Below are 115,343 nucleotides of genomic sequence, written 5' to 3' on the forward strand. Positions count from 1 at the left end.
CGCAGCGGGCCCATGCCAACAACCTGGCGAACATTTCCACCAATGGCTTTCAGAAAGACCTGGAGCAGGCGCGCTCGATGCCGGTGTTCGGCGACAGCTTTCCGGCGCGGGCGTTTGCCTTGTCCGAACGGCCTGCCACTGATTTCACCCCGGGTGCGCTGGTTCAAACCGGTCGCGACCTCGACGTGGCGGTGAGCGGGCCGGGCTGGATGGCGGTGCAGAATCCTGACGGCGGTGAAAGCTACGTGCGCACCGGCAGTCTCAATGTTGACGCCCTGGGCGTGCTGCGGGCCGGCAACGGCATGCCGGTGATGGGCAACGGCGGTCCGATCGCTGTGCCGCCGGAGCAGAAAATCGAAATCGGCCAGGACGGCACCATCAGCATTCGCGCCATGGGTGAAGGCCCGCGGGTGATGGCTGAAGTCGACCGCATCAAGCTGGTCAACCCGGACCTCAAGAACATGACCAAGACCCTGGACGGCACGATCCGTACCAAGGACGGCCAGCCGGCGCCCATCGATGCCAACGTGCAGTTGGTATCGGGTTTCCAGGAGGCGAGCAACGTCAACGCCGTGGATGAAATGACTTCGGTGCTGGCCCTGGCCAAGCAGTTCGAGCTCCACGTCAAGATGATGAACACCGCCAAAGAAGGCGATGAAGCCATGGCTCGGGTCTTGCAGATCTAACTATTAATTACAGCGCTGCGCCGAAAAACAGGCGTACGAGGAGAATCGAATGCTTCCGGCTCTATGGGTTGCCAAAACAGGTCTGTCCGCCCAGGACACCAACCTGACGACCATTTCCAACAACTTGGCGAACGTTTCGACCACGGGTTTCAAACGTGATCGCGCCGAGTTCCAGGACCTGCTGTATCAGGTAAAACGCCAACCTGGCGCCCAGTCGACCCAGGACAGCGAACTGCCGTCGGGCCTGCAAGTGGGTACCGGTGTACGCATTGTCGGCACCCAGAAAAACTTCAACGCCGGCAGCCTGCAGACCACCGAGCAACCGCTGGACATGGCCATCGACGGTCGCGGTTTCTTCCAGATCCTGCAGCCGGACGGCACCACGTCCTACACTCGCGACGGTACATTCCACCTCGACTCCAACGGCCAGATCGTCAACGCCAGCGGTTTCGCCCTGGAGCCGGCGATCATCATTCCGAACGATGCCCAGACCTTTACCGTGGGCCGCGACGGCACCGTGTCCATCACCATTGCGGGCAACCCGGCCGCACAGGTGATCGGCAACCTGCAGACCGCCGACTTCATCAACCCGGCCGGCCTGCAAGCGGTGGGCAACAACCTGTTCCTGGAAACCGCCGCCAGTGGCGCGCCGCAAGTCGGCACCCCGGGCCTGAACGGTTTCGGCACCACGCTGCAGAACACCCTGGAAACCTCCAACGTGAGCACCGTTGAGGAGATGGTCAACATGATCACCACCCAGCGCGCCTACGAGATGAACTCCAAGGTGATCTCCACCGCCGACCAGATGCTCTCGTTCGTTACGCAGAATCTGTAATCACGTCGCAACGTCCGTCATCACGTAGACAGGGCGGCCCCAGGGTCGCCTGCAACACCAAGAGGTAGGGTCATGAAACGCTTCGTATCTGTTCTGGCACTGAGTGGGATCACCGCACTCGCGGGCTGTGTCGCCCCGACACCCAGGCCCAATGACCCGTATTACGCTCCGGTGTTGCCGCGCACGCCGTTGCCGGCTGCCGCCAACAATGGCTCGATCTACCAGGCCGGCTTCGAGCAGAACCTGTACAGCGACCGCAAGGCTTTCCGGGTCGGTGACATCATCACCATCACCCTGAACGAGCGGACCCAGGCCAGCAAGAACGCCAATTCGCAAATGGACAAGACCAGCCAGACCAGCGTCGGCCTGACGTCGTTGTTCGGCTCCAGCCTGACCACCAACAACCCGATCGGTGGCGGTGACCTGAGCCTCAACGCCGGCTATGGCTCCGACCGGGCCACCAAGGGCGACAGCAAGTCCGGCCAGAGCAACAGCCTGACCGGTTCGATTACCGTGACCGTCGCCGATGTGCTGCCCAACGGCATCATCGTCGTGCGCGGCGAGAAGTGGCTGACCCTCAACACCGGTGACGAACTGGTGCGCATCGCCGGCATGGTTCGCGCTGACGACATCGCCACCGACAACACCGTTTCGTCCACCCGTGTGGCCGATGCGCGCATCACCTATTCGGGCACCGGTGCCTTTGCCGATGCGAGTCAGCCAGGCTGGTTCGACCGTTTCTTCCTCAGCCCGAAGTTCCCTTTCTAGGTGGCCCAGTTGAATCTTAAGCAGCTGTTGATCGGTGCCCTGATGATGTCCGCAGCCTTTGCCGCTCAGGCCGAGCGCCTGAAGGACATCGCCAGCATTTCCGGCGTGCGCTCCAACCAGTTGATCGGCTACGGCCTGGTCGTGGGCCTCAACGGCACCGGTGACCAGACCACCCAGACCCCGTTCACCCTGCAGACCTTCAACAACATGTTGTCGCAGTTCGGCATCAAGGTGCCGGCCGGTTCCGGCAACGTGCAGTTGAAGAACGTCGCAGCGGTGTCGATCAGTGCCGACCTGCCGGCGTTCGCCAAGCCTGGCCAGCAGGTGGATATCACTGTCTCGTCCATCGGTAACTCCAAGAGCCTGCGCGGCGGCACCTTGCTGCTGACACCGCTCAAGGGTATCGACGGCAACGTCTATGCCATCGCCCAGGGCAACCTGGTGGTGGGCGGTTTCGATGCCGAGGGGCGCGATGGTTCGAAGATCACCGTCAACGTTCCGTCGGCCGGTCGCATCCCGGGTGGTGCGTCGGTGGAACGTGCGGTGCCGAGTGGTTTCAATCAAGGCAACAGCCTGACGCTGAACCTCAACCGTTCCGACTTCACCACAGCCAAGCGCATCGTCGACAAGATCAACGACATGCTCGGCCCAGGCGTGGCCCAGGCCATCGACGGTGGCTCGATCCGCGTCACCGCACCCCTGGATCCGAGCCAGCGGGTCGACTACCTGTCGATCCTGGAAAACCTCGAAGTCGATCCGGGCCAGGCGGTGGCGAAAGTCATCATCAATTCGCGCACCGGCACCATCGTGATCGGCCAGAACGTCAAGGTTTCCCCGGCCGCGGTGACCCACGGCAGCCTGACCGTGACCATCACCGAAGACCCGATCGTAAGTCAGCCGGGGCCATTGTCCAACGGTCAGACCGCCGTGGTCCCGCGTTCGCGAGTCAATGCCGAACAGGAAGCCAAGCCGATGTTCAAGTTCGGCCCGGGCACGACTCTGGATGAAATCGTCCGGGCGGTGAACCAGGTCGGCGCGGCGCCGGGCGACTTGATGGCCATTCTCGAAGCCTTGAAGCAGGCCGGCGCGTTGCAAGCCGACCTGATCGTGATTTGAGGGCCGAGTCATGGATATGCGCAAGGGCGCTTTGATCAGCGGAGATTCGGGTTCCTACTCGGACTTGAATCGCCTGAACCAGCTCAAGGTCGGCGACAAGAACAGCGACGGCAACCTGCGTAAAGTGGCGCAGGAATTCGAGTCGCTGTTCCTTGGCGAAATGCTCAAGTCCATGCGTTCGGCCACCGAGGCCTTGGGCAAGGACAACCCGATGAACACGCCTGAAGCCAAGCAATACCAGGAAATGTACGACCAGCAGTTGGCCGTGTCCATGTCCCGCGAAGGCGGTGGTATCGGCTTGGCGGATGTGCTGCTGCGCCAGATGTCGAAGAACAAGCCACTGGCGCCCGGTGAGGCGGCGACGTTGTCGGCGGCCAAGCAACAAGAGGCCTTGGATAAGGTTGCCAAGGCGCCGGTACCGACGCCGGTGGCGGCCGGGACCCTGCCTACCGACGGACCGTTGTCACGCACCAATGGCCAGCGTCCGCTCTGGGCCTCGCGGGCCGTGAGCGCGCCGCAAGGCGAGGGCGTCCACCGCAACGACATGGAACTGCTCAACCAGCGTCGCCTGGCCCTGCCGCCGAAACTGGCTGACCGCCTGCTCGCTGGGCTGGTGCCTTCGACCTCGACCAATGTCGATGTGCCTGCGCAGAACCTGCTGCCGGATCGCGCCATCGCCGCCGTCAAGCCGACCACCGGCGAACTGGCCAATGGTGACTGGCTGGCCGCACTCAAGGCTTCCGAGCCGAAAGGGGACATGCAGGTCTATGGTCGCGCCGTGGCCCAGCCACCGCTAGCCCCGGCGCGCAAAGCCTTCCGCGATGCCGATGAGTTCGTCAACGCCATGCTGCCAATGGCCAAGGAAGCCGCCGACCGCATCGGTGTCGATCCACGCTACCTGGTGGCCCAGGCCGCCTTGGAAACCGGTTGGGGCAAATCAGTGATGCGCCAGCCCGATGGCAGCAGCAGCCACAACCTGTTTGGCATCAAGGCCAGTGCCAACTGGAAGGGCGATTCGGCGCGGGCGATCACCAGCGAATTCCGCAATGGCGCGATGGTCAAGGAGACGGCCGAGTTCCGTTCCTACGCCTCGTACCGCGACAGTTTTCATGACTTGGTCAACCTGCTGCAAAGCAACAGTCGCTATCAAGATGTGCTGAAGTCGGCCGATAAACCCGAACAGTTTGTACGCGAATTGCAGAAGGCCGGTTACGCCACCGACCCGAACTACGCCAGCAAGATTTCGAACATAGCCCGGCAGATGACGAGTTACCAAAACTACGCTTCGGCTGGCGCCACCACGACTTTATAAGGTCTGAACCATGAGTTTGCTCAATATCGGGATGTCGGGTCTGTCCGCAAGCCAGACCGCACTGGTGACCACGGGTAACAACATCGCCAACGTCGATACCGCAGGGTATTCGCGTCAGCAGACCGTGCAGACCACCAAGGCGTCGAACCAGTACGGCAACGTGTTCATTGGTTCCGGCACGACCCTGGCCGATGTGCGCCGGGTGTATAACGCCTTCCTTGAAGCACAACTGAAAACCACCACGTCGCTCAACAGCGATGCGGCTGCCTATCAAGGGCAGATCACTCCGCTTGACTCCCTGCTGTCGGACAGCGGCACCGGCCTCAACGGCGCACTGACCAAGTTTTTCGCCTCGGTGCAGAACGTCAACGCCAAGCCGGGTGACGATGCGTCCCGGCAGTTGCTGCTCAGCGATTCCCAGGCCCTGAGCAACCGTTTCAATTCGATTGCCAACCAGTTGACGGAGCAGAGCCAGAACATCAACGGCAACCTGTCGAACATGGTCGACCAGGTCAACAGCCTGGCGGTCACCGTTGCGCAGTTGAACAAGAAAATCGCCGAAGTCTCCAACGCCGGCGGCGCCCCCAACGACCTGCTCGATGCCCGCAGCGAAACCATTCGCCAGCTCTCGACCTTCACCGGCACGCAGGTTGTCGAGAACGGCAGCAGCCTGGACATCTACCTGGGCTCCGGCCAACCGTTGGTGATGGGCAACATCGTCAATACCCTGGAAGCGGTGCCGGACAAGAACGATCCGGGGCGCATAGGTATCCAGCTCAACAGTGGTTCCAGCTCAATGGACCTCACCCAGGTGCTCACCGGCGGCGAGATCGGTGGCCTGATGCGCTACCGCAGTACCGTGCTCGATCCGGCCATGAACGAGCTGGGCCGCGTAGCCCTGGTGGTCGCCGACCAGATGAACCGCGTCCAGGCCTCGGGCATCGACATGAACGGAGCCTTCGGTTCCAACCTGTTCGCTAACATCAACAGCGCCACGCAGATCAGCCAGCGCAGTGTTGCGTCGTTGAACAACAGCGCCGGCTCCGGCAATTTCAACATCGCCATCACAGACTCTGGCAAGCTGACCACCAACGACTACAAGGTGACGTTCACCAGCGGCACGGACTACACCGTCCAGCGCCTGCCCGACGGCACCTCGATGGGCGCGTTCAACACCGCGACCACGCCGCCGCCGGTGATCGACGGTTTCTCGATGACCTTCGCCAACGGCACCGCGGCCGCCGGCGACTCGTTCAAGCTCACGCCAACCCGCAACGCAGCGGCCAACATCAAGACCGAGATGACCGACTCCAAGCGGCTGGCGATTGCCGCGCCGTTGGGCGCCGCCATCGCGCCTGGGGGCAGCGGAACGCTGACCATCCCGGCCAGCGGCCAGCCGAGCATGACCACCAAGCTGGACATCTACGACGCCGCCACCACGACCATCATCCAGAACGGCATCAAGAACTCGATGCCGGTCAAGGTGGTGTTCGGCGCGACGTCCGCCGATGGCACCAGCCAGGCTTATCAGTTGCTCGATGCTCAAGGCGGCACGATCAGCAGCGGCACGATCAAGCCTGGCCAGAGCAACACCTTGAGCCTGAGCGTTCCGCTCAAGGACGCCAGCGGCAACCCGATCTTGGATTCGTCCGTACCGCCGGTGCAGCGTACCGTCGCGTTCGACATGTCCATCGCCGGCGCGCCGTCCCAGGGTGCAGGCATCAATATCAGCCTCAGCCAGCCGGGCAGCCTGGACAACCGTAACGGGACGGTCCTGGCCGGCTTGCAGACCGCCAAGACCGTGGACACCGGTTCCAGCAGCAAGGGTATTTCCCTGAACGATGCCTACGGCAAGCTGGTGGAAGGCGTCGGCGCCAAGGCCGCCCAGGGCAAGCTTGACAGCGCCGCCACTGGCGCGATCCTGAACAACGCCAAGACCGCCCGCGATTCGCTGTCGGGCGTGGACCTGGATGAAGAAACCGGCAACCTGGTCAAGTTCCAGCAGTACTACACCGCGTCTTCGCAGATCATCAAGGCTGCGCAACAAATCTTCAGCACATTGATCAACAGTCTTTAAGGAGCCGTAGCCCATGCGCATTTCCACTTCTCAGTTTTACGAAAGCACGGCTGCGAACTACCAGAAGAACTTCGCCAAGGTGGTCAAGACCAGCGAGGAAGCCAGCAGCCTGGTGCGGGTGAACACCGCCGCTGATGATCCGGTGGGGGCTTCGCGCCTGCTGCAACTGGGCAACCAGGCTTCGATGCTGTCCCAATATGAAGCCAACGTCACCACCATCAAGGCGACCCTGGGCACGACCGAAGCGGTCATGACCAGCATCGGCAACGTACTGCAGCGCGCCAAGGAATTGGCCGTCAGTGCCGGTAACGCCGCCTACACCGACGCGGACCGTCAAGCGGTTGCCTCGGAATTGGGATCGATCGAAGATCAATTGCTGAGCCTGATGAACACCAAGGATGAAAACGGCAAATACATTTTTGCCGGATCCAAAGGCGATGTCGTACCGTTCACTCGCAACGATGACGGCACCTACAGCTACAACGGCGACCAGGTCACCCTGGACCTGCCGATCGGCGACACCATGTCGATGGCCACCAACAGCACCGGCTGGGACGTGTTCCAGCAAGCCGTCAACACCAGTCGCACCCAGGCCACCATGACCGCGCCAGCGGTGGACGATGGGCGCGTCGTGTTGACCAACGGCCAAGTGTCCTCCAGCGTGACCTACAACAGCCAGTTCCGCAGTGGCGAGCCGTACACGGTGGAATTCGTCAGCGGCACCCAGTTGAAAATCACCGACTCGGGCGGTAACGATGTGACCGCCGAAGCCAGCAAGGGCGGTGTCATCGACCCTAACAAGCAGGCCGGGCAGACCGTGAGCTTTCGCGGCGTCGACTTGACCTTGAACGTCAACCTTCATGCGGGCGACGTTGCCGGCACGGTGTTGCCCGGCCACACGTTCACCCTGGCTGCCAAGCCCGACTCGTTCACGCCGGCCCGCAGCCCGGGCAACGCTACCGCGACCCAGATCACCGGCAGCGCAATCACCGATCCGACGGCCTACCACGCCAGCTTCCCGACGGGGACGGCGGTGCTGAAGTTTACCAGTGCCACGGACTTCGACCTGTACGCCGCGCCACTGACCGCTGACAGCAAACCGGTTTCCAGCGGCACCCTGGCGGGCAACGTCGCCACCGCATCCGGCGTGAGTTTCACGCTCAATGGTGCCCCGGTCGCCAACGATCAGTTCAGCATCGCGGTCAATACCCATGAGACGCAAAACGTCCTGGATACCGTAAATCAGTTGCGCACAGCTTTGAACACGCCGGCCGATGGCGACAACATCGCCATCCAGAAACTGAATGCGTCACTGGCTTCGGCTATCGGTAACCTGGCCAGTGGTACTGACCACTTGACCAGTGCATTGAGCTCGGTCGGTGGTCGCGGTCAGTCGCTCGATACCCAGAGCGATACCAATCAGAGCTTTGTCCTGGCCAACTCGCAGACCCAGTCGGCGATTCGCGATTCCGACCCGGCCGAAGTGATGACGCGCCTGACCTTGCAGCAGACTATGCTTCAAGCGTCGCAGTTGGCGTTCAGCAAGATCGCTCAATTGGGATTGTTCAACAAAATGTGATTCAGGGCAGGGATCGTGACGTTATAAGCGGTCCCTGACCCGTTCCTTTATACGATTCAGGACGTCCTGCTCTCGCCTGAGTTGGCGCCCACCGGTTGAGAGCCACGCGTGTGAAATCAGCTCCTCTTGTCAGCATTGCCATCCCCGCGTACCACCCACGCTTTTTCCGCCTCGCCTTGCAAAGCGCGCTCGAGCAGACCTACGAGAACCTTGAAATTGTCATCTGCGACGATTGCCGCACCGATGGCATCGAGCAGATTGTCCAGGAACTTGGCGAGAGCTCCAATATTGCTGTGCGTTACCTGCGCAACCCGACCCGGCTGGGGTTCCAGCAGAACCTGTTGCGCTGCCTCGAAGAATCCCGGGGCGAGTTCATCAAGTTCCTGTGCGACGACGACCAGTTGCTGGCATTCTGCGTCAGTCAACAGGCGGCGATCCTGCAGGAGCATGCGCAAGTATCGTTGGTGATTAACAAGCATCATTTAATCGATGCCGACAACTATGCCTTGCCGATCCGCGTTGAAAACACCGGCATCACGCAGTTCGATGCGTTGTTCAACGGCACTGACATGCTGGCGTATTTTGAGAAAACCACCCGTAATATTCTCGGCGGTTTGAGTGGCGCGTTGATGCGCCGCACCGATGTCGAGGCCTTGCTGCCAGCGCTGGCGCGGCCCGGTGAAGGTTTCGAGGCTGTCCTCGATTTTGCCTTGTTCATCTGCCTGTTGCGCCGGGGTAATCTGGTCCAGCTTTACGCCGAGGGAAGTGGCCAGCGGTTGCATCCGGAGCGCCTGGCGCGTCAGGCCAAGATGCTTGAAGCGGCCACGGTGGAGCTGACCTGGCTCAAGGAAATGCTCGCCCAGCGCAGTGGCGATCCGGCGCCTGCCAGTGGCTGGGTACGTTACCAGACACTGGGCCAGCCCAAGGAGCCAGGGGCGCCCGAGTGGGAAGAAATCAACGTCTACTCGATCATTGCGACTCGCCAGGGCGTCATTGGCTCGCAAGTCGGCACGGACATCGAAAGCTACGCAGACCTCTATGTGCAGTGGTTGGCGTGTCGGCATTTCAGTCCATTGCGCAAGCAAGTCTTGTCGCGGCAGATCGCTCGCTGGGCCTATCGTCCGAGGATCGTCCCCGTCGTCATTGACGAGCAGGACGATCCTTATGCGCTGAGTGTTACCTTGCAGAGTATCACTGCCCAAGCCTATGCCTGCGAATCGGTGCTGTTGCTGTCCAATGGTCGCCAGGCAGTGGACAACCATGTCCTGCGCCTTGGCCTGCAAGCGGACTGGGCGCAGCAGCTCAATGGGCTGCTGCCTCAACTGGACGGCGCCGACTGGTTCTACCTGCTGCGTGCCGGCGATCGCTTGACCGAGTCTGCGCTGCTGATCATGGCCGACCGGATTGTCAGTTCGCCGGGTGTCGCCTGTTTCTACAGCGATGAAGGCGCGCTGGTGGATGACAAGTCGGTGGAGCCAATCTTCAAGCCCGACTTCAACCTCGACCTGATGCGCGGTTATCCCTATGTGGGTCGGACACTGGCGTTCGAGCGTGCCCGATTTTTGGCCTCGGGTGGATTCGATTCGAGCCTGGGCGAATTGGCGCCCCAAGACTTGATCTGGCGACTGGTGGAAACGGATGGGCCGCAGGTCGTTGGTCACATTCCGGAAGTCCAGGTCGAGTCGACGTTTTCGTTTGCCCAATGGCTGTCCTTGCCTAAAGTCATCGAGCAAAACGCCGAACTGATCGGCGCTCATCTACAGCGTATTGGCGTGCCGCACCAGCTGCACCCAGGGACGCTGCTGGCGTTGATTCCGCGCATCGAATACCTGTTCGCCGAGCGACCCCTGGTGTCGATTGTCATCAGCGTCAAGGATGACCTGAGCGCGCTGGAACGTTGCGTCAACAGCCTGATCAGTACGACTGCGTATCCACACTACGAAATCATCATTGTCGATAACGCCAGTGAGAACGCCGAGCTACAACATTGGCTGCGGGCCATGGCGGAGCTGGGCAGTGAGAAGTTGCGAATATTTCTGCATCCGGGAAGCGCCAGCGAAGCGGTGATCCGCAATTTCGCCGCACAGCATGCCCGCGGCGAATACCTGTTGTTGCTCAATCCCAACTGCATTGTGCTGGAAACCGCCTGGCTGGAAGAATTGCTCAATCATGGGCAACGTCCCGAGGTCGGTATCGTGGGGCCTCGCACACTCAACCAGCAAGGCCGGGTCATTGACTCCGGCATGATCATGGGACTGGGTGGGTTGGCGGGCAGGGCCTTCGTCAACGAATCGGTCACGTCTGGCGGCTATATGCAACGCTTGCAGACGGTGCAGAACTGGAGCGCTGTCGGCGATCACTGCCTGTTGGTGCGCAAACAGGTTCTGGAGGAGGCCGGTGGGTTCGATGAATCGATCACAACACAGCGCATCAATTCCTTGGAGTTATGCCAGCAGGTCGGAAAAAACGGTTACCTGATTGTCACTACGCCTTACAGTGATGTCGTACTGGCGTCCGGCGTGGAAGCCAGTCGTGATCCGGCGTGGAAGCAGCGGTTGGAGCTCGAACAGGAGGCATTCTATCAGCGCTGGTTGCCCAGGATCGCCAACGATCCTGCCTACAACCGTAACCTGACGCTGACCGGGAAGAGCTTCAGTCTCGAGCCTGGACCACGCACTGGCTGGAATCCGTTGATTACCCGTAACGTCCCTTCGATTCTGGGGCTTGCGGTCAATACTTCGGCGGTGGGGCATTATCGGGTCAGCCAACCGCTATTTGAACTGGAAGCGGCGGGGCGCATCGTGGGACGTGTTGCCTACGACACGCCTTCGATTATCGACATCGAGCGCCAGTCGCCGGATGTGATCATCCTTCAGGGTCGCTATAACGTGGGTAAGTTCAAGGACATCACTCAAGTCAAGACTTACTCCAACGCCATGCGCATCTATGAATTGGATGACTACATCGCCAGGGTCCCGGAAAAAAACGAACACCGCCGCAATATGCCGGACAACCTTGAGGACCTGCTGCGTAAAGGAATCGGCCTGTGTGATCGGGTCGTGGTGTCCACCCATCCGCTGGCAGACGTGTTGTCCAGCATGCACCACGACATCCGCGTCGTGCCGAACATGCTGGCTGCCGGCCTGTGGAACCAGCTCAGAAGCCAGCGTGCCACTTCCAGCAAACCACGTATCGGTTGGGGCGGCGGCACCAGCCACCGTGGCGACCTGGAGCTCATCGCCGATGTCGTTCGGGAATTGGCTGACGAAGTCGAATGGGTTTTCTTTGGCATGTGTCCGGATTTGCTCAAGCCCTATATCCATGAATTTCATCCGGGCGTGAGCCTGGCGGCTTACCCGGCGAAGCTGGCCAGTCTGAATCTGGACCTGGCCTTGGCACCGTTGGAATTTCATATTTTCAACGACTGCAAAAGCAACCTTCGCCTCCTGGAGTACGGTGCGTGTGGCTATCCGGTGATTTGTTCGGATACCGAGGCTTACCGGGGACACCTGCCTTGTACCCGGGTCCTCACCAACAGCACCGAAGAATGGCTGCAAGCAATCCGTATGCACCTGGCGGATCCGATTGCCAGCTACCGGATGGGCGACGAATTACGTGAAGTGGTGCTGCGCGACTTTATCTTGCGCGGCGATAACCTGCAGTACTGGGCCAATGGTTGGCTACCGGATTGATGAGTTTCAACCTTGAAACTCCCGGTGTCGTTGATGCGGCTACCCACTTGTTAAGGAATGAATATGCAAAGCAATGTCCCAACAGGATCGACTGCGCCGTTGAGTGAACGGTTTACACTGGTGCTGCTCGCCCACGACCAGTCGACGGCCCTGCGGCGGGCGTTGCGCCACTACCGCGAAAATGCATTTGCCGTGCTGGTGATCGACTCATCGAGCCAGATCGACGCTGATATCTCGGCAGCGTTCCCGGGTGTGCAATACCTGCATGCGCCCACGGCTGTTGGTTTCGGCGACAAGGTTCGCCAAGCCGTTGAGCGAGTCGCCACGCCTTACCTGGCGGTTGCCGATGCCGAGAGTTTCCTGCTGCCCCAAGCGCTCGAACAAGCGTTGAGTTTCCTCGAAGCACACGCCGAATACGGTGCCTGCCAAGGCTACAACCTGGCGTTCGAGGCCCATGCCGACCGTGTCGACTATTACTTGTTCGACCGCAAGGGTTGTGAAGATTATTCCGGCTTATCGGCCGAAGCACGGCTGGCCGTGTTTGCCGAGGATTGCCCGTCATTGGTCAGTGCCCTCACGCGCACTGAAACCCTGCGGCGCAGTTACGCTTCGTTACCTGCCGGTTTTGAGTCGCGGTTGCAGGAGGCCGGCCATTGCTTTGGGTTGGTGACGGATGCAAAGGTCCGCTTGCTGGACATTCCTTATGGTGTACACGAGCGCAGCCGCGTGGCGAAGCCACGGAGCCCGGTTGGCATGGCGCCTGGTACCGAGGACTTGCGAGCAGTCGCTGAACAGGAGCGCATGGGCACGTTGTTGGCCGGCGCCTTTGGCACGGATGCTTCGTCACGGGAACATGCCCGGGCCATACTCAAGAAGCTGGTCGAACGTTCGGTGCCGCAGGCTGGAAAACTGTTCGAGTCGACCTGGGATTCGCGGCGTGGCGAACCGGTTCGACGTTTCGAGCCGACGCAATACGTTGAGTTGCCCTTTTACAACCAGGCTTTTTTCGACGTGCTCACTTCGCTGGAATTCCTGCTGCATGCGGCGCCAAGCGGGCAGGTGCAGTTGAAGGAGCTGGAAGCTGTCATGCTCAAGCAGAAGGAGCTATCTCGCTCCCAGCGCAACACCGACGCCGTGCCGCTCGATGAACAGCTGGCGAGGGCTTTCCTGAGCTATGCCTTCAACCAGGATCTGGTGAAGCAACTGCATGAGGTCATGCAGGCCAAGGGTGACACGCGCTACGTGCAAATGATCCAGGCCTGGGAACAACGGCTCAAGGCGGCGGCGTTTGAAAATACCGCGAGGTTGTTCGACGCCACGCCCTCCGGTCGATTGCTGCGCTGGCTCGAGGCGCGTGAACTGAGCGTCAGTGAAGTCCAGAAAGTGTCCAAATACCTGGCTGCTCGCAACGGAGGGCCGACGTTTGGCATTTTGATCCTGGATCTGGACGCCGATATCTTCAAGATGCAGGCAACCTTCGACAGCGTGATCAATGGCTATTGCCGGGCGTTCAAGATCGTTGTGTTCACCACCGGCGACCTGCCAGCCGAGACCACACCGCAGAGCGTCCTGCACTTCGTCAAAGTCAACGAAAGCAATTACGTCGACAAAATCAATCAGGTTGTCAGCCAGAGCGATTGCGATTGGATGGTCATGGCCGAGGCCGGTGATGAATTGACGCCAAGCGGTTTGTTCCGTGCGGGTGTGGAATTGCTGGCCGCGCCACAATGCCAGGCCGTGGCAATGGACGAGTTCCAGCGCCAGCCCGACGGGACGCTGGCCGATGTCTTCCGGCCAGGGTTCAACCTTGACTTGCTGCAAAGCGTCCCGGCCTTGATGGCCCGTCACTGGCTGATACGCCGCGAGACACTGGTGAAACTTGGCGGTTACTCGCGCGAGTTCAAGCATGCGATGGAGTTCGACCTGCTGTTGCGTCTGATCGAGCAGGACGGTCTGCAGGGGCTTGCCCACCTGGATGAGCCTCTGCTGACGTGCCAGGCGCCGCCGGTGCAAGACAATGCCGATGAGCGCAAGACCTTGCTGCGTCACCTGGCGGTTCGTGGTTATCAAGCTGACGTGAGCGCGCTCGTGCCAGGTACGCACAAAATCGACTACCGCTTTGCCGAGCGCCCCCTGGTGTCGATCATCGTCCATGGCATTGGCAACCTGACGACGCTACAACGTTGCCTGCTCAGCGTACTGCAGCGCACCCGATATCAGCGCTACGAAGTGCTGGTTTCCACCGAGGCTGCAAACCATTCCGTACTGCGCACCTGGCTCGACGGCCAGGGGCACCAGGCCAGTCGCGTTCGGTTGTTGGATATCGAGCCGGGCGTCGCGACGGGCTCCTGGATCAACGCTGCCAGCCAGGAGGCCAAGGGCGAGTATCTGGTTACCCTGGCGGGCGACAGTGAAGTGGTCAACGTCAACTGGATCGAGTCGTTGCTCAATCAAGCCTTGCGTCCGGAAGTCGGTGTGGTCGGCGCCAAGCTGGTCGAGCGCGATGGACGTATCACCCAGGCTGGTCTGATCCTGGGCTTGAATGATGAAGTCGGCTCGCCCTTCATCGGCGAGCCGAAGACCGCCAGGGGCTACATGAACCGGCTGGTCGTCGAGCAGAATTGCTCGGCGGTGTCTTTTGCCTGCTTGATGATTTCCAAGCAGTTGTTCAACGCTGCTGACGGCATAGACAGCGATTTGTTCGACGATGCCTTGGGTGACGTGGACCTTTGCCTCAGGGTCGGCCAGGCCGGGTACCTGACGGTATGGACGCCGCATGTGCAGGTGATTCAGTCCGGCGAGCTGGCCAGTACGCCAGAGGCGCTTACGGCGCTACGGGGGAAGTGGGCCGGGGCGTTCGCCCAGGATCGCTTCTACAACGGGAACCTGGCGTTGCAAGGCGCCGGTTTCACCCTCGGGCCGGTGCGCAACGTACCCTGGACCGAGTTGCTGAACGAACCTGCTGTATAACCCCGCAGATGAGACCGTGGCGAGGGAGCTTGCTCCCGTCGGGCTGCGCAGCAGCCCCTATTGTGAGCGCTTTGCATTAGAGCCAGTCCGGTCAAGCGGGAGCAAGCTCCCTCGCCACAATGAACCACGCTGGCCTTAAGTGAACGGCATTGCGCCTTCTGCGGCTTCCACCGGGTATGGCAGGTAAAACCTGCCGGTGCTCGTGCCGAATTGCACTGCCATCCTGAATATTCCTAGCCCGTCTCCAATGCCGTCTCGGGAAATGACACGGCTTCGTTTGTCATGAAAAAATGCCCCTCCAAGACAAAACGGCGTGACGCATAGGTCATAAAGTGCATCTTCACTGTATTGTATTCCCCGGAGTGGAGGCCCGTCCGTTCGCCTGACAAGGCGTCCGCCCTTGGAAATCAACCATTTTTGAAGCGCCCCTGAGCTTTTGGGGGTGAACCTAGTCGCAGTACATGATCGGGAAGCCATGATGATTGGCATAAAAAGCATAGCGAGTTATGTGCCGACCGCTGGTGTGGATAACTACGCTCAGGGTGCCAAATTCGAGAAGGATGAAGAATTCATCCTTGGCAAGATTGGTTCGGCGTTCCTGCCGCGCAAAGACGCTGACCAGGAAACTTCGGACCTGTGTGTCGAAGCAGTGAATGCATTGTTCGCCAACAACCCGCAGCTTTCGCGCGAATCCATCGACGCGCTGATCGTTGTCACCCAGAACGGTGATGAAGAAGGGCTGCCGCATACCGCCGCCATCGTGCAGGACAAACTCGGGTTGCCGACCCATGTGGCGGCGTTCGATATATCGCTGGGCTGCTCGGGCTACGTTTACGGCATTTATGCCCTTAAAGGCTTCATGGAGGCCGCAGGGTTGAAGAACGGGCTTCTGGTGACCGCCGACCCGTATTCGAAGATCGTCGACCCTGAAGACCGCAACACCACCATGTTGTTTGGCGATGCCGCCACCGCCACGTGGATGGCCGAGGGCGCCAGCTGGCAGTTGGGCAAGGCCAAGTTCGGCACCGATGGTTCCGGCGCGCCACATCTGAAGGTCAGCGACGGTGTGTTTTTCATGAACGGTCGCCAGGTGTTCAACTTTGCCTTGCTGAAAGTACCGGCTCATTTGCATGAACTGCTGAATGAATCCTCATTGCAAGCCAGTGACATCGACGCATTCTGCATCCACCAGGGCAGCGCGGCGATTGTCGATGCCGTGGCGCGGCGTTTCGAGGGTGAGCCTGAGAAATTCATCAAGGACATGGTCGAGACCGGCAATACCGTGTCGTCGAGCATTCCGCTGCTGCTGGAAAAGCACGTCCTGGATGCTGACTGGAAGCGCGTGGCGATCAGCGGTTTTGGTGTGGGTCTGTCGTGGGGCTCGGCGATTTTGTATCGCGACTGATCGAATCACGTTCTTCCCAATAGCGCTTCAGGCTGGCCTGTGGCGCTATTTTTTTGCCTGCGACGTTATCCTGCGGTTTCTTGACGCCATTTTTCGGGCTTTGGTTCGCGGCTAAACCCTTGTTTTGCAAGGGGTGGCAGTCTGCTAGCAAATAATTTGAAAAAAGCCCTCAAGCAAGTTCCTAATCCGACGATAACTATTACGAAGGTTCTCTAGGCCACACCCCGGCGGTTGCCAAGGGCCGGAAGCCGCAGTACCCAACCAACGAGGAATTCGTCATGGCTTTAACAGTAAACACCAACACCACTTCGCTGAACGTTCAGAAGAACCTCAACCGTGCTTCCGACGCTCTCTCTACTTCGATGACCCGCCTGTCTTCCGGCCTGAAAATCAACAGCGCCAAAGACGACGCCGCCGGCCTGCAGATCGCTACTCGTATGACCTCGCAAATCCGCGGTCAGACCATGGCGATCAAGAACGCCAACGACGGTATCTCCATGGCGCAGACCGCTGAAGGCGCGATGCAGGAGCAGACCAACATTCTGCAACGTATGCGTGAACTGGCCATCCAGGCCCGTAACGACAGCAACAGCGCAGATGACCGTGTCGCTCTGAACAAAGAGTTCTCGCAGATGAGCGACGAACTGACCCGTATCGCCAACAGCACCAACCTGAACGGCAAGAACCTGCTCGACGGTACCGCCAGCACCATGACCTTCCAGGTCGGTTCGAACACCGGTGCTGACAACCAGATCTCTCTGACTTTGAGCGCCAGCTTCGACGCTGCAAGCCTGGGTGTTGACTCGGCAATCACTATCGTTGGTTCCGACAGCGCTGTTGCTGAAACCAACTTCTCGGCCGCCATGGACGCAATCACCAGCGCGATCGACACCATCAACAGTGCCCGTGCCGACCTCGGTGCTGCACAAAACCGTTTCGCCAGCACCATCTCCAACCTGCAGAACATCAACGAAAACGCCAGTGCTGCACTGGGTCGCGTACAAGATACCGACTTCGCTGCTGAAACTGCACAACTGACCAAGCAGCAGACTCTGCAGCAAGCGTCTACTTCGGTTCTGGCCCAGGCCAACCAACTGCCATCTGCTGTACTGAAGCTGCTTCAGTAATAGCCGGATGAGTTTTAGCGGGGGAGTGCGCTTGCGTGCTCTCTCGCTTTTTCCGTTCAAGAGGTGATGGACATGGATATGAGCGTGAAGCTGAACTTGTCTTATCCAGCGGCGAAGCCGGCACCCACGGTGGTCGACAAGCCCGTGGAGAAGCCTCCAGCCGAAGCCACTACCGTGGCACCGGTTAAAGAAGTTCCTAAAGACGCAGCTGCCGAGCAGGACAAACTCAAGAAGGCCGTTCAGGAAATCGAGAAGTTCGTCCAGTCGGTCAAGCGCAACCTGGAGTTCTCTATTGATGAGCCTTCAGGCAAAGTAGTGGTCAAAGTGATTGCGAGCGGTTCCGGTGAAGTGATTCGCCAGATCCCGAACGAAGAAGTCCTGAAACTGGCCAACAGTTTGAATGATGCAAACAGCTTGTTGTTCAGCGCCGAAGCCTGACAACTGGCACGAATTTTGTTGTTATGTTCTTTTGGGCGTTGTAAAGGTCAAAAGGCCGGCGACACACTGAAGGGAGTCCCACATGGCAAGTCCAATTCTACCTGGCTTGGGTTTAGGCTCTGGCCTTAATACCGGCGAAATCGTCAAGGCCTTGGTCGATTCCGACAAGGCTGCCAAGCAAGGTCAGATCACCCGAGCGACGACGACGACTACCAACAGTATCTCCGGGGTGGGAACCCTGAAGTCGTTGTTGGCAGCTTTCAATACCGCCATGAAGGACTTGTCCAGCACAACGACCCCGCAATTCTCGGGTTTTGCTGCGACATCTTCAGCTCCCGGCGTTCTCACGGCTACCGCCAGCAATTCGGCGGTGAATGGCACTTACGCGATCAAAGTCACCAGCTTGGCCACTGCGTCCAAGGTCACTTCGGCGGCCTTCGCTGGTGGTACCACCAGCGCCATTCCATCGGGTACGATGACCATCTCGCAGAAGGGGGTCAACTACAACCTCAATGTGCCGGATGGTTCCACTCTGCAATCGGTTCGTGACGCGATCAACGCCGACTCTTCGCTCAAGGCGGCCGGTCTCAGTGCGAACATCATCACCGACTCTTTCGGTTCGCGCCTGGTGCTGGGTTCAACCACGACCGGTGCAGGTTCCGATATCTCGGTGAGCGGCATCGCGGGGCTGGAGATCGATGGCACGAACGTTGTGGGTGCCGACAATACCCCGCTGACGGCCACGTCGGCGGGCGCCATCAGTGCCTTGGCCAAGGATGCCAACTTCACCGTCGACGGCATGGTGCTGACCAGCAAGAGCAATACGGTGAGCACGGCAATTTCCGGGTTGACGTTGAATTTGCTCGGAGTAGCAGATGGCGGCACTTCAACCGTTACCGTGGCGCCGAACAACGATGGCCTGAAAGCCTCGATCCAGAAGTTCGTCGATGCCTATAACGCGATCGCCAATAGCATCACCGCACTGACCAAGCCATCGCTCGACAGTGATGGGAAGCTGACGGTGCCGGCAAAATTGACCGGTGACGCGTTGCCTCGCTCGCTGCTGGCGACGATTCGAACGCCCTTGTCTGAAACCGGCGCTGGCGACGCGCTGACGTCGCTGGCCCAGTTGGGTGTTACCACCGATCAAAAGACGGGTGCGTTGAACTTCGATGGCGTCAAATTCAGCGCAGCGATGAGCGATAAAAAGCTCAGCGGTGAAGTGCAGACGTTGTTCACGGGCACCAACGGCCTGCTGGAGCGCATGAGCAAGGCGATCGAACCCTTCAGCGAGAGGGGGGGGATCCTCGATCAGCGGACCACGACGCTGACCAGGACCCAGACCCGCCTGAAGAACGATCAGGAGGCTCTGGATCGTCGGGTCGTGACCCTGACCGCTGTGCTGACTAAAAAGTACAACGATATGGACACCTTGGTCGGCAAGTTGAAGGCCACTGCGAGCAACATTACCTCGATGTTCGAGGCAATGACCGCGCAACAGAGAAACCGCTGATTTTTCACCGATGCAAAAAAAGCCCGGCAACGTTTTGACAACGTTCCGGGCTTTCGGCTTTCCGACCTAAAGTTTTTTGACGCGGCGTCGATACGCTGTTTATACGAACCGAAGATTTTTTGATGAGGTAGAACATGAATCCGATGTTGGCCCTTCGCCAATACCAGAAGATTGGCGCCCAGGCGCAAACCTCCGAAGCCAGTCCCCATCGTCTTGTGCAGATGCTCATGGAAGGCGGGCTGGACCGTATCGCCCAGGCCAAGGGCGCGCTGGAGCGCAAGGATATTGCAAACAGAGGCATTCTGATCAGCAAGGCCATCGGCATCGTCGGTGGTTTGCGTGAAGGCCTGGACCTGGAAAACCAGGCCGAGTCGGTCGCTGAATTGGATGCTCTCTACGCTTACATGATGAAACGTCTGGCCGAAGCCAACGTCAAGGCCGATCCGAAGATCCTCGACGAAGTCGCCGATCTGCTTCGCACGGTCAAGGAAGGCTGGGATGCCATTGCCGTGCCTGGTCCGCAATTTTAAGGAGTGCTCTCATGAGTCTTGTCCTGCAGCGAATCGAACAAACCCGTGATGCCTTGGTTGATGCCCTGGCCGAGCGAAACTGGGAGGCGATCGGTCAGTTGGATCTGGCTTGCCGTTCCTGCATGGAAGACGTGCTGAGCGAGTCTCAGGTGGACGAGGCGGCGTTGCGGATTAATCTTGAGGAATTGCTGGGGGTGTATCGGCAATTGCTGGAGGCGGCGACAGGAGAGCGACAGGCGATCGTCGACGAGATGCAACAGATCCATCAAGCACAGAACGCTGCAAAGGTTTACCATCTGTTCGGTTAATGCTCAGTTAATCCGAGCCCGTTGCGCCATAAATTTGACTGTGCACGGTTTTTTGACTTAACTAGTAGCTGTTTACAGATTTAAGGCGTCTACAGGCATGACAAGTCTGCAAGCGTCTAGCTTGCCCCCTATTTCGGGCATTGGGTTGACTAGGGAAGTTGCTATTGCATGTGGCGTGAAACCAAAATTCTCCTGATCGATGACGATAGCGTCCGCCGCCGCGACCTGGCGGTGATCCTGAATTTTCTTGGCGAAGAAAATTTACCCTGCGGAAGCCATGATTGGCAGCAGGCTGTCGGCTCATTGTCGTCCAGTCGTGAAGTCATCTGTGTCCTTATCGGGACCGTAAATGCTCCCGCAACGCTTTTGGGCTTGCTAAAGACACTCTCAACCTGGGATGAGTTCCTTCCGGTTTTGTTAATGGGCGAAAATTCTTCCCTTGACTTGCCTGAAGACCAGCGCCGCCGAGTACTTTCCACGCTCGAAATGCCGCCCAGCTACAGCAAGCTGCTCGATTCGCTGCACCGCGCGCAGGTTTATCGCGAGATGTACGATCAGGCCCGCGAGCGCGGCAGGCACCGCGAGCCCAACCTGTTCCGCAGTCTCGTCGGCACCAGCCGGGCGATCCAGCACGTGCGCCAGATGATGCAGCAGGTCGCCGATACCGACGCCAGCGTGCTGATCCTGGGCGAGTCAGGCACCGGCAAGGAAGTGGTCGCGCGCAACCTGCATTACCACTCCAAGCGCCGCGAAGCGCCGTTCGTGCCGGTCAACTGCGGCGCGATCCCGGCCGAGTTGCTGGAAAGCGAACTGTTTGGCCATGAGAAGGGCGCCTTCACCGGCGCGATCACCAGCCGCGCCGGGCGTTTCGAGCTGGCCAACGGCGGTACGCTGTTTCTCGACGAGATCGGCGACATGCCGCTGCCGATGCAGGTCAAGCTGTTGCGGGTCCTGCAGGAGCGCACCTTCGAGCGCGTGGGCAGCAACAAGACCCAAAGCGTCGATGTGCGCATCATTGCCGCCACGCACAAGAATCTCGAGAGCATGATCGAGGTCGGCAGTTTCCGCGAAGACCTCTATTACCGCCTCAATGTTTTCCCGATCGAAATGGCGCCACTGCGTGAGCGTGTCGAAGACATCCCGCTGCTGATGAACGAGCTGATCTCGCGCATGGAGCACGAAAAGCGCGGTTCGATCCGCTTCAACTCGGCGGCGATCATGTCCCTGTGCCGCCATGGCTGGCCGGGCAACGTCCGGGAGCTGGCCAACCTGGTGGAGCGCATGGCGATCATGCACCCGTACGGCGTGATCGGCGTTAACGAGCTGCCGAAGAAATTCCGCTACGTCGACGACGAAGACGAGCAAATGGTCGACAGCCTGCGCAGCGACCTGGAGGAGCGGGTGGCAATCAACGGCCACACGCCGGACTTCACTGCCAATGCCTTGTTGCCGCCTGAAGGCCTGGACCTCAAGGATTATCTGGGAGGCCTGGAACAAGGGCTGATCCAGCAGGCCTTGGACGATGCCAATGGCATCGTGGCCCGCGCGGCAGAGCGCCTGCGCATCCGTCGTACCACCCTGGTGGAGAAGATGCGCAAGTACGGCATGAGCCGTCGCGAAGGAGATGAACAGGCGGATGATTGACGCCTGTTTTCCAACCGCCTGATTTTCAGGCGGTTTTTTTTCGGCACGGGTATTGCTATAGCCCTCGCAACGTTCCGTTTAACTGACGGTCAGCCAAGCGAGAGAGCACGATGACCCAAGCCGCCCAGATGTCTCCTGTCCCCGAAGCGGGACACCTGCCGTCCGCCGAACAGGCAAGCCGGCTTGGACTTGAGCAGGCATTTTCGCTGTTCAGCCAGATGTCCAGCCAACTGACTGATTCCTACAGCCTGCTCGAAGCCCGGGTCACCGAACTCAAGGGCGAGTTGGCCGTGGTCAGCGCCCAGCGTATGCAGGAGCTGGCGGAAAAGGAACGCCTGGCTAATCGCCTGCAAAATCTTCTCGACCTGTTGCCCGGTGGCGTAATCGTCATCGACGCCCACGGCCGTGTGCGCGAAGCCAACCCGGCGGCCTGCGAGTTGCTCGGCCTGCCCTTGGAGGGCGAGCTGTGGCGGCACGTCATCGCCCGCTGCTTTGCGCCCCGGGAAGACGACGGCCATGAAGTGTCCCTCAAGGACGGTCGGCGCCTGTCCATCTCGACACGCTCGCTGGATGCCGAGCCTGGGCAGTTGGTGCTGCTCAATGACTTGACTGAAACCCGTCACCTGCAAGACCAGTTGGCTCGCCACGAGCGCCTGTCTTCCCTGGGGCGGATGGTGGCCTCGCTGGCCCACCAGATTCGCACGCCGCTTTCCGCCGCGCTGCTCTATGCCAGTCATCTGACCGAGCAGCAATTGCCGATGGAAACCCAGCAACGTTTCGCCGGACGCTTGAAAGAGCGCCTGCACGAACTGGAGCACCAGGTGCGCGACATGCTGGTGTTCGCGCGCGGCGAGCTGCCGTTGACCGACCGTGTCAGCCCCAAGGCCTTGCTGCAATCGCTGCAGGCCGCGGCGTTGACCCATGTGCAGGAATTGCCGATCCGCTGGCAGTGCGACAGCCACGTCGGTGAAGTGTTGTGCAACCGCGACACCTTGGTGGGCGCGGTGTTGAACCTCATCGAAAACGCGATCCAGGCCAGCGGCGGCGACGTCCGGCTGAAAGTGCACTTGTACACACGCAACAACACCTTGCGCCTGTCGGTCAGCGACAACGGCAGCGGTATCGAACCGGCCGTGCTGGCGCGCCTGGGCGAGCCGTTCTTTACCACCAAGACCACCGGCACGGGCCTGGGCCTGACCGTGGTCAAGGCCGTGGCCCGTGCCCACCAGGGAGAATTGCAATTGCGCTCGCGGCTGGGCCGTGGCACCTGCGCAACGGTGTGCTTGCCGCTGTTTTCCAGCGCGCCAGGGGTGGAGTGAAAGTAATGGCGATCAAGGTGTTGCTGGTTGAGGATGATCGGGCCCTGCGCGAGGCGCTGGCCGATACGCTGGTGTTGGCCGGGCACGATTACGTCGCCGTCGGTTCGGCGGAAGAAGCGCTGGTGGCGGTGGGCCGGGAAGCGTTCAACCTGGTGGTCAGTGACGTCAACATGCCGGGCATGGACGGCCATCAATTGCTCGGCCTGTTGCGTGCCCGCCAGCCGCAACTGCCGGTCTTGCTGATGACCGCCCACGGCGCCGTCGAGCGAGCGGTGGACGCCATGCGCCAGGGCGCTGCGGATTACCTGGTCAAGCCGTTCGAGCCCAAAGCACTGCTGGACCTGGTCGCGCGTCATGCCTTGGGCAGTCTCGCGGTCGAGGGCGAAGGCCCGGTGGCTATCGAGCCGGCCAGTGCGCAACTGCTGGAATTGGCCGCACGGGTCGCTCGCAGTGATTCAACTGTGTTGATTTCCGGCGAGTCCGGAACGGGCAAGGAAGTGCTGGCCCGCTACATCCATCAACAATCCCGGCGTGCCGGGGAGCCGTTCATTGCCATCAATTGCGCGGCGATTCCCGACAACATGCTCGAGGCGACACTGTTCGGCCACGAAAAGGGTTCGTTCACCGGCGCCATCGCGGCCCAGGCCGGCAAGTTCGAGCAGGCCGACGGTGGCACGATCCTGCTCGATGAAATTTCCGAAATGCCTTTGGGCCTGCAGGCCAAGCTGTTGCGGGTATTGCAGGAGCGGGAAGTGGAGCGGGTCGGTGCGCGCAAGCCCATTAGCCTGGACATTCGCGTGGTGGCGACCACCAACCGCGACCTGGCCGGCGAGGTGGCGGCAGGGCGTTTCCGTGAAGACCTCTATTACCGTCTGTCGGTATTCCCGCTGGCCTGGCGTCCGTTGCGAGAGCGCACCGCCGATATCCTGCCGCTGGCCGAACGCCTGCTGAACAAACACGTCAATAAAATGAAGCACGCGGCGGCCCGGCTTTCAGCCGAGGCCCGGGCCTGTCTGGTTGCCTACCCGTGGCCGGGCAATGTCCGAGAGCTGGATAACGCCATTCAGCGGGCCTTGATCCTGCAGCAGGGCGGCTTGATCCAGCCGGAGGATTTCTGCCTGGCCGGCCCGGTGGCCTGCGCGCCATTGCCCGCGTTGGCACCGGCACCGACCGCAACCCCCGCACTGCCGACGGACGTCGAGGGCGAGTCGGCCGGCGCCTTGGGCGATGACCTGCGGCGCCGCGAGTTCCAGATGATCATCGACACCCTGCGCGCCGAACGCGGTCGTCGCAAGGAGGCGGCCGAACGCCTGGGGATCAGCCCGCGCACCCTGCGCTACAAGTTGGCGCAAATGCGCGACGCTGGCATGGATGTCGAGGCCTATCTGTTCGCCAGTTGAAGCAGCACCAAAACCCCTGTGGGAGCGAGCTTGCTCGCGAGAGCGGTCGATCAGTCGCATTGATGTCGGATGTGACTGAGTCATCGCGAGCAAGCTCGCTCCCACATGATGGGTTGGTGCGCGCAATTGTTTTCTGTCGCCATGGAGCTGGCACCCTTGTTGCTAATACCTGAATACCCGCTGAGTAAGTGTCAAAAAAATGCGGGCCGCCAGAGAGAGTAGACCATGAGCCAAGGTATTGAATTTAATCGGTTGATGTTGGACATGCGGGCCATGCAAATGGACGCCATGGCCCAGCCTAAATCGGTCGCGGTCCCCCAGGTGGGTGGCAGCAGCTTTTCCGACATGCTCGGTCAGGCCGTCAATAAAGTGAACGATACCCAGCAGGCGTCTAACCAGTTGGCCAGTGCTTTCGAGATTGGCAAAAGTGGCGTCGACCTGACGGATGTAATGATCTCCTCGCAGAAAGCCAGTGTCTCGTTTCAGGCGTTGACCCAGGTTCGCAACAAGCTGGTTCAAGCCTACCAAGACATCATGCAGATGCCGGTTTAAGGAAATTATTGAGTCATGGCAGAAGCAGCCGTTGATAACGTTCCAGCCAAGGCCACTCCGGTAGACGGCAAACCGCCGTTGTTCGGCCTGTCCTTCCTGGAAAATCTCTCCGAGATGACCATGCTGCGTCAGGTCGGCCTGTTGGTCGGTCTGGCTGCCAGCGTGGCGATTGGTTTTGCCGTGGTGCTGTGGTCCCAGCAGCCAGACTACCGTCCGTTGTACGGCAGCCTGGCTGGCATGGACGCCAAGCAAGTCATGGAGACCCTGGCTTCCGCCGACATTCCTTACACCGTCGAACCCAATTCCGGCGCCTTGCTGGTCAAGGCCGATGACGTCGCTCGTGCGCGCCTCAAGCTCGCCGCCGCCGGCGTGACGCCCACCGATGGCAATATCGGTTTCGAGATCCTCGACAAGGACCAGGGCCTGGGCACCAGCCAGTTCATGGAAGCGACCCGTTATCGTCGCGGCCTGGAAGGTGAGCTGGCGCGGACCATTTCCAGCCTGAACAACGTCAAGGGCGCCCGTGTGCACCTGGCGATTCCGAAAAGTTCGGTGTTCGTGCGCGATGAGCGCAAGCCCAGTGCTTCGGTATTGGTCGAGCTGTATTCGGGCCGCTCCCTGGAGCCAGGCCAGGTCGTGGCCATCGTCAATCTGGTGGCGACCAGCGTGCCCGAGCTGAGCAAGTCGCAGATCACCGTGGTCGACCAGAAAGGCAACCTGCTGTCCGACCAGGCGGAAAACTCCGCACTGACCATGGCCGGCAAGCAGTTCGATTACAGCCGTCGCATGGAAGGCATGCTGACCCAGCGGGTGCACAACATCCTGCAACCGATCCTGGGTAATGATCGCTATAAAGCCGAAGTCTCGGCCGATGTCGACTTCAGCGCTGTCGAGTCCACTTCCGAGCAGTTCAACCCGGACCAACCGGCGCTGCGCAGCGAACAGTCGGTGACTGAGCAGCGTACCGCCAGCAATGGCCCCCAAGGCGTACCGGGAGCCCTGAGCAACCAGCCGCCTTCGCCGGCCAGCGCACCGCAAACCACCGGTGGCGCCACGGCAGCCGCCGGCATGGTGCAGCCAGGCCAGCCGCTGATTGATGCCAACGGCCAGCAGATCATGGACCCGGCCACTGGCCAGCCGATGTTGGCGCCGTACCCGGCCGACAAGCGTCAGCAGTCGACCAAGAACTTCGAGCTCGACCGTTCCATCAGCCACACCAAGCAACAGCAGGGCCGTTTGAATCGCCTGTCGGTCGCGGTGGTGGTGGACGATCAGGTCAAGGTCAACCCGGCCAACGGCGAAACCAGCCGTGCGCCCTGGAGCGCCGACGAATTGGCGCGCTTCACTCGCCTGGTGCAGGACGCCGTCGGTTTCGACGCCAGCCGCGGCGACAGCGTCAGCGTGATCAACGTGCCGTTCTCCCTGGAGCGCGGTGAAGTGGTCGCCGATATTCCGTTTTATTCGCAACCCTGGTTCTGGGATGTGGTCAAGCAAGTACTGGGTGTGCTGTTTATCCTGGTACTGGTGTTTGGCGTGCTGCGTCCGGTGCTCAACAACATCACCGGTGGCGGCAAGAACAAGCAGTTGGCAGGTTTCGGTGATGTCGAGCTGGGCGGCATGGGCGGCCTGGATGGCGAATTGGCCAACGATCGCGTCAGCCTCGGCGGGCCGCAGAGCATTCTGCTGCCAAGCCCGAGCGAAGGCTATGACGCTCAGTTGAACGCCATCAAGAGTCTGGTGGCAGAAGACCCGGGTCGTGTGGCCCAGGTCGTGAAAGAGTGGATTAACGCAGATGAGTGATAATCGAGCCGCTGTTGCCAAATTGTCGCGGGTCGACAAAGCCGCGATCCTGCTGCTGTCCCTGGGTTCGACCGACGCCGCCCAAGTGCTGCGCCACATGGGGCCCAAGGAGGTCCAGCGCGTGGGCGTGGCCATGGCACAAATGGGCAACGTGCACCGTGAGCAAGTCGAGCAGGTGATGAGCGAGTTCGTCGACATCGTCGGCGATCAGACCAGCCTGGGCGTCGGTTCCGACGACTACGTGCGCAAGATGCTCACCCAGGCCCTGGGCGAGGACAAGGCCAACGGTCTCATCGACCGGATCCTGCTGGGCGGCAATACCAGCGGCCTGGACAGCCTCAAGTGGATGGAGCCACGGGCCGTTGCCGACGTGATCCGTTACGAGCACCCGCAGATCCAGGCGATCGTCGTGGCTTACCTCGACCCGGACCAGGCCGGTGAAGTGCTGGGTAACTTCGACCACAAGGTGCGCCTGGACATCATCCTGCGCGTGTCTTCGCTCAACACCGTGCAGCCGGCGGCCCTGAAAGAATTGAACCAGATTCTCGAGAAGCAGTTCTCGGGCAACTCCAATGCCTCGCGCACCACCCTGGGTGGCATCAAGCGCGCGGCGGACATCATGAACTTCCTCGACAGTTCGATCGAAGGTCAGTTGATGGACTCGATCCGCGAATTCGACGAAGACCTGTCCGGTCAGATCGAAGACCTCATGTTCGTGTTCAACAACCTGTCCGATGTCGACGATCGTGGTATCCAGGCCCTGTTGCGCGAAGTGTCGTCCGACGTGCTGGTACTGGCCCTCAAGGGCTCGGACGAAGGCGTCAAGGAAAAGATCTTCAAGAACATGTCCAAACGGGCGGCCGAACTGTTGCGCGACGACCTCGAGGCCAAGGGCCCGGTGCGCGTCAGCGACGTGGAAACCGCACAGAAGGAAATCCTCACCATCGCCCGCCGCATGGCCGAAGCCGGGGAGATCGTTCTCGGTGGCAAGGGCGGCGAAGAGATGATCTAAGGTCGTTATGTCTGCCAAGAGTGATGAAGCACCCAGCGACCTGATCCGCGGCCGAGACGTCGGAGGTTTCGACGTCTGGTCGCTGCCCAGCTTTGACCCCCACGTGCCCGAGCCTGAGCCGGAGCCGGTGGAAGAGCTGCCGGAAATGGAGGAAGTGCCGCTGGAAGAAGTCCAGCCACTGACCCTCGAGGAAGTCGAGAGCATTCGCCAGGAAGCCTATAACGAAGGCTTTGCCGTGGGTGAAAAGGAAGGCTTCCACAGCACCACGCTCAAAGTCCGCCAGGAAGCCGATGTGGCGCTGACGGCCAAGCTCCGTGCGTTGGAATCGCTGATGCTCAACCTGTTCGACCCCATCGCCGAACAGGACACCCAGATCGAGAAAGCCCTGGTGGGCCTGGTGCAACACATCGCCAAACAAGTGATCCAGCGCGAACTGGCCATCGATTCGAGCCAGATCGAACACGTCATGCGTGAAGCGCTCAAGTTATTGCCGTTGGGCGTGGGCAACGTGCGGTTGTACATCAATCCCCAGGACTTCGAACTGGTCAAGGCCCTGCGCGAGCGCCATGAAGAAACCTGGCGCATCGTCGAGGACGCGGCGCTGCTGCCAGGCGGTTGCCGTGTGGAAACCGAACACAGCCGCATCGATGCCACCGTTGAAACCCGTATCAGCCAGATCATGGCCAAGTTGTTCGACCAACTGCACGAACAGGCCCTGCACCCGGCCGCCGCCGACCTGAGCCTGGAGTTGCCGGACGAGCCCCTGGTCGGTGCTGATACCGCGCCGGCCGATGGGGAGGTGGAGGTGCCTGAATTGGACGCTTCTGTACTGGATGCTTCTGCGTTGGACAGCCGCGATGCGCCTTGAGCGAACCAGCTTCGGCAAGCGCCTGGGCAGCTACGCCGAGGCCAGTGAGCTGGCCGGCCAACCGATCCTGGAAGGCCGCCTGCTGCGCATGGTCGGCCTGACCCTCGAAGCCGAGGGCCTGCGTGCCGCCATGGGCAGTCGCTGCATGGTGATCAACGACGACAGCTACCACCCGGTGCAGGTCGAAGCCGAAGTCATGGGCTTCTCCGGCAGCAAGGTCTTCTTGATGCCGGTGGGCAGCGTCGCCGGTATCGCCCCCGGCGCGCGCGTGGTTCCCCTGGCCGATAACGGCCGCCTGCCCATGGGCATGAGCATGCTCGGGCGCGTGCTGGACGGGGCCGGACGGGCCTTGGACGGCAAGGGCGGCATGAAGGCCGAAGATTGGGTGCCGATGGACGGCCCGACGATCAACCCCCTCAAGCGTGACCCCATCAGCGTGCCGCTGGACGTGGGCATCCGTTGCATCAACGGTTTGTTGACGGTCGGTCGCGGCCAGCGCCTGGGCCTGTTTGCCGGTACCGGCGTGGGTAAGAGTGTGCTGCTGGGCATGATGACCCGCTTCACCGAAGCCGACATCATCGTGGTGGGGCTGATCGGTGAACGGGGTCGTGAGGTGAAGGAATTTATCGAGCACATCCTCGGCGAGGAAGGGCTCAAGCGCTCGGTGGTGGTGGCTTCGCCGGCGGACGATGCGCCATTGATGCGTTTACGAGCGGCCATGTATTGCACGCGCATCGCCGAGTATTTCCGCGACAAGGGCAAGAATGTCCTGCTGTTGATGGACTCGCTGACCCGTTTCGCCCAGGCCCAGCGGGAAATCGCCCTGGCCATCGGCGAACCGCCGGCCACCAAGGGTTATCCGCCTTCGGTCTTCGCCAAGTTGCCGAAACTGGTCGAGCGCGCCGGCAATGCGGAAAAGGGCGGCGGTTCGATCACCGCGTTCTATACCGTGCTGTCCGAAGGCGATGACCAGCAAGACCCTATCGCCGACTCGGCCCGGGGGGTACTCGACGGCCACATCGTGCTATCCAGGCGCCTGGCTGAAGAAGGGCATTACCCGGCCATCGACATCGAGGCGTCCATCAGCCGGGTCATGCCGTCGGTGATCAGTGCTGAACACATGAAGCGGGCCCAGCAGTTCAAACAGTACTGGTCGCGCTACCAGCAAAGCCGTGACCTGATCAGCGTCGGTGCCTATGTGCCCGGCGGTGACCGCGAGACCGACACCGCTATCAGCCTTTACCCGGCCATGGCCGTTTACCTGCGCCAGAGCCTGAACGACAACATCGGCATGGGCGCCAGCGAAGCGCACCTGCAGACTATTTTCGCTCCGGTCTCAGGCACGTAACCGGCCATGGCCACGAGTCGTGCGGCGCGCCTGGCCCCTGTGGTGGACATGGCGGAAAAGGCCGAGAAGACCGCCGTCCAGCGACTGGCGTATTTTCAGGGGCAAGTGGCCGTTGCCGAGAGCAAGCTGGCGGACCTTGAAAACTTTCGACTTGAATACCAGGAGCAGTGGATTGCCCGCGGCAGCCACGGGGTATCCGGGCAATGGTTGCTGGGTTACCAGGGGTTCCTGGCACAACTGGGCACCGCCATCGACCAGCAGCGCCAGAGCCTGGTCTGGCACCAGAACAATCTGGAGAAAGCTCGCCAGAGCTGGCAAGAGGCGTTTGCGCGGGTTGAAGGGCTGCGCAAACTGGTGCAGCGCTATATCGACGAGGCGCGGCAGCTGGAAGACAAGCGCGAACAGAAACTGCTCGATGAATTGTCCCAGCGCCTGCCGCGGCAGAATCCCTATTGATGCGAAACGAGGATTTTGTCGGATGAGCGATGCAAAACCTTGCTCAGACCTTTACCAGATGCTACACCTTGTACACGTATGTCCATGACAAGGAAGCCGATCATGTCAGTCGTTACCGAAGTATCCCCCGATGGGCATAAGCTGACGATTTCGATCAAAGGTCGATTCGATTTCGGGCGGCATCAGGAGTTTCGTGAGTCCTATGAGCGGCTCAACAAGAAACCTGACTCCATCGTGGTGGATTTGAAAGAAGCCACTTATCTCGACAGTTCCGCCTTGGGCATGCTCTTGCTGTTGCGCGATCATGCCGGTGGCGACGCGTCGGACATCCGGGTCGTCAACAGCAGCTCCGACGTCAAGAAAATCCTTGCGATCTCCAATTTCGACAAGCTGTTCGACATCAGTTGATCGCCATGCAATCGTCGTCGGAGCCACTGACGGTCCTGATTGCCGAAGACAGTGCCGCTGATCGACTGCTGTTGTCGACCATTGTCCGCCGCCAGGGTCACCATGTGCTCACGGCGGCTGATGGCGCAGAAGCGGTCGAGGCCTATCTGGAACAGCGTCCGCATCTGGTGCTGATGGACGCGATGATGCCGGTGATGGACGGCTTCGAAGCCGCGCAGCGAATCAAGCAGCTGGCTGGGGATCAATTGGTCCCGATCATTTTCCTCACCTCGCTGACTGAGAGCGAAGCCCTGGCGCGTTGCCTGGAAGCGGGCGGCGACGACTTTCTGGCCAAGCCCTATAACCAGGTAATCCTGGCAGCCAAGATCAAGGCCATGGACCGCTTGCGCCGGTTGCAGGCCACGGTGGTGGAGCAGCGTGATCAGATCGCCCGGCACCATGACTATCTACTCAACGAACAACGGGTCGCCAAGGCCGTGTTCGACAAGATCGCCCACTCCGGCTGCCTGAGTGCGCCAAACATCCGCTACCTGCAATCGCCCTATGCCTTGTTCAACGGCGACTTGCTGCTGGCCGCGTTCAACCCGGCCGGCGACATGCACGTCCTGCTGGGGGACTTCACCGGGCACGGTTTGCCGGCGGCGGTCGGCGCGATGCCGCTGGCGGAGGTGTTTTATGGCATGACGGCCAAAGGCTACGGCCTGGCGCAGATCCTTCGGGAGATGAACGCCAAGCTCAAGCGCATCCTGCCGGTGGATATGTTTTGTTGTGCGACGCTGTTGTGCCTCAGTTTCCAGCGTTGCACGGTGGAGATCTGGAATGGCGGCATGCCCGATGGTTACCTGCATGACAGCCTCAGCGGCGAACGTACGCCATTACCGGCGCGGCACCTGCCGTTGGGCGTGCTCACGCCGCACTTGTTCGATGACCGTACCGAAGTGCATCCGATGTCCCTGGGGGACCGGGTGTTTCTGTTGTCCGATGGCGTAATAGAAACCAGTGATCGCGATGATCAACCGTTTGGCGTGGAGCGGTTGCAACAGGTATTTTCGGCCAACCGTGAACCTGACTGTCTTTTTGAGGACATCCAGCAGGCCCTGCGAGACTTTGGCGGTGAGTCGCGGGATGACTTCAGCATGGTTGAGTTGCGACTGGTCGCACCGACGCAACTCAATCCGCCTCCACCGGTCTATTCCGATAGCGGGCAGTCCAGTCCGCTGGACTGGTCGGTGAGCTTCGAGTTCCGGGCGCAGACGCTCAAGCGCTTCAACCCGATGCCCTATCTGTTGCAGTTGCTGCTTGAGGTGCATGGGCTCAGGGCGCAGAGTGGCGCCCTTTATAGTGTCATGTCGGAGCTCTATTCCAATGCCCTGGATCACGGGGTGCTCGGGCTCGACTCGAGCCTCAAGCGTGATGCGACGGGTTTTGCCCGCTACTATAGGGAGCGCAATACGCGCCTGGATGAACTGAGCGACGGTTACGTGCGGGTGCACTTGCACGTTACGCCAAACGGCGAGGGCGGTCGCCTGGCCATCGAGGTCGAAGACAGTGGCGAGGGGTTCGATGTCGCCCGGGTGCTGGCGCGACCGGTGGACAGTGATCGGTTGTCGGGGCGCGGCGTGAGCCTGGTACGCCAGTTGAGTCACCAGGCCAGTTGGTCAGACGATGGTCGTAGTGCGCGCGTGGAGTTTTTCTGGGAGGCTCTGGCATAATTGGGGCCATTCTTGATCAGGGAGCGAACAAGTGAACGAGATTCATCTGGACCGCGACGTGCTCAGCACGTTGAAGGAAGTCATGGAGGAGGGGTATCTGGAGTTGCTGGATACGTTTCTCAACGACTCCGAGGCTCGCCTGCGCGTGCTGCATGAGGCACGGGACGCTGAAAAATTGAGCGCCACCGCCCACAGCTTCAAGGGCAGCAGCAGCAACATGGGCGCCATCCGCCTGGCCGAGTTGTGCGGCGAACTGGAACAACGTGCCAAGCAGCCGTCATTGGGTGGTATCGAGAAGCTGGTCAACGAAATCGACAGTGAATTCGCCCATGTCCGCAAGCTTTGCCGGGAAGAGCGTGAAGGTTTCCACTGCTGAAATTTGACGGCCGGACAACGTTGGCCCGTGCCTTGCATTGCCTAGTCTCGACTGTACCTATGATTTCAGTGCAGCGGAGACCTTTTTATGCCCGTTACCCCTAATTCACTGCTGCAGGCCTCTGTCCAGGCCAAGCCCCAGGCCGCCGTCAATTCACCGGCAGCGGCCCCGGACCTCGGGGGTAGAGCCTCCAGCTTCGCTCAAGTCTTCGCCAAGCAGGCGCCTGCCCAAGCGACGGCCCCGGAGCCTACGGTTAAATCGGCACGCGACAAAGCCGCCGATAATACCGTCAAAAAAGACACCGGCAACGAAACTCCTGCCGCCCCGGAGCCGACGGTTGCCGATAGCGGCAAACCCTTGCCCGCGAACAAACCGGCCAGCAGCGACGACAAGGCCGCCAGCGATGCCAGCGCCGACTCGGCTGAAACACCGGTGGCGGATGCGGTTCCGGTCGATCCGAGCCTGGACCCAGGCTTGCTGCCGGAGATGACGGTGCCCGTCGCGACAGCCCCGGCGGAGCCTGCTCCCTTGGTGGTCACGACAGAGGCCCAGGTCGCTACGGCAGTCGCGGCGCCGGCTGTCCCATTGGCCGCGCCAGCCCAGCCAGCGGTCCCGGTAATCGATCCAGCCTTCGACCCACAGGCCGACCCACTCGACGCGTTGCCCGCCTTGCGCTTGGCGATGGAGCAGGGCGGCCATGTTTCCGCGACCAGCCAGGCGCAACCCAAGAGCGCTGCCCCAGCGTCCCTCGACGGTGAGCCGACGTCGGCGCAGACCTTTGCCGCCGGCATGGCGAGCATGCTCAGCGTGCAAGCCGATCAGAACAGTACCGAGTCCGGCAGCCAGGGCGGCGACAAGGCCTTCGGCGGCTTGATCAGCGAGGGCCTCAAGGACCTGGGCGCCGCGTCCAGCGACACCCGCGTGGATGATTTCGCCAACCGCCTGGCCGCGCTGACTCAGGCCGCTACACCTAAAACCGCCAACGCGGTGCCGGTCAACCAACCTATCGCGATGAATCAGAGCGGTTGGACCGAAGAGGTGGTCAACCGGGTGATGTACCTGTCCAGCGTCAATCTCAAGGCGGCTGACATTCAGTTGCAACCCGCCGAACTCGGGCGCCTGGATATCCGGGTGAACATGGTTCCGGACCAGCAGACCCAGGTCACGTTCATGAGCGCCCACTCCGGCGTTCGCGAAGCCCTCGAAGGCCAATTGCATCGCTTGCGGGAGAGTTTTACCCAGCAGGGCATGGGCCAGGTCGACGTCAGCGTGTCGGATCAATCCCGGGGTTCGCAGAACCAGGAGCAGCAAGCCCAGCAACAGGCCCGGGCCGGGCGTACCACGGCATCTGGCGGACGAGCGGATGCAGCGGATGACGCTGGCCCGGCCAGCATCGCTGACGTGGCCGCCACCACGACCAGCGTCATTGGCACCAGCGCGGTCGACTACTACGCCTGATCCAGCGACGTTCTCCCCTGTGGGAGCGAGCTTGCTCGCGATAGCGGACTATCAGTCACCCTCGCAGGGACTGAGCCACCGCTATCGCGAGCAAGCTCGCTCCCATATTGGTTTTATGGGAACTGAAGATCGCATGTGCCCGCCATCCTCAGTACCGACACTTCTGGCATAACACTTGCTCCAGCCTTGCCGTGCAACAGTGAAAACCCCGATTAGTGACGGATTATTGGCATGGCGAAGAGCGAAGCAGCAGCTGTAAAAGACCCTGCAACCAAAGGCAAACTCAAGCTGATCATCATGATCGTTGTGGGTCTGCTCCTGGCGATCGGTGTGTCCGTGGGGGCGACCTGGTATTTCATGCACAGCGCTCAGAGCAAGCCGGCAGTGGCGGTCGAGGCTGCGCCGGTGGGCAAGCAACCGGCGATTTTCGAACCGATGGCCCCGGCCTTCGTGGCCAACTACACCGTGAACGGTCGTCAACGCTACATGCAGGTCAGCATTACGTTGCAAGGGCGTAACCAGGCTGACCTGGAAGCGCTGCGGGTGCACATGCCGCTGATCCGCAATAACCTGGTGATGCTGTTTTCCGGACAGAGTTTCGACACCCTGGCCACGCCCGTCGGCCAGGAAATGCTGCGCCAGAAAGCCACGGCCAGCGTGCAGGAAGTGGCTCAGAAAGAGCTCGGCAAAGTGGTGATCGAACAGTTGCTCTTCACTAACTTCGTATTGCAGTAGGAACACGACATGGCCGTGCAGGACCTGCTGTCCCAGGATGAAATCGACGCGCTGTTGCATGGTGTCGACGACGGTCTGGTACAGACCGAAAACGTTGCTGAACCGGGCAGCGTCAAAAGCTACGACCTGACCAGCCAGGATCGCATCGTTCGCGGACGCATGCCGACCCTGGAAATGATCAACGAGCGTTTCGCCCGGTACACCCGCATCAGCATGTTCAACATGCTGCGCCGCTCGGCCGACGTGGCCGTCGGTGGTGTGCAGGTGATGAAGTTCGGCGAGTACGTGCATTCGTTGTACGTGCCCACCAGCCTCAACCTGGTGAAGATCAAGCCGTTGCGCGGCACCGCGTTGTTCATCCTCGACGCCAAGCTGGTGTTCAAGCTGGTGGACAACTTTTTCGGTGGCGACGGTCGTCACGCCAAGATCGAGGGTCGTGAATTCACCCCGACCGAGCTGCGAGTGGTGCGCATGGTGCTGGAACAGGCCTTCATCGATTTGAAGGAAGCCTGGCAGGCGATCATGGAAGTGAACTTCGAGTACATCAACTCGGAAGTGAACCCGGCCATGGCCAACATCGTCGGGCCGAGCGAAGCCATCGTGGTCTCGACCTTCCACATCGAACTCGATGGCGGTGGCGGCGACCTGCACGTGACCATGCCGTATTCGATGATCGAGCCGGTGCGCGAAATGCTCGACGCCGGTTTCCAGTCGGACCTCGACGACCAGGACGAGCGCTGGATCAACGCGTTGCGCCAGGACGTGCTCGACGTCGACGTGCCGATCGGCGCGACGGTCGCCCGGCGTCAACTGCGTCTGCGGGACATCCTGCACATGCAGCCGGGGGACATCATTCCGGTGGAGATGCCCGACGACATGATCATGCGCGCCAATGGCGTGCCGGCCTTCAAGGTCAAGATGGGCTCTCACAAAGGCAACCTGGCGTTGCAGGTGATCGAGCCGATCGAACGCCGCTGAGCGGTGTCAACTTCTTAAGTTTGTAACGGATTTAGGTTTTTTACTGATTTTTGCCCGCCGAGGACAAATGATGGCTAACGATATGAACACCCAGGATGACCAGGCGCTGGCCGACGAATGGGCTGCGGCCCTGGAAGAAACCGGCGACGCCGGGCAGGCTGACATCGATGCCTTGCTGGCCGCCGATAGCGGTAATCACGGCTCCAACCGCCTGCCGATGGAAGAATTCGGCAGCGTGCCCAAGAGCAATGAACAGGTCACACTGGATGGGCCGAACCTGGATGTGATCCTCGATATCCCGGTATCGATCTCCATGGAAGTGGGCAGCACCGATATCAACATCCGCAACCTGCTGCAGCTCAACCAGGGCTCGGTGATCGAGTTGGACCGCCTGGCCGGCGAACCGCTCGACGTGCTGGTCAACGGCACCTTGATCGCCCATGGCGAAGTGGTGGTGGTCAACGAGAAGTTCGGCATTCGCCTGACGGACGTGATCAGTCCGAGCGAACGCATCAAGAAGCTGCGCTGAGTGAAAGGTTTCTTCGCCGCAGCGTTGATGCTGCCATTGAGCGTGCTGGCGGCCGAACCGGTTGCCACGGCGGCCGTTGCGCCGGCGGCAGGCAGTGGGATCGCCGGGCAACTGGCGCAACTGGTGCTCGGCTTGCTGCTGGTGCTGGGCTTGATCTTCTTTCTCGCCTGGTTGTTGCGCCGTGTGCAACAGGCGGGGCCGAGCGGCAAGGGCCAGGTCATCGACATCGTCGGCTCCCGCGCGCTCGGGCCGCGTGACCGGCTGGTGCTGGTGCAGGTCGGCAACGAGCAGATCCTGCTGGGCCTGAGCCCGGGCACCATCACCGCCTTGCACGTCCTCAAGGAGCCGGTGCAGGTACCCTCCACCGAGCCGGCCAGCCCCGAATTTGCCCAGCGCCTCATGGAGCTGCTGGGGAAAGACCAGAAGGATAAAAAGTAATGCCGTTGCGCATTCTGTTGGCATTGGCCCTGATGCTGGCCGCACCGTTGGCGTTCGCCGCCGACCCGCTGTCGATTCCGGCGATCACCCTGGGGACCAATGCCGAAGGGGCCCAGGAATACTCGGTCAGCCTGCAGATCCTGCTGATCATGACCGCGCTGAGTTTCATCCCGGCGTTCGTCATGTTGATGACCAGTTTCACCCGGATCATCATTGTCTTTTCGATTCTGCGCCAGGCCCTGGGCCTGCAACAGACCCCCTCGAACCAGATCCTCACCGGCATGGCGCTGTTCTTGACCATGTTCATCATGGCGCCGGTGTTTGACCGGGTGAACCAGGATGCGCTGCAACCCTACCTGGCAGAAAAAATTACTGCGCAGGATGCTGTGGCCAAGGCTGAGGTGCCGATCAAGGATTTCATGCTGGCCCAGACCCGCAGCAGTGACCTGGAGCTGTTCATGCGCCTGTCCAAGCGCACCGACATCCCCAGCGCCGACCAGGCGCCGCTGACCATCCTGGTGCCGGCGTTCGTGACGTCCGAGCTGAAAACCGCGTTCCAGATCGGTTTCATGATTTTCATCCCGTTCCTGATCATTGACCTGGTGGTCGCCAGCGTGCTGATGGCCATGGGTATGATGATGCTCTCGCCGCTGATCATTTCCCTGCCGTTCAAGATCATGCTGTTTGTGCTGGTGGATGGCTGGGCGCTGATCATTGGTACCCTGGCGGGCAGTTTCGGCGGTGTTTAGGCCTTTTGTGCGGAGAGGGCGATATGACGCCTGAAGTAGCGGTAGACCTGTTCCGTGAAGCGCTCTGGCTGACGACCATGATGGTTGCCATCCTGGTGATCCCCAGTCTGTTGGTGGGGTTGCTGGTGGCGATGTTCCAGGCCGCGACCCAGATCAACGAACAGACCTTGAGCTTCCTGCCGCGCCTGCTGGTGATGCTGGTGACGCTGATCGTCGCCGGCCCCTGGATGGTACAAACCTTCATGGAATACATCCTGCAGCTGTACGGCAGTATTCCGCAGTTGATCGGCTGACCTGATGTCGATGCTCGCGCTGACGGACACCCAGATCAGTTCCTGGGTGGCATCGTTCGTCCTGCCACTGTTTCGCGTCACCGCGGTGCTGATGAGCATGCCGATCTTCGGCACGACCCTGGTGCCGCGGCGTGTGCGCTTGTATTTCGCCCTGGCGATCACGGTGGTTATCGCGCCCGGACTTCCACCGATGCCGCCGGTCAATGCCCTGGACCTCAGCGCACTGATGTTGGTGGCCGAGCAAATTCTCATCGGTGTCTTGATGGGGTTCTCGCTGCAGTTGTTCTTCCAGGCATTCGTGGTGGCCGGGCAAATCATTTCGATCCAGATGGGCATGGCCTTCGCGTCCATGGTCGACCCCACCAACGGCGTGACGACGGCGGTGATCGGTCAGTTCCTGACGATGCTGGTGACCCTGTTGTTCCTCGCAATGAATGGGCATCTGGTGGTGTTCGAGGTCTTGACCGAGAGCTTTACCACCATGCCGGTGGGCAGTGCGTTCCTGATCAATCATTTCTGGGAAATCGCCGGCAAGCTCGGTTGGGTCCTGGGTGCGGCGATGGTGCTGGTATTGCCGGCGATCACCGCGTTACTGGTGGTCAACATCGCGTTTGGCGTGATGACCCGTGCGGCGCCGCAATTGAATATTTTCTCCATTGGCTTCCCGCTGACCCTCGTGCTGGGCATGGTGATTTTCTGGGTCAGCCTGGGGGATATCCTCAATCAATATCAGCCGCTGGCCACCCAGGCCTTGCAGCTTTTACGCGACATGGCACAGGCGCGCTGAACCATGGCCGAGAGCGAGAGTGGTCAGGACAAGACAGAAGACCCCACGGAAAAGCGCCTGCGCGAATCCCGGGAAAAGGGCGAGATCGCCCGCTCCAAGGAGCTCAACACGCTGGCGGTGATGCTGGCCGGGGCGGGCGGGTTGCTGATTTATGGCGGCGGCTTGGCCCTGGACCTGCTGGAGATCATGCGCCTGAATTTCTCCCTGCCCCGTGAGGTGCTGCTCTCTCCGGGATCCATGTCCCAGCATTTGCTGCACTCGGGCAAGATTGCGATCCTTGCGGTGCAGCCGGTTCTGATCTGCTTGCTGTTGGCCGCCGTGATCGGGCCGATTTCCCTGGGTGGCTGGTTGTTCGCCGCCGGTAGCCTGGCCCCCAAATTCAGCCGGATGAACCCGGCCGCCGGGATCAAGCGCATGTTTTCCACCACGGCGCTGATGGAGTTGCTCAAGGCGTTTGGGAAATTCCTGCTGGTTTTGTTCGTCGCGCTGACGGTGCTGCAGGCCGATATCGACGATTTGCTGCGCATTGCTCACGAACCGCTGGAGCAGGCGATTATCCACAGCGTGCAGTTGGTGGGCTGGAGTACGTTGTGGATGGCTTGCGGCCTGATCCTGATTGCCGCCATCGACGTGCCGATCCAGCTGTATCAAAGCAAGCAGAAACTGCTGATGACCAAGCAGGAAGTGCGCGACGAGCACAAGGACGCGGAGGGTAAGCCGGAGGTCAAGCAGCGCATTCGTCAATTGCAGCGCGAGGTCTCCCAGCGGCGGATGATGGCGGCGATCCCCGACGCCGATGTGGTCATCACCAACCCGACCCACTACGCCGTCGCCCTCAAGTACGACCCCGAAAAAGGCAACGCGCCGGTGTTGCTGGCCAAGGGCAGTGACTTCCTGGCACTGAAGATCCGTGAAATCGCCGTGGCCAACGAGGTGATGCTGCTCGAGTCCCCGGCACTGGCGCGATCGATTTACTACTCCACCGAACTCGACCAGGAAATCCCTGGCGGCCTGTACCTGGCCGTGGCCCAGGTATTGGCCTACGTCTACCAGATCCGCCAGCACCGTGCCGGCAAGGGCAAACGCCCCGAACCGCTCAAGGATCTGCCGATTCCGCCGGATCTGCGGCGTGATTCCTGAGTCAGTCTGGCGTAGAGAGCACTGGCGTTGATGTCGCTGGTGGGGCGGGCCGAAGGCTGCCTCCCGGCTTGTAACGAGCGCCTAGTAGCCCCTGTACCTGTCAGACCTGACAGTAGACAGCCGTTTCCCCTATCAATGTAATGCTCCTGGAGGCTCACTCAACCCAGGGGCATGACATGACAATTCGCGAATACAAAAAGCTTGGAGGCATGGAACTGAACTTTGTGTCGGGAGCGGTCGAGGCCAATGTCGGCGAACGGGCCATCGCTTGTGCGTTCACGTTTGATCTGATGCTTGAGTTTGCGCGCTTCAAAGACGCGGCGAACAAGTACGTGCCGAATTACCTGGAGGTTGCGACCAATGCCATTCGGCCTGAGTTGGACGGCCTGGCCTATCACACTTCCTTCGATTACTTCGCTGGCCAGGCTGGCAGGATCGATAGCAACGAGGCGCTGTTCAGTATCTTCACCCGGTCTGACAGTTATTTCGATGGGTGGTCGAGTGGGGGCCTGGAGCGGCGTTATCACAAGCCGATTTTCCAGCCCCTTGACGGGAAATTGAGACTTGCGGCGCGCAGCGATTTTCGCTGGGAAGATCCCAAGCGGCTCATCACGATTGCGGATCTTCCGCTCATCCGGTTTCAATGGGCACTCACTGTGATGGAGAGCCACGAGGTCAGCCTCTCCGAAGCCTCGTTGCCCGACATCAAGGCGCCGGATTCGAAGGTGGCGTTCATGTACGCCAGCCAGGAACAGCTTGAAGTGGAGGGTGTGCAAATGTACAGGGGGACGCGTTACGTCAAGGGCTGGAAATTGGCTTTCGGCCCGATCACATCGGAGCAGATACTGACAGCGGAGTGAGTCACCGGGTGCGTCGAGCCGAATGAATGCTAATGAGGTGGCGCTGCTCGAATCCGCGGCGCAGACGCGATCGGTTTACTACTCGACCAGAAAATCCCCGAAGGTCTGTACCTGGCCGTGGCCCAGGTATTGGCCTCGTTCGGGTGAGGTTCCGTGGGATTATCGAAGTTCGGATGCAGAGGGGGAACTAGCAGAACTGTTAGGTTTACCTGGAAAGCGACAGGCCCCGTGGCGAGGGAGCTTGCTCCCGCTCGGTTGCGCAGCGACCGCCATAACACAGGGGCTGCGGTGTGTCTGATGCTGCGCATTTGGCTGGTTTCGGGGCCGCTACGGGGCCCAGCGGGAGCAAGCTCCCTCGCCACAGGTTCGTCGTTTGTCTTAAGTGAGCAGCATTATCTGTGGGAGCGAGCGTGCTCGCAATTGCGATTATCCAGTCGATACAGATGTTGACTGACAAATCGCTATCGCGAGCAAGCTCGCTCCCACAGGGTTAAATTCGCTTCAGCCCCTCTATTTCAGCCGTCGACAAAAGTTGGAAGGCTTCTTGCAATACCCCGCCTGCGCCCCCTCCGGGCGTCAAAAGTTTGCTTCACAGGCACGGGGATTATTGGTGGATCGTTCTCAGTTACTCAGCACCGCGCGCAGCAATGCAGCCGACCTCAGCCGGGGCAATCTGGGCGTGCCGATCTTGCTGCTGGTCATGCTCGCCATGATGATGCTGCCGGTGCCGCCGTTTCTGCTGGACGTGTTCTTCACGTTCAACATCGCCCTGTCGATCGTCGTGCTGCTGGTGTGTATCTATGCCCTGCGGCCGTTGGACTTCGCGGTGTTCCCGACCATTCTGCTGGTGGCGACGCTCATGCGTCTGGCGCTGAACGTAGCGTCCACCCGAGTCGTGATGATCCACGGTCACGAGGGGCATGAGGCTGCCGGTAAGGTGATCCAGGCCTTCGGCGAGGTGGTGATCGGCGGTAACTACGTGGTCGGTATCGTGGTCTTCGCCATTTTGATGATCATCAACTTCGTCGTGGTGACCAAGGGCGCCGGGCGGATTTCCGAGGTGAGCGCGCGTTTCACCCTCGATGCGATGCCCGGCAAGCAGATGGCGATCGACGCCGACCTCAACGCCGGCCTGATCGACCAGAGCCAGGCCAAGCTGCGCCGCCTGGAGGTGGCCCAAGAGGCCGAGTTCTACGGTTCCATGGACGGTGCCAGCAAATTCGTGCGCGGTGACGCCATCGCCGGCCTGCTGATCCTGTTCATCAACCTGATCGGCGGCATGGCCGTCGGTATCTTCCAGCATGGCTTGACCTTCGGCGATGCCGGCAAGGTTTATGCCCTGCTGACCATCGGTGACGGTTTGGTGGCGCAATTGCCATCACTGTTGTTATCCACAGCCGCCGCGATCATGGTGACCCGTGCTTCGGGCTCCGAAGACATGGGCAAGCAGATTGGCCGGCAGATGTTTGCCTCGCCCAAGGCCCTGGCCGTTGCCGCCGGCCTGATGGCGGTGATGGGGCTGGTGCCGGGGATGCCGCACTTTTCCTTCCTGAGCATGGCGGCCATGGCAGCCGGTGGTGCCTACTGGTTCTGGAAGAAGCAGAACGTGCAGAAGGTCCAGGCCCTGCAAGAGGTCAAGCGCCAGCAGGAACTGCTGCCGTCGCCGGCCCGCGCCATGGAAACCAAGGAACTGGGCTGGGACGACGTGACCCCGATCGACATGATCGGCCTGGAAGTCGGCTATCGCCTGATTCCCTTGGTCGACCGCAATCAGGGTGGGCAGTTGCTGGCGCGGATCAAGGGGGTGCGCAAGAAGCTCTCCCAAGACCTGGGCTTCCTGATGCCTACCGTGCATATCCGCGACAACCTTGACCTGGCGCCGAGCGCCTATCGCCTGACCTTGATGGGGGTGATTCTGGCCGAAGCCGAGATCTATCCCGACCGCGAATTGGCGATCAACCCCGGCCAGGTCTACGGCAGCCTCAGCGGCATCACCGCCAAGGATCCGGCTTTCGGCCTGGAAGCGGTGTGGATCGAAATCAGCCAGCGGGCCCAGGCCCAGTCCCTCGGTTATACCGTGGTGGACGCCAGTACCGTGGTGGCGACCCACTTGAACCAGATCCTGTACAAGCACTCCAGTGAGCTGATTGGCCACGAAGAAGTCCAGCAACTCCTGCAAGTACTGGCCAAAGGCTCGCCGAAGCTGGCCGAAGAGCTGGTGCCAGGCGTGGTTTCCTTGTCGCAGTTGCTCAAGGTGCTGCAGGCGCTGCTGGCCGAACAAGTGCCCGTGCGCGACATACGCAGTATCGCCGAGGCCATCGCCAACAACGCCGCCAAGAGTCAAGATACCGCCGCCTTGGTGGCTGCGGTTCGGGTCGGCGTGTCCCGCGCAATCGTCCAAAGCATTGTAGGCACTGAGTCTGAGCTGCCTGTGATCACCTTGGAGCCAAGGTTGGAACAGATATTGCTCAATAGTCTGCAGAAGGCAGGACAAGGCTCGGAAGAGGGTGTCCTGCTGGAGCCAAGCATGGCCGAGAAGCTGCAGCGTTCGCTGATCGAAGCAGCCCAGCGGCAAGAGATGCAAGGCCAACCGGTGATCCTGCTGGTGGCCGGTCCGATTCGCGCGATGCTCTCGCGATTCGGGCGCCTCGCGGTCCCGGGGCTGCATGTGCTGGCGTACCAGGAAATACCGGACAACAAGCAAGTGACCATCGTTGCGACAGTAGGGCCCAACGGCTGAGGTAGTGGTTTATGCAAGTGAAGCGTTTTTTCGCCGCCGACATGCGTCAGGCCATGAAACTGGTTCGTGACGAGCTGGGCGCTGAAGCAGCCATCATTGGCAACCGTCGTATCGCCGGCGGTGTCGAGCTGACGGCGGCCCTGGATTACAAACTGTCTGCGCTGGCCCCGCGGGTTCCGAACATGGAGCTCGAAGATGAGCTGCGCAAGACCCAATCGCGCATCGCCAGCGCCCAGGCCGAACTGAGCCTGCGCAGCAGCGAAGGCGAGGGTGCCGCGGGCACCAATCGTCAATTGTTCGCCGGTCAGCCGCTGACCGCCGGCCTGCCCTTGACCGCCGCCGAACCGCTAATGGAGCAGGCCCAGGCCGAACCGCGTCGTCCGGAACCGGCTCCCGCCGCGCCTGCCCGCGGGGTCGATCCGCGCGCCCTGGACTCGATGCGCTTTGAACTCAACAGCCTGCGCGAGCTGATGGAAGTCCAGCTCGGCTCCCTGGCCTGGAACCAGCTGCAAGGCAGCCGTCCGGCCCAGGCCAACCTGTGGCGTCGCCTGCAACGCATCGGCCTGTCCGGCCCGTTGTCCCGGGACCTGCTGGCGCTGATCAATGGTATCGAAGAACCGCGCCAGGCTTGGCGCATGTTGCTGGCGCACCTGGCGCGGATGATCTCCACGCCGGAAGTCGAGCCACTGGAAGAGGGCGGAGTGATTGCCATGGTCGGTCCTGCCGGCATGGGCAAGACCACCACCCTGGCCAAGCTCGCCGCCCGTTATGTACTCAAGTACGGCGCCCAGAGCATCGCCCTGGTGAGCATGGACAGTTTCCGCATCGGTGCCCAGGAACAACTCAAGACCCTGGGCCGGATCCTCAATGTGTCGGTGACCCATGTGGATCCGGGCCAATCCCTGGCCCAGGCGCTGGAGCCGTTGCTGCGCAAACGCGTTGTGCTGATCGATACCGCGGGCCTGCAAGCCAGCGATCCAGCCCTGCGCATGCAGCTCGAAAGCCTGGCCGGACGCGGTATCAAGTCAAAAAATTATCTCGTGTTGGCAACCACCAGCCAGAAACAGGTTCTAACCGCCGCATACCACAGCTACAAACGCTGCGGACTGGCCGGCTGCATCCTGACTAAGCTGGACGAAACGGCAAGCCTGGGCGAGGTGTTGAGCCTGGCGATCGGTCATGAACTGCCGGTGGCCTACCTGACCGATGGGCCGCGGATCCCGGATGATTTGCATCTGCCGCGCCGTCATCAACTGGTCAGTCGTGCCGTGAGTGTGCAAATGCAGGAAGAACCCAGCGAAGAAGCCATGGCTGACATGTTCGCTGACATCTACCACAGCCCGAGCAAGCAGGTCGGCTGAGGTAATCATGAATATTTTTTGTACCTACATCGATGGTCTGCCATGCATTGTTCCTTATGCGAACGCGCAGCCAGTAATGTGGCCTCCGTCTAAGAAGACAAGGTAAAGAACGAACATGGGCAGCATGCATCCCGTACAGGTGATCGCGGTGACCGGCGGCAAAGGTGGCGTCGGGAAGACTAACGTGTCAGTGAACTTGTCCCTGGCTCTGGCAGAGCTTGGCCGACGGGTCATGCTGCTGGACGCCGACCTGGGCCTGGCGAACGTCGACGTGCTGCTGGGGCTTACCCCCAAACGCACCCTGGCGGACGTGATCGAAGGCCGCTGCGAACTGCGCGACGTGCTGTTGCAGGGGCCAGGCGGGATTCGTATCGTGCCGGCTGCCTCCGGCACCCAGAGCATGGTTCACCTGACCCCAGCCCAACACGCGGGCCTGATCCAGGCTTTCAGCGACATCGGCGACAACCTCGATGTGCTGGTGATCGATACCGCGGCCGGCATTGGCGACTCGGTCGTCAGTTTCGTGCGCGCCGCCCAGGAAGTGCTGCTGGTGGTCTGCGACGAACCGACGTCCATCACCGACGCCTACGCCCTGATCAAACTGCTGAACCGCGACTATGGCATGAACCGCTTCCGCGTCCTGGCCAACATGGCCCAGAGCCCGCAGGAAGGACGCAACCTGTTCGCCAAGTTGACCAAGGTCACCGATCGCTTCCTGGACGTCGCCCTGCAATACGTCGGCGCGGTGCCTTACGACGAAAGCGTGCGCAAGGCCGTCCAGAAGCAACGTGCCGTCTATGAAGCCTTTCCACGTTCCAAATGCGCGCTGGCGTTCAAGGCGATCGCCCAGAAGGTCGATACCTGGCCATTGCCGGCCAATCCTCGCGGGCATCTGGAGTTTTTCGTCGAACGTCTTGTGCAACAAACAGCAGGGCCCGTGCTATGACAGCCAGCGGTTACAACCATCTCTACAAAAAATCGGCACGGGACGCCCAATACGAATTGATCGAGCGTTATGCGCCACTGGTCAAGCGTATCGCCTACCACTTGCTGGCGCGGTTGCCGGCCAGTGTCCAGGTCGAGGACTTGATCCAGGCCGGCATGATCGGCCTGCTTGAAGTGTCGAACAAATACGACGCCAGCAAAGGCGCCAGTTTCGAGACCTATGCCGGTATTCGCATTCGCGGGGCGATGCTCGATGAAGTCCGCAAGGGCGATTGGGCGCCGCGTTCGGTGCACCGCAATACCCGCATGGTCAGTGACGCGATTCGGGCAATTGAAGCGAAAACCGGGCGTGACGCTAAAGATCACGAAGTTGCTGCCGAACTCCAGTTAAGTCTCGATGATTATTACGGGATTTTGAACGATACCTTGGGCAGCCGCCTGTTCAGTTTCGACGACCTGCTGCAGGACGGCGAACACGAAGGGCTGCACGAGGATGGCGCGAGTGCTCACATGGAGCCATCGCGTGACCTGGAAGATGAACGTTTCCAGAGCGCGCTGGCGGATGCGATTGCCAATTTGCCGGAGCGTGAGCGACTGGTCTTGGCGCTGTACTACGACGAAGAGCTGAACCTCAAGGAAATCGGTGAGGTCCTGGGGGTCAGCGAATCGCGGGTCAGCCAGTTACACAGCCAGTGCGCGGCCCGTTTGCGGGGGCGTTTGGGGGAGTGGCGAGCGCGTTGACAGGCAGTGTGGGGACACTGCGACGAGGCTGGCCTGGCAGGTACTGCGCCAGTCTCCATCCGTTGTGCTCCGGACCGTTGTCGAGTGTTGTGCCGGATTGATTGAAATGGCGCGTCCAGGTGCTGGGCGCGTTTAAGACTGCTTGGAGGTCGAATTGGACAAGAACATGAAAATCCTCATCGTTGATGACTTCTCAACGATGCGGCGGATCATAAAAAACCTGTTGCGTGACCTTGGGTTCACCAACACGGTCGAGGCGGATGATGGCGTCACAGCCATTCCGGTCCTCAACAGCGGGAGCATCGACTTTCTGGTGACTGACTGGAACATGCCCGGCATGACCGGTATCGACTTGTTGCGCCATGTGCGCGCCGACGAAAAGCTCAAGCATCTTCCGGTGCTGATGGTCACTGCCGAAGCCAAGCGCGAGCAGATCATCGAAGCGGCCCAGGCCGGTGTAAACGGCTATGTGGTCAAACCCTTCACGGCCCAGGCGTTGAAAGAGAAGATCGAAAAAATCTTCGAACGCATCGGTTAACTGCGCCACGGGGGAGCTATGGACAACGAATCTTCAATGGGCGATTTCGAATCGACCCTGAAAAAACATGCCCGCGAACTGGTCGACAGCCTTGAAAAAGGTCGCTTTGGCGATGCGGTTCAAATGATCCATGAGCTCAACCAGACCCGTGACCGCGGTCTGTATCAGGAAGTGGGCAAGCTCACGCGTGAACTGCACAGCGCGATTGTCAATTTCCAGATCGACCCGCACATGCCGCAGGCCGAGGAAGTCTCGCAGATCACCGACGCCACCGAGCGCCTGGGGTATGTGGTCAAGCTGACCGAGGCCGCGGCGAACCGCACCATGGACCTGGTGGAAAGTGCAACGCCGCTGGTCAACGGCCTGAGTGAAGAAGCCCAGGCCTTGAGCACCGACTGGGGCCGGTTCATGCGTCGCGAAGTCGGTGCTGAAGAGTTTCGGGAGCTGGCCCGTCGGGTCGACGGTTTCCTGGCGCGCAGCAGCACCGAGAACCGCGCCGTGGCAAGCAACCTCAACGACATTCTGCTGGCCCAGGACTATCAAGACCTGACCGGCCAGGTGATCAAGCGTGTGACCCAATTGGTCACCGAAGTGGAAAGCAACCTGCTCAAACTGGTGTTGATGGCCAGCCAGGTCGACCGCTTTGCAGGCATCGAACACGACCGTGAAGCGATGCTTGCTGAAAAAGATCCACAAAAACATCTCTCTCAGGGTGAAGGTCCGCAAATTCATGCCGATAAAAGAGAAGACGTTATGTCCGGTCAGGACGATGTGGACGATTTGCTGTCCAGCCTTGGATTCTGAGTTTTAGCCCTGTTTTAGGAGCAGCCATTAATGAGCTTCGGCGCCGATGAAGAGATCCTTCAGGATTTCCTGGTTGAGGCCGGCGAGATTCTAGAGCAACTGTCCGAACAGCTGGTCGAGCTGGAAAGCCGACCTGATGATGCGGATCTGCTCAATGCAATTTTTCGCGGTTTCCACACTGTAAAAGGAGGCGCCGGCTTCCTCCAGCTCAACGAGCTGGTGGAGTGCTGCCACATTGCCGAAAACGTGTTCGATATCCTGCGCAAGGGTGAGCGCCGCGTGGATTCGGAACTGATGGACGTGGTGCTCGAAGCGCTGGATGCGGTCAACAGCATGTTCAGTGAAGTGCGTGAGCGCTCGCCGATCACGGCTGCCACCCCCGAGCTGCTTGCCGCGCTATCGCGCCTGGCCGAGCCGCAATCGGCTGACGAAGCGGCGCCGATTGTCGAGGCGGTGGTTGAAGAGCCGGTCGCCGAAGAATCGGGCGACATCACCGATAACGAATTCGAACAGCTGCTGGACTCCCTGAATACCGTCAAGGCCCAGGCCGAGGCACCAGCCGCTCCGGCTGCACCTGCTGCGCAAGCCGCCGGTGGGGCGGCCAGCGATGAAATCACCGATGCCGAGTTCGAGTCGCTGCTCGACCAGCTTCACGGCAAGGGTCAGTTCGCGCCGGATGCGGTCGTTCCGCCGACGGCCCCGGCCGCCCCGAAAGCGGCGGGCGACAGCTCGGACATCACCGATGATGAATTCGAAGCCTTGCTCGACCAGTTGCATGGCAAGGGCACCTTTGCCGTTGACGCGCTGGATTCGGCCATCGCTTCGGCACCGACGCCGGCCAAGCCCGCCGCCGCTGCCGCGGGTAGCGACCTGATCAGCGACCAGGAATTCGAATCGCTGCTCGATGAGCTGCATGGCAAGGGTAAGTTCAGCGAAGTCGGTACGGCTGCCGCTGCGCCTGCTGCCGCTACCGTTGCGCCAGCGGCCAAGGCTGCGCCCAAACCCGCTGCCAAGGCACCGGAGCCCAAGGCCGAGCCCGCCAAGCCTGCCGCTGCCGCTGCTGCCCCGGCACCCGCCCGTGCTCCGGCGGCGGCGCCAGCGGAAAAACCAGCCAGCGAAGCCGAGACCACCGTTCGAGTCGACACCGCACGCCTGGACGAGATCATGAACATGGTCGGCGAATTGGTGCTGGTGCGTAACCGACTGGTGCGCCTGGGCCTCAACAGCCAGGACGAAGCCATGTCCAAAGCCGTGTCGAACCTCGACGTGGTCACGGCAGACCTGCAGACCGCGGTCATGAAGACCCGCATGCAGCCGATCAAGAAAGTCTTCGGGCGCTTCCCGCGCCTGGTTCGCGATCTGGCTCGCCAGCTCAAGAAAGAAATCAACCTGGAACTGGTGGGTGAAGAGACCGACCTCGACAAGAACCTTGTCGAAGCCCTGGCCGACCCGCTGGTCCACTTGGTGCGCAACGCGGTCGACCACGGCATCGAGTCGCCGGAAGAGCGCGAAGCCTCGGGCAAGGTCCGCAGCGGCAAGGTGATCCTGGCCGCCGAGCAGGAGGGCGACCACATCCTGCTGTCGATCTCCGACGACGGCAAAGGCATGGACCCGAATGTACTGCGTGCCATCGCGGTGAAACGCGGTGTGATGGACAAGGATGCGGCTGACCGTCTGAGCGAATCCGAGTGCTACAACCTGATCTTCGCCCCGGGGTTCTCGACCAAAACCGAGATTTCCGACGTGTCGGGCCGTGGTGTGGGCATGGATGTGGTGAAAACCAAGATTTCCCAGCTCAACGGCTCGATCAATATCTACTCGACCAAGGGCCTGGGCTCGAAGATCGTCATCAAGGTTCCGTTGACCCTGGCGATCATGCCGACCCTGATGGTGATGCTGGGCAACCAGGCCTTCGCCTTCCCGCTGGTCAACGTCAACGAGATCTTCCACCTCGACCTGTCGCGCACCAACGTGGTGGACGGCCAGGAAGTGGTGATCGTACGGGACAAGGCATTGCCGCTGTTCTACCTCAAGCGCTGGCTGGTCAGCTCCGCGGCTCATGTGGAGCAGGGCGAAGGCCATGTGGTGATCCTTTCGGTGGGCACCCAGCGGATCGGCTTCGTCGTCGACCAGTTGGTGGGCCAGGAAGAAGTGGTCATCAAGCCGTTGGGCAAGATGCTCCAGGGCACACCGGGCATGTCCGGCGCCACCATCACCGGCGACGGCCGCATCGCGTTGATTCTCGATGTGCCAAGCATGCTCAAGCGTTACGCCGCCCGGCGTATTTGATTCTGGAGGGGCGTGGCCCAGGGCCGCGCCTCGTCTAACGGAGTGTTTATGGTAGTTAAAGTCCTGGTGGTGGACGATTCGGGGTTTTTCCGTCGCCGTGTCTCGGAAATTCTTTCGGCGGACACGAGTATTCAGGTCGTCGGTACCGCGACTAATGGCAAAGAGGCGATCGATCAGGCCCTGGCACTCAAGCCGGACGTGATCACCATGGACTACGAGATGCCGATGATGGATGGCATCACGGCCGTGCGGCATATCATGCAGCGCTGCCCGACCCCGGTCTTGATGTTCTCGTCCCTGACCCACGAAGGCGCCCGGGTGACTCTCGATGCGCTGGACGCCGGGGCGGTGGATTTCCTGCCGAAGAATTTCGAAGACATTTCGCGCAACCCCGACAAGGTCCGGCAGTTGCTGTGCGAAAAGGTCCACAGCATTTCCCGCAGCAATCGCCGTGTCGGTGCCTACAGCGCACCGGCGCCAGCCCCGGTTGCGGCGCCAAGCCCGACGCCGACGGCATCGAGCAGCTTCAATCCGGCACCTGTACGCAGCGCCCCGGCCCCTGCGCCGACGCGTTCGGCACCTGCCAGTGCCTCGTCGCCGGCCCCCAAGCGCAAAGCCTACAAGCTGGTTGCCATCGGCACGTCCACGGGCGGCCCGGTGGCGCTGCAACGGGTCCTGACCCAGTTGCCGGCCAACTTCCCGGCTCCCATCGTGTTGATCCAGCACATGCCCGCGGCGTTTACCAAGGCGTTTGCCGAGCGTTTGGACAAGCTGTGCAACATCAACGTCAAGGAAGCCGAGGATGGCGACATCCTGCGTCCGGGCCTGGCCTTGCTGGCGCCGGGTGGCAAGCAGATGATGATCGACGGTCGCGGCGCGGTGAAAATCCTGCCGGGCGACGAGCGCCTGAACTACAAGCCTTGCGTGGATATTACCTTTGGTTCCGCGGCCAAGTCCTACGGTGACAAAGTTCTGGCGGTGGTGCTCACCGGCATGGGTGCCGACGGTCGCGAAGGCGCACGGCTGCTCAAGCAGGGCGGCAGTGCGATCTGGGCCCAGGACGAAGCCAGTTGCGTGATCTACGGCATGCCGATGGCGATCGTCAAAGCCGATCTTGCCGACGCAGTGTATGGGTTGGACGACATCGGTAGACACCTGGTTGAGGCCTGCCTGTAATGGATGTGCTCAGCCTGATTGGCATCATCATGGCGTTCGTCGCCATCATTGGCGGCAATTATCTGGAAGGCGGTCACCTGGGCGCGCTGGCCAACGGCCCGGCGGCGTTGATCGTGATCGGTGGCACCGTTGGCGCGGCGCTGCTGCAGTCTCCCATGAGCGCTTTCAAGCGGGCCATGCAGGTGCTGATCTGGATTCTGTTCCCGCCCCGTGTCGACCTTGCCGGTGGTATCGACCGCGTCGTGAACTGGAGCCTGACCGCTCGCAAGGAAGGCTTGCTGGGTCTGGAAGGGGTGGCTGACGCCGAACCTGACAGTTACTCGCGCAAAGGCCTGCAACTGCTGGTGGACGGCGCCGAGCCGGAGGCCATCCGCAGCATCCTGGAAGTGGATTTCTACACCCAGGAAAGCCGCGACATCGAAGCGGCCAAAGTCTTCGAAAGCATGGGCGGCTACGCGCCGACCATCGGCATCATCGGTGCCGTGATGGGCCTGATCCATGTGATGGGCAACCTGGCCGATCCGTCGCAACTGGGCAGCGGTATCGCCGTGGCGTTCGTCGCCACGATCTACGGCGTGGCGAGTGCCAACCTGGTGCTGCTGCCCATCGCGGCCAAGCTCAAGTCCATCGCGTTGCGTCAGTCGCGCTATCGCGAAATGTTGCTGGAAGGGATCCTGTCGATCGCCGAAGGTGAAAACCCGCGCTCCATTGAGTTGAAGCTCCAGGGCTTCATGGACTGATGGGGGGTATGGAACATGGCACGTCGCAGGCATCGTGAAGAACACGTCAACCATGAACGCTGGCTCGTTTCCTACGCCGACTTCATCACGCTGCTGTTCGCTTTTTTCGTGGTCATGTATTCGATTTCGTCGGTCAACGAAGGCAAGTACAAAGTCATTTCCGAGGCGTTGATCGGGGTCTTCACCGATTCCGACCGGGCCCTCAAGCCGATCCCTATCGGTGAGGAGCGGCCCAAGACCACCACGCCGGCCAAGCCCTTGGTCAAGGACAGCGAGCAGGTCGACGCCGGTATCGCCGGCAGCAGCGATCCGTTGAAGAGCATCGCCGACGACATCAGCGCGGCGTTCGGTGACCTGATCAGCTCCAACCAGATGACCGTGCGCGGCAACGAGCTGTGGGTCGAGATCGAACTCAATTCCAGCCTGTTGTTCGGCAGCGGCGACGCCATGCCCAGCGACATGGCGTTCAACATCATCGATAAGGTCGCGGCGATCCTCAAACCCTTCGACAACCCGATCCATGTCGAAGGCTTCACGGACGACCAGCCGATCCGTACCGCGCAATACCCGACCAACTGGGAACTGTCCTCGGCCCGTTCGGCGAGCATTGTGCGCATGCTGGCGATGCAGGGCGTGAACCCCGGTCGCCTGGCCTCGGTGGGCTACGGTGAGTTCCAGCCGGTGGCCAACAACGCCACGGCCGAGGGGCGTGCGCGCAACCGGCGGGTAGTGCTGGTGGTGTCGCGTAACCTCGATGTACGTCGTAGCCTGACCGGTACCGGTACGGCCAATGCAACCCCGGATGCGGCATTGAAGCGGGCTGGCACACAAACTGCACCGGCTCCGGTCAAGTCGCCGGGAAGACAGAGTGCCGTCAATTCTCCGTCACCCGCTTTATAACCGAGCTATTTCTCGGTCGAGCCTGTTTCGGCCGGGAGGAACGATCCGAATGAGAGTCTGGGCAGTCGCCAATCAAAAAGGTGGTGTGGGCAAGACCACATCTTCCATCGCTTTAGCCGGGTTGCTGGCCGAGGCGGGCAAGCGCGTGGTCATCGTCGACCTGGACCCCCATGGCTCGATGACCAGCTATTTCGGCTACGATCCCGATAGCCTGGAGCACAGCAACTTCGACCTGTTCCTGCACAAGGGCGTTGTGCCCGAGGGCCTGCCAGGGCAATTGCTGTTGTCCACCAGCGACGAGCGGATTTCCCTGTTGCCGTCGAGCACCGCCCTGGCCACCCTGGAGCGACAGTCACCCGGGCAGAGCGGCTTGGGCCTGGTGATCGCCAAGAGTCTGGCGCAGCTGTGGCAGGATTTCGATTACGCGATCATCGACAGCCCGCCGTTGCTGGGGCTGCTGATGGTCAATGCGTTGGCCGCCAGTCAGCAATTGGTGATTCCCGTGCAGACCGAGCATTTGGCGGTCAAGGGCCTGGAACGCATGGTCAATACACTGGCGATGGTCAATCGCTCGCGCAAACAGACACTGGCCTTCAACATCGTGCCGACACTGTTCGACCGTCGCACCCAGGCGTCCTTGGGGACCCTGCGTGTGTTGCGGGACATGTACCCGGAGGACATCTGGCAAGGCTATATCCCCGTCGACACCCGCCTGCGGGATGCCAGCCGCGCCGGTGTGACCCCTTCGCAATTCGATGGCAAGAGCCGTGGCGTGCTGGCCTACCGAGCACTACTCAAGCATCTGCTGGCCCAACAGCTTGTTTCGCAGCAGGTGGCTTAAGGTGACGAGGCTTTCCACTGGCAGTGTGTTCGCTTGCGAACGCTCAAGTCCTGCCGCATTCATGCCGATAACCTCTTCAAGTGGCGCACTGTTCCTATGAGCCGCCCAATAAAGACAACCTCGCGTCCGCAAATGGCCCTGCAGTCCTATCTGGATGGGCTGTTGCAGGAAGCGACCGAAGAATTGACACCACTGCCAAACGTGATCGAGGCGTTGCCCGAACATGTCGAAGCCGAGGGTGTGCTGGATGAATTTCAAGCGGCCGTGCTCGAAGAGCAGGCCCGTGACGCACAGAAGTCAGTGGTGGCCGCGGCGGTCGAGGCACCGTTCATCAAGCCTCAACTGGCGGTAATGGAGGCTTCTGCGCCGATCCTGGCGCCGGTCTCGACCGTTGCCCCGTTGCTGCAAGGGCTGGTGACGCCGGTGGTGGAAGTCCACTTGCCGCCGAGCAACCCACCGCCACCGGTGCCGGGCGACGACCGTCCGGCCTGGGCTGCCGAGCCGTTCGAGTGTTTGTTGTTCGATGTGGCCGGGTTGACCCTGGCGGTGCCGCTGGTGTGCCTGGGATCGATTTATTCCCTGGCCGGGCAGGAACTGACGCCGTTGTTCGGCCAGCCGGAATGGTTCCTCGGGATCCTGCCGAGCCAGGCGGGCAACCTGAAGGTACTGGATACGGCACGCTGGGTGATGCCGGACCGTTATCGCGATGATTTTCGCCAAGGCCTGCAGTACGTGATTTCGGTGCAAGGTTATGAGTGGGGGTTGGCGGTGCACCAGGTCAGCCGTTCGCTGCGCCTGGATCCGAACGAGATCAAGTGGCGCAGCCATCGAGGGCAACGGCCATGGCTGGCCGGTACGGTGATCGAGCACATGTGCGCCTTGCTGGACGTTTCCGAGCTGGCGGAGTTGATCGCCAGCGGCGGGGCAAAACACCTGGGCGGCAGCAAGAAGCCGGTCCAGAAACCGAAATAAGACAACCGGCGGCGCACAGCGTCGCCGGACAGAATACACGCCGCCACAGGCGGTTTTTCGAGGGGTCAGGGTATGAATGATAAGGCGTCGTCTCAAAAGGGTTCTGAAGATCCGATTCTGCAATGGGTGACCTTCAAGCTCGATAACGAAACCTACGGCATCAACGTGATGCGCGTTCAGGAAGTGCTGCGCTATACCGAGATCGCTCCGGTACCGGGTGCACCCAGCTATGTGTTGGGCATCATTAACCTGCGCGGCAACGTGGTCACCGTGATCGACACCCGTCAGCGCTTCGGCCTGATGAACGCCGAGATCAGCGACAATACCCGGATCGTCATCATTGAGGCCGACAAGCAAGTGGTTGGCATCATGGTCGACAGCGTCGCCGAAGTGGTTTATCTGCGCCAGTCGGAAATCGAGACGGCGCCGAACGTGGGTAACGAAGAGTCCGCCAAGTTTATTCAGGGCGTGTGCAACAAGAACAACGAGTTGCTGATTCTGGTTGAACTGGACAAGATGATGAGCGAAGAAGAGTGGTCGGAACTGGAGAGTATCTGATTTGATTCTTGAGGTAGCAGTCATTGTCCTGTTCCTTTTCTGGGCAGGCACGCTGGCGATGTTCTTGGCATACATACGTGGCCAGCGGCAGATCGCCGCTCAGCAGGCCCAGGGCGATGCGCTGCGCGATCAGCGCATCAAGGACCTGGCCAAGCGCGTCGACGATTACCAGAACGGCACCGTGCGCATGGGCGAAGCGCTCCATGAGCTGCGTGCTGTGGTCGCGCCGTTGCCGGATAAACTCGCCCAACTGGAACAGCGCGACCCCTCCAGCCTGTCCTTCGCCCAGGCCGCTCGCCTGGTGGGCATGGGCGCCAGCGTCGACGAACTGACCCAAGCCTGCGGCCTGACCCAGGCCGAGGCGGAGTTGATGAGCAAGCTGCATAAGGGCGGCTGATCGCTTTCATCCCGATCCAATTGTGGGAGCGAGCTTGCTCGCGATAGCGGTGTATCAGTCGATATCCATGTTGACTGACAGGGCCCCATCGCGAGCAAGCTCGCTCCCACAGGTTTTTCTGGTGCTTGCAGATTGATCATTCCAGCCAATGCACCGCCCCTGTGGCGAGGGAGCTTGCTCCCGCTGGCCTGCGCAGCAGGCCCCGGCATTCCTCCAGGCAGACCGTATCGCCCGTTTTTGCGGCTGCTGCGCAGCCGAGCGGGAGCAAGCTCCCTCGCCACGATTGCCCGCGCTTTGCCGCAGAGATCCCATGTGGGAGCGAGCTTGCTCGCGATAGCGGTATATCGGTCGATATTAATGTTGGCTGACAGGGCCCCATCGCGAGCAAGCTCGCTCCCACAGGTTTTTCTGGCGTTCACACACTGATCGTTCCAGCCAACACACCGCTCTTGTGGCTGTGATCAGTAATCATCGCCGCGGTCGGTCACATCCTTTTCGACGCTCGGCGCATTCGGGTCGTGGCCTTGGGGGAACTTGCCCTTGAGGTTCCAGGCAAACGCGATAATCTCGGCAATCGTGCGGTACAGCTCTTCCGGGATGCTGTCCCCCAATTCCATCCGTGCCAGCAGCTTCACCAGTTCGGCATTTTCATAGATCGGTACTTCACTGTCCCGGGCGATCCGCAGGATTTCCTCGGCCAGGGCGTCGTCGCCCTTGGCGGTGAGGGTCGGGGCGTGGTGGCCGTCGTACTTGAGGGCGATGGCCTGGCGGGGTTCGGTGTGGGTTGTCATGCGGTTTCGTCCACCCAGCGTTGTTCCAGGCGAGTCTTGGGGCCTTGGGGCGGGGTGCCGAGGTGGCAGTCCAGGTCGCCGACGTTCAGGCCACAGGTCACCAGGCGCTCGCGCAGTGCTGTCAGGTTGCTTTCGATCAGGCTCGCGGTGTACGGCCGTTCTGCCCACAATTGGCTGGACAGGCTGCCGCTGAGCAACTGGGCTTGAATCTGCAGCGGACCGAGCGGTTCCATATCAAACGCCAGCTCGACCCGCCAGAGCTGCTGTTTCGGCTCGCGTTCCTCTCGGCGTTCGTCGGGTTGTTCCCGGGGCGGGGTTTCCTCGCGCTGGAACTTGACCTGCAGCGGCACGATGTCCTGCAGGTTGCGCATCGGGATCTCCAACTGCCAGGTGCTCATCAACCGACCGTCGTCGGTCAGGCCGGTCTGTTCCAGGCTCGACAACTGATGGCTTTGCAGGCGCGACACGGCAGCGGCGGCCAGGCGCAGCAGGTGCTCCAGATCGCCTTCTTCGTTCTGCTCTTTCAGCAGGCGCGAGGGCAGCGGAAAACTGGTGGGTTGCGGCTTGGCGCTGACCTGACCGAGCATCCCCAAGGCACTACGGACGAAACTCGGCAGGGTCTGGGCCAGCGTATTGGCGGCAATGATGGCGCTGAGGTTGGTGGAGGCGGGCAGGGCCGGTGTCAGTTGGGCGATCAGTTTCAGCAGGTCGCCTTTCATGTCCGGCGCCAGGCTCGGTGGCTGTCCGGCGAGCAATTTGCTTTCCAGGAACACACCGCTGGCGACCATGGCCTGGGCCAAGCCCTTGGGCGTGCTCAGTTGCTGGACATCCGGCAGGCCAGCCAGCAAGCGAGTCACCGCGGCACGCAGCTCGGCGCCAGTGTCATCGGTGACCGGCAGGTTTTGCAGGGCGGTGACCAGGCTGTCCAGGGAGCCCTGGCGGCTCACCTGGGTGACCAGTTGCTGGCTCACCGCCAGTTGCTCCTGGCGGTTGCTCAGGGGCACGAATTTCAACGTTTGGGCATCTTGCACCTGGGCGCTCAAGAGTGTGCCGATGCGCAGCGGTTGGGGGCTGTCGATGTCCAGGGTACTGCCGGCCTGGGCGGTATTGAGCAGGCTCACCAACGACCGATAGACCGCCGGCTGCCCGGGTAACGATGGCAACGGCTGGCTGGTCAACACCTTGCCTTGCAGCAACGTGCCGACCGGCATCTGCGCCGTGTCGATGCGCGTCAAGGTGGCGACGCTAGAGGCAACGGCCTGTTGCACGGCAATCGTCAGGTTGCTGGGGGACGGTTGGGTTACGGCCAGGCTGGTGCCCTGGGGCAATGGCTGGGTGCTGGTGGCTTGCACGGTGGTCTGGCGACCGCTCTCCAGGGTGACCTTGAGCAGTAGCTGGAAAGTCTGGTCGGCCTGCTTGAGCGACAGCACTTCGGCCTGGGCGGTCTGGCCGGGGCCGATCAGCCCTGCGGCCGGTGCCAGCAATTTAAGCAGCTCGCCCGTCACCGCTGGCATACGCGTCGTTGCCGTGGCCTGGGGCAGCGGCAGGATGTTGATGTCGCCTGTCATCTGCGGTCTTTACCCTGGGAAAATAAGCCCTCTTTAGAGTAGGGCATCACATGTATAATGCCGCCCGTCTTTCAGGGAGTGGCGAAAACCTTGCAATTGTTTGACGCAGCTCTGTGGAACAGGCCGTCAAAGCATCTATGCTGCACCTCTTTAACGGCCGCTGCACCGCCGACTTGAACCGTATAAGGCCCGCGATCCCTTGACCAGTCCTCTCTTGCAAACCGTTGGCCTCGCCTGTGAGCGAGACTTGCGGCTGCTTTTCGAAAATCTCGAATTGAGACTCTCGCCTGGCGACATGGTGCAGATCAGTGGTCCCAACGGCAGCGGCAAGACCAGCCTGCTGCGTCTGCTCGCCGGGTTGATGCAGCCCACTGCGGGCCAAGTGTTGCTCAATGGCCAGTCCTTGCACAGCCAGCGCAGCGAACTGGCCCGTAACCTGCTCTGGATCGGTCATGCCGCCGGGATCAAGGATTTGCTGACCCCCGAAGAAAACCTCAGTTGGCTCTGCGCGCTGCATACGCCCGCCGGGCGCGAGGCGATCTGGCAGGCGTTGGCGGCGGTTGGGCTGCGCGGCTTCGAGGATGTGCCGAGCCACACCCTGTCCGCCGGCCAGCAACGCCGCGTGGCCCTGGCGCGCCTGTATCTGGACAGCCCACCGCTGTGGATTCTTGACGAGCCGTTCACCGCCCTGGACAAGCAGGGCGTCGCGCAGCTCGAGGAACACCTGGCCCGGCACTGTGAAAACGGCGGCACGGTGCTCTTGACCACCCACCACACGCTGGCGCGGATGCCGTCCGGTTATCGCAACATCGATCTGGGGAACTGGGCCGTATGAGTGTGTTTGGCCTGTTGCTGGCCCGCGAGGCGCGCCTGCTCTTTCGTCGTCCGGCCGAATTGGCCAATCCGCTGGTGTTCTTCGCGATCGTCATCGCGTTGTTCCCATTGGCGGTCGGTCCGGAGACTCAATTGTTGCAAACCTTGTCCCCGGGACTGGTCTGGGTGGCTGCGCTTTTATCGGTCCTGCTCTCGCTGGACGGGCTTTTCCGCAGTGATTTCGAAGATGGTTCACTGGAACAGTGGGTCCTTTCGTCGCACCCCCTGGCCCTTCTGGTTTTGGCCAAGGTACTGGCACACTGGGTTTTTTCCGGGCTGGCACTGGTACTGCTCTCGCCGCTGCTGGCGATGATGCTGGGCTTGCCCGCCGCGTGCATGCCGGTGCTGCTGGTGTCGCTGCTGCTGGGCACGCCGGTGCTGAGCCTGCTCGGTGCGGTGGGTGCGGCGTTGACGGTGGGCTTGAAGCGCGGTGGCCTGTTGTTGGCGCTGCTGATCCTGCCCTTGTATATCCCGGTGCTGATCCTGGGCAGTGGTGCCTTGCAAGCGGCGTTGCAAGGCATGCCCGCGACCGGTTATCTGCTGTGGCTTGGGAGCCTGACCGCCCTGGCGATAACCCTGACACCCTTTGCAATAGCCGCTGGCCTGAAGATCAGCGTCGGCGAATAATAATGAGGCCTGGTCAAGAATTGACCACTTCTGCGGAAGTTAAGGCAGACCTGGCGGCTCGTGATGACGAGCCGCAACCGTGATGGAAACTGCAATGAACTGGACCTGGTTTCATAAGCTCGGCTCACCCAAGTGGTTCTACGGCATCAGCGGCAAGATGCTGCCCTGGTTGAGCGTCGCCGCCCTGTTGCTGATCGGCACCGGCCTGGTCTGGGGCCTGGCTTTCGCGCCGCCGGATTACCAGCAGGGCAACAGCTTCCGCATCATCTATATCCATGTGCCCACGGCGATGCTGGCCCAGTCGGTCTACGTGATGTTGGCGATCTGCGGCGTGGTCGGGCTGGTGTGGAAGATGAAGCTGGCCGACGTGGCCCTGCAATGCGCCGCGCCCATCGGCGCCTGGATGACCGCCGTGGCGCTGGTCACCGGGGCCATCTGGGGCAAGCCGACCTGGGGTTCGTGGTGGGTCTGGGATGCGCGACTGACGTCGATGCTGATCCTGCTGTTCCTGTACTTCGGTCTTATTGCGCTGGGCAACGCCATCAGCAATCGTGACAGTGCCGCCAAGGCCTGCGCGGTGCTGGCGATTGTCGGCGTGATCAACATCCCGATCATCAAGTACTCGGTGGAGTGGTGGAACACCCTGCACCAGGGCGCGACGTTCACCCTCACCGAAAAACCGGCGATGCCCGTCGAAATGTGGCTGCCGCTGTTGCTGACGGTGCTGGGCTTCTACTGTTTCTTCGGCACGGTGCTATTGCTGCGCATGCGCCTGGAAGTGCTCAAGCGCGAGTCCCGGGCCAGTTGGGTGAAGGCCGAAGTGCAGAACAGCCTGGAGGCCGCTCGATGAGTTTCGCTTCATTCGGCGATTTTCTCGCCATGGGCCATCATGGCCTGTATGTCTGGTCCGCCTATGGCATTTGCCTGGCGGTGCTGGGCCTCAACGTGGCGGTGCCGATCCTGGCCCGCAAGCGGTATCTGCAACAAGAGGCGCGTCGTCTGCGCCGGGAGAACGGTCAGTGAATCCGCTTCGCAAAAAACGTCTTGTCATCATTCTGGCGATCCTGGTGGGTGTCGGTGCCGCGGTCGCCCTGGCCCTGAGCGCCCTGCAGCAGAACATCAATCTGTTCTACACCCCGACCCAGATCGCCAACGGCGAAGCGCCGAAAGACACGCGTATCCGCGCTGGCGGCATGGTGGAAAAAGGCTCGCTGGTGCGTTCCGGGGATTCGCTGGACGTTAAATTCAATGTCACCGACTTCAGCAAGACCGTGACCATCACCTATCGCGGCATCCTCCCGGACCTGTTCCGCGAAGGGCAGGGCATCGTCGCCCTGGGCAAGCTCAACGCCGATGGCGTGGTGGTGGCCGACGAAGTGCTGGCCAAGCACGACGAAAAATACATGCCGCCGGAAGTGACCAAGGCCCTGAAAGACAGCGGCCAGTCGGCGCCCGCTCCCGTGAAGGAGGGCTGATCGATGACTACCGGCATCTTTATTCCCGAGTTGGGCCACCTGGCGATGATCCTGGCCCTGTGTTTCTCCCTGGTACAGGCCGTGGTGCCTTTGCTCGGGGCCTGGCGCGGCGACCGCTTGTGGATGAGCCTGGCCCAGCCGGCGGCGTGGGGGCAGTTCGCCTTCATGCTGTTCGCCTTTGGTTGCCTGACCTATGCGTTCATGGCCGACGACTTTTCCGTGGAGTACGTCGCCAGCAACTCCAACAGCGCCTTGCCCTGGTACTACAAGTTCAGCGCCGTGTGGGGCGCCCACGAAGGCTCGCTGTTGCTTTGGGCGTTGATCCTTGCCGGCTGGACCTTCGCGGTCTCGGTGTTTTCCCGGCAGTTGCCTCAGGTGATGCTGGCCCGGGTGCTGGCGGTGATGGGCATGATCAGCACCGGTTTCCTGCTGTTCCTGATCGTCACGTCCAACCCGTTCAAGCGCATCCTGCCGCAGATGCCGATGGATGGTCGCGACCTCAACCCATTGCTGCAAGACATCGGCCTGATCGTTCACCCGCCGATGCTCTACATGGGCTATGTCGGTTTTTCCGTGGCCTTCGCCTTCGCCATCGCCGCGTTGCTTGGCGGTCGCCTCGACGCCGCGTGGGCACGCTGGTCGCGCCCGTGGACCATCGTCGCCTGGGCCTTCCTCGGCATCGGCATCACCCTCGGTTCGTGGTGGGCCTACTACGAACTCGGTTGGGGCGGCTGGTGGTTCTGGGACCCGGTGGAAAACGCCTCGTTCATGCCCTGGTTGGTGGGCACGGCGCTGATCCACTCCCTGGCCGTCACGGAAAAGCGCGGGGTGTTCAAGAGCTGGACCGTGCTGCTGGCCATCGCGGCGTTCTCCCTGAGCCTGCTGGGAACGTTCCTGGTGCGTTCCGGCGTGCTGACCTCGGTGCATGCCTTCGCCTCGGACCCTGAGCGTGGGGTGTTCATCCTGATGTTCCTGCTGTTCGTCGTCGGTGGTTCGCTGACGCTGTTCGCCCTGCGTGCGCCGGTGGTCAAGAGCCAGGTCGGCTTCAACCTCTGGTCACGGGAAACCCTGCTGCTGGGCAACAACCTGGTGCTGGTGGTGGCCGCGTCGATGATCCTGCTGGGGACGTTGTACCCGCTGGTGCTCGATGCGCTGTCCGGCGCCAAGCTGTCGGTCGGCCCGCCGTACTTCAACGCGTTGTTCATCCCGCTGATGGCGATCCTGATGGTGGTGATGGCCATCGGTATGCTGGTGCGCTGGAAAGACACTCCGGTCAAGTGGCTGCTGGGCATGTTGACCCCGGTGCTGCTGGGCACGGCCGCCCTGGCCGTGGTGGCCGGCGTGGCCTATGGCGACTTCAACTGGGCGGTGCTGGCGACGTTCGTGCTGGCGGCCTGGGTGTTGCTGGCCGGTGTCCGGGACATCTTCGACAAGACCCGCCACAAAGGCCTGATCAAAGGCCTGCCGACCCTGACCCGCAGTTACTGGGGCATGCAGATCGCTCACTTGGGCATCGCTGTCTGCGCGTTGGGCGTGGTGCTGTCCAGCCAGAACAGCGCCGAGCGTGACCTGCGCCTGGCGCCGGGCGAGTCCATGGACCTGGGGGGCTACCAGTTCGTGTTCGAGGGCGCCAAACATTTCGAGGGGCCGAATTTCACGTCCGACAAGGGCACCGTACGGGTCATTCGCAACGGTCAGGAAATCACCGTACTGCATCCGGAAAAACGCCTCTACACCGTGCAGAACTCGGTCATGACCGAAGCCGGGATCGATGCCGGTTTCACCCGCGACCTCTACGTCGCGCTGGGCGAATCCCTGGGTGATGGCGCGTGGGCGGTGCGGGTCCACGTCAAGCCGTTCGTGCGCTGGATCTGGTTCGGTGGCTTGCTCACCGGCCTGGGTGGGATGCTGGCGGCGCTGGATCGGCGTTATCGAGTCAAGGTGAAAAACCGGGTGCGTGAAGCCCTGGGCGTGACGGGAGCCACTGCATGAAACGTTGGTTGATGGTGTTGCCGCTGGCGCTGTTCCTGTTGATGGCGGTGTTTTTGTACCGGGGGCTGTATTTGAACCCGAGCGAATTGCCTTCGGCGATGATCGGCAAGCCGTTCCCGGAGTTTTCCCTGCCCTCGGTGCAAGGTGACAAGACCCTGACCCGCGCCGACCTGCTGGGCAAGCCGGCGCTGGTCAACGTATGGGGCACCTGGTGCATCTCCTGCCGGGTCGAGCACCCGGTGCTGAACAAGCTGGCCCAGAACGGCGTGGTGATTTACGGCGTCAATTACAAGGACGTCAATGCCGATGCCTTGAAGTGGCTGGCCGAGTTCCACAATCCGTATCAATTGGACATTCGTGACGAAGACGGCTCCCTGGGCCTGAATCTGGGCGTTTATGGCGCACCGGAAACCTTCTTCATCGATGCCAAGGGCGTGATCCGCGACAAGTTCGTCGGTGTGATCGACGAACAGGTCTGGCGCGAGAAGTTGGCCGCCAAGTACCAGGCCCTGGTGGACGAGGCCAAGCCATGAAGCGCTGGTTAGCCGCCGCCATCCTCGGTTTGAGCCTGGTCGGTGTGGCGCAGGCCGCCATCGACACCTACGAATTTGCCAACGATGGCGAGCGCGAGCGGTTTCGCGAACTGACCAAGGAACTGCGCTGCCCCAAGTGCCAGAACCAGGACATCGCCGACTCCAACGCCCCGATTGCCGCCGACCTGCGCAAGGAAATCTTTCGCATGCTCGGCGAGGGCAAGGACAACCAGCAGATCATCGACTTCATGGTCGATCGCTACGGTGAGTTCGTGCGCTACAACCCCGCCCTGTCCTCCAAGACCGCGCTGCTCTGGTTCGGCCCCGCCGGGCTGTTGCTTGGTGGTTTCGTGCTCATCGCGGTGATCGTCCGTCGGCGCCGGGTCCAGCGCACGGCCGCCCCGGACACGCTTTCTGTCGAAGAGCGCCAGCGCCTCGACCAACTGTTGGATAAAACCAAGCATGATTGATTTCTGGCTCGCCGCAGGTCTGCTTCTTCTGGTTGCCCTGAGTTTTCTGTTGATCCCTGTACTGCGTGGTCGTCGCGCTCAACGCGAGGAGGACCGGACCGCGCTTAACGTGGCGCTGTACCAGGAACGTGTCGCCGAGTTGCAGGCCGAGCGGGAGGAGGGCGTGCTCAACGCCGCGCAACTGGACACCGGTCGCGCCGAAGCCGCCCGTGAGCTGCTCGCCGACACCGAGGGCGCCGATGTGCCGCGCGAGTCCCGGTTGGGCAAGCCGTTGCCGTTGCTCGCCGCCGTGCTGGTGCCAGTGTTGGGCCTGGCGCTGTACCTGCATTTCGGTGCCAGTGACAAGGTCGAACTGACCCGTGAATTCGCCCAGGCGCCGCAGTCGATGGAAGAGATGACCCTGCGCCTGGAGCGCGCGGTGGCGGCGCAGCCGGATAATGCCGAGGGCCTGTATTTTCTCGGCCGCACCTACATGGCCCAGGATCGCCCGGCGGATGCGGCGAAGATCTTCGAACGCACCGTGGCGGTCGCCGGTCGCCAACCGGAACTGCTGGGCCAGTGGGCCCAGGCGCAGTATTTCGCCGATGGCAAGAAATGGTCGGATAAAGTCCAGGCCTTGACCGACGAAGCGCTGAAGCTCGATTCGAAGGAAGTCACCAGCCTCGGTCTGTTGGGCATCGCCGCGTTTGAAGGCGAGCGCTATCAGGACGCGATCGATTACTGGGGGCGCTTGCTCGCGCAACTGCCGGAAGGTGACAAATCCCGTGAGGCGCTGCAGGGCGGCATTACCCGTGCCACCGAGAAGCTGCAAGCCAGCGGCGGCAAAGTCGCCCAGGCCCCGGTGGCCAAGACCGGAGCCCTGCTCAAGGTCCGCGTCGACCTGGCGCCGGCCCTCAAGGCCAAGGTGCAGCCGGGCGACAGCGTGTTCATCTTCGCCCGCGCCGTTTCCGGTCCGCCGGCACCGTTGGCCGCCAAACGCCTGACGGTGGCCGATCTGCCAGTCACGGTAGAACTGAGCGACGCGGACGCCATGATGCCGCAGTTGAAACTGTCGAACTTCCCCGAAGTCCAACTGATGGCGCGTATCTCCCGGGCCGGTCAGCCGACCGCGGGTGAGTGGATCGGCCGCAGCCAGCCCCTGGCGAGCAGCACCACGGCGCAACAGCAATTGACCATCGACAGCCCGGACAAATAACAGGAATTCGCACCATGACCGCCATCGCTCGTATCACCCTGCTCACGCTCGTCATGGGCCTGAGCGCTTGTGCGGTCCAGCGTCCGCCGGAGCCTTCGGCGCCGCTGCCACCCATTCCACCGTCGACCCCGACCACCAAGCCGACCCCGTCCACCCCGCCAGGCAAGCCGGTCATCCCGAACAAACCGTCCAAGCCGCTGCCGCGCACCTCCGCCAGTTTCGCCCCGCCACCGGGGGGCAACAGCCATTGGGACGCCAAGCTGGGGGTCTATGTGCTGGACAACCAGACGAACACGTTCTATCGCCAGCGGACCTATTACCGCTGGAACAACGGTTGGAGCCGTTCCGTCAGCCCGAATGGCCCATGGGAAGACACCACCATCGAAGGCGTACCGGCAGGCTTGGGGCGGCAATTCCACTAAGCACAGGCCCCTGGAGCCAGAGGGCATCCGTGGGAGCAAAGCTTGCTCGCGATAAAGGCGATGCGGTCTTTCAGAAATCGAGGCGCCTGTTTCGCGAGCAAGCTTTGCTCCCACAGATAAATCCTTTTGCCACACTGGCGTTCGGCTCAACTTCATCAACCGGCCGGGCTTTTTTGTGTTTCCGGATATTCTTTGAACGAAATTTTCACTAAATCTTGCGGACAATCCCCCGCGCTCATATCGCCGCCGGTTATTTAATGGCAATGCCATAGCCGTTCGTGCAACATTTGCGCACTCGCGCAAGCCCCGGGCCAGGCTTTGGCCAATAGAGGGCGCGCCGTTGTTTCTCTTTTGTCACTTAACTCCAATAGGGTCCTTAAACGACATGGCAATCCCGGACGCCCTGAGTCAGCAGCGCACTACGCATCGCCTGCTGCAACCGACCGTCAAATCGCACCTGGCCTACACGTTGCTTTGTGCCCTGGTGATGATGGTCATGTTAAGCCTGGTGCGCGTGGCGCTGCTGGTCTACAACCGCGAGATGATTCTCGACACCCCGGCCTCGACGTTCGTTGAAGCATTCGCCAACGGCCTGCGCTTCGACTTGCGCCTGGTGGTCTACCTCTGCATCCCGTTGCTGCTGGCGTTGTTCAGCGCAAGGGCCATGGCGGCCCGCGGTTTTTTTCGTTTCTGGCTGACCGTCACCTCCAGCATCGCGCTGTTCCTCGGCTTGATGGAGATGGACTTCTATCGTGAATTCCACCAGCGCCTCAACGGCCTGGTCTTCCAGTATGTCAAGGAAGACCCGAAAACCGTGATGAGCATGCTCTGGTACGGTTTCCCGGTGGTGCGCTACCTGCTGGCCTGGGTCGGCGGCACCCTCATCCTCGCCCTGGCGTTCAAGGGCGCCGACCGCGCCACTCGTCCCCGTGGGCCGTTCAGTGGCGGCACTATCGGCACCCGGCAGATCGCGCCGTGGTACGGGCGTGTCGCGGTGTTCATGGTTTGCCTGCTGGTGGCCGTGGCCGCTGCGCGCGGCACCCTGCGTCAAGGTCCGCCGCTGCGTTGGGGGGACGTCTACACCACCGATTCGAACTTCGCCAACCAGTTGGGCCTCAATGGCACGTTGTCGCTGGTGGCGGCGGCCAAGAGTCGGATGTCCGAAGACCGTGACAACATCTGGAAAGCGACCCTCGAGCAACCGCTGGCACAGCAGACCGTGCGTGACATGCTGGTGATGCCTGACGACAAACTCGTGGACACCGAGACAGCCGCCGTGCGCCGCGACTACACGCCGCCGGCGGACAAGACCCTGCCGATCAAGAACGTGGTCGTGATCCTCATGGAAAGCATGGCCGGTCACTCGGTGGGCGCCCTGGGCGCGCCGGGCAACATCACGCCTTACCTGGACAAACTGTCCAAGGAAGGCCTGCTGTTCGACCGTTTCTTCTCCAACGGCACCCACACCCACCAGGGCATGTTCGCCACCATGGCGTGCTTCCCGAACCTGCCGGGTTTCGAATACCTGATGCAGACGCCGGAGGGCAGCCACAAGCTGTCGGGCTTGCCGCAACTGCTCAGCGCCCGTGACTACGACGATGTGTATGTCTACAACGGCGATTTCGCCTGGGACAACCAGTCGGGGTTCTTCAGCAGCCAGGGCATGACCAACTTCATCGGGCGTAACGACTTCGTGAACCCGGTGTTTTCCGATCCGACCTGGGGCGTGTCCGACCAGGACATGTTCGACCGTGGCCTGATCGAGCTCAAGGCGCGGGAGAACGGCAAGCCGTTCTATGCCTTGTTGCAAACCCTGTCCAACCACACGCCCTATGCGTTGCCGACACCATTGCCGGTGGAGCCGGTCACCGACCGTGGCAGCCTGAACGAACACTTGACGGCCATGCGCTACGCCGACTGGGCGCTGGGCCAGTTCTTCGAGAAAGCCCGCAAGGAGCCTTACTTCAAGGAAACCCTGTTCGTGGTGGTGGGTGACCATGGCTTTGGCAATGAGCGCCAGATCACCGAAATGGACCTGGGCCGTTTCAACGTGCCGATGCTGTTGATCGGCCCGGGCATCCAGGAGAAATTTGGCCAGCGCAACCATACCGTAGGCACGCAGGTCGATATCGTCCCCACCATCATGGGCCGGCTCGGTGGGCAAGTGCGCCACCAGTGCTGGGGCCGTGACCTGCTGAACCTGTCGGAAGGCGACCCCGGTTTTGGCGTGATCAAACCGTCGGGCAGCGATCAGACCACCGCGATCATCCGTGGCGACACCGTCCTGATGCTGCCAAAGGAAATGCCGCCGAAGATGTACCACTATGAACTGGGCGCCACCCCCCGTGCGCAAGTCATCCCGGATGCACCGGAGGCTGCCGAGTTGAAACTCAAGCTCGAATCGTTCCTGCAAACCGCGACCAAAAGCCTGCTGGATAACACCGCCGGCGTCGTTGACGGCAAGCCGGACTGATAAACGGCGAGCATAAAAAAGAGGCCTGCAAAGGCCTCTTTTTTTTTGCGCTTACTTAGTGGTTTATATCTTGCCCAGTAATAGCAGGACCAACAGCACCACCAACACTACACCAATGATACCGGACGGACCGTAACCCCAACTTCTGGAGTGCGGGAAGACCGGAAGACCACCGATCAGCAGGAGGATCAGGATGATGATAAGTATTGTGCCCATTGTAGATTTCCTTATTGGTCAGTTTTGGAGTGATGCAACTTCCAACTACCAGCACGCATGCGTTAAATCCGGGCGGCTTAATATGTCCGACCGTAACGTCCGGTAAAAAATTCAAAGTTTTTATAGCGTCTGCGGTTTGCCCTTGCCATTCAGCAATCTGATGGAGCGTGGGTCCGGCAGGCGCCTTCGCTACACTCGGCCTATCTCTCCCGGAACAAGGCTGTTTGCTATGCAAAATCGCATGATGATCACTGGCGCCGGCTCCGGCCTGGGTCGCGAAATCGCGCTGCGCTGGGCCCGCGAGGGCTGGCAGCTGGCCTTATCGGATGTCAGCGAGCCAGGCCTTGTGGAAACGCTCAAGTTGGTGCGCGTTGCCGGTGGCGACGGCTTCATCCAGCGTTGTGATGTGCGCGACTACAGCCAATTGACGGCGTTTGCCCAGGCTTGCGAAGAAAAACTCGGCGGCATCGATGTCATCGTCAACAACGCCGGCGTTGCCTCGGGCGGGTTTTTCAGTGAACTCTCCCTGGAGGATTGGGACTGGCAGATTGCGATCAACCTGATGGGCGTGGTCAAGGGTTGCAAGGCGTTCCTGCCGCTGCTGGAAAAAAGCCGCGGCAAGATCATCAACATCGCCTCCATGGCCGCCTTGATGCAGGGGCCGGCCATGAGCAACTACAACGTGGCCAAGGCGGGCGTCGTGGCGTTGTCGGAAAGCCTGCTGGTGGAACTGGCGCAGCAGGAAGTCGGCGTACACGTGGTATGCCCGTCGTTCTTCCAGACCAATCTGCTGGACTCCTTCCGTGGCCCGACCCCGGCCATGAAAGCCCAGGTGGGCAAGTTGCTGGAAAGCTCACCGATCAGCGCCGCCGACATTGCCGACTACATTTATCAGCAGGTCGCCGAGGGTCAGTTCATGATCCTGCCCCATGAACAGGGGCGCATGGCGTGGGCCCTCAAGCAGAAAAACCCACAATTGCTGTACGACGAAATGACTGCCATGGCCGACAAGATGCGCGCCAAGGCCCGGCAGAACCTGAATTGACCTGGCTGCTCGATGTCCTCAGGATGGCGCCATTCGGCCTTCCTGATGGACATCTGCATGCTCAATTACCTGTGGTTTTTTCTCGCCGCGCTGTTTGAAATCGCCGGGTGCTACGCCTTCTGGATGTGGCTGCGCCAGGGCAAGAGCGCCTGGTGGATCGCCCCGGCGTTGCTCAGTCTGACATTGTTCGCCCTGTTGCTGACCCGCATCGAAGCAACGTACGCCGGGCGCGCCTACGCCGCCTATGGCGGTATCTATATCATTGCCTCGATCGGCTGGCTGGCCGTGGTGGAGCGGGTCCGGCCACTGGGTTCCGACTGGGTTGGCGTGGCGCTTTGCGTGTTGGGGGCGAGCGTGATTCTATTCGGCCCGCGGCTCTCGGCGTCCTGAAACAACCTACGCTCCGGCAGGGTTTTGCAGGAAGTTTCCTTCAGTCGCAAGAACTTTGCTTGTAGGGCCTTACTGAATTCTCGCCGGTGTCTTGAGAACGGAAAGCAGGCCGGGCATGGTCAGGGTCCAGACATTCTTAAGGACAAGAACCATGCTCGTATTAAGCCGCGCTGTGGGTGAGTTGATTTCCATCGGTGACGATATTTCCGTCCGTGTGCTGTCGGTCAGCGGCACCACCGTGCGTTTTGGCGTGGAAGCGCCACGGCACGTCGATGTCCATCGCTCCGAAATCTATGAAAAGATCCAGAGGAAAAAGGCCCACGCCGCCCGCAAGGCGTGTTCAGTCGAATAGGTGCTTGGGCACGTCGTGCTTGAGCATCAGTTGGCACTGTTCGCTTTCGGGGTCGAAGACAATCAGCGCCTGGCCTTTGGTCAGCGCTTGCCGGACCCGTAGAACCCGTGTTTCCAGGGGCGTGTCATCACCGTTGTCGGTGCCGTCGCGGGTCACGAAATCCTCGATCAGGCGAGTGAGCGTGTCGACTTCGAGTTGGTCGTGGGGGATGAGCATGGGGTACCTCGGCTAGACAATGGGGCGATGCTACGGCCAATGGGCTTTTGCGGCTAGCCTGGGTTTTGCGGTTGTTTGTCCGGGCCTCATCGCGAGCAAGCTCGCTCCCACACGGCTTCAGTGGAGCCCTGTGGGAGCGAGCTTGCTCGCGATGGCGATATTCCAGGCAGTGAAAGGCTGGATCAGCTATCCGACCGCTGCCCCACCAGGCTATCCACCGACGGCACCCGGGTATCGCTTTCCATCTGTGCATCGTGCTCGATCTGGTGACTGAAGCGGTCCAGGGAGCCTTGGGCCGGTTGCGCGTCGCTGGCGAATACCGGTGGGCTGAGGATGTAGGCGCCGAGCAGGCGGCTGAGGGCGGCCAGACTGTCGATGTGGGTGCGTTCGTAGCCATGGGTGGCGTCGCAGCCGAAGGCGAGCAGGGCGGTACGGATATCGTGGCCGGCGGTGATGGCTGAATGCGCGTCGCTGAAGTAGTAGCGGAACAGGTCGCGGCGTGCCGAGATGTCGTTTTCCTTGGCCAGTTTCAGCAAGTGCCGCGACAGGTGATAGTCGTAGGGGCCTCCGGAGTCCTGCATCGCCACGCTGACTGAATGCTCGCTCGAGTGCTGGCCGGGGGCGACGGGTGCGATATCGATGCCGACGAATTCGCTGACGTCCCAGGGCAGCGCGGCCGCGGCGCCGCTGCCGGTTTCCTCGGTGATGGTGAACAGCGGGTGACAATCGATCAGCAGCTCTTCGCCGCTGTCGACAATCGCCTTGAGCGCCGCCAGCAGCGCCGCGACCCCGGCCTTGTCGTCCAGGTGCCGGGCGCTGATGTGGCCGCTTTCGGTGAATTCCGGCAGCGGATCGAAAGCGACGTAATCGCCGATGCCCACCCCCAGGGTTTCGCAATCGGCACGGGTGGCGCAATAGGCGTCCAGGCGCAATTCGATGTGGTCCCAACTGATGGGCATTTCATCCACTGCGGTGTTGAACGCGTGTCCGGACGCCATCAATGGCAGCACGCTGCCACGAATCACGCCGGTGTCGGTGAACAGGCTGACCCGACTGCCTTCGGCAAACCGGCTGGACCAGCAACCCACCGGGGCCAAGGTCAGGCGCCCGTTGTCCTTGATGGCCCGCACTGCGGCGCCGATGGTATCCAAGTGTGCCGACACGGCCCGGTCGGGGCTGCTCTTGCGGCCCTTGAGCGTGGCGCGGATCGTGCCGCGACGGGTCATTTCGAACGCGATACCCAGCTCCTCGAGCCGCTCGGCGACGTAGCGCACGATAGTGTCGGTAAAGCCGGTCGGGCTGGGAATGGCGAGCATTTCCAGCAGGACTTTCTGCAGGTATTCGAGATCCGGTTCTGGAATTTTACTGATCATGGAAACTCCTGATGGTTGAGCACATCGATGGTTTCGATGAGTGTGTCCGACTGTTGAGTGACGGTGCCTGAACAGGCCTCATCGCGAGCAAGCTCGCTCCCACAGAGGTCCTGCGGTGAACACAGAATTTGTAGACACCAGCAATCCCATGTGGGAGCGAGCTTGCTCGCGATGGGGCCAGATCAGGCACTGCATCTCTACTAGGCCACCGCCTGGCTATGGGGAAACAACAAATCCACAAAACGCTCGGCGGTGGGCTGGGGTTCGTGGTTGGCCAGGCCGGCGCGTTCGTTGGCTTCGATGAACACGTACTCGGGCTGATCGGCCGCTGGCACCAGCAGGTCGAGGCCGACCATGGGAATGTCCAGCGCCCGCGCGGCGCGCACCGCCGCATCGACGAGGGTCGGATGCAGGATGGCGGTGACATCCTCCAGCACGCCGCCGGTATGCAGGTTCGCCGTCCGCCGGACGAACAGGTGTTCCCCGGCAGGCAGCACGCTGTCGTAGTCGAAGCCCGCCGCGTTAAGTGTGCGCAGGGTCTCGGCATCCATCGGGATCTTGCTTTCGCCGCCCGTGGCGGCCTGCCGTCGGCGGCTCTGGGCTTCGATCAACGCGCCAATGGTGTGCCGACCGTCGCCGATCACCTCCGCCGGACGCCGGATCGCCGCTGCCACCACTTCAAAGCCGATCACCAGGATGCGCAGGTCCAGCCCTTCGTGGAAGCTTTCCAGCAACACCTGGCTATCGAACTGCCGAGCCGTTTCGATGGCGCTCTGCACTTCCTCGATGGTGCGCAGATCCACCGCCACGCCTTGGCCCTGTTCCCCGTCCAGCGGCTTGACCACCACCCGTTCGTGCTCATCGAGGAACGCCAGATTGTCATCGGCATTGCCCACCAACTGTTGGGCCGGCAGGTTCAGGCCGGCGTTTTTCAACACCTTGTGGGTCAGGCTTTTGTTCTGGCACAAGGTCATGCTGATGGCGCTGGTCAGGTCGCTCAAGGATTCGCGGCAGCGCACCCGGCGGCTGCCATGGACCAGGGTGAACAAGCCGGCCTCGGCATCGTCCACCTGCACTTCGATGCCTCGACGGTGAGCTTCTTCGACAATGATCCGCGCATAAGGATTGAACTGCGCCTCGGGGCCCGGCCCGAGGAACAACGGCTGGTTGATGCCGTTCTTGCGTTTGATGGCGAAGGTCGAGAGGTTGCGAAAGCCGAGTTTGGCGTAGAGGTTTTTCGCCTGGCGATTGTCATGCAGCACCGACAGGTCGAGGTAACTCAAGCCACGGCTCATGAAATGCTCGATGAGGTGACGCACCAGCACTTCGCCCACGCCGGGCCGTGGGCATTGCGGGTCGACGGCCAGGCACCAGAGGCTGCTGCCGTTCTCCGGGTCGTTGAAGGCCTTCTGATGATTCAGGCCCATGACGCTGCCGATCACCGCACCGGTGTCGTCGTCTTCGGCCAGCCAGTAGACCGGCCCGCCCTCGTGACGCGGGGTCAGTCGCAGCGGGTCGATGGGTAGCATGCCCCGGGCCTGGTAGAGCTGGTTGATGGCCTGCCAGTCGGTCTCGCTTTGGGCCCGGCGAATCCGGAAACCGCGAAACACCCGGGTGGACTGGCGATAGTCGCTGAACCACAGGCGCAAGGTGTCGGACGGATCGAGGAACAGTTGCGCCGGTTCCAACCCTAGCACTTGCTGGGGCGCGGCCACGTACAAGGCAATGTCGCGTTCACCGGGTTGTTCGTTGAGCAGTTCCTGGGCCAGGCTCGCCGGGTCCGGGAAGGTGTGGCCGATCAGCAGTCGGCCCCAGCCGCAATGCACCGCGATCGGGTCGGCGCCCAATTCGCTGCCGTCTTCGGCCAGGCGTGCCTGCAGGCGTTCGTAAGAAGGCGTCTGGCCGCGCAAGAGGCGTTGATTGTGAACGGTTGCATGAGGTTTCATCGATCAGATTCCTTGCTCGCTGAGCCACAGGTTCAGCGCGGCCAGTTGCCACAGCCGCGAACCGCGCAACGGCGTGAGCTGGCCGTTGGGGTCGGTGAGCAGGCGGTCGAGCATGGCCGGGTTGAACAGGCCGCGATCCTGGCTCGGATCCAGCAGCAGCTCGCGGACCCAGGCGAGGGTGTCGCCTTCCAGGTGCTTGAGGCCCGGCACCGGGAAATAGCCTTTCTTGCGGTCGATCACCTCGCTGGGGATCACCCGTCGGGCGGCTTCCTTGAGCACCTGCTTGCCACCATCGGGCAGCTTGAACTTCGCCGGAACCCGGGCCGAAAGCTCCACCAGGCGGTAGTCGAGGAACGGCGTGCGTGCTTCCAGGCCCCAGGCCATGGTCATGTTGTCGACGCGCTTGACCGGGTCATCCACCAGCATCACGGTGCTGTCCAGGCGCAGGGCCTTGTCTACCGCGGCATCGGCCCCAGGCTGGGCGAAATGTTCCTTGACGAAGTCGCCGGCCGCGTCATTGGCCGTCAGCCAGTTGGGCTGCACGGTAGCGGCATATTCTTCATAGCTGCGGTCGAAGAACGCAGCGCGATAAGCCGCGTAAGGATCGCTGGCGCCATCGACCTGCGGGTACCAGTGGTAACCGGCGAACAGCTCGTCGGCGCCCTGGCCGCTTTGCACGACTTTGCAATGCTTGGCCACTTCCCGCGACAGCAGGTAGAAGGCGATGCAGTCGTGGCTGACCATCGGCTCGCTCATGGCGCGGAACGCCGCGGGCAGTTGCTCGATGATCTCTTTTTCGTCGATGCGCAGTTGGTGGTGGCGGGTGCCGTAGTGCTTGGCGATCAGGTCCGAATATTGGAACTCGTCACCGCGCTCGCCGCCGGCATCCTGGAAACCGATGGAGAACGTGGACAGGTCTTCCACGCCCACCTCCCGCAACAGACCGACCAACATGCTTGAATCGACGCCACCGGACAGCAGCACGCCGACATCCACGGCGGCGCGCTGACGAATGGCGACGGCTTCACGGGTGCTGTCGAGCACGCGGTCGATCCAGTCTTCCAGGTTCAGGTGCTGTTCGTCGGCCCGAGGGCCGTAGGGCAGGGTCCACCAGGTTTTCTGCTCGGTGGTGCCGTCGGCTTCGATGCGCATCCAGGTGGCGGGCGGCAGTTTTTCAACACCGGCCAGCAAGGTGCGGGGCGCCGGGACCACCGCGTGGAAATTCAGGTAATGGTTGAGGGCCACCGGGTCGAGCATCGGGTTGATGTCGCCGCCCTTGAGCAGCGCCGGTAATGCCGAGGCGAAGCGTAGCCGCTGGCCAGTACGCGAAAGGTACAGCGGCTTGACACCGAGGCGGTCGCGGGCGATGAACAGCCGCTTGGCGTCACGCTCCCAGATGGCGAACGCGAACATGCCGTTGAGCTTGGGCAGCAGCGCTTCGCCCCAGGCGTGGTAGCCCTTGAGCAGTACTTCGGTGTCGCCACCGGAATAGAAGGTGTAGCCCAGGGCTTCGAGCTCGGCGCGCAGTTCCGGGTAGTTGTAGATCGCGCCGTTGAAGGCCAGGGACAGGCCCAGTTGGTTGTCGATCATCGGTTGAGCCGAGCCGTCCGACAGGTCCATGATTTTCAGGCGCCGATGGCCCAGGGCAATCGGCCCCTGGCTATGAAAACCCCAGGCATCAGGGCCGCGAGGGGCCAAGTGATGGGTGATTCGCTCTACGGCCGCAAGGTCCGCAGGTTGTTGATCGAAACGTAACTCTCCAGCTAATCCGCACATAAGTCCTTACCGGTTTTTCCGTTGGGGAGGGGTCAAGCAACGCAGGCCGAAATGGCGTGCACCCTGAAACTGACCGGGGGGATTGCTGTGAGTTTTAGATCGATGCGTTATAAGCCGGCGGGTGGGGGCGCTTGGTCTGCCGCATGGATTGAAGGCTAAGAGGATCCTGTGGGAGCGAGCTTGCTCGCGATAGAGGTGGATCAGTTGGCATCTGAGTTGACTGACACACCGCTATCGCGAGCAAGCTCGCTCCCACAGGGGTTTGTGGTGGGCCGGCGATCTGCGCTAGGCCTTACCCCGAATCAATGCCCGCAACGCAAACCGGTTCGGGTGGCAGGCCTCGGCCACGCTGCGGGGCAGTGGCAGGGGTTCATTGTCCAGCCAGGCGGCGATCAGTTCGCCTGACAGGGGCGCGGTGATCAGGCCTCGGGAACCGTGGCCACTGTTGATGTACAGACCGTCGAGCCACGGGCAGGGGGCGTCCGGTACTTGGCGGGCGTCCTTGCCCAGGGCCGCATAGGCTTCGATAAAGGTCTGGCGGTCGGCCAACGGCCCGACAATAGGCAGGTAATCGGGGCTAGTGCAACGGAACGCCGCGCGGCCTTCGAGGTGCTCCGGGTCCAAGGTAGCGACGTTCAGGCGCTGCACCAGGTCTTGGGAGATCTCTTCGAGCATCTGCAGGTTGCCGGCGTGCTCGGCGGCGGTGGGGGTCAGGTCGTCGCTGTTGAAATCGAAGCTGGCGCCCAGGGTGTGTTCGCCCAGCCGTGGCGGCGCCACATAACCTTCGGCGCAGACCACCGTCGCCAGGCTCTGGCTGCGACTGGTTTGCGCCAGACGGGTGATCTGCCCGCGAATGCGCTTGAGCGGCAAGTCGGCGGCCGGTTCGAAGCGTTTGATCTCGGCCGCACTGGCGAGGATCGCCACCGGAGCGCTGGCCAGGCAGCGTTCGCCGTCCCACGCCTGCCATTGGCCGTCGACGCGACGCAGGTGCAGCACGTCATGATGGGGTTGTACATCAATCGCCGGCCCCGAAGCTTGCCAGCGACACAGCGCCGGCGGATGCACCCAACCGCCTTCGGGATAAAACAAGCCACCACAGGCCAAGCCAATGCCGGATCGAACCTGGGCTTCGGACTGATCCAGGGTGTGCAGTAAATCCGTCGGGAACGCCTCGGCCAATTGCGCCTGACGCTCGGCCTCTTTGCTGTTGAAGGCCAACTGCAAGACGCCACAGGCATCCCAATCGACGCCGCGTTGCAGTTGCTCCAGCACGCGGCGGGTGTAGCCGAAGCCGCTGAGGATCATCTGCGACAGCGCGGTGCCGTGGGCCGACAACTTGAGGTACAGCACGCCCTGGGGGTTGCCGGACGCTTCCTCAGCCAACCCGGCATGGCGCTCCAGCAGCGTCACCTGCCAGCCACGGGCGGCGAGGCTAGCGGCGCTGGCACAGCCGGCCAGGCCGCCGCCGATCACCAGGGCCCGGCGCTCGCCGGTGGGTGGCAAGGGGCGGGCGTACCAGGGTTTTGCCGGGGACGGCGCGGGTGTCTGCTCCGGCCAGCCAAGAAACACGCCGCGCAGGATTTCCCATTTGTGGCCGATGCCCGGTGTGCGCTTCATCTTGAAGCCTGCCGCGTTCAGCAATCGGCGGACCCAACCGGTGCTGGTGAAGGTGCTGAGGGTGGCGCCGGGTGCGGCCAGCCGGGCCAGTTCGGCGAACAGCTCGGCGGTCCACATCTCGGGGTTTCGGGCCGGTGCGAAACCGTCCAGGAACCAGGCGTCGATCTGCCCGTCCAGCTGCGGCAACTGCTCCAGGGCATCGCCGATCAACAGGGTCAGCGTCACTCGTCCATTGGCGAGGACCAGGCGCTGGAAACCCTGATGGATCGCCACGTATTGCGCAAGCAATTGCTCGGCCTGAAGGTTGAGCTGTGGCCACAAGGCCAGCGCCCGGCGCAGGTCCTGGGGGCTCAAGGGGTACTTTTCGACGCTGACAAAATGCAGCCGCGCCCCAACGGGGGCGCACTGCTCGAACAGCTGCCAGGCGCAGAGAAAATTCAGGCCGGTGCCAAACCCGGTTTCGCCGATCACCAGCCGCCCGTCATCGGCCAGCGCAGCGAAACGCTCGGCCAGGTTGTTCTGCTCAAGAAACACATAACGGGTTTCGTCCAGGCCCGACTGGTCGGAAAAATACACATCGTCGAACACCCGCGAGCGCGGGCGCCCCTGGTCGTCCCAGTCGAGTAGGGCGTGTTGCTGGATGGGCGTCATGGCAGGCTCGGTCAAAACTGAGGGGGCATTCTAGCCGATCGGTATCGGCATGCTTGACCCATCGCAACAACCCACGCATCTGATGGGAATCTGCTGCACAGGGCCGCATCCAATCCGCTAGTCTTGCCCCAATCCCTGGAAGGAGCTGTCCATGTTCGAATCCGCTGAAATCGGTCACGTCATCGATAAAGACACCTTTGAGGCCGAAGTACCGGCCCTGCGTGAAGCGCTGCTGGAAGCGCAGTTCGAGTTGCAGCAGCAGGGCCGGTTTCCGGTCATCGTGTTGATCAACGGCATCGAGGGCGCGGGCAAGGGCGAGACGGTGAAGCTGCTCAACGAGTGGATGGACCCGCGGCTGATCGAAGTGCGCACCTTCGACCAGCAGACCGACGAGGAACTGGCGCGGCCTCCCGCGTGGCGCTATTGGCGGATGCTGCCGGCCAAGGGGCGCATGGGGATTTTCTTCGGCAACTGGTACAGCCAGATGCTGCAAGGCCGGGTCCATGGCGAGTTCAAGGACCCGCGGCTCGACCAGGCAATCGCCGGGGCCGAGCGCCTGGAAAAAATGCTTTGCGATGAAGGCGCGCTGATCTTCAAGTTCTGGTTCCACCTGTCCAAGAAACAGATGAAGGCCCGGCTCAAGGGGCTCAAGGATGACCCGCTGCACAGCTGGCGCATCAGCCCGCTGGATTGGCAGCAGTCCCAGACCTATGACAAGTTCGTCAAATACGGCGAGCGCGTGCTGCGCCGCACCAGCCGTGATTACGCGCCGTGGCATGTGATCGAAGGCGTGGACAGTTGTTACCGCAGCCTCACCGTCGGGCGGATCCTGCTCGACGGCTTGCGCCAGGCCCTGGACCGGTCGAAGATCAGGCCGCAGAAGGTCAGCGTGGCGCCGCTGCCCGAGTTGGATGGCCAGATCACCTTGCTCGACAGCCTGGACATGACCCGGCGCCTGGACAAGGCCGACTACGAAGAACAACTGATCACCGAGCAGGCGCGCTTCGCCGGGCTGTTGCGGGACAAACGCATGCGCCAGCATGCCCTGGTGGCGGTGTTCGAAGGCAATGACGCGGCGGGCAAGGGCGGGGCGATCCGGCGAGTCACGGCGGCCCTGGACCCGCGCCAATACAGCATCGTGCCGATTGCCGCACCCACGGAAGAAGAACGCGCCCACCCCTACATGTGGCGGTTCTGGCGGCATATCCCCGCGCGCGGCAAGTTCACCATGTTCGACCGCTCCTGGTACGGCCGGGTGCTGGTGGAGCGCGTCGAGGGGTTTTGCAGCCAGGCCGACTGGCTGCGGGCCTACGGTGAAATCAACGATTTCGAGGAACAGCTCGCCGATGCCGGCGTGGTGGTGGTCAAGTTCTGGCTGGCCATCGACAAGGAAACCCAGCTGGAGCGTTTCCAGGAGCGCGAGGACATCCCGTTCAAGCGTTTCAAGATCACCGAGGATGATTGGCGTAACCGCGACAAGTGGGATGCCTATCGCGCTGCGGTGTGCGACATGGTCGACCGCACCAGCACCGAGATTTCCCCCTGGACCTTGGTGGAGGCCAACGACAAGCGCTGGGCGCGGGTCAAGGTGTTGCGCACCCTCAACCAGGCGCTGGAGGCGGCTTTCGAACGGAGTGCAAGACAGGCTCGCAAGAAGAAGCGCTAGGGCGATGGGCGCGCATACGCGAGGTGAATGATTGTCGCGGTCGGTTATCCAGTGGATCTATGCTCGATCCACTCTCAACCGACTACAACAATGAGGTACAGCCATGCGTGAAGTGGTGATCGTCGACAGCGTACGGACCGGCCTGGCCAAGTCCTTTCGTGGCAAGTTCAACATGACCCGTCCGGATGACATGGCGGCCCATTGCGTCAACGCCTTGCTGGCACGCAACGACATCAACCCGGCCAGTGTCGAGGACTGCATCGTCGGGGCCGGGTCCAATGAAGGCGCCCAGGGCTACAACATCGGGCGCAACGTGGCGGTGCTCTCGCAATTGGGCATCGGCACCGCTGGCATGACCCTCAACCGCTTCTGTTCCTCGGGCCTGCAAGCCATTGCCATTGCCGCCAACCAGATCGCTTCCGGTTGCAGCGACATCATCGTGGCGGGCGGTGTGGAATCCATCAGCCTTACGATGAAAAGCGTCAACACCGACAACCTGATCAACCCGCTGCTCAAGGAGCAGGTGCCCGGGATTTATTTCCCCATGGGTCAGACAGCCGAGATCGTTGCCCGCCGTTACCAGGTCAGCCGCGAGGAGCAGGATCGCTACGCCTTGCAAAGCCAGCAACGCACGGCCAAGGCCCAGGCGGCCGGGCTGTTCGATGACGAAATCGTGCCGATGGCGGTCAAGTACCGGGTCGAGGACAAGCACACTGGCGCCGTGCAGATCCTCGACGGTGTGGTCGACCGCGACGATTGCAACCGCCCGGACACCACCTATGAAAGCCTGGCCGGCCTGAAGCCCGTGTTCGCCGAAGACGGTTCGGTGACGGCGGGCAATTCGTCGCAGTTGTCCGACGGGGCCTCGATGACCTTGGTGATGAGCCTGGAAAAAGCCCTGGCGCTGGGGCTCAAGCCCAAGGCGTTTTTCCGTGGCTTCACCGTGGCCGGTTGCGAGCCGGACGAAATGGGCATCGGCCCGGTGTTTTCGGTGCCCAAGCTGCTCAAGGCCAAGGGCCTGCAGATCGCCGATATCGACCTGTGGGAACTCAACGAGGCGTTTGCTTCCCAGTGCCTGTACAGCCGCAACCGGCTGGAAATCGATCCGCAGAAATACAACGTCAACGGTGGCTCGATCTCCATCGGCCATCCGTTCGGCATGACTGGCTCGCGGCAGGTGGGGCATCTGGTGCGTGAGCTGCAGCGGCGCGATCTGCGCTACGGCATTGTGACCATGTGCGTGGGCGGCGGGATGGGGGCGACGGGGTTGTTTGAGGCGGTGAGATAACCGTGCGCTGACAGTTAGCAAGATGATTATTTGTGGCGAGGTGACTTACCTCTGTGGGAGCAAGGCTTGCCCGCGATGAAGTTGATGCGGTCTCTCAAACCGAGGTGTCTGCATCGCGAGCAAGCGTTGCTCCCACAGGGTCTTGCTCCCACAGATAAATCCCCTCGCCGCAGGAGCGCGGCGCCAGTCATGGGTTTGACTTAGCTGGCAACCTGGGTCAGTTGCAGCATTCGCTGTACATAGGCTTCCACCTCCCGCAATGCCTCCTCGCGACTGGCGAACGGCCCTTCCTGGGTGCCCTCCCGGGTATTGAAGTAAAATTCGCCGTTTATCCGGCAAATCCGGTCACTGGGAAAGACCATCGCAGGGGCGAGGTCCTGGGCGCGTTGGCCGAGCATGGGGGGCTCCAGAAGAGGCGACGGGATCAGGTTGAGTGAAGTTTAGAGGCTGGCGTGGACGGCTGCTTGGCGAACCGATAGGCGGCCATGTGCCATGTCCGTACCCGGTCAATTTATCCCCAACTGTTCCTGTGTTGCTGGGCGATTGACGCCTAGAATGGGCGTTCTTTGTCTAGGGCTTCGAGGGTTGCATGCACATATCGTCCGGTCGCTGGGTCTACGGCTTGTTCCTTGCCCTGTTGACTGCCCTGCTTTGGGGAATTCTGCCGATCAAGCTCAAGCAAGTGCTGCAAGTGATGGACCCGGTCACCGTGACCTGGTTTCGCTTGCTGGTGTCCGGCGGTTTGCTGTTCATTTATTTGGCGGCGACCCGGCGCCTGCCCAGTCGCAAGGTGCTCGGCCCTCGCGGCGGCTGGCTGGTGGCGATGGCGGTGCTTGGGCTGGTGGGCAACTATGTGTTGTACCTGATGGGTCTGAACCGCTTGAGCCCCGGCACGGCGCAACTGGTGGTGCAGATGGGGCCGATCATGTTGCTGGTCGCCAGCCTGTTTGTGTTCAAGGAGCGGTTCAGCGTGGGGCAGGGCATCGGCCTGCTGGTGCTGCTGATCGGTTTCACGCTGTTTTTCAACCAGCGCCTGGGGGAGTTGCTGACGTCCCTGAGCGACTACACCGCCGGGGTGCTGATGGTGTTGCTGGCGTCGACGGTCTGGACGTTCTATGCCTTGGGCCAGAAGCAATTGTTGACGGTGTGGAATTCGTTGCAGGTGATGATGGTGATCTACCTGTTCTGCGCGCTGCTGCTCACGCCCTGGGTGCATCCGTTGGAGGCGTTGCAACTGAGCCCGTTGCAAGGCTGGTTGTTGCTCGCTTGCTGCCTCAACACCCTGATTGCCTATGGCGCGTTTGCCGAAGCCCTGGCTCATTGGGAAGCGTCGCGGGTCAGTGCGACCCTGGCGATCACGCCGCTGGTGACCTTCGCCGCGGTGGCGATGGCGGCCTGGTGGTGGCCTGATTATGTCCATGCCGAGCAGATCAACCTGCTGGGCTATGGCGGGGCGGTGCTGGTGGTGCTGGGTTCGGCGCTGGTCGCCCTGGGGCCCTCGTTGATCGCCGGGCTCAAGGCCCGGCGCGAGCGTTTGGCGGTAGAGCGTTAACAACGCAGCGCGCTGCCTGACACAAAACTATTGTGGGAGCGAGCTTGCTCGCGATGGCGGCCTGACAGTCGATGAAGATGTTGAGTCGCCCGGCCCTATCGCGAGCAAGCTCGCTCCCACATCTGATCTCCATGGGATGCAGGCTCAGCCCTGGCTACCCGCCTCCAGCATATTCTCCGGCCTCACCCAGGCATCGAACTCTTCATCGGTCAGGTACCCCAGCTGCAACGCCGCCTCACGCAGGGTCAGCCCTTCGCCATAGGCTTTCTTGGCGATTTCCGCCGACTTGTCGTAGCCGATGTGCGGGTTCAGCGCGGTCACCAGCATCAACCCACGCTCCAGATGCGCGGCCATCTGCTCGGCATCCGGCTCGAGTCCGGCGATGCAGTGATGCTGGAAGTTGCTGCAGCCATCGGCCAACAGGCGAATCGATTGCAGCAGGTTGTGGATGATCACCGGTTTGAACACGTTCAACTGCAAATGCCCCTGGCTGGCGGCAAAACCGATGGTCACGTCGTTGCCCATGACCTGGCAGGCCAGCATCGACAGGGCTTCGCATTGGGTCGGGTTGACCTTGCCGGGCATGATCGAACTGCCCGGTTCATTGGCCGGCAATTTCACCTCGGCGAACCCGGCCCGTGGCCCGGAGCCCAGCAGGCGCAGGTCGTTGGCGATTTTCATCAGAGTCACCGCGAGGGTTTTCAGCGCGCCGGACAGGGCGGTCAGGGGCTCATGACCGGCCAACGCCGCGAACTTGTTCGGTGCGGTGACGAACGGCAGGCCGGAGAGTGCCGCCAGTTCAGCGGCAATCGCTTCGCCAAAACCATGGGGTGAATTGAGCCCGGTGCCCACCGCCGTGCCGCCCTGGGCCAGCTCGCAGACCGCCGGTAGCGCGGCGCGGATTGCCCGTTCGGCGTAATCGAGCTGGGCAATGAACGCCGACAATTCCTGGCCAAAGGTGATCGGCGTGGCATCCATCATGTGGGTACGGCCGGTCTTGACCAGTTTCATGTGGCGCGCCGCCAATTCTGCCAGCCCGCCGGACAACTCGCCGATGGCCGGCAGCAATTGCTGCTGGACGGCCTGGACGGCGGCGATGTGCATCGCGGTGGGGAAGCAGTCGTTGGAACTCTGCGAGCGGTTGACGTGGTCGTTGGGGTGCACCGGGCTCTTGCCGCCGCGGGGGTTGCCGGCCAGTTCGTTGGCGCGCCCGGCGATGACCTCGTTGACGTTCATGTTGCTCTGGGTCCCGCTGCCGGTCTGCCAGACCACCAGCGGGAACTGGTCGTCGTGCTGACCGTCGAGCACTTCGTCGGCGGCCTGTTCAATCAGGCGGGCGATGTCGGCGGGAAGGTCGCCATTGCGGTCATTGACCCGCGCGGCGGCCTTCTTGATCAGTGCCAAGGCGTGCAACACCGACAGCGGCATGCGCTCGTTGCCAATGGCGAAGTTGATCATGGAGCGCTGCGTCTGGGCGCCCCAGTAGGCGTCGTCCGGGACTTCAACCTGGCCAAGGCTGTCGGTTTCGATACGGCTCATCGGGTCAAACTCCTGAAAGGCTGAATGCGCAGTTTAGGCCCAGATGGGCGGCACCGGTTCCCTCAATCATCGCTCAATCCAGGAGCGGTGGGTTCGGCCCGTCAATCGGACCCGACAGCCATCGGGGTTGAGGCCCGGCGTTTTTTAGGCGCAGAATGGTCGCCCTTGGGGTTCTACCTCGCCTGTAATGAAAGGAAACTCGATGACCCGTCTTCGTGCCATCTGTACCGCAGTTGCTCTGGTGTGTGCCAGCGGCCCTGTTTTCGCCGATACCGCCAGCCACAACGCCAGCGCCGAAGCGTTCCTGACCCTGGCGCACGCTGACAAACTGGGTACTCCGGTGTACATGCAAGTGCAGCAGATGTTTGCCCAGCGCTTTGAACAGACCAAGGCCCCTGCGTCGAAAAAAGCCACCCTGGAAACCTACCAGGCCAAGGCCAATGCCGCACTGGATCAAGCTATCGGCTGGAACAAGCTCAAGCCGGACATGGTCAAGCTCTACACCAGCAACTTCAACGAGTCGGAGCTCAAGGACCTGGTCGCTTTCTACCAATCGCCATTGGGCAAGAAAGTCCTGGAAAAAATGCCGCAGCTGACCCAGCAATCGGCCCAACTGACCCAGGCCAAGCTTGAAAGCGCGGTGCCGGTGGTCAACAAGCTGCTGGCGGACATGACGGCCGAGCTCGAGCCAAAAGCCGCTGCCCCAGCCAAGAAAAAGCCGTAAGCGGAGCCCGGTATGAGCATGCAACAACGCATCGAATCAACGCTTGGGCTGTTGCAGCCCGAGCACTTGCAAGTGCTGGATGAAAGCCACATGCACAGCCGTGGCCTGCAGACCCACTTCAAGGCCGTGGTGGTCAGCCAGCAGTTCGAAGGGCTCAATCGCGTCAAGCGTCACCAGAAGGTCTATGGCACGCTGGGCGAGCTGATGGGCGAATTTCATGCGTTGGCGCTGCACACCTATACGCCCGCAGAGTGGGCGCAGATCGACGCGGCCCCGGCTTCGCCGACCTGTGCCGGTGGTAGCAAGCACTGAGCGGGCTGCTGTGGATGGCAAAACCTTGAGTCTGTGGGAGCAAGGCTGCTATGGGAGCAAAGCTGCTATGGGAGCCAGGCGCTGTGGGAGCCAGGCGCTGTGGGAGCAAAGCTTGCTCGCGATGCAGACACCTCGGTTTTTGAGAGACCGCGTCAACTTTATCGCGGGCAAGCCTTGCTCCCACAGAGTGATCCTCACAGTACTGTGGCCCACAGCAATCGCTGTCTGCAACCCCCCTGTTTTTTGTTAGAATCCGCAACGCGCCGCTCACCCGGCGCGTTTTTTTTCGCATCCGGTTCACCCTTTGCGAGGGTAGCCACCTGGAGAAACACCCATGACACAACCCATTGTCGTGGCGGCACTGTATAAGTTCGTCACCCTGGAAGATTACGTCGAGCTGCGTGAGCCCCTGCTCAAGGCCATGCTCGACAACGGCATCAAAGGCACGTTGCTGATCGCCGAAGAAGGCATCAACGGCACGGTTTCCGGCACCCGCGAAGGCATCGACGGCCTGCTGGCCTGGCTCAAGAACGATCCGCGCATGATCGACATCGACCATAAAGAGTCGTATTGCGATGAGCAGCCGTTCTACCGCACCAAGGTCAAGCTCAAGAAAGAAATCGTCACCCTCGGCGTCGAAGGCGTGGACCCGAACAAGCAAGTCGGTACCTACGTCGAGCCGCAGGACTGGAACGCACTGATCAGTGACCCGGAAGTGCTGTTGATCGACACTCGCAACGATTACGAAGTGTCCATCGGCACCTTCGAAGGCGCCATCGACCCCAAGACCACCAGCTTTCGCGAGTTCCCCGAGTACATCAAGGCCCACTTCGACCCGGCCAAGCACAAGAAAGTCGCGATGTTCTGCACCGGTGGCATTCGCTGTGAAAAAGCCTCCAGCTACATGCTCGGCCAGGGTTTCGACGAGGTCTATCACCTCAAGGGTGGCATCCTGAAATACCTCGAAGAGGTGCCTCAGGAAGAAACCAAGTGGCGCGGCGACTGCTTCGTGTTCGATAACCGCGTGACCGTTCGCCACGACCTCACCGAAGGGGACTACGATCAATGTCATGCTTGTCGTACCCCGGTGAGCGTAGAAGACCGCGCTTCGGAGCACTACGTGCCTGGCATCAGTTGCCCGCATTGCTGGGATAAGCTGAGCGAGAAAACCCGGCGCAGCGCCATCGACCGGCAGAAGCAGATCGAGTTGGCCAAGGCGCGCAACATGCCGCACCCGATCGGCTACAACTACAAGCAGACATCTTCCGAGGCTTGAACCATGACGCCACGCCTGCTCTATGTGATGGACCCGATGTGTTCGTGGTGCTGGGGCTTTGCGCCAGTGGCCGAGGCATTGGTCGAGCAGGCTCAGGCCGCGGGGGTGGAGTTGCACCTGGTGGTGGGTGGTTTGCGCACCGGCAGCGGTTCGGCGCTGGAGCCGACCACCCGGCGCTACATTCTTGAGCACTGGCAGGCCGTGACCCAGGCCACCGGCCAGCCCTTCAAGCTGGAAGGCGCGTTGCCGGACGGTTTCGTCTACGACACCGAGCCTGCCTGCCGGGCATTGGTGACGGCTCGCAGCCTGGCCCCGGACCTGGCCTGGAAGCTGGTGAAACTGATCCAACAGGCCTTTTATGTGCAAGGTCGCGACGTCACCCACGCCAGCGTCCTGGTGGAACTGGCCGAACAGGCCGGGCTGCCCCGCATCGAGTTCGCCGCAGCCTTCGACCGCGCCGACCAACATGCGGCCACTGCGGCGGATTTCACCTGGGTACAGGACTTGGGCATTGCCGGGTTCCCCACGCTGTTGGCCGAGCGTGATGGCCAGTTGGCCTTGCTGACCAACGGCTACCAGCCCCTGAGCCAGTTGTCGCCGTTGCTTGGCCGCTGGCTGGAGCGCGCGGCCTGTGCCTGAGCGGCCGCCAGACCCATCGGCCTCGCGGCGCATTGATCGGTTGAGCTGGGCGGAAATCCGTCGCCTGGCCCTCAAGCATAAAAAAGCCCTGTGGATCGCCAACGGCGTGGCCGTGCTGGCGACGCTGTGCAGCGTGCCGATTCCGTTGCTGTTGCCATTGCTGGTGGACGAAGTCCTGCTGGGCCACGGCGATGCTGCCCTGAAAGTCATGAACCATGCCTTGCCAACGGCGTGGCAGAGCGCAGCCGGCTATATCGGGCTGATGTTGCTGGCGACTCTGACCCTGCGCTGTGGCGCCTTGCTGTTCAACGTAGTGCAGGCGCGGTTGTTCGCCAGGTTGGCCAAGGACATTGTCTATCGCATTCGCATCCGCTTGATCGAACGCCTCAAGCGAATCTCCCTGGGCGAGTACGAAAGCCTGGGCAGCGGCACCGTGGCGGCCCACCTGGTCACTGACTTGGACACCCTCGACAAATTCATCGGCGAGACCCTCAGCCGTTTCCTGGTGGCAATGCTGACTCTGGTGGGCACTGCCGGGATTCTGGTGTGGATGCATTGGGAACTGGCACTGCTGATCCTGCTGTTCAACCCGTTGGTGATCTACGCCACGGTACAGCTGGGCAAGCGGGTCAAACACCTGAAGAAACTGGAGAACGACAGCACCTCGCGCTTCACCCAGGCCTTGACCGAAACCCTGGATGCCATCCAGGAAGTGCGCGCCGGCAACCGCCAGGGTTATTTCCTTGGCCGCTTGGGGATGCGTGCCAAGGAGGTCCGCGATTACGCCGTGAATTCACAGTGGAAAACCGACGCGTCGAACCGCGCCAGTGGTTTGCTGTTCCAGTTCGGCATCGATATTTTTCGCGCGGCGGCCATGCTCACCGTGGTGTTTTCCGACCTGTCCATCGGCCAGATGCTGGCGGTGTTCAGCTACCTCTGGTTCATGATCGGTCCGGTCGAGCAACTGTTGAACCTGCAGTACGCCTATTACGCTGCCGGCGGGGCCTTGAACCGGATCAATGAACTGCTGGCCCGGGCTGACGAGCCTCAATACACGGGCGTCGTCGATCCGTTCAAGGGCCGTGACACCGTGGGCATCGAGATCCAGGGGTTGAGTTTCGGTTACGGCGAGGAACTGGTGCTCGACCAGTTGAACCTGTCCATCTCGCCGGGCGAGAAAGTCGCTATCGTCGGGGCCAGTGGCGGCGGCAAGAGCACCTTGGTGCAGTTGTTACTGGGGCTGTACACGCCGCAGTCGGGCAGCATTCGTTTCGGTGGCGCCACGCAGCAGGAGATTGGCCTGGAAACCATCCGGGAAAATGTGGCAGTGGTGTTACAACATCCGGCGCTGTTCAACGACACGGTACGGGCCAACCTCGCCATGGGCCGTGAGTGCAGCGACGACGACTGCTGGCGGGCATTGGAAATCGCCCAGCTCGACGCCACGGTACGGGCGTTGCCCCAGGGCCTGGAAAGCGTAGTTGGGCGTTCCGGGGTGCGTTTGTCCGGCGGGCAGCGCCAACGGCTGGCCATCGCCCGCATGGTATTGGCCAACCCACGGGTGGTGATTCTCGACGAAGCCACCTCGGCCCTGGACGCGGCCACCGAGTACAACCTTCACCAGGCCCTGGCGCGTTTTTTGAGTGCGCGGACCACTTTGATCATCGCCCACCGGCTCTCGGCGGTGAAGCAGGCCGATCGGGTATTGGTGTTCGACGGTGGGCAAATCGCCGAAGACGGCGACCATTTGCAGTTGATTGCCGAGGGGGGCCTGTACGCTCGTCTCTACGGTCATTTGCAACAGATACAGCAGCCTTGAGTTTCCCGCGGTTTTCTGTGTTTAGTATCGGAAAAAAAGCAGGCAAACCCGCCGACTTTTCCAAATTCCACGCAAAGTCTGTCGATCTGTTCATCCATTCATTCGAAGGGTCGAAAACTAGCCTAGGCTGTTGAGTCAGGAGCGGAATTCTGGCGGGTGTTCGTCCGGCAATACCTGTGCAAGGGACCTCATGAAGCAAAAGCAGACTCTCGGAACACCACGGCTGCTGGGCATCGTCTGGCCCTTTATTGCCGTTGTGCTATTTCAGGCATTGCTGGGCGGCGTCAGCCTTTACGTGCTGTCCGCGGTTCGCGGCTATGTGGCGGGGGAGAGTCTCTGGTCCAAGGGCCAGAAAGACGCCATCTATTACCTCAACCTCTACGCCGACAGCCGCGACGAAGCGATTTTCCGCAAATTTCAGCAAGCCATCGCCGTTCCCGAGGGCGGCCACGAACTGCGGGTGGCGCTGGACCGTGAACCGCCGGACCTGGACGCGGCACGGGCCGGTATCCTCAAGGGCGGTAATCACCCGGACGATGTGTCCAGCCTGATCTGGCTTTATCTGAACTTTCGTCACTTCAGTTACCTGGAAGAGGCCATCGATCTCTGGACGGTGGGCGACGGCTATCTGATCGAACTCAATAACGTCGCCCGGCAGATGCACGGCAGCATTACCGCAGGCCAGGCATCGGAGCTGGATGTCCGCGGCTGGAAGGCCCAGATCTTTGCGATCAACGATTCCGTGACGCCGGCTGCCAAGGCATTCAGTGATGCATTGGGCGAGGGCTCGCGTTTCATCCTGCGGCTTTTGCTGGTGACCAACTTCGCCACGGCCTTGGGATTGATCGTCCTGGCGCTGTTGCGGACTCATAAGTTGCTGACCCAGCGACAGGTGTTCGCCAATGCGCTGCAGGTGGAGAAAGAGCGGGCGCAAATCACCCTGCAATCCATCGGCGATGGGGTAATCACCACCGACGTGGAGGGGGCCATCGCCTACATGAACCCCGCCGCCGAAGCGATGACCCATTGGAAGGCCGACCACGCCACGGGCTTACCCTTGGCCGCGCTGTTCAATTTGCTCGATGACAACGCCCAGGCGGAGGGCCTGACCCTGATCGAGCACATTCTCAGCGGTCGGCTCAGTGGCGCCAGCGAACATTCGAAACTGATCCAGCGCCTGGATGGCAGCACCGTCTCGGTCACCCTGGTGGGCGCGCCGATCCGCCATGCTGGCAAAGTCAGCGGCGCCGTGCTGGTGCTGCATGACATGACCCAGGAGCGGCAATACATCGCCAACCTGTCGTGGCAGGCCACCCATGACGCCCTGACCGGCCTGGCCAACCGCCGGGAATTTGAATATCGCCTCGAGCAGGCCTTGCACAACCTCACTCGTCAGGTCGGGCGCCATGCCTTGATGTTTCTCGACCTGGACCAGTTCAAGCTGGTCAACGATACCTGCGGCCATGCGGCGGGTGACGAATTGTTGCGGCACATTTGCGCCTTGCTGCAATCGGGGCTGCGGGAAAATGACACCTTGGCCCGACTGGGCGGCGATGAGTTTGGGATCCTGCTGGAGAACTGCTCGCCGGAGGCGGCGGAAAAGATCGCCGAAGGGCTGCGCCAGACCGTGCAGAACCTGCACTTTGTCTGGAAGGGCCGGCCGTTCGTGACCACCGTGAGCATCGGCCTGGTGCATATCGCCCAGACCCCGACGACCCTGGAGGCGTCCCTGCGGGCCGCCGACATGGCCTGTTATATGGCCAAGGAAAAGGGGCGCAACCGGGTCCAGGTCTATCATGCCGACGACTCGGAGTTGTCCCTGCGTTTTGGTGAGATGGCCTGGGTGCAGCGCTTGCACATGGCCCTGGAGGAAAATCGCTTCTGTCTGTATGCCCAGGAAATCGCCGCGCTGGGCCCGGGCGATCATGGTGGCGGACACATTGAAATCCTGTTGCGCCTGCATGACGAAGCCGGGCGCATGATCCTGCCGGACAGCTTCATTCCCGCGGCGGAACGCTACGGCCTGATGACCTCCCTGGACCGTTGGGTGGTGGAAAATGTCTTCAAGATCATCCGCCAATGCCTGAATGAATCGCGACAGGGACCCATGGCGATGTGTGCGATTAATCTGTCAGGCACAACTATAGGAGATCAGGCGTTCCTCGACTTCCTGCGTAAACAGTTCGCCGCCTACTCGATTCCGCCGGAAATGATTTGTTTTGAAATTACAGAGACCAGCGCTATTTCGAATTTGGGCAGTGCGATCCGCTTTATCAATGAACTCAAGAGCTTGGGATGTTATTTTTCGCTGGATGACTTTTGCGCCGGAATGTCTTCATTCGCTTACCTGAAACATTTACCTGTAGACTTCCTGAAGATCGACGGGAGTTTCGTAAAGGATATGCTGGACGACCCGATTAACCGTGCAATGGTCGAAGTGATCAATCACATCGGTCACGTCATGGGTAAGCGCACGATTGCCGAGTTTGTAGAAACTGCCCAGATCGAGCAGGCATTGCTGGAGATAGGGGTGGACTACGCTCAAGGGTATGTGATCGAACGCCCGCAATTGTTTACCTGCGACACGTTGCAATGTCGGCCGGCCAGGCCCCAGCCGTTGTTATTCAAGGCCCCCGGCACGTTCCGCTGAACTCTTGTTGATCCGAAAAAATCACAATCAAAAGGAGCCCGACAGTGATCGACACATTCAACCGAACAGGCCCGCTCATGGACGCCACAAGCTATCCGAAATGGGCACAACAGCTCATTACCGATTGCAGCGAGAGCAAGCGCCGGGTTGTCGAACACGAACTGTATCAGCGCATGCGCGACAACAAGCTCAGCGCCAAGACCATGCGCCACTACCTCATTGGTGGTTGGCCGGTCGTCGAACAGTTCGCTTTATACATGGCACAGAACCTCACCAAGACCCGCTTTGCCCGCCACCCTGGCGAGGACATGGCGCGTCGCTGGCTGATGCGCAACATTCGTGTCGAACTCAACCATGCTGACTACTGGGTCAACTGGAGCGCCGCCCATGGCGTGACCCTGGAAGACCTGCAAGCCCAGCAAGTACCGCCTGAGCTTCATGCCTTGAGCCACTGGTGCTGGCACACCAGTTCCTCGGACGCGTTGATCGTGGCCATCGCCGCGACCAACTATGCCATCGAGGGTGCCACGGGAGAGTGGTCGGCGCTGGTGTGTTCCAACGGTGTCTATGCGGCTGCTTTCGCCGAGGAAGACCGCAAGCGCGCCATGAAATGGCTGAAGATGCATGCCCAGTACGACGATGCCCATCCTTGGGAAGCCTTGGAAATCATCTGTACGCTGGCGGGGATGAACCCGAGCAAGGCCCTGCAAACGGAGCTGCGCCAGGCCGTGTGCAAGAGCTATGACTACATGTATCTGTTCCTGGAGCGTTGCATGCAGCTGGAACAGGCGGAGACGGTGAGTAAGTCTTCATCCCCCCGTGAGCGTCTGGCATTGGCCGGGAGCTGATTACTACCGCTACAGATAGCCACAACCTGTGGGAGCGAGCCTGCTCGCGAAGAGGTCTGACAGTCGACGGGGAGGTTGACTGCCAGGCCGCTATCGCGAGCAAGCTCGCTCCCACAGTTGTTTGGGTGACTGCCAAATCCCGATCCACCGCCAATCCCATGTGGGAGCGAGCTTGCTCGCGATAGCGGTGGGTCAGCTTACGCAGATGTTGAATGTGCTGCCGTCGCTCCCACAGTTGTTTTCAGCCGGCCATCGCCAGTCGATTGCGGCCTTCGCGCTTGGCCACGTACAGCGCGCTGTCGGCCCTGCGTAGCAGGCTTTCCGAGGATTCCCCCGGTAACAGGGTGGCGCACCCCAGGCTGACCGTCAGTTCGATCCTTGTGCCTGCGGCGAAATAATCCTGGGCCTGGGCGGCATAACGCAGCCGTTCACCGACCATGGCCGCCGCATCCCGGCTGGTATTGGCCAGCAGGATCAGAAATTCTTCACCGCCGAACCTGAACACCATGTCCACATTGCGCAGTTGGCTCTTGATCGACTCGGCCACGGCCTTGAGCACTTCGTCGCCAATGCCGTGACCATGGCTGTCATTGATGCGCTTGAAATGGTCGATATCGAGCATCAGCACCGACAAGGGTTGCGAATGACGCTTGGCCATGTCGATTTCCCGCATCAGGGTCTGGTCCATGGCGATGCGGTTGCCGGTACCGGTCAGCGGATCGCGCAGGGCGCTTTGGGTCGCGGCGCGGTAGAGCAGCGCATTGCGCAGTGGATACAACAGCGTCGACATCACGGACTCGAGATCGCTCTGTTCCGCCTCGGTAAAACGTTGGTTACGGCGGAATACCAGTTCACCCAGGTGTTCGCCTTCATGGCTCAGGTTATAGCTGAGGGTGTGATGCCCGCGTTGCCCAAATTCCAGGCGCAGGTCACTGGCTTTGTGCTGATAGGCCAACGCATCCAGGGGCACCAGTCGCTGAATTTCGCGGAAAAACAGGCCCAGGATGCGCTGTGGCTCCAGGCTGGTCTGCAGTTGCTGGCTCAGTTGCTGGCGCAATTGCGACAGACTGACGGAGCGTGCCGCGAGCGGCGATGGCTGGGCGAGGCCCAGGCGCTGCAATTTGGCGCTGTCGAAGTCGATCGCGTTGATCTGGGTGGGCGTTTTCATAATGGCGTTAGCCCCTAAGCTAAATCGTCCCGACAGGTTGGGTGTGGCGGCTTTGGGCTGCGCGTCGTACTGGTCCTTCAGTCCCGTAGGACAACTGATTTGAGTTTAGTCCGCTTTACATGGCAGGCATAAGTCTCGTCTCAACGTCCGTCACCTGCCAAAGATGGCATGTTTGAAGAGGTTAGAGCGAAAGTCGTGCCATTCGGTTCACTTGCGTAAAAACCGATTAGAAATCAATGAATTGATAGCGAGTCACGGAAGCAGGGGCGACGTGGACTTGGCGGTTCGCCTGGTTTGGCGTCGACGAAGGCCAGCATCGCGACGGTAAATCGTCGCGATGCTGGCCTCGGTTCACTATTGCGCGTTGAATGCCTGACCGTTGACGCCGGTGCTGTCCGGGCCCATGAGGTACAGGTAGACCGGCATGATCGCTTCGGGCGTCGGATTGTTGAGCGGGTTTTCTCCCGGATAGGCCTGGGCGCGCATGCTGGTGCGGGTGGCGCCGGGGTTGATGCTGTTGGCGCGCACGGCGGCGACGGTATCGACTTCGTCGGCCAGGGTCTGCATCAGCCCCTCGGTGGCGAACTTGGACACGCCATAGGCGCCCCAGTAGGCCCGACCCTTGCGGCCGACGCTGCTGGAGGTGAACACCACGGACGCATCCTTGGACAGCTTGAGCAGGGGCAGCAAGGTGCTGGTGAGCATGAACATCGCGTTGACGTTGACGTGCATCACGCGCATGAAGTTTTCACCGGACAATTGCTCCAGTGGCGTACGCGGGCCGATGATCGAGGCGTTGTGCAGCAAGCCGTCCAGGTGTCCGAACTCGGTTTCGATCATCGCCGCCAGTTCGTCGTATTGATGCGGCAGCGCGGTTTCCAGGTTGAACGGGATCACCGCCGGCTGCGGATGACCGGCCGCTTCGATTTCATCGTAGACCTGGGTCAGGTTGGCTTCGGTCTTGCCCAGCAGCAGCACGGTGGCACCGTGGGCGGCGTAGGCTTTCGCCGCAGCGGCACCGATCCCGCGACCGGCACCGGTGACCAGGATCACCCGGCCATTGAGCAGGTCGGGGCGGGCGGAATAATCAAACATAAAAGAACCTCAACAAAATAAAGCGGCACGGGGTTGGTGGCGCACAGCGCTCATGGCGAACGAGCTTTTTGTGGCGAGGGATTTATCCCCGTGATGTGGGAGCAAGCTGTGGGAGCAAAGCTTGCTCGCGAAACAGGCGCCTCGATTTCTGAAAGACCGCATCGCCTTCATCGCGGGCAAGCCTTGCTCCCACATAAATCCCTTCACCACAACAATCAGCTCAGCAACCGCACAACGCGTTATCCAGCACCTCGCGCAGCGCCGCCGGGTGGTCGATCACCGCATCCGCGCCCCAGTGCCTGGGGTTGTCGTCCGGGTGAATGTAGCCGTAGGTCACCGCGCAGGTCTTGGTGCCGGCGCTGCGGCCAGACTCGATGTCCCGCAGGTCATCACCCACGAACAGCACGCTGGCCGGGTCCAGGTCGAGCAGCTTGCACGCCAGGGTCAGCGGTTCCGGGTCCGGCTTGCTGTTTTTCACGTGGTCAGGGCAGATCAGCACTTTCGAACGCTCGGCCAGGCCCAGTTGCTGCATGATCGGTTCGGCGAAACGCACCGGCTTGTTGGTAACCACGCCCCAGATCAGGTTGGCCGCCTCGATATCGGCCAGCACCTCGGCCATGCCGTCGAACAGGTGGCTGTGGACCGCGCAACCCTTGAGGTAGCGGTCGAGGAATTCCTGGCGCAGGTCCTCGAACCCCGGTGATTCCGGGTCCATGGAAAAGGTCACCGCGACCATCGCCCGGGCGCCGCCGGAAATCTCGTCGCGAATGTGCTGGGTGTTCATCGGTGGCAAGCCACGGTCGGCGCGCATGGCCTGGCAGATGGCGATGAAATCCGGCGCGGTGTCGAGCAGCGTGCCGTCCATGTCGAAGAGAACCGCTTTGAGACGCATCGACTTACTCCTCGCGCAGGGTCTGGATCATGTAGTTGACGTCAACGTCGGCGGCCAGCTTGTAGTGCTTGGTCAGCGGGTTGTAGGTCAGGCCAATGATGTCCTTGACGGTCAGCCCGGCCGCACGGCTCCAGGCGCCCAGTTCGGAAGGGCGGATGAATTTCTTGAAGTCGTGGGTGCCCCGTGGCAACAGCTTCATGATGTATTCGGCACCGATGATGGCGAACAGGTAGGCCTTCGGGTTGCGGTTGATGGTGGAGAAGAACACTTGGCCGCCCGGCTTGACCATGCTAAAGCAAGCGCGGATGACCGAGGACGGGTCCGGCACGTGTTCGAGCATTTCCAGGCAGGTGACCACGTCGAATTGGCCGGGCATTTCTTCGGCCAGGGCTTCGGCGGTGATCTGCCGGTATTCCACGCTGACGCCCGATTCCAGCTGATGCAGCTGCGCCACCGCCAGCGGCGCTTCGCCCATGTCGATGCCCATAACCGTCGCGCCGCGCTGGGCCATGGCTTCACTGAGGATGCCGCCGCCGCAACCGACGTCGAGGACCTTCTTGCCGGCCAGATTGACCCGCTCGTCAATCCAGTTGACCCGCAGCGGGTTGATGTCGTGCAGCGGTTTGAATTCGCTTTCACGGTCCCACCAGCGATGGGCCAGGGCTTCGAATTTGGCGATTTCGGCGTGGTCGACGTTGCTCATATGTGCAGATCCTCGAAAAGCTTGAAAAATCAGGTGCCCCGAGCCGTGGCTCAAGGGGCGCGGTTATTCGTTATGGCCGCTGATGCGGCGACCCCAGGCCTGGGCCGTGGCGATCAGTGTCGGTTCGTCCATGCGGGTCAGTCGGCCATCTTCCAGTAATGGCTTGCCGCCTACCCACAGGTGTTTGACGCAATCGCGGCCAGTGGCGTAGATCAACTGCGACACCGGGTCGTAGATCGGCTGCTGGGCCAGGCCCGACAGGTCAAAGGCCACCAGGTCGGCGGCCTTGCCGACTTCCAGGGAGCCGACGGTCGCTTCGATGCCCAGCGCCCGGGCGCCGTTGAGCGTGGCCATGCGCAGCGCCCGATGGGCATCCAGGGCCGTGGCCGAACCTGCGACGGCCTTGGCCAGCAGGGCGGCGGTGCGGGTTTCGCCGAGCAGGTCCAAGTCGTTGTTGCTCGCCGCACCGTCGGTGCCGAGGGCGACATTGACGCCGGCCTGCCACAGGCGTTCCACCGGGCAGAAACCGCTGGCCAGCTTCAGGTTCGATTCCGGACAGTGGATCACGCTGCAATTGCTTTCTACCAGCAAGGCCTGGTCTTCGTCGCTGATTTGAGTCATGTGCACGGCCTGGAAGCGTGGCCCCAGCAGGCCAAGGCGCCCGAGGCGAGCCATGGGTCGCTCAGCGGTGTTATCCACAGCCTGCTGCACTTCGAAGGCGGTTTCGTGAACATGCATATGAATAGCCGCGTCCAGTTCCTCGGCGATTACGCGAATTTTCTCCAGGTTCTCGTCGCCCACCGTGTAGGGCGCGTGCGGACCGAATGCGACTTTGATCCGTGGGTGGTGCTTGAGATCGCCAAATAATTCGATGCCCTGACGAATGGCGTCGTCGGCGCTGGCGGCACCGGGAATCGGGAAATCGAGGATCGGAATGGCGATTTGCGCACGAATCCCGCTGTCGTGGACGCGTTCGCTGGCGACCTTGGGGTAGAAATACATGTCGGAGAAGCAGGTGATGCCACCCTTGATCTGCTCGGCGATTGCCAGGTCGGTGCCATCGCGGACGAAATCTTCATCGACCCATTTGGCTTCAGCCGGCCAGATGTGCTGTTCCAGCCAGGTCATCAAGGGCAGGTCGTCGGCCAAGCCGCGAAACAGGGTCATGGCCGCGTGGCCGTGGGCGTTGATCAGGCCGGGGCTGAGCAGCATGCCGGGCAGTTCACGGACCTCGGTGGCGTCACACTTCAGGGCTTCTGCCCGTGGGCCGATGAACACGATGCAACCGTCGCGAATGCCCAGGCCATGATCCTTGAGCACTACACCGGCGGGTTCGACAGGCACCAACCAGGTCGGCAGCAATAATAAGTCGAGCACAACGGCAGGCTTGGGCATCGTGGAACGGTTCCATGGGGTATAAAGGATGGCGAAGTATACCCGAGCGTCTTCGCGGAGGGATCGCTATAATCGGCGGCTTTTGTTCATGAGTACGGGGTGAAGGATGCGCGATCGACTATTGGCTGCGGAGAAGGTGAAGGCCATCGATTGGCGTGATGGCGTCCTGTACCTGCTGGACCAGCGTATCTTGCCGTTCGAGGAGAACTGGATCGCCTGCACCCGTGTCGCCGACGTGGCCGAGGCCATTGGCTCGATGGCCGTGCGCGGTGCGCCGGTCATCGGCATCAGTGCCGCTTATGGTGTGGTGCTGGCGGCGCGGGCCAGGATGGCCGAGGGCGGTGATTGGCAAGCGGCCCTGGAGGTCGATTTTGCCTTGCTGAGCGAGGCCCGGCCGACGGCGGCGAACCTGTTCTGGGCGCTGGATCGAATGCGCGATCGGCTGGGCCGCTTGAAAGACCATGCCGAGCCGCTGGCGGTGCTGGAGGCCGAAGCCATTGCGATCCATGAGAGCGATCGCGAAGCCAACCTGACCATGGCCCAGTTGGGCGTCGACCTGATCCGCAAGCACCAGGGCAACGCCCAGGCCATCCTCACCCATTGCAACACCGGCGCCCTGGCCAGCGGTGGTTTCGGCACGGCCTTGGGGGTCATCCGGGGGGCGTATATCGAAGGCATGGTGGAGCGCGTCTATGCCGACGAAACCCGTCCGTGGCTGCAAGGCTCGCGCCTGACGGCGTGGGAACTGGCTCGCGAGGGTATTCCGGTGACCCTCAACGCCGATTCCGCCGCTGCCCACATCATGAAGACCAAGGGGGTGACCTGGGTGATCGTCGGTGCCGACTGCATCGCCGCCAATGGTGATGTGGCGAACAAGATCGGCACTTATCAATTGGCGGTCTGTGCCATGCACCATGGCGTGCGCTTCATGGTCGTGGCGCCGAGCTCGACCATCGACATGAGCCTGGCCAGCGGCGATGACATTCCGGCGCAGGAGTGCGACGGGCGCGAACTGCTGGAAATCGACGGCAAGGGGCTCGGCCTGGAGGTGGACGCCTTCAACCCGGTCTTCGATGTCACCCCGGCGGATTTGATCGACGTTATCGTCACGGAAAAGGGCATCATCGAGCGTCCAGACACCGCGAAGCTTGCGCAGTTGATGTGCCGTAAGCGGTTGCACTGAAGATTTGGGGTGTCTGATCCATCGCCTTCGGGAGCAAGCTCGCTCCCACACTGGATTTGTGTTGTGTCCGAAGTCTCAGGCATACAAAAATTCCCCTGTGGGAGCGAGCTTGCTCGCGATGAGGCCCTTAAAAGCAACAAATCCCTTGCATTTGCCCCCTGAATCTCCATCCGCAACGCTTCTAAGCCCCTCTGGTCCCATATCAGCCTGTCACCGGTCAACTAACTACGCACCATGCGCATCTGGGGGATAGGTGCGTGGCGGCTCTTGTGATAACATCCGGCGGTTTCCAGGGCTGCCTCGCGAGGTGGCCTTTACTGCGCAGATCCATGGCATAACTCGTTGATTTGTCGTAAGTCGCTGCACGGCACTTGTTCTGCAGCGGCGAGCTTCGTTCGTCCCATCTGGATGTGACGAGGTTTCACCAGAAAAAGGAATCAGGCTTCTCATGGGCGAACTGGCCAAAGAAATCCTCCCGGTCAATATCGAAGACGAGCTGAAACAGTCCTACCTCGACTACGCAATGAGCGTAATCGTCGGGCGGGCGCTGCCGGATGCGCGCGATGGCTTGAAGCCCGTGCACCGGCGCGTGCTGTTCGCGATGAGCGAGCTGGGCAACGACTTCAACAAGCCGTACAAGAAATCCGCCCGTGTCGTCGGCGACGTGATCGGTAAGTATCACCCCCACGGCGACACTGCCGTGTACGACACCATCGTTCGTATGGCACAGCCATTCTCCCTGCGCTATCTGCTGGTAGACGGCCAGGGCAACTTCGGTTCGGTGGACGGCGACAACGCCGCGGCCATGCGATACACCGAAGTGCGCATGACCAAGCTGGCCCACGAACTGCTGGCCGACCTGCACAAGGAAACCGTGGACTGGGTGCCGAACTACGACGGCACCGAAATGATCCCGGCGGTCATGCCGACCCGTATCCCGAACCTGCTGGTCAACGGCTCCAGCGGTATCGCCGTGGGCATGGCGACCAACATCCCGCCGCACAACCTCGGTGAAGTCATCGACGGTTGCCTGGCCCTCATCGACAATCCCGAGCTGACCGTCGATGAACTGATGCAATACATCCCCGGTCCGGACTTCCCGACCGCTGCGATCATCAACGGTCGCGCTGGCATCATCGAAGCCTACCGTACCGGCCGTGGCCGCATATACATGCGCGCTCGCTCGACCGTCGAAGACATCGACAAGGTCGGCGGCCGCCAGCAGATCGTCATCACCGAACTGCCGTACCAGCTGAACAAGGCCCGCTTGATCGAGAAGATCGCCGAGCTGGTGAAAGAGAAGAAGCTCGAAGGCATCACCGAGCTGCGTGATGAGTCCGACAAGGACGGCATGCGCGTCGTGATCGAGCTGCGCCGTGGCGAAGTGCCTGAGGTGATCCTCAACAACCTCTACGCCCAGACCCAGCTGCAAAGCGTGTTCGGCATCAACATCGTTGCGCTGATCGACGGCCGTCCGCGGATTCTGAACCTCAAGGACCTGCTGGAAGCCTTCGTGCGTCACCGTCGCGAAGTGGTCACCCGCCGTACCGTATTCGAACTGCGCAAGGCCCGCGAGCGTGGTCACATTCTCGAAGGCCAGGCCGTCGCCCTGTCGAACATCGACCCGGTCATCGCCTTGATCAAGGCCTCGCCAACGCCGTCGGAAGCCAAGGAAGCGCTGATCAGCACGCCTTGGGAGTCCACGGCGGTGGTGGCCATGGTCGAGCGCGCTGGTGCCGATTCGTGCCGTCCTGAGAACCTCGATCCGCAATACGGCCTGCGCGAAGGCAAGTACTTCCTGTCCCCGGAACAGGCGCAAGCCATCCTGGAACTGCGCCTGCACCGCCTGACCGGCCTGGAGCACGAGAAGCTGCTGGCCGAGTACCAGGAGATCCTCAACCAGATCGGTGAGCTGATCCGCATCCTCAACAGTGCCACGCGCCTGATGGAAGTGATCCGCGAAGAACTGGAAGTGATCCGCGCCGAATACGGCGACGTGCGCCGCACCGAAATCCTCGATGCGCGCCTGGACCTGACCCTGGGTGACATGATCCCGGAAGAAGAGCGCGTGGTGACCATTTCCCACGGCGGCTACGCCAAGACCCAGCCGCTGGCTGCCTACCAGGCCCAGCGTCGCGGCGGCAAAGGCAAGTCGGCGACCGGCGTCAAGGATGAGGACTACATCGCTCACCTGCTGGTCGCCAACAGTCACACCACGCTGTTGCTGTTCTCCAGCAAAGGCAAGGTGTACTGGCTCAAGACCTATGAAATCCCTGAGGCGTCCCGTGCGGCTCGCGGTCGTCCGTTGGTCAACCTGCTGCCGCTGGACAGTGATGAATACATCACCACCATGCTGCCGGTGGAGGAATACACCGAAGGTCACTTCATCTTCATGGCCACCGCCAAGGGCACCGTGAAGAAGACCCCTCTGGAATCCTTCAGCCGCCAGCGTAGCGTCGGCCTGATCGCCCTGGAGCTGGACGAAGGCGACGTGCTGATTTCCGCCGCCATCACCGACGGCGAGCGTGAGGTCATGCTGTTCTCCGACGGTGGCAAGGTCACTCGCTTCAAGGAATCCGACGTTCGCGCCATGGGCCGTACCGCCCGCGGCGTGCGCGGCATGCGCCTGCCGGAAGGCCAGAAGCTGATTTCCATGCTGATCCCCGAAGAAGGCAGCCAGATCCTCACCGCTTCGGCCCGTGGTTATGGCAAACGCACGGCCATCAGCGAGTTCCCTGAGTACAAGCGTGGCGGCCAGGGCGTGATCGCCATGGTCAGCAACGACCGTAACGGCCGCCTGGTCGGTGCTGTCCAGGTGCTCGATGGCGAGGAGATCATGTTGATCTCCGACCAGGGCACCCTGGTGCGCACGCGAGTCGCCGAAGTGTCGAGCCTGGGTCGTAACACCCAAGGCGTGACGCTGATCAAACTGGCCAGCGACGAAACGCTGGTCGGGCTTGAGCGGGTCCAGGAGCCGTCGGAGGTTGAAGGCGAGGAGTTGGAAGGCGAGGACGGCGTGGCGTTCGACGGCACCCTGGGTGCCGATGTCGACGACGCTGTCGGTGACCAACCGCTCGACGCTGCCGCAGACGAAGAAGAACCGCAGGACTAAGCGGACACGCAGGGGGCGGATGAAAATTCGCCCCCTTGTTGTTTGTTCCTTTTGAAATTTCGTATCAAATTGCAGCTTTGTGAGAGCAAGGCTTGTGTGGGAGCAAGGCTTGTGGGAGCAAGGCTTGCCCGCGATGGCGGTAGACCAGTCAACATCAATGTTGGATGACAGTCTGCTATCGCGGGCAAGCCTTGCTCCCACACCTTTGCTCGCCCGCCCTAGGTCCACAATGCGCACCACCTGATACCGTATTAATTGCGTGAACCACCAGATCAGAGCGAGATTGGATGTGAGCAAGAGAGCCTATAACTTCTGTGCCGGCCCGGCGGCGCTTCCTGAGGCGGTCCTGAAGCGTGCCCAGGGCGAACTTCTCGACTGGCACGGCAAGGGCCTGTCGGTCATGGAAATGAGCCATCGCAGCGATGAGTTCGTGTCCATTGCCACCAAGGCCGAGCAGGACCTGCGTGATCTGCTGAACATCCCGTCCAATTACAAGGTGCTGTTCCTGCAAGGTGGCGCCAGCCAGCAGTTCGCCCAGATCCCGTTGAACCTGCTGCCGGAAAACGGCAAGGCCGACTATATCGACACTGGCATCTGGTCGCAGAAAGCCATCGAAGAAGCTTCGCGCTACGGTCACGTCAACGTGGCGGCCACCGCCAAGCCCTACGACTACTTCGCGATTCCCGGCCAGAACGAGTGGGAACTGTCCAAGGACGCGGCGTACGTGCACTACGCGCCGAACGAAACCATCGGTGGCCTGGAATTCAACTGGATCCCGGAAACCGGCGACGTGCCCTTGGTGGCCGACATGTCCTCGGACATCCTCTCGCGCCCTGTGGATATCTCCCGTTTCGGCATGATCTACGCGGGTGCCCAGAAGAACATCGGCCCAAGCGGCATCCTGGTCAGCATCATTCGTGAAGACCTGCTGGGTCGCGCCCGTTCCCTGTGCCCGACCATGCTCAACTACAAGGTCGCGGCCGACAACGGCTCGATGTACAACACCCCGCCGACCCTGGCCTGGTACCTGTCCGGCCTGGTGTTCGAATGGTTGAAAGAGCAGGGCGGTGTCGAAGCCATCGGCAAGCTCAACGAAGTGAAGCAGCGCACGCTGTATGACTTCATTGACGCCAGTGGCCTGTACAGCAACCCGATCAACAAGACTGATCGCTCGTGGATGAACGTGCCGTTCCGCCTGGCCGACGACCGTCTCGACAAGCCGTTCCTGGCCGGTGCCGACGAGCGTGGCCTGCTGAACCTCAAGGGTCACCGTTCGGTCGGTGGCATGCGCGCCTCCATCTACAACGCCGTCGACATCAACGCCGTCAATGCGTTGATCGCCTACATGGCAGAGTTCGAGAAGGAACATGGCTGATGTCTGAGCAAGAACTCAAAGCGCTGCGCCTGCGCATCGACGCCCTGGACGAAAAAGTCCTGGAGCTGATCAGCGAGCGCGCGCGCTGCGCCCAGGAAGTCGCCCGGGTGAAGATGGCCTCCCTGGCTGAAGGCGAAGTGCCGGTGTTCTATCGCCCCGAGCGTGAAGCGCAGGTGCTCAAGCGTGTCATGGAGCGCAACAAGGGGCCGCTGGGCAACGAAGAGATGGCGCGCTTGTTCCGCGAAATCATGTCGTCGTGCCTGGCCCTCGAGCAGCCGCTGAAAGTCGCCTACCTGGGGCCGGAAGGCACGTTTACCCAGGCAGCCGCCATGAAGCACTTCGGTCACGCCGTGATCAGCAAGCCGATGGCGGCCATCGACGAAGTGTTCCGTGAAGTCGCCGCCGGCGCGGTGAATTTTGGCGTGGTGCCGGTGGAGAACTCCACCGAAGGCGCGGTCAACCACACGCTGGACAGCTTCCTCGAGCACGACATGGTGATCTGTGGCGAAGTCGAGCTGCGCATCCACCACCACCTGCTGGTGGGCGAGAACACCAAGACCGACAGCATCAGCCGGATCTATTCCCACGCCCAGTCGTTGGCCCAGTGCCGCAAGTGGCTGGACGCCCATTACCCGAACGTCGAGCGCGTGGCGGTCTCGAGCAACGCCGAGGCGGCCAAGCGGGTCAAGGGTGAGTGGAACTCGGCGGCGATTGCCGGCGACATGGCGGCTGGCCTCTACGGGCTGACGCGCCTGGCGGAAAAAATCGAGGATCGCCCGGACAACTCCACGCGGTTCCTGATGATCGGCAGCCAGGAAGTCCCGCCAACCGGCGACGACAAGACCTCGATCATCGTGTCCATGAGCAACAAGCCCGGCGCGCTCCATGAGCTGCTGGTGCCGTTCCATGACAACGGTATCGACCTGACGCGGATCGAGACCCGTCCGTCGCGCAGCGGTAAATGGACCTACGTGTTCTTCATCGATTTCGTCGGCCACCACCGCGATCCGCTGGTAAAAGGTGTGCTGGAGAAAATCAGTCAGGAAGCAGTGGCACTCAAGGTGCTGGGTTCCTACCCCAAGGCAGTTCTTTAAGGGCGGATAGCAAATGAGTGGCAACTTCCTCGCTCTGGCTCAGCCAGGCGTGCAACAACTCTCGCCTTACGTTCCGGGCAAGCCCGTGGACGAACTGGCCCGTGAGCTGGACCTGGATCCGGCCAGCATCGTCAAGTTGGCGAGCAACGAAAACCCGTTGGGCGCGAGCCCCAAGGCGCTGGCGGCGATCCGCGACGAACTGGCCGAGCTGACCCGTTACCCCGATGGCAACGGCTTTGCACTGAAGAGCCTGCTGGCCGAGCGCTGTGGCGTCGAGCTGAACCAGGTGACGCTGGGCAACGGTTCCAACGACATTCTTGAGTTGGTCGCCCGTGCGTACCTGGCGCCAGGTCTCAACGCGGTGTTCAGCGAGCACGCGTTCGCGGTCTACCCGATCGCGACCCAGGCCGTCGGCGCGGATGCCCATGTGGTTCCGGCCAAGGACTGGGGGCACGACCTGCCGGCCATGTTGGCGGCTATCGACGCCAACACCCGCGTGGTCTTCATTGCCAACCCGAACAACCCGACCGGCACCTGGTTCGATGCCCAGGCCCTGGATGACTTCCTTCAAGACGTGCCCGCGCACGTGTTGGTGGTGCTGGACGAGGCCTACATCGAATACGCCGAAGGCAGCGATTTGCCCGATGGCCTGGATTTCCTCGCGGCCTACCCGAACCTGCTGGTTTCGCGCACGTTCTCCAAAGCCTATGGCCTGGCCTCGCTGCGGGTCGGCTACGGCTTGTCCACCGCGGTGGTGGCCGATGTGCTGAACCGCGTGCGCCAGCCGTTCAACGTCAACAGCTTCGCCCTGGCCGCCGCCTGTGCCGCATTGCAGGATGAAGCCTACCTGGCTGAAAGCCGTCGCCTCAACGCGGCCGGCATGGAGCAGTTGGAAGCCGGGCTGCGTGAGCTGGGCTTAGGCTGGATTCCATCCAAAGGCAACTTCATCTGTGTCGACCTGGGACGTGTCGCCGCGCCGGTGTATCAGGGGCTGTTGCGCGAAGGTGTGATTGTGCGTCCGGTGGCCAATTACGGCATGCCGAACCACCTGCGCATCACCATCGGCCTGCCAGCGGAAAACAGCCGTTTCCTTGAGGCGTTGAGCAAGGTTCTGGCTCGTGGTTGATGTCACTTCACTGCAACCTGTTGCCCCTATGATCGGTCGCCTGGTAGTGGTCGGCCTGGGGTTGATTGGCGGTTCGTTTGCCAAGGGCTTGCGTGAAAGCGGCCTGTGCCGCGAGGTGGTCGGTGTCGACCTGGATCCGCAGTCGCGCAAGCTGGCGGTGGAGCTGGGTGTGGTCGATCGCTGCGAGGATGACCTGGCGATTGCTTGCCAAGGCGCGGACGTGATCCAGCTGGCGGTGCCGATCCTGGCCATGGAAAAACTGCTGGCGCGCCTGGCGACCATGAGTTTGGGGCAAGCGATCCTGACCGACGTCGGCAGTGCCAAGGGCAACGTTGTGCGCGCTGCCACCGAGGCTTTCGGCGGGATGCCGGCGCGCTTTGTGCCCGGCCATCCGATTGCCGGTTCCGAGCAGAGCGGGGTGGAAGCCTCCAATGCGGAACTGTTTCGTCGTCACAAAGTGATATTGACTCCGCTGGAGCAGACCGACCCGGCTGCGCTGGCGGTGGTGGACCGTTTGTGGCGCGAACTGGGCGCCGATGTCGAGCACATGCAGGTAGAGCGTCACGATGAAGTGTTGGCGGCTACCAGCCATCTGCCGCACCTGTTGGCGTTCGGCCTGGTGGATTCATTGGCCAAACGCAATGAAAATCTTGAGATCTTCCGTTACGCTGCCGGCGGTTTCCGCGATTTCACGAGAATCGCCGGAAGCGACCCGGTCATGTGGCACGACATCTTCCTCGCCAACCGCGAAGCTGTCTTGCGCACACTCGATACATTTCGCAGCGACCTCGACGCCTTGCGCGACGCGGTCGATGCAGGGGACGGGCACCAATTGCTGGGCGTTTTCACACGCGCCAGGGTGGCCCGCGAGCATTTCAGTAAAATCCTGGCCCGTCGGGCCTATGTGGACGCTATGAACTCCAACGATCTGATTTTCCTGGCACAACCTGGTGGCTCCCTGAGTGGGCGTATTCGTGTACCGGGCGATAAATCGATTTCCCATCGTTCGATCATGCTCGGCTCCCTGGCCGACGGCGTGACCGAGGTGGAAGGTTTCCTCGAGGGCGAAGACGCCCTGGCGACGCTGCAAGCGTTTCGCGACATGGGGGTGGTCATCGAAGGTCCGCACCACGGTCGCGTGACCATCCATGGTGTCGGCCTGCACGGCCTCAAGCCCGCCCCGGGGCCGATCTACCTGGGTAACTCCGGGACCTCGATGCGCCTGTTGTCCGGCCTGTTGGCAGCGCAGGACTTCGACAGCACCTTGACCGGTGACGCCTCGCTGTCCAAACGCCCGATGAATCGCGTCGCCAACCCGTTGCGGGAAATGGGCGCGGTCATCGAGACGGCTGCCGATGGTCGTCCGCCGATGACCATCCGTGGTGGCAACAAGCTCAAGGGCCTGACCTACACCATGCCAATGGCCAGCGCCCAGGTGAAATCCTGCCTGCTGCTGGCCGGTCTCTACGCCGAAGGCAAGACCACCGTCACCGAACCGGCCCCGACCCGCGACCACACCGAGCGCATGCTGCGCGGCTTCGGCTACCCGGTCACGGTGGATGGCGCCACGGCGTCGGTCGAGTCTGGCAGTAAGCTGACTGCGACCCATATCGAAGTGCCGGGCGATATCTCATCGTCGGCGTTCTTCCTGGTGGCCGCCTCGATCGCCGAAGGCTCCGACCTGGTGCTCGAGCACGTCGGCATCAACCCGACCCGCACCGGTGTGATCGACATCCTGCGCCTGATGGGCGCTGACATTACTCTGGAAAACCAACGTGAAGTTGGCGGCGAACCCGTAGCCGACCTGCGCGTACGAGCGGCTAAACTCAAGGGTATCGAGATTCCGGAGGCGCTGGTTCCGCTGGCCATCGACGAGTTCCCGGTGTTGTTCGTGGCGGCCGCCTGTGCAGAAGGGCGCACCGTGCTGACCGGCGCCGAAGAGCTGCGGGTCAAGGAATCGGATCGCATCCAGGTGATGGCGGACGGCTTGTTGGCCTTGGGTGTCAAGTGCCAGCCAACGCCGGACGGCATCATCATCGACGGCGGCCAGATCGGCGGCGGCGAAGTCCATGGTCACGGTGATCACCGCATCGCCATGGCTTTCAGTGTTGCGTCTTTGCGCGCCAGCGCGCCGATTCGCATCCATGATTGCGCCAACGTCGCGACGTCGTTCCCGAACTTCCTGGCGCTGTGCGCGCAGGTCGGTATCCGAGTAGCACAAGAGGCACAGTCGTGAACATCAAGGCACCGGTCATCACCATCGATGGCCCAAGCGGTTCAGGCAAGGGCACTGTCGCCGGGATCCTGGCCAAACAGCTGGGCTGGAACCTGCTCGATTCGGGTGCCTTGTACCGTCTGCTGGCGTTCGCCGCCGCCAACCATGGCGTCGACCTGACCAATGAAGAATTGCTCAAGGCGCTGGCGGCTCACTTGGACGTGCAGTTCATTGCGGCGACCGACGGTCAGCTCCAGCGCATCATTCTGGAAGGCGACGAAGTCAGCGACGTCATCCGCACCGAAAGCGTGGGCGCCGGGGCCTCCCAGGTCGCCGCGCTGCCAGCGGTGCGCGAAGCCTTGCTGCAACGCCAACGTGCATTCCAGGAGCCGCCGGGGCTGGTGGCTGATGGCCGCGACATGGGCACGGTGGTGTTCCCCGACGCGCCGCTGAAGATCTTCCTCACTGCCAGCGCCGAGGAGCGGGCGCGCCGCCGATATTTGCAGTTGAAGGGCAAAGGCGAGGATGTTAGTCTGTCGAGTCTGCTAGATGAGATCCGTGCACGCGACGAGCGTGACACCCAGCGCGCAGTAGCCCCGCTAAAGCCGGCGGCCGATGCGATACAGCTGGATTCCACGGAGTTGTCCATTGATCAGGTGTTGCAACGCATCATGAGCGAGATCGCGCTTCGCGATATCGCCGGGTGACAGGAAGCTCCGCAGGGGACCAGTCATAGTCCTGCGGCGCTTCTTTTATATGAAACTAACCCACACCGTCTGGGGTGTGGAGATGGGCGTTTACTTCGCCCTAATCAACAGGAATTAAAATGAGCGAAAGCTTTGCGGAACTCTTTGAAGAAAGCTTGAAAACCCTGAACCTTCAGGCAGGCTCCATCATCACCGGCGTTATCGTTGATATCGATTACCAGGCTCGCTGGGTAACCGTTCACGCTGGTCTGAAGTCTGAAGCGCTGATCCCGCTTGAGCAGTTCTACAACGACGCTGGCGAACTGAACATCAACGTCGGTGACGAAGTTCACGTTGCGCTGGACTCGGTTGAAGACGGCTTTGGTGAAACCAAGCTGTCCCGTGAAAAAGCCAAGCGTGCTGAATGCTGGATCGTTCTGGAAGCGGCCTTCGCAGCTGAGGAAGTGGTCAAGGGCGTTATCAACGGTAAGGTTAAAGGCGGCTTCACTGTCGACGTTAACGGCATCCGTGCGTTCCTGCCAGGTTCCCTGGTTGACGTCCGTCCAGTGCGCGACACCACGCACCTGGAAGGCAAAGAGCTGGAATTCAAGGTCATCAAGCTGGACCAGAAGCGCAACAACGTTGTCGTTTCCCGTCGCAGTGTCCTGGAAGCCGAGAACTCCGCCGAGCGTGAAGCTCTGCTGGAATCGCTGCAGGAAGGCCAGCAGGTCAAGGGTATCGTCAAGAACCTCACCGATTACGGCGCATTCGTCGATCTGGGTGGCGTCGATGGCCTGCTGCACATCACCGACATGGCCTGGAAGCGTATCAAGCATCCTTCGGAAATCGTCAACGTTGGCGACGAGATCGATGTCAAGGTTCTGAAGTACGATCGCGAGCGCAATCGTGTTTCCCTGGGCCTCAAGCAACTGGGTGAAGATCCATGGGTTGCTATCAAAGCCCGTTACCCAGAAGGCACCCGCGTCACCGCTCGTGTTACCAACCTCACCGACTACGGCTGCTTCGCTGAGCTGGAAGAAGGCGTTGAAGGCCTGGTACACGTTTCGGAAATGGACTGGACCAACAAGAACATCCACCCTTCGAAAGTCGTACAAGTCGGCGACGAAGTGGAAGTCATGGTTCTGGACATCGACGAAGAGCGTCGTCGTATCTCCCTCGGCATCAAGCAGTGCAAGTCCAACCCATGGGAAGACTTCTCTGGCCAGTTCAACAAGGGCGATAAAATCTCCGGCACCATCAAGTCGATCACCGATTTCGGTATCTTCATTGGTCTGGACGGCGGCATCGACGGCCTGGTTCACCTGTCCGACATCTCCTGGAACGAAGTGGGCGAAGAAGCCGTACGCCGTTTCAAGAAGGGCGACGAGCTGGACACCGTTATCCTGTCGGTTGACCCAGAGCGCGAGCGTATCTCCCTGGGTATCAAGCAACTGGAAAGCGATCCGTTCTCCGAGTACGTTCAAGAGAACGACAAAGGCGCAATCGTTAAGGGCATCGTGAAAGAAGTTGACGCCAAAGGCGCCATCATCACCCTGGCCGACGATATCGAAGCGACTCTGAAAGCCTCCGAAATCAGCCGTGACCGCGTTGAAGACGCGCGCAACGTTCTGAAAGAAGGCGAAGAAGTAGAAGCCAAGATCATCAGCGTTGACCGCAAGAGCCGCGTAATCCAGCTCTCCATCAAGTCGAAAGACGATGCTGAAGAGAAAGAAGCAATCCAGAGCCTGCGCGACAAGCCAGCCGCTGACATTGCTGCTGGTCCTACCACTCTGGGTGACCTGCTGCGTGCACAAATGGAAAAACAGAACTGAGTTCTGTCAGACCATAGAAAAAGGGCGACTTCGGTCGCCCTTTTTTGTGGGCGCGATTCGGGAAGCCCGGCTTTGCTCGTTTCACTTACGCTGTCTGGTCTCGCTGTGAAACCAATCCTGCAACCCGGCTGTCTCTTTCTTTAAGTGGATCAAGCATCTATCAAGGCTGGACTACAGATGTCGTGGCTCTCCGGAACAATGTGGGAGCGAGCTTGCTCGCGATAGCGCCAGGTCATGCACCACCCAGTCGAGTATTGGATATTTAAGGAGATGAATGAACAGGCTCATCCTGGTATTCGCGGCATTGGCATTGGCATTGGCATTGGCATTGGCAGGTTGCACCACAAGCGCCAAGACCCACGCAGTGCGTGGTGTCAGCGGTATCGAGGTCGACTGCTCAGGGTTGGGCTCTGGCTGGGAGAAGTGCCATAAGAGAGCCGCAAGGGAGTGCAAGGGCGCTGGCTACAAGGTCATTACCCGATCAGACGACGCCAAAGATGACGATCAGTACCCCTTTGGTTTCAATCCGGCTGGCTATCTTACTCGTACGATGCTGGTCATTTGCCGGTAGCTTGAGAAACCTCCCCGTCTGCATGGAAGGAAGCGGCAAGGGAGTAATAGAGGAATGTCAATACTTGGGCTGTTCAAATCCCTCCGGTCATGCTAAAACCTTTTCAAGCGATTTTCCTAGCTGCTTGAAAAAGAAGGGAAAAATATGACGAAGTCGGAGTTGATCGAACGAATTGTCACCCATCAAGGGCTACTCTCATCCAAGGATGTGGAACTGGCCATCAAGACCATGCTTGAACAAATGTCCCAGTGCCTGGCTACGGGTGATCGCATCGAGATCCGTGGCTTCGGCAGCTTTTCCCTGCATTACCGCGCCCCACGGGTTGGGCGCAATCCGAAGACCGGTCAGTCCGTCAGCCTTGACGGCAAGTTTGTTCCTCATTTCAAGCCAGGCAAAGAGCTTAGGGATCGGGTGAATGAGGAGGAGGGCGATGAGCTCTGACGCAGCACTAAAGCAAAGGAATTCTCATGCGGAACTTTAAACGCTTGGCCCTGGTCGTACTTGCGCTGCTCGTGGCCTCAGCTATCGTCTTGTTCGTGCTTGAAAACAACCAGCCGGTTGCGCTCCTGTTTCTGGGCTGGTCAGCTCCGCAGCTTCCTGTCTCGGTTTTCGTGATCCTGGCGCTTCTCGCTGGTATGATAGCCGGGCCGTCGCTTGCGTGGTTCCTGGGAATGCGCAGACGGGCAAAATAATGGATATGTGAGCCCAGTAGTCTTGGTGTAAGGATCACGGCCAATAACTTTGTTCTGACTATGGGGGGCGTTTTGTTCGAATTTACTTTGATTCCATCTACAGCTTTATTTACAGAGAGCTCGCGTGCCTTACCTTTTGATGGGGGTGTTGTGTTTACTGCCAGCGAGGCTCTTTATGCAAAATGATCGTGATGATATTCGTAGAGCTGATGAAGTAGATCTGATTGAGCTTATTCAAAGTCTTTGGAATCAAAAATGGCTCATACTGAGCGTTACTATCTTGATAGCTGCCGGTTTCGGCGTTTATGCCTTTCTCGCAAAACCTGTCTATGAAGCGAAGGTTTTTATTGTACCTCCAACTCAGAACGGCATCGCTGAGCTGAATTATGGGCGTGGGAAAAGCACAGAGCTTGACCCTTATTCGATCGGATATGTGTACGGTGTTTTTACCCGAAATTTACAAGGAGAGTCACTTCGCCAGAAGTTTTTTAATGATATCTATCTCCCCTCTCTCTCTGAGCAAGCGCGTCAGGGGGCAATGGATCGATTGTATGAGGGTTTTTCTAAGCAGCTGGTTATAAAAGGTGGGAGTAAGGATGCTCCGGATCGATATTCTGTAACTGTTCAGGGGGGCGATCCCGTGAAGGCCACAGAATGGATCAAGGCTTATGTATCGCGCGCCAGCGAAGCTGCCGAGCTGGAGTTAGTTAAGAACGTAACTGCCGAAGCAGCGGTGAGAGCTCGAAATTTGGAGCAGCGGATTATCAGCTTGCGTGAAAATGCACAGCGTATACGCGAAGATCGTATTCAGCAGCTTCGTGAGGCGCTGAAAATAGCTGAGTCCATAGGGCTAACCGGCCCGGCAATAAAATCTACAGCCGCAATTGATATAACCGTAGAGGCTGGTAGTAAGATGGATTACCAACGGGGAAGCAAAGCGTTGGCTGCCGAAATTAATGCTTTGGAGTCTCGTGCCTCAGACGATGCTTTTATATCGGATTTACGGTCATTGCAGATGCGATACAACTTTTACCGAAAGTTAAATGTTGATCCCGAAAATATCTCGGTTTATCGGCAAGATGGTAGTGTTGAAGTGCCTGAGAGTCCTATAAAGCCCAGGAAGATTTTTATTCTTGGTGTGGGCGTAATCATTGGTCTTCTGTTTGGTGGGTTTGTGGCTTTGATTCGGTTTTTTCTGGCGCGTGCTAATGTGCATGAAAGAGTGAATCATTAATTATATAGCGCCAATTGTCCCGATAAATGAAGTGAGCATCGTCAAATGAGTCCGCGGGGTTTGCTAAATCTCGCGATTCAGTTGTCATTTTTTATTTTATAGGTTGCTCATAAAACTCCAGTGCTGCGTTTGACGCGATCAGCTCGATGTCTCACTCTTGGATCAGTAGCGGCCTCCCTTAGTTGCTACAGATATCCACTTTTTTAAGGTGTTTTTAGTACGTTCTAAGTTGACATGTATTCATACAAGCTCATTTTGTTGTAGAGACGCATACATCCAGTACTCTAAATAATCTAATGATATTTGGGATGGTTCTTGCTCGCGATTGCGTTCGGCGCTGCTACAGTTGCATCTAAGCTTTTCTCCAAAGTTGAGTTATCATTTTCAGGGAGCGAGTAATGTTTGATGTCAATCACGTGTTCCCTGATTCAATAAGACTTATGCTGGGTTAATTTCATTTCATATGGGTGGAGATGACCTGTGAGATCAATTTAATGGAACGATGTGAAATGTGGATAGGCATCCAGTGTGATGCCGGTTGAGGTTTGGTGTGCTTGGGTGGCGCGCCATTTTTTTTGGGGCTCGCCTTTACGATTTTCAGCTTGTGCAGAGATTTATTCGCTTCGTCCAAAGGGATCGAGGTACTTATTTTGCTGAATCTCGCTCAGGGCCGACAAAATTTTGACCATTGCAGTCATTTGTCAATCGGATTGAGATTGTATCTATCCAGGGGTGAGCTAGGTCATGAAGAGTCAATAGAATTTTATTGGCATGAATGATATCTTCATGACGATGAAATCGAAAATTGTGTCTGAGCGGAGTAGAGCGCTTAATCAGCAAGCGGCCGGTTGCTGATGGCTAAAAGCTATTAACTTTTGATGTGGGCGTCCATGTCCCCGCATGAGGTCTGATGACCTGGTGGATCAGGCGTTTCAAGAAGCGGTAGTAAATGCTAAGGCAATAATGTGCCTATATGGGTTAACTGAACAAAACAGAAGCGTAAAAATGAGGGGATAGCCCCCTGTCAAAAACGCTTGGTTACAAAAAATAGGGAGTTGTGTTTGATGTCAAGCTTGAAGCAGGCGAGCGTCGCCAAATTTAAGAATAAAGAGGCCGTTATCGGCATAGTGGGCCTCGGCTACGTCGGTCTGCCTCTGATGCTTCGATATAACGCTATTGGTTTCAAAGTGCTAGGTATAGATATTGATGTTTCAAAAGTAGAGGCGTTGAATTCAGGGAAAAGCTATATCGAACATATTTCCAGTGAAAAGGTTTTCCTTGCACGCCAAAGTGGTTTTGAAGCAACGGTCGACTTCACGCGTGTTGCGGAATGTGATGCCTTGATCCTATGTGTGCCTACTCCTTTAAATAAGTATCGTGAACCTGATATGAGCTTTGTGATTAATACTACAAACGCTCTTAAACCTTTTCTTCGTCCGGGGCAAATTGTTTCTCTGGAGAGCACCACTTACCCGGGTACAACTGAAGAGGAGTTACTGCCACGCGTGGAGGAGGGTGGTCTGCGCGTTGGACAGGATATTTTTTTAGTTTACTCACCTGAGCGTGAGGATCCAGGCAATCCAAATTTCGAAACACGTACGATACCTAAGGTGATCGGTGGGCATACCCCGGCTTGCCTTGAGGTGGGAATAGCGTTGTACGAACATGCTATTGATAAGATTGTATCCGTCAGTTCAACCAAAACTGCGGAAATGACAAAGTTGTTGGAAAATATACATCGAGCTGTGAATATTGGTTTGGTTAATGAAATGAAGGTCGTGGCTGACCGGATGGGGATAGATATTTTTGAGGTTGTTGACGCCGCAGCGACCAAGCCGTTTGGCTTCACGGCCTATTACCCAGGGCCTGGCTTGGGGGGGCACTGTATCCCAATTGATCCATTTTATCTGACCTGGAAGGCTCGTGAATATGGCCTGCATACCCGATTTATTGAATTGTCGGGTGAGGTCAATAAAGCGATGCCTGAATATGTTGTAAACAAGTTGATGGATGGACTGAATGACCGAGGCAAGGCGCTTAAGAATAGTCGAGTATTAGTTTTGGGTATTGCTTACAAAAAAAATGTCGACGATATGCGAGAGTCTCCCTCTGTGGAAATTATGGAGTTAGTTGCAGCTAAAGGTGGGGTAGTTGCCTACAGCGATCCGCATGTCCCTGTTTTTCCAAAAATGCGAGAGCATAATTTTAATCTTGTAAGTGAGACGCTTTCGGCCGAAAATATCGCCAGCTTTGATGCGGTGATTTTGGCGACGGATCATGATGGGTTTGATTACAGCTTTATTTCTAAGCACTCAAATTTATTAATTGATACGCGTGGAAAATATCGAATCTCAGAAAAACATATCATTAAAGCTTGATTGCTGGAGAGGTGATCTTGAAACGTTTTGCTCTAATTGGTGCAGCGGGTTATATAGC

General features: G+C 60.7%; 104 protein-coding genes (2 of these 104 running past the window's edge). 89 read left to right on the forward strand and 15 right to left on the reverse strand.

From position 1 onward, the window contains the following. The 51 genes from AC3A5O_RS09810 to AC3A5O_RS10060 all read left to right on the forward strand — a co-directional run. Positions 1–686, forward strand: partial view of a flagellar basal body rod protein FlgF gene (locus AC3A5O_RS09810; protein WP_122569024.1) — the 3' portion only. The gene continues 52 nt to the left of window position 1, outside the view; the window shows 686 of its 738 coding nt (coding positions 53–738); its start codon lies off the left edge, out of view; it ends in the stop codon at positions 684–686. Between the two features lie 49 nt (positions 687–735). Continuing rightward, on the forward strand, positions 736–1,521 hold the full coding sequence (gene flgG / locus AC3A5O_RS09815; protein ID WP_305483016.1) for a flagellar basal-body rod protein FlgG: 786 nt from the start codon (positions 736–738) through the stop codon (positions 1,519–1,521). 72 nt (positions 1,522–1,593) lie between these two features. Continuing rightward, positions 1,594–2,289, forward strand: coding sequence for a flagellar basal body L-ring protein FlgH (gene flgH, locus AC3A5O_RS09820; protein ID WP_122569023.1), 696 nt, complete (start codon positions 1,594–1,596; stop codon positions 2,287–2,289). Between the two features lie 42 nt (positions 2,290–2,331). Continuing rightward, on the forward strand, positions 2,332–3,405 hold the full coding sequence (locus tag AC3A5O_RS09825; protein WP_163006880.1) for a flagellar basal body P-ring protein FlgI: 1,074 nt from the start codon (positions 2,332–2,334) through the stop codon (positions 3,403–3,405). A gap of 10 nt (positions 3,406–3,415) precedes the next feature. After that, positions 3,416–4,717: a flagellar assembly peptidoglycan hydrolase FlgJ gene (gene flgJ / locus AC3A5O_RS09830; protein WP_122569022.1), complete on the forward strand. Its 1,302-nt coding sequence runs from the start codon at positions 3,416–3,418 to the stop codon at positions 4,715–4,717. Positions 4,718–4,727: 10 nt separating this feature from the next. Then, entirely contained in the window at positions 4,728–6,794 is a 2,067-nt protein-coding gene (gene flgK, locus AC3A5O_RS09835) for a flagellar hook-associated protein FlgK (protein ID WP_305470231.1), read from the forward strand. Positions 6,795–6,807: 13 nt separating this feature from the next. Further along, entirely contained in the window at positions 6,808–8,373 is a 1,566-nt protein-coding gene (locus tag AC3A5O_RS09840) for a flagellar hook-associated protein 3 (protein WP_487753156.1), read from the forward strand. A gap of 110 nt (positions 8,374–8,483) precedes the next feature. Beyond that, complete coding sequence (locus AC3A5O_RS09845; protein ID WP_487753157.1) at positions 8,484–12,065, forward strand: glycosyltransferase; 3,582 nt, start codon at positions 8,484–8,486, stop codon at positions 12,063–12,065. Between the two features lie 63 nt (positions 12,066–12,128). After that, entirely contained in the window at positions 12,129–15,035 is a 2,907-nt protein-coding gene (locus tag AC3A5O_RS09850; RefSeq protein WP_487753158.1) for a TIGR00180 family glycosyltransferase, read from the forward strand. Positions 15,036–15,513: 478 nt separating this feature from the next. After that, positions 15,514–16,440, forward strand: coding sequence for a ketoacyl-ACP synthase III (locus AC3A5O_RS09855; protein ID WP_163006878.1), 927 nt, complete (start codon positions 15,514–15,516; stop codon positions 16,438–16,440). Positions 16,441–16,718: 278 nt separating this feature from the next. Then, positions 16,719–17,567 carry a flagellin domain-containing protein gene (locus tag AC3A5O_RS09860; protein ID WP_122569017.1) on the forward strand — a complete coding sequence of 283 codons (849 nt, stop codon included), beginning with the start codon at positions 16,719–16,721 and terminating at the stop codon, positions 17,565–17,567. Positions 17,568–17,639: 72 nt separating this feature from the next. Beyond that, entirely contained in the window at positions 17,640–18,005 is a 366-nt protein-coding gene (locus AC3A5O_RS09865) for a flagellar protein FlaG (protein ID WP_305470237.1), read from the forward strand. An 82-nt stretch (positions 18,006–18,087) separates the two neighbouring features. Then, positions 18,088–19,518, forward strand: a complete 1,431-nt coding sequence (gene fliD, locus AC3A5O_RS09870; protein WP_487753159.1) for a flagellar filament capping protein FliD — start codon at positions 18,088–18,090, stop codon at positions 19,516–19,518. 134 nt (positions 19,519–19,652) lie between these two features. Continuing rightward, a complete protein-coding gene (fliS, locus tag AC3A5O_RS09875) occupies positions 19,653–20,048 on the forward strand; it encodes a flagellar export chaperone FliS (RefSeq protein ID WP_122569014.1) in 396 nt (131 codons plus the stop codon). A gap of 11 nt (positions 20,049–20,059) precedes the next feature. Continuing rightward, the gene (locus AC3A5O_RS09880) at positions 20,060–20,356 is read left to right on the forward strand and encodes a hypothetical protein (RefSeq protein WP_014337157.1); all 297 of its coding nucleotides are present in this window, start codon (positions 20,060–20,062) and stop codon (positions 20,354–20,356) included. A 168-nt stretch (positions 20,357–20,524) separates the two neighbouring features. Then, the gene (locus AC3A5O_RS09885) at positions 20,525–22,000 is read left to right on the forward strand and encodes a sigma-54 dependent transcriptional regulator (protein WP_003199076.1); all 1,476 of its coding nucleotides are present in this window, start codon (positions 20,525–20,527) and stop codon (positions 21,998–22,000) included. 110 nt (positions 22,001–22,110) lie between these two features. Next, positions 22,111–23,319: a sensor histidine kinase gene (locus AC3A5O_RS09890; protein ID WP_122569012.1), complete on the forward strand. Its 1,209-nt coding sequence runs from the start codon at positions 22,111–22,113 to the stop codon at positions 23,317–23,319. 5 nt (positions 23,320–23,324) lie between these two features. Next, complete coding sequence (gene fleR, locus AC3A5O_RS09895; RefSeq protein ID WP_122569011.1) at positions 23,325–24,719, forward strand: sigma-54-dependent response regulator transcription factor FleR; 1,395 nt, start codon at positions 23,325–23,327, stop codon at positions 24,717–24,719. A 225-nt stretch (positions 24,720–24,944) separates the two neighbouring features. Continuing rightward, on the forward strand, positions 24,945–25,271 hold the full coding sequence (fliE, locus tag AC3A5O_RS09900) for a flagellar hook-basal body complex protein FliE (protein WP_003199082.1): 327 nt from the start codon (positions 24,945–24,947) through the stop codon (positions 25,269–25,271). A gap of 15 nt (positions 25,272–25,286) precedes the next feature. Further along, a complete protein-coding gene (gene fliF, locus AC3A5O_RS09905) occupies positions 25,287–27,071 on the forward strand; it encodes a flagellar basal-body MS-ring/collar protein FliF (protein WP_122569010.1) in 1,785 nt (594 codons plus the stop codon). After that, positions 27,064–28,083, forward strand: coding sequence for a flagellar motor switch protein FliG (gene fliG, locus AC3A5O_RS09910; protein WP_003199086.1), 1,020 nt, complete (start codon positions 27,064–27,066; stop codon positions 28,081–28,083). The genes fliF and fliG overlap by 8 nt, the downstream gene beginning before the upstream one ends. Positions 28,084–28,090: 7 nt before the next feature. Beyond that, positions 28,091–28,951: a flagellar assembly protein FliH gene (fliH, locus tag AC3A5O_RS09915; RefSeq protein WP_122569009.1), complete on the forward strand. Its 861-nt coding sequence runs from the start codon at positions 28,091–28,093 to the stop codon at positions 28,949–28,951. Next, a complete protein-coding gene (gene fliI / locus AC3A5O_RS09920; RefSeq protein WP_003199089.1) occupies positions 28,941–30,299 on the forward strand; it encodes a flagellar protein export ATPase FliI in 1,359 nt (452 codons plus the stop codon). The genes fliH and fliI overlap by 11 nt, the downstream gene beginning before the upstream one ends. 6 nt (positions 30,300–30,305) lie before the next feature. After that, positions 30,306–30,755: a flagellar export protein FliJ gene (gene fliJ / locus AC3A5O_RS09925; protein ID WP_053182982.1), complete on the forward strand. Its 450-nt coding sequence runs from the start codon at positions 30,306–30,308 to the stop codon at positions 30,753–30,755. 102 nt (positions 30,756–30,857) lie between these two features. Next, positions 30,858–31,163, forward strand: coding sequence for an STAS domain-containing protein (locus AC3A5O_RS09930; protein ID WP_058543552.1), 306 nt, complete (start codon positions 30,858–30,860; stop codon positions 31,161–31,163). Between the two features lie 5 nt (positions 31,164–31,168). Beyond that, on the forward strand, positions 31,169–32,875 hold the full coding sequence (locus tag AC3A5O_RS09935) for an ATP-binding SpoIIE family protein phosphatase (protein WP_122569008.1): 1,707 nt from the start codon (positions 31,169–31,171) through the stop codon (positions 32,873–32,875). A gap of 31 nt (positions 32,876–32,906) precedes the next feature. Continuing rightward, complete coding sequence (locus AC3A5O_RS09940; protein ID WP_003199096.1) at positions 32,907–33,251, forward strand: Hpt domain-containing protein; 345 nt, start codon at positions 32,907–32,909, stop codon at positions 33,249–33,251. A gap of 87 nt (positions 33,252–33,338) precedes the next feature. Next, a complete protein-coding gene (locus AC3A5O_RS09945) occupies positions 33,339–34,709 on the forward strand; it encodes a flagellar hook-length control protein FliK (RefSeq protein ID WP_487753160.1) in 1,371 nt (456 codons plus the stop codon). A 231-nt stretch (positions 34,710–34,940) separates the two neighbouring features. After that, entirely contained in the window at positions 34,941–35,444 is a 504-nt protein-coding gene (gene fliL, locus AC3A5O_RS09950) for a flagellar basal body-associated protein FliL (RefSeq protein WP_060738644.1), read from the forward strand. Positions 35,445–35,453: 9 nt separating this feature from the next. Further along, the gene (gene fliM, locus AC3A5O_RS09955; RefSeq protein WP_122569006.1) at positions 35,454–36,422 is read left to right on the forward strand and encodes a flagellar motor switch protein FliM; all 969 of its coding nucleotides are present in this window, start codon (positions 35,454–35,456) and stop codon (positions 36,420–36,422) included. A gap of 70 nt (positions 36,423–36,492) precedes the next feature. Continuing rightward, positions 36,493–36,951, forward strand: a complete 459-nt coding sequence (fliN, locus tag AC3A5O_RS09960) for a flagellar motor switch protein FliN (protein ID WP_053120289.1) — start codon at positions 36,493–36,495, stop codon at positions 36,949–36,951. Beyond that, positions 36,952–37,389 carry a flagellar biosynthetic protein FliO gene (fliO, locus tag AC3A5O_RS09965; RefSeq protein ID WP_122569005.1) on the forward strand — a complete coding sequence of 146 codons (438 nt, stop codon included), beginning with the start codon at positions 36,952–36,954 and terminating at the stop codon, positions 37,387–37,389. Then, positions 37,389–38,138, forward strand: coding sequence for a flagellar type III secretion system pore protein FliP (gene fliP / locus AC3A5O_RS09970; RefSeq protein ID WP_053120292.1), 750 nt, complete (start codon positions 37,389–37,391; stop codon positions 38,136–38,138). Before fliO ends, fliP begins: the two co-directional genes overlap by 1 nt. A 23-nt stretch (positions 38,139–38,161) precedes the next feature. Then, positions 38,162–38,431: a flagellar biosynthesis protein FliQ gene (gene fliQ, locus AC3A5O_RS09975; RefSeq protein WP_038858957.1), complete on the forward strand. Its 270-nt coding sequence runs from the start codon at positions 38,162–38,164 to the stop codon at positions 38,429–38,431. 4 nt (positions 38,432–38,435) lie between these two features. Continuing rightward, the gene (fliR, locus tag AC3A5O_RS09980; protein WP_122569004.1) at positions 38,436–39,218 is read left to right on the forward strand and encodes a flagellar biosynthetic protein FliR; all 783 of its coding nucleotides are present in this window, start codon (positions 38,436–38,438) and stop codon (positions 39,216–39,218) included. A 3-nt stretch (positions 39,219–39,221) separates the two neighbouring features. After that, entirely contained in the window at positions 39,222–40,358 is a 1,137-nt protein-coding gene (gene flhB, locus AC3A5O_RS09985; protein WP_122569003.1) for a flagellar biosynthesis protein FlhB, read from the forward strand. 176 nt (positions 40,359–40,534) lie between these two features. After that, positions 40,535–41,218, forward strand: a complete 684-nt coding sequence (locus AC3A5O_RS09990) for a hypothetical protein (protein ID WP_487753161.1) — start codon at positions 40,535–40,537, stop codon at positions 41,216–41,218. Positions 41,219–41,828: 610 nt separating this feature from the next. After that, complete coding sequence (gene flhA, locus AC3A5O_RS09995; RefSeq protein ID WP_122569071.1) at positions 41,829–43,958, forward strand: flagellar biosynthesis protein FlhA; 2,130 nt, start codon at positions 41,829–41,831, stop codon at positions 43,956–43,958. Positions 43,959–43,969: 11 nt separating this feature from the next. Then, positions 43,970–45,319 carry a flagellar biosynthesis GTPase FlhF gene (gene flhF / locus AC3A5O_RS10000; protein WP_305470253.1) on the forward strand — a complete coding sequence of 450 codons (1,350 nt, stop codon included), beginning with the start codon at positions 43,970–43,972 and terminating at the stop codon, positions 45,317–45,319. Between the two features lie 115 nt (positions 45,320–45,434). Beyond that, a complete protein-coding gene (gene fleN, locus AC3A5O_RS10005; protein ID WP_003184001.1) occupies positions 45,435–46,265 on the forward strand; it encodes a flagellar synthesis regulator FleN in 831 nt (276 codons plus the stop codon). Then, a complete protein-coding gene (gene fliA / locus AC3A5O_RS10010; protein ID WP_003184000.1) occupies positions 46,262–47,005 on the forward strand; it encodes an RNA polymerase sigma factor FliA in 744 nt (247 codons plus the stop codon). Before fleN ends, fliA begins: the two co-directional genes overlap by 4 nt. Positions 47,006–47,171: 166 nt before the next feature. Further along, complete coding sequence (locus AC3A5O_RS10015; RefSeq protein WP_064378627.1) at positions 47,172–47,543, forward strand: chemotaxis response regulator CheY; 372 nt, start codon at positions 47,172–47,174, stop codon at positions 47,541–47,543. Positions 47,544–47,561: 18 nt separating this feature from the next. Continuing rightward, positions 47,562–48,347 (forward strand): protein phosphatase CheZ, encoded by a 786-nt coding sequence (locus AC3A5O_RS10020; protein ID WP_305470256.1) that lies wholly within the window; start codon positions 47,562–47,564, stop codon positions 48,345–48,347. Positions 48,348–48,377: 30 nt separating this feature from the next. Beyond that, positions 48,378–50,636: a chemotaxis protein CheA gene (locus tag AC3A5O_RS10025; RefSeq protein ID WP_305470258.1), complete on the forward strand. Its 2,259-nt coding sequence runs from the start codon at positions 48,378–48,380 to the stop codon at positions 50,634–50,636. A gap of 48 nt (positions 50,637–50,684) precedes the next feature. Then, the gene (locus AC3A5O_RS10030; protein ID WP_122568998.1) at positions 50,685–51,812 is read left to right on the forward strand and encodes a protein-glutamate methylesterase/protein-glutamine glutaminase; all 1,128 of its coding nucleotides are present in this window, start codon (positions 50,685–50,687) and stop codon (positions 51,810–51,812) included. Further along, on the forward strand, positions 51,812–52,552 hold the full coding sequence (locus AC3A5O_RS10035) for a flagellar motor protein (protein ID WP_122568997.1): 741 nt from the start codon (positions 51,812–51,814) through the stop codon (positions 52,550–52,552). Before AC3A5O_RS10030 ends, AC3A5O_RS10035 begins: the two co-directional genes overlap by 1 nt. A gap of 15 nt (positions 52,553–52,567) precedes the next feature. After that, positions 52,568–53,452 carry a flagellar motor protein MotD gene (motD, locus tag AC3A5O_RS10040; RefSeq protein ID WP_060738632.1) on the forward strand — a complete coding sequence of 295 codons (885 nt, stop codon included), beginning with the start codon at positions 52,568–52,570 and terminating at the stop codon, positions 53,450–53,452. A 49-nt stretch (positions 53,453–53,501) separates the two neighbouring features. Then, positions 53,502–54,293 carry a ParA family protein gene (locus tag AC3A5O_RS10045; RefSeq protein WP_122568995.1) on the forward strand — a complete coding sequence of 264 codons (792 nt, stop codon included), beginning with the start codon at positions 53,502–53,504 and terminating at the stop codon, positions 54,291–54,293. Positions 54,294–54,389: 96 nt separating this feature from the next. Next, on the forward strand, positions 54,390–55,265 hold the full coding sequence (locus AC3A5O_RS10050; RefSeq protein ID WP_122568994.1) for a CheW domain-containing protein: 876 nt from the start codon (positions 54,390–54,392) through the stop codon (positions 55,263–55,265). 72 nt (positions 55,266–55,337) lie between these two features. Continuing rightward, entirely contained in the window at positions 55,338–55,823 is a 486-nt protein-coding gene (locus tag AC3A5O_RS10055; protein ID WP_003199144.1) for a chemotaxis protein CheW, read from the forward strand. 1 nt (position 55,824) lies between these two features. Continuing rightward, the gene (locus AC3A5O_RS10060; RefSeq protein ID WP_003183966.1) at positions 55,825–56,220 is read left to right on the forward strand and encodes a DUF2802 domain-containing protein; all 396 of its coding nucleotides are present in this window, start codon (positions 55,825–55,827) and stop codon (positions 56,218–56,220) included. A 461-nt stretch (positions 56,221–56,681) separates the two neighbouring features. Here the strand turns inward: AC3A5O_RS10060 and AC3A5O_RS10065 are convergent, their stop codons facing one another. Next, entirely contained in the window at positions 56,682–57,011 is a 330-nt protein-coding gene (locus tag AC3A5O_RS10065) for an EscU/YscU/HrcU family type III secretion system export apparatus switch protein (RefSeq protein WP_122568993.1), read from the reverse strand. Further along, positions 57,008–58,579 carry a flagellar hook-length control protein FliK gene (gene fliK, locus AC3A5O_RS10070; RefSeq protein ID WP_122568992.1) on the reverse strand — a complete coding sequence of 524 codons (1,572 nt, stop codon included), beginning with the start codon at positions 58,577–58,579 and terminating at the stop codon, positions 57,008–57,010. The genes AC3A5O_RS10065 and fliK overlap by 4 nt, the downstream gene beginning before the upstream one ends. Positions 58,580–58,778: 199 nt before the next feature. Between fliK and ccmA the strand changes: the two genes are divergently transcribed. From ccmA to AC3A5O_RS10125, 11 genes are all read left to right on the forward strand, one after another. Then, a complete protein-coding gene (gene ccmA, locus AC3A5O_RS10075) occupies positions 58,779–59,414 on the forward strand; it encodes a cytochrome c biogenesis heme-transporting ATPase CcmA (protein ID WP_305470263.1) in 636 nt (211 codons plus the stop codon). Next, on the forward strand, positions 59,411–60,079 hold the full coding sequence (gene ccmB / locus AC3A5O_RS10080) for a heme exporter protein CcmB (RefSeq protein WP_003183957.1): 669 nt from the start codon (positions 59,411–59,413) through the stop codon (positions 60,077–60,079). The genes ccmA and ccmB overlap by 4 nt, the downstream gene beginning before the upstream one ends. A 94-nt stretch (positions 60,080–60,173) precedes the next feature. Then, positions 60,174–60,929, forward strand: a complete 756-nt coding sequence (locus AC3A5O_RS10085; protein WP_122568990.1) for a heme ABC transporter permease — start codon at positions 60,174–60,176, stop codon at positions 60,927–60,929. Then, complete coding sequence (gene ccmD / locus AC3A5O_RS10090) at positions 60,926–61,102, forward strand: heme exporter protein CcmD (protein WP_122568989.1); 177 nt, start codon at positions 60,926–60,928, stop codon at positions 61,100–61,102. Before AC3A5O_RS10085 ends, ccmD begins: the two co-directional genes overlap by 4 nt. After that, positions 61,099–61,554: a cytochrome c maturation protein CcmE gene (gene ccmE, locus AC3A5O_RS10095; protein ID WP_057448504.1), complete on the forward strand. Its 456-nt coding sequence runs from the start codon at positions 61,099–61,101 to the stop codon at positions 61,552–61,554. Before ccmD ends, ccmE begins: the two co-directional genes overlap by 4 nt. Before the next feature lie 3 nt (positions 61,555–61,557). Next, on the forward strand, positions 61,558–63,546 hold the full coding sequence (locus AC3A5O_RS10100) for a heme lyase CcmF/NrfE family subunit (protein WP_122568988.1): 1,989 nt from the start codon (positions 61,558–61,560) through the stop codon (positions 63,544–63,546). Continuing rightward, on the forward strand, positions 63,543–64,079 hold the full coding sequence (locus AC3A5O_RS10105; protein WP_072408483.1) for a DsbE family thiol:disulfide interchange protein: 537 nt from the start codon (positions 63,543–63,545) through the stop codon (positions 64,077–64,079). The genes AC3A5O_RS10100 and AC3A5O_RS10105 overlap by 4 nt, the downstream gene beginning before the upstream one ends. After that, positions 64,076–64,549: a cytochrome c-type biogenesis protein gene (locus AC3A5O_RS10110; RefSeq protein ID WP_122568987.1), complete on the forward strand. Its 474-nt coding sequence runs from the start codon at positions 64,076–64,078 to the stop codon at positions 64,547–64,549. The genes AC3A5O_RS10105 and AC3A5O_RS10110 overlap by 4 nt, the downstream gene beginning before the upstream one ends. After that, on the forward strand, positions 64,542–65,744 hold the full coding sequence (ccmI, locus tag AC3A5O_RS10115) for a c-type cytochrome biogenesis protein CcmI (RefSeq protein ID WP_122568986.1): 1,203 nt from the start codon (positions 64,542–64,544) through the stop codon (positions 65,742–65,744). Before AC3A5O_RS10110 ends, ccmI begins: the two co-directional genes overlap by 8 nt. Positions 65,745–65,758: 14 nt before the next feature. Further along, positions 65,759–66,166, forward strand: coding sequence for a hypothetical protein (locus AC3A5O_RS10120; protein WP_305470266.1), 408 nt, complete (start codon positions 65,759–65,761; stop codon positions 66,164–66,166). Between the two features lie 385 nt (positions 66,167–66,551). Continuing rightward, positions 66,552–68,639: an LTA synthase family protein gene (locus AC3A5O_RS10125; RefSeq protein ID WP_487753162.1), complete on the forward strand. Its 2,088-nt coding sequence runs from the start codon at positions 66,552–66,554 to the stop codon at positions 68,637–68,639. Between the two features lie 63 nt (positions 68,640–68,702). Here AC3A5O_RS10125 and AC3A5O_RS10130 read toward each other — a convergent pair whose 3' ends face one another. Then, positions 68,703–68,855 (reverse strand): DUF3309 family protein, encoded by a 153-nt coding sequence (locus AC3A5O_RS10130; protein WP_003183939.1) that lies wholly within the window; start codon positions 68,853–68,855, stop codon positions 68,703–68,705. A gap of 229 nt (positions 68,856–69,084) precedes the next feature. Between AC3A5O_RS10130 and AC3A5O_RS10135 the strand changes: the two genes are divergently transcribed. The 3 genes from AC3A5O_RS10135 (at position 69,085) to csrA (ending at position 70,642) form a co-directional block, all read left to right on the forward strand. Then, positions 69,085–69,900 (forward strand): SDR family oxidoreductase, encoded by an 816-nt coding sequence (locus AC3A5O_RS10135; protein WP_305470267.1) that lies wholly within the window; start codon positions 69,085–69,087, stop codon positions 69,898–69,900. A gap of 57 nt (positions 69,901–69,957) precedes the next feature. After that, positions 69,958–70,290, forward strand: a complete 333-nt coding sequence (locus tag AC3A5O_RS10140) for a YnfA family protein (protein ID WP_487753171.1) — start codon at positions 69,958–69,960, stop codon at positions 70,288–70,290. A 151-nt stretch (positions 70,291–70,441) separates the two neighbouring features. After that, positions 70,442–70,642, forward strand: a complete 201-nt coding sequence (gene csrA / locus AC3A5O_RS10145; protein WP_060738615.1) for a carbon storage regulator CsrA — start codon at positions 70,442–70,444, stop codon at positions 70,640–70,642. On the opposite strand, the gene AC3A5O_RS10150 is transcribed toward csrA, so the two are convergent. The 5 genes from AC3A5O_RS10150 to mnmC form a co-directional block, all read right to left on the reverse strand. After that, positions 70,631–70,858, reverse strand: coding sequence for a YheU family protein (locus tag AC3A5O_RS10150; RefSeq protein WP_003199186.1), 228 nt, complete (start codon positions 70,856–70,858; stop codon positions 70,631–70,633). The genes csrA and AC3A5O_RS10150 overlap by 12 nt on opposite strands. 182 nt (positions 70,859–71,040) lie before the next feature. Beyond that, positions 71,041–72,231, reverse strand: coding sequence for an osmoprotectant NAGGN system M42 family peptidase (locus AC3A5O_RS10155; RefSeq protein ID WP_060738614.1), 1,191 nt, complete (start codon positions 72,229–72,231; stop codon positions 71,041–71,043). 200 nt (positions 72,232–72,431) lie between these two features. Further along, a complete protein-coding gene (gene ngg, locus AC3A5O_RS10160) occupies positions 72,432–74,177 on the reverse strand; it encodes an N-acetylglutaminylglutamine synthetase (protein WP_305491911.1) in 1,746 nt (581 codons plus the stop codon). A 3-nt stretch (positions 74,178–74,180) separates the two neighbouring features. Further along, positions 74,181–75,953, reverse strand: coding sequence for an N-acetylglutaminylglutamine amidotransferase (locus AC3A5O_RS10165; RefSeq protein WP_305470269.1), 1,773 nt, complete (start codon positions 75,951–75,953; stop codon positions 74,181–74,183). A gap of 285 nt (positions 75,954–76,238) precedes the next feature. Further along, positions 76,239–78,221: a bifunctional tRNA (5-methylaminomethyl-2-thiouridine)(34)-methyltransferase MnmC2/FAD-dependent 5-carboxymethylaminomethyl-2-thiouridine(34) oxidoreductase MnmC1 gene (mnmC, locus tag AC3A5O_RS10170; protein ID WP_487753163.1), complete on the reverse strand. Its 1,983-nt coding sequence runs from the start codon at positions 78,219–78,221 to the stop codon at positions 76,239–76,241. A 151-nt stretch (positions 78,222–78,372) separates the two neighbouring features. Here mnmC and pap point away from each other — a divergent pair, with 151 nt between their 5' ends. Both pap and AC3A5O_RS10180 read left to right on the forward strand, forming a co-directional pair. After that, positions 78,373–79,887 carry a polyphosphate:AMP phosphotransferase gene (gene pap / locus AC3A5O_RS10175; protein ID WP_122568979.1) on the forward strand — a complete coding sequence of 505 codons (1,515 nt, stop codon included), beginning with the start codon at positions 78,373–78,375 and terminating at the stop codon, positions 79,885–79,887. Positions 79,888–79,990: 103 nt separating this feature from the next. Continuing rightward, positions 79,991–81,175, forward strand: a complete 1,185-nt coding sequence (locus AC3A5O_RS10180) for a thiolase family protein (RefSeq protein ID WP_122568978.1) — start codon at positions 79,991–79,993, stop codon at positions 81,173–81,175. Positions 81,176–81,375: 200 nt separating this feature from the next. On the opposite strand, the gene AC3A5O_RS10185 is transcribed toward AC3A5O_RS10180, so the two are convergent. Beyond that, complete coding sequence (locus AC3A5O_RS10185; protein ID WP_122568977.1) at positions 81,376–81,573, reverse strand: DUF6316 family protein; 198 nt, start codon at positions 81,571–81,573, stop codon at positions 81,376–81,378. Positions 81,574–81,764: 191 nt separating this feature from the next. Here AC3A5O_RS10185 and AC3A5O_RS10190 point away from each other — a divergent pair, with 191 nt between their 5' ends. After that, a complete protein-coding gene (locus AC3A5O_RS10190) occupies positions 81,765–82,727 on the forward strand; it encodes a DMT family transporter (RefSeq protein WP_176688396.1) in 963 nt (320 codons plus the stop codon). Between the two features lie 144 nt (positions 82,728–82,871). On the opposite strand, the gene AC3A5O_RS10195 is transcribed toward AC3A5O_RS10190, so the two are convergent. Continuing rightward, on the reverse strand, positions 82,872–84,266 hold the full coding sequence (locus AC3A5O_RS10195; protein WP_122568975.1) for a class II fumarate hydratase: 1,395 nt from the start codon (positions 84,264–84,266) through the stop codon (positions 82,872–82,874). 202 nt (positions 84,267–84,468) lie between these two features. Between AC3A5O_RS10195 and AC3A5O_RS10200 the strand changes: the two genes are divergently transcribed. From AC3A5O_RS10200 to AC3A5O_RS10230, 7 genes are all read left to right on the forward strand, one after another. After that, on the forward strand, positions 84,469–84,990 hold the full coding sequence (locus AC3A5O_RS10200) for a DUF2059 domain-containing protein (protein ID WP_122568974.1): 522 nt from the start codon (positions 84,469–84,471) through the stop codon (positions 84,988–84,990). 12 nt (positions 84,991–85,002) lie between these two features. Next, positions 85,003–85,302, forward strand: coding sequence for a BolA family protein (locus AC3A5O_RS10205; protein WP_305470273.1), 300 nt, complete (start codon positions 85,003–85,005; stop codon positions 85,300–85,302). A 334-nt stretch (positions 85,303–85,636) separates the two neighbouring features. Further along, positions 85,637–86,578, forward strand: a complete 942-nt coding sequence (trhO, locus tag AC3A5O_RS10210; RefSeq protein ID WP_122568971.1) for an oxygen-dependent tRNA uridine(34) hydroxylase TrhO — start codon at positions 85,637–85,639, stop codon at positions 86,576–86,578. Between the two features lie 36 nt (positions 86,579–86,614). Then, on the forward strand, positions 86,615–87,217 hold the full coding sequence (locus tag AC3A5O_RS10215) for a DsbA family protein (RefSeq protein ID WP_174553541.1): 603 nt from the start codon (positions 86,615–86,617) through the stop codon (positions 87,215–87,217). Next, entirely contained in the window at positions 87,210–89,036 is a 1,827-nt protein-coding gene (locus AC3A5O_RS10220) for an ABC transporter ATP-binding protein (protein ID WP_305470274.1), read from the forward strand. The genes AC3A5O_RS10215 and AC3A5O_RS10220 overlap by 8 nt, the downstream gene beginning before the upstream one ends. A 190-nt stretch (positions 89,037–89,226) precedes the next feature. Further along, entirely contained in the window at positions 89,227–91,686 is a 2,460-nt protein-coding gene (locus AC3A5O_RS10225; protein ID WP_122568968.1) for an EAL domain-containing protein, read from the forward strand. A gap of 77 nt (positions 91,687–91,763) precedes the next feature. Continuing rightward, positions 91,764–92,534, forward strand: coding sequence for an iron-containing redox enzyme family protein (locus AC3A5O_RS10230; RefSeq protein ID WP_436278734.1), 771 nt, complete (start codon positions 91,764–91,766; stop codon positions 92,532–92,534). Between the two features lie 241 nt (positions 92,535–92,775). On the opposite strand, the gene AC3A5O_RS10235 is transcribed toward AC3A5O_RS10230, so the two are convergent. The 5 genes from AC3A5O_RS10235 to AC3A5O_RS10255 form a co-directional block, all read right to left on the reverse strand. Next, the gene (locus AC3A5O_RS10235; protein WP_122568966.1) at positions 92,776–93,702 is read right to left on the reverse strand and encodes a GGDEF domain-containing protein; all 927 of its coding nucleotides are present in this window, start codon (positions 93,700–93,702) and stop codon (positions 92,776–92,778) included. A 354-nt stretch (positions 93,703–94,056) separates the two neighbouring features. Next, positions 94,057–94,797, reverse strand: coding sequence for a YciK family oxidoreductase (locus tag AC3A5O_RS10240; protein ID WP_122568965.1), 741 nt, complete (start codon positions 94,795–94,797; stop codon positions 94,057–94,059). A gap of 220 nt (positions 94,798–95,017) precedes the next feature. Then, complete coding sequence (gene mupP, locus AC3A5O_RS10245; protein ID WP_122568964.1) at positions 95,018–95,689, reverse strand: N-acetylmuramic acid 6-phosphate phosphatase MupP; 672 nt, start codon at positions 95,687–95,689, stop codon at positions 95,018–95,020. Between the two features lie 4 nt (positions 95,690–95,693). Next, positions 95,694–96,392 carry a bifunctional 2-polyprenyl-6-hydroxyphenol methylase/3-demethylubiquinol 3-O-methyltransferase UbiG gene (ubiG, locus tag AC3A5O_RS10250; RefSeq protein ID WP_060738595.1) on the reverse strand — a complete coding sequence of 233 codons (699 nt, stop codon included), beginning with the start codon at positions 96,390–96,392 and terminating at the stop codon, positions 95,694–95,696. Positions 96,393–96,455: 63 nt separating this feature from the next. Then, positions 96,456–97,787, reverse strand: a complete 1,332-nt coding sequence (locus AC3A5O_RS10255) for a TRZ/ATZ family hydrolase (RefSeq protein ID WP_487753164.1) — start codon at positions 97,785–97,787, stop codon at positions 96,456–96,458. 106 nt (positions 97,788–97,893) lie between these two features. Here AC3A5O_RS10255 and mtnA point away from each other — a divergent pair, with 106 nt between their 5' ends. The 14 genes from mtnA to wbpB all read left to right on the forward strand — a co-directional run. Beyond that, positions 97,894–98,970, forward strand: coding sequence for an S-methyl-5-thioribose-1-phosphate isomerase (mtnA, locus tag AC3A5O_RS10260; RefSeq protein ID WP_305483021.1), 1,077 nt, complete (start codon positions 97,894–97,896; stop codon positions 98,968–98,970). A gap of 448 nt (positions 98,971–99,418) precedes the next feature. Then, entirely contained in the window at positions 99,419–102,082 is a 2,664-nt protein-coding gene (gyrA, locus tag AC3A5O_RS10265; RefSeq protein ID WP_305470278.1) for a DNA gyrase subunit A, read from the forward strand. Between the two features lie 289 nt (positions 102,083–102,371). Continuing rightward, on the forward strand, positions 102,372–103,457 hold the full coding sequence (gene serC / locus AC3A5O_RS10270; RefSeq protein WP_305470279.1) for a 3-phosphoserine/phosphohydroxythreonine transaminase: 1,086 nt from the start codon (positions 102,372–102,374) through the stop codon (positions 103,455–103,457). After that, positions 103,457–104,551, forward strand: a complete 1,095-nt coding sequence (gene pheA, locus AC3A5O_RS10275; protein ID WP_003199233.1) for a prephenate dehydratase — start codon at positions 103,457–103,459, stop codon at positions 104,549–104,551. Before serC ends, pheA begins: the two co-directional genes overlap by 1 nt. Before the next feature lie 13 nt (positions 104,552–104,564). After that, positions 104,565–105,677: a histidinol-phosphate transaminase gene (gene hisC / locus AC3A5O_RS10280; protein WP_122568959.1), complete on the forward strand. Its 1,113-nt coding sequence runs from the start codon at positions 104,565–104,567 to the stop codon at positions 105,675–105,677. A gap of 28 nt (positions 105,678–105,705) precedes the next feature. Further along, positions 105,706–107,913, forward strand: coding sequence for a bifunctional prephenate dehydrogenase/3-phosphoshikimate 1-carboxyvinyltransferase (locus tag AC3A5O_RS10285; RefSeq protein WP_122568958.1), 2,208 nt, complete (start codon positions 105,706–105,708; stop codon positions 107,911–107,913). Beyond that, positions 107,910–108,599 (forward strand): (d)CMP kinase, encoded by a 690-nt coding sequence (gene cmk / locus AC3A5O_RS10290; RefSeq protein ID WP_122568957.1) that lies wholly within the window; start codon positions 107,910–107,912, stop codon positions 108,597–108,599. Before AC3A5O_RS10285 ends, cmk begins: the two co-directional genes overlap by 4 nt. Positions 108,600–108,718: 119 nt before the next feature. Next, entirely contained in the window at positions 108,719–110,410 is a 1,692-nt protein-coding gene (gene rpsA, locus AC3A5O_RS10295) for a 30S ribosomal protein S1 (RefSeq protein ID WP_053120388.1), read from the forward strand. A gap of 274 nt (positions 110,411–110,684) precedes the next feature. Further along, a complete protein-coding gene (locus AC3A5O_RS10300) occupies positions 110,685–110,981 on the forward strand; it encodes a hypothetical protein (RefSeq protein WP_305470281.1) in 297 nt (98 codons plus the stop codon). 144 nt (positions 110,982–111,125) lie between these two features. Then, positions 111,126–111,422 (forward strand): integration host factor subunit beta, encoded by a 297-nt coding sequence (ihfB, locus tag AC3A5O_RS10305; RefSeq protein WP_003199243.1) that lies wholly within the window; start codon positions 111,126–111,128, stop codon positions 111,420–111,422. Between the two features lie 26 nt (positions 111,423–111,448). Beyond that, a complete protein-coding gene (locus AC3A5O_RS10310; RefSeq protein ID WP_305470282.1) occupies positions 111,449–111,673 on the forward strand; it encodes a lipopolysaccharide assembly protein LapA domain-containing protein in 225 nt (74 codons plus the stop codon). Positions 111,674–111,848: 175 nt separating this feature from the next. Beyond that, positions 111,849–112,907, forward strand: coding sequence for an LPS O-antigen chain length determinant protein WzzB (locus AC3A5O_RS10315; protein ID WP_305470283.1), 1,059 nt, complete (start codon positions 111,849–111,851; stop codon positions 112,905–112,907). A 1,064-nt stretch (positions 112,908–113,971) separates the two neighbouring features. Then, positions 113,972–115,285, forward strand: a complete 1,314-nt coding sequence (wbpA, locus tag AC3A5O_RS10320; protein ID WP_305470284.1) for a UDP-N-acetyl-D-glucosamine 6-dehydrogenase — start codon at positions 113,972–113,974, stop codon at positions 115,283–115,285. A 17-nt stretch (positions 115,286–115,302) separates the two neighbouring features. Beyond that, positions 115,303–115,343 carry the start of a UDP-N-acetyl-2-amino-2-deoxy-D-glucuronate oxidase gene (gene wbpB, locus AC3A5O_RS10325; RefSeq protein WP_305470285.1) on the forward strand. It continues 910 nt past the right edge of the window, so only the first 41 of its 951 coding nucleotides appear in the window; its start codon is at positions 115,303–115,305; its stop codon lies beyond the right edge, outside the window.

It is taken from the genome of Pseudomonas sp. Soil_N_39 (assembly GCF_057655955.1).

Coding starts and splice junctions, on each gene's coding strand:
- flgG (WP_305483016.1), top strand. CDS start 736: ATGCTTCCGGCTCTATGGGTTGCCAAAACAGGTCTGTCCGCCCAGGAC.
- flgH (WP_122569023.1), top strand. CDS start 1,594: ATGAAACGCTTCGTATCTGTTCTGGCACTGAGTGGGATCACCGCACTC.
- AC3A5O_RS09825 (WP_163006880.1), top strand. CDS start 2,332: ATGATGTCCGCAGCCTTTGCCGCTCAGGCCGAGCGCCTGAAGGACATC.
- flgJ (WP_122569022.1), top strand. CDS start 3,416: ATGGATATGCGCAAGGGCGCTTTGATCAGCGGAGATTCGGGTTCCTAC.
- flgK (WP_305470231.1), top strand. CDS start 4,728: ATGAGTTTGCTCAATATCGGGATGTCGGGTCTGTCCGCAAGCCAGACC.
- AC3A5O_RS09840 (WP_487753156.1), top strand. CDS start 6,808: ATGCGCATTTCCACTTCTCAGTTTTACGAAAGCACGGCTGCGAACTAC.
- AC3A5O_RS09850 (WP_487753158.1), top strand. CDS start 12,129: ATGCAAAGCAATGTCCCAACAGGATCGACTGCGCCGTTGAGTGAACGG.
- AC3A5O_RS09855 (WP_163006878.1), top strand. CDS start 15,514: ATGATTGGCATAAAAAGCATAGCGAGTTATGTGCCGACCGCTGGTGTG.
- AC3A5O_RS09860 (WP_122569017.1), top strand. CDS start 16,719: ATGGCTTTAACAGTAAACACCAACACCACTTCGCTGAACGTTCAGAAG.
- AC3A5O_RS09865 (WP_305470237.1), top strand. CDS start 17,640: ATGGATATGAGCGTGAAGCTGAACTTGTCTTATCCAGCGGCGAAGCCG.
- fliD (WP_487753159.1), top strand. CDS start 18,088: ATGGCAAGTCCAATTCTACCTGGCTTGGGTTTAGGCTCTGGCCTTAAT.
- fliS (WP_122569014.1), top strand. CDS start 19,653: ATGAATCCGATGTTGGCCCTTCGCCAATACCAGAAGATTGGCGCCCAG.
- AC3A5O_RS09880 (WP_014337157.1), top strand. CDS start 20,060: ATGAGTCTTGTCCTGCAGCGAATCGAACAAACCCGTGATGCCTTGGTT.
- AC3A5O_RS09885 (WP_003199076.1), top strand. CDS start 20,525: ATGTGGCGTGAAACCAAAATTCTCCTGATCGATGACGATAGCGTCCGC.
- AC3A5O_RS09890 (WP_122569012.1), top strand. CDS start 22,111: ATGACCCAAGCCGCCCAGATGTCTCCTGTCCCCGAAGCGGGACACCTG.
- fleR (WP_122569011.1), top strand. CDS start 23,325: ATGGCGATCAAGGTGTTGCTGGTTGAGGATGATCGGGCCCTGCGCGAG.
- fliE (WP_003199082.1), top strand. CDS start 24,945: ATGAGCCAAGGTATTGAATTTAATCGGTTGATGTTGGACATGCGGGCC.
- fliF (WP_122569010.1), top strand. CDS start 25,287: ATGGCAGAAGCAGCCGTTGATAACGTTCCAGCCAAGGCCACTCCGGTA.
- fliG (WP_003199086.1), top strand. CDS start 27,064: ATGAGTGATAATCGAGCCGCTGTTGCCAAATTGTCGCGGGTCGACAAA.
- fliH (WP_122569009.1), top strand. CDS start 28,091: ATGTCTGCCAAGAGTGATGAAGCACCCAGCGACCTGATCCGCGGCCGA.
- fliI (WP_003199089.1), top strand. CDS start 28,941: ATGCGCCTTGAGCGAACCAGCTTCGGCAAGCGCCTGGGCAGCTACGCC.
- fliJ (WP_053182982.1), top strand. CDS start 30,306: ATGGCCACGAGTCGTGCGGCGCGCCTGGCCCCTGTGGTGGACATGGCG.
- AC3A5O_RS09930 (WP_058543552.1), top strand. CDS start 30,858: ATGTCAGTCGTTACCGAAGTATCCCCCGATGGGCATAAGCTGACGATT.
- AC3A5O_RS09935 (WP_122569008.1), top strand. CDS start 31,169: ATGCAATCGTCGTCGGAGCCACTGACGGTCCTGATTGCCGAAGACAGT.
- AC3A5O_RS09945 (WP_487753160.1), top strand. CDS start 33,339: ATGCCCGTTACCCCTAATTCACTGCTGCAGGCCTCTGTCCAGGCCAAG.
- fliL (WP_060738644.1), top strand. CDS start 34,941: ATGGCGAAGAGCGAAGCAGCAGCTGTAAAAGACCCTGCAACCAAAGGC.
- fliM (WP_122569006.1), top strand. CDS start 35,454: ATGGCCGTGCAGGACCTGCTGTCCCAGGATGAAATCGACGCGCTGTTG.
- fliN (WP_053120289.1), top strand. CDS start 36,493: ATGGCTAACGATATGAACACCCAGGATGACCAGGCGCTGGCCGACGAA.
- fliP (WP_053120292.1), top strand. CDS start 37,389: ATGCCGTTGCGCATTCTGTTGGCATTGGCCCTGATGCTGGCCGCACCG.
- fliQ (WP_038858957.1), top strand. CDS start 38,162: ATGACGCCTGAAGTAGCGGTAGACCTGTTCCGTGAAGCGCTCTGGCTG.
- fliR (WP_122569004.1), top strand. CDS start 38,436: ATGTCGATGCTCGCGCTGACGGACACCCAGATCAGTTCCTGGGTGGCA.
- flhB (WP_122569003.1), top strand. CDS start 39,222: ATGGCCGAGAGCGAGAGTGGTCAGGACAAGACAGAAGACCCCACGGAA.
- AC3A5O_RS09990 (WP_487753161.1), top strand. CDS start 40,535: ATGACAATTCGCGAATACAAAAAGCTTGGAGGCATGGAACTGAACTTT.
- flhF (WP_305470253.1), top strand. CDS start 43,970: ATGCAAGTGAAGCGTTTTTTCGCCGCCGACATGCGTCAGGCCATGAAA.
- fleN (WP_003184001.1), top strand. CDS start 45,435: ATGGGCAGCATGCATCCCGTACAGGTGATCGCGGTGACCGGCGGCAAA.
- fliA (WP_003184000.1), top strand. CDS start 46,262: ATGACAGCCAGCGGTTACAACCATCTCTACAAAAAATCGGCACGGGAC.
- AC3A5O_RS10015 (WP_064378627.1), top strand. CDS start 47,172: ATGAAAATCCTCATCGTTGATGACTTCTCAACGATGCGGCGGATCATA.
- AC3A5O_RS10020 (WP_305470256.1), top strand. CDS start 47,562: ATGGACAACGAATCTTCAATGGGCGATTTCGAATCGACCCTGAAAAAA.
- AC3A5O_RS10025 (WP_305470258.1), top strand. CDS start 48,378: ATGAGCTTCGGCGCCGATGAAGAGATCCTTCAGGATTTCCTGGTTGAG.
- AC3A5O_RS10030 (WP_122568998.1), top strand. CDS start 50,685: ATGGTAGTTAAAGTCCTGGTGGTGGACGATTCGGGGTTTTTCCGTCGC.
- AC3A5O_RS10035 (WP_122568997.1), top strand. CDS start 51,812: ATGGATGTGCTCAGCCTGATTGGCATCATCATGGCGTTCGTCGCCATC.
- motD (WP_060738632.1), top strand. CDS start 52,568: ATGGCACGTCGCAGGCATCGTGAAGAACACGTCAACCATGAACGCTGG.
- AC3A5O_RS10045 (WP_122568995.1), top strand. CDS start 53,502: ATGAGAGTCTGGGCAGTCGCCAATCAAAAAGGTGGTGTGGGCAAGACC.
- AC3A5O_RS10050 (WP_122568994.1), top strand. CDS start 54,390: ATGAGCCGCCCAATAAAGACAACCTCGCGTCCGCAAATGGCCCTGCAG.
- AC3A5O_RS10055 (WP_003199144.1), top strand. CDS start 55,338: ATGAATGATAAGGCGTCGTCTCAAAAGGGTTCTGAAGATCCGATTCTG.
- AC3A5O_RS10065 (WP_122568993.1), bottom strand. CDS start 57,011: ATGACAACCCACACCGAACCCCGCCAGGCCATCGCCCTCAAGTACGAC.
- fliK (WP_122568992.1), bottom strand. CDS start 58,579: ATGACAGGCGACATCAACATCCTGCCGCTGCCCCAGGCCACGGCAACG.
- ccmB (WP_003183957.1), top strand. CDS start 59,411: ATGAGTGTGTTTGGCCTGTTGCTGGCCCGCGAGGCGCGCCTGCTCTTT.
- AC3A5O_RS10085 (WP_122568990.1), top strand. CDS start 60,174: ATGAACTGGACCTGGTTTCATAAGCTCGGCTCACCCAAGTGGTTCTAC.
- ccmD (WP_122568989.1), top strand. CDS start 60,926: ATGAGTTTCGCTTCATTCGGCGATTTTCTCGCCATGGGCCATCATGGC.
- AC3A5O_RS10100 (WP_122568988.1), top strand. CDS start 61,558: ATGACTACCGGCATCTTTATTCCCGAGTTGGGCCACCTGGCGATGATC.
- AC3A5O_RS10105 (WP_072408483.1), top strand. CDS start 63,543: ATGAAACGTTGGTTGATGGTGTTGCCGCTGGCGCTGTTCCTGTTGATG.
- AC3A5O_RS10110 (WP_122568987.1), top strand. CDS start 64,076: ATGAAGCGCTGGTTAGCCGCCGCCATCCTCGGTTTGAGCCTGGTCGGT.
- ccmI (WP_122568986.1), top strand. CDS start 64,542: ATGATTGATTTCTGGCTCGCCGCAGGTCTGCTTCTTCTGGTTGCCCTG.
- AC3A5O_RS10120 (WP_305470266.1), top strand. CDS start 65,759: ATGACCGCCATCGCTCGTATCACCCTGCTCACGCTCGTCATGGGCCTG.
- AC3A5O_RS10125 (WP_487753162.1), top strand. CDS start 66,552: ATGGCAATCCCGGACGCCCTGAGTCAGCAGCGCACTACGCATCGCCTG.
- AC3A5O_RS10130 (WP_003183939.1), bottom strand. CDS start 68,855: ATGGGCACAATACTTATCATCATCCTGATCCTCCTGCTGATCGGTGGT.
- AC3A5O_RS10135 (WP_305470267.1), top strand. CDS start 69,085: ATGCAAAATCGCATGATGATCACTGGCGCCGGCTCCGGCCTGGGTCGC.
- AC3A5O_RS10140 (WP_487753171.1), top strand. CDS start 69,958: ATGCTCAATTACCTGTGGTTTTTTCTCGCCGCGCTGTTTGAAATCGCC.
- csrA (WP_060738615.1), top strand. CDS start 70,442: ATGCTCGTATTAAGCCGCGCTGTGGGTGAGTTGATTTCCATCGGTGAC.
- AC3A5O_RS10150 (WP_003199186.1), bottom strand. CDS start 70,858: ATGCTCATCCCCCACGACCAACTCGAAGTCGACACGCTCACTCGCCTG.
- AC3A5O_RS10155 (WP_060738614.1), bottom strand. CDS start 72,231: ATGATCAGTAAAATTCCAGAACCGGATCTCGAATACCTGCAGAAAGTC.
- ngg (WP_305491911.1), bottom strand. CDS start 74,177: ATGAAACCTCATGCAACCGTTCACAATCAACGCCTCTTGCGCGGCCAG.
- AC3A5O_RS10165 (WP_305470269.1), bottom strand. CDS start 75,953: ATGTGCGGATTAGCTGGAGAGTTACGTTTCGATCAACAACCTGCGGAC.
- mnmC (WP_487753163.1), bottom strand. CDS start 78,221: ATGACGCCCATCCAGCAACACGCCCTACTCGACTGGGACGACCAGGGG.
- pap (WP_122568979.1), top strand. CDS start 78,373: ATGTTCGAATCCGCTGAAATCGGTCACGTCATCGATAAAGACACCTTT.
- AC3A5O_RS10180 (WP_122568978.1), top strand. CDS start 79,991: ATGCGTGAAGTGGTGATCGTCGACAGCGTACGGACCGGCCTGGCCAAG.
- AC3A5O_RS10185 (WP_122568977.1), bottom strand. CDS start 81,573: ATGCTCGGCCAACGCGCCCAGGACCTCGCCCCTGCGATGGTCTTTCCC.
- AC3A5O_RS10190 (WP_176688396.1), top strand. CDS start 81,765: ATGCACATATCGTCCGGTCGCTGGGTCTACGGCTTGTTCCTTGCCCTG.
- AC3A5O_RS10195 (WP_122568975.1), bottom strand. CDS start 84,266: ATGAGCCGTATCGAAACCGACAGCCTTGGCCAGGTTGAAGTCCCGGAC.
- AC3A5O_RS10200 (WP_122568974.1), top strand. CDS start 84,469: ATGACCCGTCTTCGTGCCATCTGTACCGCAGTTGCTCTGGTGTGTGCC.
- AC3A5O_RS10205 (WP_305470273.1), top strand. CDS start 85,003: ATGAGCATGCAACAACGCATCGAATCAACGCTTGGGCTGTTGCAGCCC.
- trhO (WP_122568971.1), top strand. CDS start 85,637: ATGACACAACCCATTGTCGTGGCGGCACTGTATAAGTTCGTCACCCTG.
- AC3A5O_RS10215 (WP_174553541.1), top strand. CDS start 86,615: ATGTGTTCGTGGTGCTGGGGCTTTGCGCCAGTGGCCGAGGCATTGGTC.
- AC3A5O_RS10225 (WP_122568968.1), top strand. CDS start 89,227: ATGAAGCAAAAGCAGACTCTCGGAACACCACGGCTGCTGGGCATCGTC.
- AC3A5O_RS10230 (WP_436278734.1), top strand. CDS start 91,764: ATGGACGCCACAAGCTATCCGAAATGGGCACAACAGCTCATTACCGAT.
- AC3A5O_RS10235 (WP_122568966.1), bottom strand. CDS start 93,702: ATGAAAACGCCCACCCAGATCAACGCGATCGACTTCGACAGCGCCAAA.
- AC3A5O_RS10240 (WP_122568965.1), bottom strand. CDS start 94,797: ATGTTTGATTATTCCGCCCGCCCCGACCTGCTCAATGGCCGGGTGATC.
- mupP (WP_122568964.1), bottom strand. CDS start 95,689: ATGCGTCTCAAAGCGGTTCTCTTCGACATGGACGGCACGCTGCTCGAC.
- ubiG (WP_060738595.1), bottom strand. CDS start 96,392: ATGAGCAACGTCGACCACGCCGAAATCGCCAAATTCGAAGCCCTGGCC.
- AC3A5O_RS10255 (WP_487753164.1), bottom strand. CDS start 97,787: ATGCCCAAGCCTGCCGTTGTGCTCGACTTATTATTGCTGCCGACCTGG.
- mtnA (WP_305483021.1), top strand. CDS start 97,894: ATGCGCGATCGACTATTGGCTGCGGAGAAGGTGAAGGCCATCGATTGG.
- gyrA (WP_305470278.1), top strand. CDS start 99,419: ATGGGCGAACTGGCCAAAGAAATCCTCCCGGTCAATATCGAAGACGAG.
- pheA (WP_003199233.1), top strand. CDS start 103,457: ATGTCTGAGCAAGAACTCAAAGCGCTGCGCCTGCGCATCGACGCCCTG.
- hisC (WP_122568959.1), top strand. CDS start 104,565: ATGAGTGGCAACTTCCTCGCTCTGGCTCAGCCAGGCGTGCAACAACTC.
- AC3A5O_RS10285 (WP_122568958.1), top strand. CDS start 105,706: ATGATCGGTCGCCTGGTAGTGGTCGGCCTGGGGTTGATTGGCGGTTCG.
- rpsA (WP_053120388.1), top strand. CDS start 108,719: ATGAGCGAAAGCTTTGCGGAACTCTTTGAAGAAAGCTTGAAAACCCTG.
- AC3A5O_RS10300 (WP_305470281.1), top strand. CDS start 110,685: ATGAACAGGCTCATCCTGGTATTCGCGGCATTGGCATTGGCATTGGCA.
- ihfB (WP_003199243.1), top strand. CDS start 111,126: ATGACGAAGTCGGAGTTGATCGAACGAATTGTCACCCATCAAGGGCTA.
- AC3A5O_RS10310 (WP_305470282.1), top strand. CDS start 111,449: ATGCGGAACTTTAAACGCTTGGCCCTGGTCGTACTTGCGCTGCTCGTG.
- AC3A5O_RS10315 (WP_305470283.1), top strand. CDS start 111,849: ATGCAAAATGATCGTGATGATATTCGTAGAGCTGATGAAGTAGATCTG.
- wbpA (WP_305470284.1), top strand. CDS start 113,972: ATGTCAAGCTTGAAGCAGGCGAGCGTCGCCAAATTTAAGAATAAAGAG.